This is a genomic window from Streptomyces dysideae (genome assembly GCF_001514305.1).
GTDB lineage: Bacteria > Actinomycetota > Actinomycetes > Streptomycetales > Streptomycetaceae > Streptomyces > Streptomyces dysideae.
Genome location: NZ_KQ949087.1, coordinates 62,625 through 176,022 on the forward strand (window position 1 = coordinate 62,625; position 113,398 = coordinate 176,022).

Annotated in this window: 97 protein-coding genes and 9 pseudogenes (1 of these 106 running past the window's edge); 52 read left to right on the forward strand and 54 right to left on the reverse strand. The window is 71.9% G+C overall.

Annotated features, from left to right (window positions below; translation table 11 throughout):
* The 14 genes and pseudogenes from AQJ91_RS52220 to AQJ91_RS21260 all read left to right on the forward strand — a co-directional run.
* A pseudogene (locus AQJ91_RS52220) lies at positions 1-126 on the forward strand (sulfate adenylyltransferase subunit CysD); the annotation flags it as partial.
* 2 nt (positions 127-128) lie between these two features.
* Positions 129-1,463, forward strand: coding sequence for a sulfate adenylyltransferase subunit 1 (locus tag AQJ91_RS21200; RefSeq protein WP_067023954.1), 1,335 nt, complete (start codon positions 129-131; stop codon positions 1,461-1,463).
* A gap of 221 nt (positions 1,464-1,684) precedes the next feature.
* Positions 1,685-2,788, forward strand: coding sequence for an aliphatic sulfonate ABC transporter substrate-binding protein (locus tag AQJ91_RS21205; protein ID WP_067023957.1), 1,104 nt, complete (start codon positions 1,685-1,687; stop codon positions 2,786-2,788).
* A 38-nt stretch (positions 2,789-2,826) separates the two neighbouring features.
* Positions 2,827-3,615, forward strand: a complete 789-nt coding sequence (locus tag AQJ91_RS21210) for an ABC transporter ATP-binding protein (protein WP_067023960.1) — start codon at positions 2,827-2,829, stop codon at positions 3,613-3,615.
* A complete protein-coding gene (locus AQJ91_RS21215) occupies positions 3,602-4,510 on the forward strand; it encodes an ABC transporter permease (protein ID WP_067023963.1) in 909 nt (302 codons plus the stop codon). The genes AQJ91_RS21210 and AQJ91_RS21215 overlap by 14 nt, the downstream gene beginning before the upstream one ends.
* 6 nt (positions 4,511-4,516) lie before the next feature.
* Positions 4,517-5,257 carry a sirohydrochlorin chelatase gene (locus AQJ91_RS21220; protein ID WP_067023966.1) on the forward strand — a complete coding sequence of 247 codons (741 nt, stop codon included), beginning with the start codon at positions 4,517-4,519 and terminating at the stop codon, positions 5,255-5,257.
* A 115-nt stretch (positions 5,258-5,372) separates the two neighbouring features.
* Complete coding sequence (locus AQJ91_RS21225; protein WP_067023969.1) at positions 5,373-7,577, forward strand: hypothetical protein; 2,205 nt, start codon at positions 5,373-5,375, stop codon at positions 7,575-7,577.
* 3 nt (positions 7,578-7,580) lie between these two features.
* A complete protein-coding gene (locus AQJ91_RS21230) occupies positions 7,581-8,831 on the forward strand; it encodes a TRAFAC clade GTPase domain-containing protein (RefSeq protein ID WP_067023974.1) in 1,251 nt (416 codons plus the stop codon).
* Positions 8,828-12,328 (forward strand): GTPase-associated protein 1-related protein, encoded by a 3,501-nt coding sequence (locus AQJ91_RS55825; protein WP_234382695.1) that lies wholly within the window; start codon positions 8,828-8,830, stop codon positions 12,326-12,328. The genes AQJ91_RS21230 and AQJ91_RS55825 overlap by 4 nt, the downstream gene beginning before the upstream one ends.
* 58 nt (positions 12,329-12,386) lie before the next feature.
* The gene (locus AQJ91_RS21245) at positions 12,387-13,994 is read left to right on the forward strand and encodes a TRAFAC clade GTPase domain-containing protein (protein WP_067023977.1); all 1,608 of its coding nucleotides are present in this window, start codon (positions 12,387-12,389) and stop codon (positions 13,992-13,994) included.
* Positions 13,991-14,113 carry a hypothetical protein gene (locus AQJ91_RS57400; protein ID WP_267891226.1) on the forward strand — a complete coding sequence of 41 codons (123 nt, stop codon included), beginning with the start codon at positions 13,991-13,993 and terminating at the stop codon, positions 14,111-14,113. Before AQJ91_RS21245 ends, AQJ91_RS57400 begins: the two co-directional genes overlap by 4 nt.
* A gap of 71 nt (positions 14,114-14,184) precedes the next feature.
* A complete protein-coding gene (locus AQJ91_RS21250) occupies positions 14,185-14,847 on the forward strand; it encodes a vWA domain-containing protein (protein ID WP_067023980.1) in 663 nt (220 codons plus the stop codon).
* Complete coding sequence (locus AQJ91_RS21255; RefSeq protein ID WP_067023983.1) at positions 14,841-15,752, forward strand: protein phosphatase 2C domain-containing protein; 912 nt, start codon at positions 14,841-14,843, stop codon at positions 15,750-15,752. Before AQJ91_RS21250 ends, AQJ91_RS21255 begins: the two co-directional genes overlap by 7 nt.
* 3 nt (positions 15,753-15,755) lie before the next feature.
* Positions 15,756-17,093 (forward strand): serine/threonine protein kinase, encoded by a 1,338-nt coding sequence (locus AQJ91_RS21260; RefSeq protein WP_067023986.1) that lies wholly within the window; start codon positions 15,756-15,758, stop codon positions 17,091-17,093.
* 37 nt (positions 17,094-17,130) lie between these two features.
* Here AQJ91_RS21260 and AQJ91_RS21265 read toward each other — a convergent pair whose 3' ends face one another.
* The 3 genes from AQJ91_RS21265 to AQJ91_RS21275 all read right to left on the reverse strand — a co-directional run bounded on the left by AQJ91_RS21265 (position 17,131) and on the right by AQJ91_RS21275 (position 20,206).
* The gene (locus AQJ91_RS21265) at positions 17,131-17,451 is read right to left on the reverse strand and encodes a hypothetical protein (protein WP_067023989.1); all 321 of its coding nucleotides are present in this window, start codon (positions 17,449-17,451) and stop codon (positions 17,131-17,133) included.
* A gap of 24 nt (positions 17,452-17,475) precedes the next feature.
* A complete protein-coding gene (locus AQJ91_RS21270; protein WP_234382704.1) occupies positions 17,476-18,912 on the reverse strand; it encodes a hypothetical protein in 1,437 nt (478 codons plus the stop codon).
* A gap of 220 nt (positions 18,913-19,132) precedes the next feature.
* Positions 19,133-20,206: a ketopantoate reductase family protein gene (locus tag AQJ91_RS21275; protein WP_067023996.1), complete on the reverse strand. Its 1,074-nt coding sequence runs from the start codon at positions 20,204-20,206 to the stop codon at positions 19,133-19,135.
* 38 nt (positions 20,207-20,244) lie between these two features.
* On the opposite strand from AQJ91_RS21275, the gene AQJ91_RS21280 reads away from it, so the two are divergent.
* The gene (locus tag AQJ91_RS21280; protein WP_067023999.1) at positions 20,245-21,087 is read left to right on the forward strand and encodes an aldo/keto reductase; all 843 of its coding nucleotides are present in this window, start codon (positions 20,245-20,247) and stop codon (positions 21,085-21,087) included.
* Here AQJ91_RS21280 and AQJ91_RS21285 read toward each other — a convergent pair.
* On the reverse strand, positions 21,059-21,607 hold the full coding sequence (locus AQJ91_RS21285; RefSeq protein ID WP_067024001.1) for a DUF1697 domain-containing protein: 549 nt from the start codon (positions 21,605-21,607) through the stop codon (positions 21,059-21,061). The genes AQJ91_RS21280 and AQJ91_RS21285 overlap by 29 nt on opposite strands.
* Positions 21,608-21,844: 237 nt before the next feature.
* Here AQJ91_RS21285 and AQJ91_RS21290 point away from each other — a divergent pair, with 237 nt between their 5' ends.
* Entirely contained in the window at positions 21,845-24,109 is a 2,265-nt protein-coding gene (locus tag AQJ91_RS21290; RefSeq protein ID WP_067024004.1) for an MMPL family transporter, read from the forward strand.
* 329 nt (positions 24,110-24,438) lie between these two features.
* Entirely contained in the window at positions 24,439-25,182 is a 744-nt protein-coding gene (locus AQJ91_RS21295) for a hypothetical protein (protein ID WP_234382706.1), read from the forward strand.
* Here AQJ91_RS21295 and mgt read toward each other — a convergent pair.
* The 5 genes and pseudogenes from mgt to AQJ91_RS21320 form a co-directional block, all read right to left on the reverse strand.
* Positions 25,173-26,424 (reverse strand): annotated as a pseudogene (mgt, locus tag AQJ91_RS21300) (macrolide-inactivating glycosyltransferase). The gene AQJ91_RS21295 and the pseudogene mgt sit on opposite strands and share 10 nt — an antisense overlap.
* A gap of 22 nt (positions 26,425-26,446) precedes the next feature.
* Complete coding sequence (gene erm(O) / locus AQJ91_RS21305) at positions 26,447-27,226, reverse strand: 23S rRNA (adenine(2058)-N(6))-methyltransferase Erm(O) (RefSeq protein ID WP_067024010.1); 780 nt, start codon at positions 27,224-27,226, stop codon at positions 26,447-26,449.
* A 304-nt stretch (positions 27,227-27,530) separates the two neighbouring features.
* The gene (locus tag AQJ91_RS21310; protein ID WP_067024013.1) at positions 27,531-28,811 is read right to left on the reverse strand and encodes an ABC transporter substrate-binding protein; all 1,281 of its coding nucleotides are present in this window, start codon (positions 28,809-28,811) and stop codon (positions 27,531-27,533) included.
* Positions 28,811-29,644: a carbohydrate ABC transporter permease gene (locus tag AQJ91_RS21315; protein ID WP_067024016.1), complete on the reverse strand. Its 834-nt coding sequence runs from the start codon at positions 29,642-29,644 to the stop codon at positions 28,811-28,813. The genes AQJ91_RS21310 and AQJ91_RS21315 overlap by 1 nt, the downstream gene beginning before the upstream one ends.
* Positions 29,641-30,576 carry a carbohydrate ABC transporter permease gene (locus AQJ91_RS21320; RefSeq protein ID WP_067024019.1) on the reverse strand — a complete coding sequence of 312 codons (936 nt, stop codon included), beginning with the start codon at positions 30,574-30,576 and terminating at the stop codon, positions 29,641-29,643. Before AQJ91_RS21320 ends, AQJ91_RS21315 begins: the two co-directional genes overlap by 4 nt.
* Before the next feature lie 192 nt (positions 30,577-30,768).
* Here AQJ91_RS21320 and AQJ91_RS21325 point away from each other — a divergent pair, with 192 nt between their 5' ends.
* Positions 30,769-31,632: a phosphotransferase enzyme family protein gene (locus AQJ91_RS21325; protein WP_067024022.1), complete on the forward strand. Its 864-nt coding sequence runs from the start codon at positions 30,769-30,771 to the stop codon at positions 31,630-31,632.
* A gap of 103 nt (positions 31,633-31,735) precedes the next feature.
* Here the strand turns inward: AQJ91_RS21325 and AQJ91_RS21330 are convergent, their stop codons facing one another.
* The gene (locus tag AQJ91_RS21330) at positions 31,736-32,632 is read right to left on the reverse strand and encodes a LysR family transcriptional regulator (protein WP_067024025.1); all 897 of its coding nucleotides are present in this window, start codon (positions 32,630-32,632) and stop codon (positions 31,736-31,738) included.
* 81 nt (positions 32,633-32,713) lie between these two features.
* Between AQJ91_RS21330 and AQJ91_RS21335 the strand changes: the two genes are divergently transcribed.
* Entirely contained in the window at positions 32,714-33,679 is a 966-nt protein-coding gene (locus tag AQJ91_RS21335) for a DMT family transporter (protein ID WP_067024028.1), read from the forward strand.
* Positions 33,649-34,145 (forward strand): annotated as a pseudogene (locus AQJ91_RS21340) (YbaK/EbsC family protein). The gene AQJ91_RS21335 and the pseudogene AQJ91_RS21340 overlap by 31 nt, the downstream one beginning before the upstream one ends.
* A gap of 154 nt (positions 34,146-34,299) precedes the next feature.
* Here the strand turns inward: AQJ91_RS21340 and AQJ91_RS21345 are convergent.
* From AQJ91_RS21345 to AQJ91_RS21360, 4 genes are all read right to left on the reverse strand, one after another.
* A complete protein-coding gene (locus tag AQJ91_RS21345) occupies positions 34,300-35,022 on the reverse strand; it encodes a 3'-5' exonuclease (RefSeq protein WP_067024031.1) in 723 nt (240 codons plus the stop codon).
* Between the two features lie 119 nt (positions 35,023-35,141).
* On the reverse strand, positions 35,142-36,380 hold the full coding sequence (locus tag AQJ91_RS21350; RefSeq protein WP_067024035.1) for an SAV2148 family HEPN domain-containing protein: 1,239 nt from the start codon (positions 36,378-36,380) through the stop codon (positions 35,142-35,144).
* Positions 36,381-36,482: 102 nt separating this feature from the next.
* Positions 36,483-37,796 carry a copper amine oxidase gene (locus tag AQJ91_RS21355; protein WP_067024038.1) on the reverse strand — a complete coding sequence of 438 codons (1,314 nt, stop codon included), beginning with the start codon at positions 37,794-37,796 and terminating at the stop codon, positions 36,483-36,485.
* 55 nt (positions 37,797-37,851) lie between these two features.
* On the reverse strand, positions 37,852-38,676 hold the full coding sequence (locus tag AQJ91_RS21360; protein ID WP_067024041.1) for a Tat pathway signal sequence domain protein: 825 nt from the start codon (positions 38,674-38,676) through the stop codon (positions 37,852-37,854).
* A gap of 183 nt (positions 38,677-38,859) precedes the next feature.
* On the opposite strand from AQJ91_RS21360, the gene glgX reads away from it, so the two are divergent.
* The 3 genes from glgX (at position 38,860) to AQJ91_RS21375 (ending at position 44,862) form a co-directional block, all read left to right on the forward strand.
* A complete protein-coding gene (gene glgX / locus AQJ91_RS21365; RefSeq protein ID WP_067024044.1) occupies positions 38,860-40,977 on the forward strand; it encodes a glycogen debranching protein GlgX in 2,118 nt (705 codons plus the stop codon).
* Between the two features lie 93 nt (positions 40,978-41,070).
* On the forward strand, positions 41,071-43,431 hold the full coding sequence (gene treY / locus AQJ91_RS21370; protein WP_067024047.1) for a malto-oligosyltrehalose synthase: 2,361 nt from the start codon (positions 41,071-41,073) through the stop codon (positions 43,429-43,431).
* A 180-nt stretch (positions 43,432-43,611) separates the two neighbouring features.
* Positions 43,612-44,862: a M14 family zinc carboxypeptidase gene (locus AQJ91_RS21375; protein WP_067024050.1), complete on the forward strand. Its 1,251-nt coding sequence runs from the start codon at positions 43,612-43,614 to the stop codon at positions 44,860-44,862.
* A 45-nt stretch (positions 44,863-44,907) separates the two neighbouring features.
* On the opposite strand, the gene AQJ91_RS21380 is transcribed toward AQJ91_RS21375, so the two are convergent.
* The 3 genes from AQJ91_RS21380 to AQJ91_RS21390 all read right to left on the reverse strand — a co-directional run bounded on the left by AQJ91_RS21380 (position 44,908) and on the right by AQJ91_RS21390 (position 47,374).
* Positions 44,908-45,327 (reverse strand): SSI family serine proteinase inhibitor, encoded by a 420-nt coding sequence (locus tag AQJ91_RS21380; protein ID WP_067024054.1) that lies wholly within the window; start codon positions 45,325-45,327, stop codon positions 44,908-44,910.
* Positions 45,324-46,685 carry a M14 family zinc carboxypeptidase gene (locus AQJ91_RS21385; protein ID WP_067024057.1) on the reverse strand — a complete coding sequence of 454 codons (1,362 nt, stop codon included), beginning with the start codon at positions 46,683-46,685 and terminating at the stop codon, positions 45,324-45,326. The genes AQJ91_RS21380 and AQJ91_RS21385 overlap by 4 nt, the downstream gene beginning before the upstream one ends.
* A gap of 137 nt (positions 46,686-46,822) precedes the next feature.
* Positions 46,823-47,374, reverse strand: coding sequence for a DUF1707 and FHA domain-containing protein (locus tag AQJ91_RS21390; protein WP_067024060.1), 552 nt, complete (start codon positions 47,372-47,374; stop codon positions 46,823-46,825).
* A 127-nt stretch (positions 47,375-47,501) separates the two neighbouring features.
* On the opposite strand from AQJ91_RS21390, the gene treZ reads away from it, so the two are divergent.
* A complete protein-coding gene (gene treZ, locus AQJ91_RS21395) occupies positions 47,502-49,247 on the forward strand; it encodes a malto-oligosyltrehalose trehalohydrolase (RefSeq protein WP_067024063.1) in 1,746 nt (581 codons plus the stop codon).
* Positions 49,248-49,609: 362 nt separating this feature from the next.
* Here the strand turns inward: treZ and AQJ91_RS21400 are convergent, their stop codons facing one another.
* The 8 genes and pseudogenes from AQJ91_RS21400 to AQJ91_RS21435 all read right to left on the reverse strand — a co-directional run bounded on the left by AQJ91_RS21400 (position 49,610) and on the right by AQJ91_RS21435 (position 58,162).
* Positions 49,610-50,551, reverse strand: a complete 942-nt coding sequence (locus tag AQJ91_RS21400) for an aminoglycoside phosphotransferase family protein (protein WP_067024066.1) — start codon at positions 50,549-50,551, stop codon at positions 49,610-49,612.
* Positions 50,552-50,600: 49 nt separating this feature from the next.
* On the reverse strand, positions 50,601-51,728 hold the full coding sequence (locus AQJ91_RS21405; protein WP_067024069.1) for an aminopeptidase P family protein: 1,128 nt from the start codon (positions 51,726-51,728) through the stop codon (positions 50,601-50,603).
* A 108-nt stretch (positions 51,729-51,836) separates the two neighbouring features.
* Positions 51,837-52,473: pseudogene (locus AQJ91_RS21410) on the reverse strand (LysE family translocator).
* A 50-nt stretch (positions 52,474-52,523) separates the two neighbouring features.
* The gene (locus AQJ91_RS21415; protein ID WP_067024072.1) at positions 52,524-53,102 is read right to left on the reverse strand and encodes a PDZ domain-containing protein; all 579 of its coding nucleotides are present in this window, start codon (positions 53,100-53,102) and stop codon (positions 52,524-52,526) included.
* Positions 53,103-53,427: 325 nt separating this feature from the next.
* The gene (gene cyc2, locus AQJ91_RS21420) at positions 53,428-55,617 is read right to left on the reverse strand and encodes a germacradienol/geosmin synthase Cyc2 (RefSeq protein ID WP_067024075.1); all 2,190 of its coding nucleotides are present in this window, start codon (positions 55,615-55,617) and stop codon (positions 53,428-53,430) included.
* A gap of 299 nt (positions 55,618-55,916) precedes the next feature.
* A complete protein-coding gene (locus AQJ91_RS21425) occupies positions 55,917-56,486 on the reverse strand; it encodes an ARMT1-like domain-containing protein (protein ID WP_067024340.1) in 570 nt (189 codons plus the stop codon).
* Positions 56,487-56,517: 31 nt separating this feature from the next.
* Positions 56,518-57,165 carry a ScbR family autoregulator-binding transcription factor gene (locus AQJ91_RS21430; protein ID WP_067024078.1) on the reverse strand — a complete coding sequence of 216 codons (648 nt, stop codon included), beginning with the start codon at positions 57,163-57,165 and terminating at the stop codon, positions 56,518-56,520.
* A gap of 70 nt (positions 57,166-57,235) precedes the next feature.
* Entirely contained in the window at positions 57,236-58,162 is a 927-nt protein-coding gene (locus AQJ91_RS21435; RefSeq protein WP_067024081.1) for a ScbA/BarX family gamma-butyrolactone biosynthesis protein, read from the reverse strand.
* Between the two features lie 137 nt (positions 58,163-58,299).
* Between AQJ91_RS21435 and AQJ91_RS21440 the strand changes: the two genes are divergently transcribed.
* Both AQJ91_RS21440 and AQJ91_RS21445 read left to right on the forward strand, forming a co-directional pair.
* Complete coding sequence (locus tag AQJ91_RS21440; RefSeq protein ID WP_067024083.1) at positions 58,300-58,953, forward strand: ScbR family autoregulator-binding transcription factor; 654 nt, start codon at positions 58,300-58,302, stop codon at positions 58,951-58,953.
* Positions 58,950-59,813 (forward strand): NAD(P)H-binding protein, encoded by an 864-nt coding sequence (locus AQJ91_RS21445; protein ID WP_067024086.1) that lies wholly within the window; start codon positions 58,950-58,952, stop codon positions 59,811-59,813. The genes AQJ91_RS21440 and AQJ91_RS21445 overlap by 4 nt, the downstream gene beginning before the upstream one ends.
* A gap of 265 nt (positions 59,814-60,078) precedes the next feature.
* Here AQJ91_RS21445 and AQJ91_RS21450 read toward each other — a convergent pair whose 3' ends face one another.
* Positions 60,079-61,872 (reverse strand): S8 family peptidase, encoded by a 1,794-nt coding sequence (locus tag AQJ91_RS21450; protein ID WP_407696889.1) that lies wholly within the window; start codon positions 61,870-61,872, stop codon positions 60,079-60,081.
* A 371-nt stretch (positions 61,873-62,243) separates the two neighbouring features.
* Here AQJ91_RS21450 and AQJ91_RS21455 point away from each other — a divergent pair, with 371 nt between their 5' ends.
* A complete protein-coding gene (locus tag AQJ91_RS21455; protein WP_067024092.1) occupies positions 62,244-63,167 on the forward strand; it encodes a lytic polysaccharide monooxygenase in 924 nt (307 codons plus the stop codon).
* 18 nt (positions 63,168-63,185) lie between these two features.
* Here AQJ91_RS21455 and AQJ91_RS21460 read toward each other — a convergent pair whose 3' ends face one another.
* A complete protein-coding gene (locus tag AQJ91_RS21460) occupies positions 63,186-63,836 on the reverse strand; it encodes a Tat pathway signal sequence domain protein (protein WP_067024095.1) in 651 nt (216 codons plus the stop codon).
* 574 nt (positions 63,837-64,410) lie between these two features.
* On the opposite strand from AQJ91_RS21460, the gene AQJ91_RS21465 reads away from it, so the two are divergent.
* The 9 genes from AQJ91_RS21465 to AQJ91_RS21505 all read left to right on the forward strand — a co-directional run bounded on the left by AQJ91_RS21465 (position 64,411) and on the right by AQJ91_RS21505 (position 72,974).
* Positions 64,411-65,028: a DUF6230 family protein gene (locus tag AQJ91_RS21465; RefSeq protein WP_067024098.1), complete on the forward strand. Its 618-nt coding sequence runs from the start codon at positions 64,411-64,413 to the stop codon at positions 65,026-65,028.
* Positions 65,028-65,447 carry a DUF6114 domain-containing protein gene (locus tag AQJ91_RS21470; protein ID WP_067024101.1) on the forward strand — a complete coding sequence of 140 codons (420 nt, stop codon included), beginning with the start codon at positions 65,028-65,030 and terminating at the stop codon, positions 65,445-65,447. The genes AQJ91_RS21465 and AQJ91_RS21470 overlap by 1 nt, the downstream gene beginning before the upstream one ends.
* Before the next feature lie 134 nt (positions 65,448-65,581).
* The gene (locus AQJ91_RS21475; RefSeq protein ID WP_067024104.1) at positions 65,582-66,400 is read left to right on the forward strand and encodes an SAM-dependent methyltransferase; all 819 of its coding nucleotides are present in this window, start codon (positions 65,582-65,584) and stop codon (positions 66,398-66,400) included.
* A 283-nt stretch (positions 66,401-66,683) separates the two neighbouring features.
* Entirely contained in the window at positions 66,684-67,664 is a 981-nt protein-coding gene (locus AQJ91_RS21480; RefSeq protein WP_067024107.1) for a substrate-binding domain-containing protein, read from the forward strand.
* An 86-nt stretch (positions 67,665-67,750) separates the two neighbouring features.
* A complete protein-coding gene (locus AQJ91_RS21485) occupies positions 67,751-70,096 on the forward strand; it encodes a sensor histidine kinase (protein ID WP_067024110.1) in 2,346 nt (781 codons plus the stop codon).
* An 11-nt stretch (positions 70,097-70,107) separates the two neighbouring features.
* Complete coding sequence (locus AQJ91_RS21490) at positions 70,108-70,527, forward strand: roadblock/LC7 domain-containing protein (RefSeq protein ID WP_067024113.1); 420 nt, start codon at positions 70,108-70,110, stop codon at positions 70,525-70,527.
* The gene (locus tag AQJ91_RS21495) at positions 70,508-70,888 is read left to right on the forward strand and encodes a DUF742 domain-containing protein (protein ID WP_407696891.1); all 381 of its coding nucleotides are present in this window, start codon (positions 70,508-70,510) and stop codon (positions 70,886-70,888) included. Before AQJ91_RS21490 ends, AQJ91_RS21495 begins: the two co-directional genes overlap by 20 nt.
* Positions 70,875-71,462, forward strand: a complete 588-nt coding sequence (locus AQJ91_RS21500) for a GTP-binding protein (RefSeq protein WP_067024115.1) — start codon at positions 70,875-70,877, stop codon at positions 71,460-71,462. Before AQJ91_RS21495 ends, AQJ91_RS21500 begins: the two co-directional genes overlap by 14 nt.
* Before the next feature lie 123 nt (positions 71,463-71,585).
* Entirely contained in the window at positions 71,586-72,974 is a 1,389-nt protein-coding gene (locus AQJ91_RS21505; RefSeq protein WP_067024118.1) for a glycoside hydrolase family 43 protein, read from the forward strand.
* Between the two features lie 91 nt (positions 72,975-73,065).
* On the opposite strand, the gene AQJ91_RS21510 is transcribed toward AQJ91_RS21505, so the two are convergent.
* Entirely contained in the window at positions 73,066-74,022 is a 957-nt protein-coding gene (locus AQJ91_RS21510; RefSeq protein WP_067024121.1) for an ABC transporter substrate-binding protein, read from the reverse strand.
* Between the two features lie 234 nt (positions 74,023-74,256).
* On the opposite strand from AQJ91_RS21510, the pseudogene AQJ91_RS21515 reads away from it, so the two are divergent.
* Positions 74,257-74,678, forward strand: a pseudogene (locus AQJ91_RS21515) (GTP-binding protein).
* A 28-nt stretch (positions 74,679-74,706) separates the two neighbouring features.
* On the opposite strand, the gene AQJ91_RS21520 reads toward AQJ91_RS21515, so the two are convergent.
* The 7 genes and pseudogenes from AQJ91_RS21520 to AQJ91_RS21545 all read right to left on the reverse strand — a co-directional run bounded on the left by AQJ91_RS21520 (position 74,707) and on the right by AQJ91_RS21545 (position 80,174).
* Positions 74,707-75,375 (reverse strand): ABC transporter permease, encoded by a 669-nt coding sequence (locus tag AQJ91_RS21520; RefSeq protein WP_067024124.1) that lies wholly within the window; start codon positions 75,373-75,375, stop codon positions 74,707-74,709.
* Positions 75,372-76,058, reverse strand: coding sequence for an ABC transporter permease (locus tag AQJ91_RS21525; RefSeq protein ID WP_067024127.1), 687 nt, complete (start codon positions 76,056-76,058; stop codon positions 75,372-75,374). Before AQJ91_RS21525 ends, AQJ91_RS21520 begins: the two co-directional genes overlap by 4 nt.
* Positions 76,055-77,203, reverse strand: coding sequence for an ABC transporter ATP-binding protein (locus AQJ91_RS21530; RefSeq protein WP_067024130.1), 1,149 nt, complete (start codon positions 77,201-77,203; stop codon positions 76,055-76,057). Before AQJ91_RS21530 ends, AQJ91_RS21525 begins: the two co-directional genes overlap by 4 nt.
* Positions 77,204-77,287: 84 nt before the next feature.
* A pseudogene (locus tag AQJ91_RS55830) lies at positions 77,288-77,573 on the reverse strand (response regulator); the annotation flags it as partial.
* Positions 77,574-77,673: 100 nt separating this feature from the next.
* On the reverse strand, positions 77,674-78,396 hold the full coding sequence (locus tag AQJ91_RS21535; protein ID WP_067024344.1) for an FAD:protein FMN transferase: 723 nt from the start codon (positions 78,394-78,396) through the stop codon (positions 77,674-77,676).
* A gap of 22 nt (positions 78,397-78,418) precedes the next feature.
* On the reverse strand, positions 78,419-78,820 hold the full coding sequence (locus AQJ91_RS21540) for an FMN-binding protein (RefSeq protein WP_067024133.1): 402 nt from the start codon (positions 78,818-78,820) through the stop codon (positions 78,419-78,421).
* Positions 78,821-78,830: 10 nt separating this feature from the next.
* On the reverse strand, positions 78,831-80,174 hold the full coding sequence (locus tag AQJ91_RS21545) for a ferredoxin reductase family protein (RefSeq protein ID WP_234382708.1): 1,344 nt from the start codon (positions 80,172-80,174) through the stop codon (positions 78,831-78,833).
* Between the two features lie 153 nt (positions 80,175-80,327).
* Between AQJ91_RS21545 and AQJ91_RS21550 the strand changes: the two genes are divergently transcribed.
* The 3 genes from AQJ91_RS21550 (at position 80,328) to AQJ91_RS21560 (ending at position 83,727) form a co-directional block, all read left to right on the forward strand.
* Positions 80,328-81,026: a response regulator transcription factor gene (locus AQJ91_RS21550; protein ID WP_067024139.1), complete on the forward strand. Its 699-nt coding sequence runs from the start codon at positions 80,328-80,330 to the stop codon at positions 81,024-81,026.
* Complete coding sequence (locus AQJ91_RS21555) at positions 81,023-82,462, forward strand: sensor histidine kinase (protein ID WP_067024143.1); 1,440 nt, start codon at positions 81,023-81,025, stop codon at positions 82,460-82,462. The genes AQJ91_RS21550 and AQJ91_RS21555 overlap by 4 nt, the downstream gene beginning before the upstream one ends.
* A 263-nt stretch (positions 82,463-82,725) precedes the next feature.
* The gene (locus tag AQJ91_RS21560; protein WP_067024145.1) at positions 82,726-83,727 is read left to right on the forward strand and encodes an NAD-dependent epimerase/dehydratase family protein; all 1,002 of its coding nucleotides are present in this window, start codon (positions 82,726-82,728) and stop codon (positions 83,725-83,727) included.
* Between the two features lie 29 nt (positions 83,728-83,756).
* On the opposite strand, the gene AQJ91_RS21565 is transcribed toward AQJ91_RS21560, so the two are convergent.
* Both AQJ91_RS21565 and AQJ91_RS21570 read right to left on the reverse strand, forming a co-directional pair.
* Positions 83,757-84,869, reverse strand: coding sequence for a sensor histidine kinase (locus AQJ91_RS21565; protein ID WP_067024148.1), 1,113 nt, complete (start codon positions 84,867-84,869; stop codon positions 83,757-83,759).
* 2 nt (positions 84,870-84,871) lie between these two features.
* Positions 84,872-85,597, reverse strand: a complete 726-nt coding sequence (locus tag AQJ91_RS21570; RefSeq protein WP_067024151.1) for a response regulator transcription factor — start codon at positions 85,595-85,597, stop codon at positions 84,872-84,874.
* 103 nt (positions 85,598-85,700) lie between these two features.
* On the opposite strand from AQJ91_RS21570, the gene AQJ91_RS21575 reads away from it, so the two are divergent.
* The 4 genes and pseudogenes from AQJ91_RS21575 to AQJ91_RS58320 form a co-directional block, all read left to right on the forward strand.
* The gene (locus tag AQJ91_RS21575; RefSeq protein ID WP_067024154.1) at positions 85,701-86,429 is read left to right on the forward strand and encodes a glycosyltransferase family 2 protein; all 729 of its coding nucleotides are present in this window, start codon (positions 85,701-85,703) and stop codon (positions 86,427-86,429) included.
* Positions 86,426-86,635: a hypothetical protein gene (locus AQJ91_RS21580; protein WP_067024157.1), complete on the forward strand. Its 210-nt coding sequence runs from the start codon at positions 86,426-86,428 to the stop codon at positions 86,633-86,635. The genes AQJ91_RS21575 and AQJ91_RS21580 overlap by 4 nt, the downstream gene beginning before the upstream one ends.
* The gene (locus AQJ91_RS21585; RefSeq protein WP_067024160.1) at positions 86,632-87,243 is read left to right on the forward strand and encodes a TIGR04282 family arsenosugar biosynthesis glycosyltransferase; all 612 of its coding nucleotides are present in this window, start codon (positions 86,632-86,634) and stop codon (positions 87,241-87,243) included. The genes AQJ91_RS21580 and AQJ91_RS21585 overlap by 4 nt, the downstream gene beginning before the upstream one ends.
* Positions 87,240-87,725, forward strand: a pseudogene (locus AQJ91_RS58320) (class I SAM-dependent methyltransferase); the annotation flags it as partial. The gene AQJ91_RS21585 and the pseudogene AQJ91_RS58320, both read left to right, overlap by 4 nt.
* A gap of 176 nt (positions 87,726-87,901) precedes the next feature.
* Here AQJ91_RS58320 and AQJ91_RS58325 read toward each other — a convergent pair.
* Positions 87,902-88,357 carry a hypothetical protein gene (locus AQJ91_RS58325; protein ID WP_407696892.1) on the reverse strand — a complete coding sequence of 152 codons (456 nt, stop codon included), beginning with the start codon at positions 88,355-88,357 and terminating at the stop codon, positions 87,902-87,904.
* Positions 88,357-89,613, reverse strand: coding sequence for a molybdopterin-dependent oxidoreductase (locus AQJ91_RS21595; protein ID WP_067024164.1), 1,257 nt, complete (start codon positions 89,611-89,613; stop codon positions 88,357-88,359). The genes AQJ91_RS58325 and AQJ91_RS21595 overlap by 1 nt, the downstream gene beginning before the upstream one ends.
* 113 nt (positions 89,614-89,726) lie before the next feature.
* Here AQJ91_RS21595 and AQJ91_RS21600 point away from each other — a divergent pair, with 113 nt between their 5' ends.
* On the forward strand, positions 89,727-91,088 hold the full coding sequence (locus AQJ91_RS21600; RefSeq protein ID WP_067024167.1) for a hypothetical protein: 1,362 nt from the start codon (positions 89,727-89,729) through the stop codon (positions 91,086-91,088).
* Positions 91,089-91,109: 21 nt separating this feature from the next.
* On the opposite strand, the gene AQJ91_RS21605 is transcribed toward AQJ91_RS21600, so the two are convergent.
* From AQJ91_RS21605 to AQJ91_RS21650, 10 genes are read right to left on the reverse strand one after another with little or no spacing between them, the layout of a single operon-like run.
* Complete coding sequence (locus AQJ91_RS21605) at positions 91,110-92,588, reverse strand: ABC transporter ATP-binding protein (RefSeq protein ID WP_067024170.1); 1,479 nt, start codon at positions 92,586-92,588, stop codon at positions 91,110-91,112.
* Positions 92,585-93,388 (reverse strand): ABC transporter permease, encoded by an 804-nt coding sequence (locus AQJ91_RS21610; protein WP_067024172.1) that lies wholly within the window; start codon positions 93,386-93,388, stop codon positions 92,585-92,587. The genes AQJ91_RS21605 and AQJ91_RS21610 overlap by 4 nt, the downstream gene beginning before the upstream one ends.
* A complete protein-coding gene (locus AQJ91_RS21615) occupies positions 93,385-94,338 on the reverse strand; it encodes an ABC transporter permease (protein WP_067024175.1) in 954 nt (317 codons plus the stop codon). Before AQJ91_RS21615 ends, AQJ91_RS21610 begins: the two co-directional genes overlap by 4 nt.
* Positions 94,339-94,340: 2 nt before the next feature.
* Positions 94,341-95,909 (reverse strand): ABC transporter substrate-binding protein, encoded by a 1,569-nt coding sequence (locus AQJ91_RS21620; RefSeq protein ID WP_067024178.1) that lies wholly within the window; start codon positions 95,907-95,909, stop codon positions 94,341-94,343.
* A gap of 35 nt (positions 95,910-95,944) precedes the next feature.
* Positions 95,945-96,772 (reverse strand): class I SAM-dependent methyltransferase, encoded by an 828-nt coding sequence (locus tag AQJ91_RS21625; RefSeq protein WP_199847989.1) that lies wholly within the window; start codon positions 96,770-96,772, stop codon positions 95,945-95,947.
* Positions 96,773-96,780: 8 nt separating this feature from the next.
* On the reverse strand, positions 96,781-98,043 hold the full coding sequence (locus AQJ91_RS21630; protein ID WP_067024181.1) for an MFS transporter: 1,263 nt from the start codon (positions 98,041-98,043) through the stop codon (positions 96,781-96,783).
* On the reverse strand, positions 98,027-99,082 hold the full coding sequence (locus AQJ91_RS21635; protein ID WP_067024184.1) for a dipeptide epimerase: 1,056 nt from the start codon (positions 99,080-99,082) through the stop codon (positions 98,027-98,029). The genes AQJ91_RS21630 and AQJ91_RS21635 overlap by 17 nt, the downstream gene beginning before the upstream one ends.
* Positions 99,079-100,194, reverse strand: coding sequence for a PLP-dependent cysteine synthase family protein (locus tag AQJ91_RS21640; protein WP_067024186.1), 1,116 nt, complete (start codon positions 100,192-100,194; stop codon positions 99,079-99,081). The genes AQJ91_RS21635 and AQJ91_RS21640 overlap by 4 nt, the downstream gene beginning before the upstream one ends.
* Positions 100,191-100,997 carry a Rossmann-like domain-containing protein gene (locus tag AQJ91_RS21645; protein WP_067024350.1) on the reverse strand — a complete coding sequence of 269 codons (807 nt, stop codon included), beginning with the start codon at positions 100,995-100,997 and terminating at the stop codon, positions 100,191-100,193. Before AQJ91_RS21645 ends, AQJ91_RS21640 begins: the two co-directional genes overlap by 4 nt.
* Positions 100,998-101,014: 17 nt before the next feature.
* On the reverse strand, positions 101,015-102,271 hold the full coding sequence (locus AQJ91_RS21650) for an ATP-grasp domain-containing protein (RefSeq protein WP_199847986.1): 1,257 nt from the start codon (positions 102,269-102,271) through the stop codon (positions 101,015-101,017).
* Positions 102,272-102,564: 293 nt separating this feature from the next.
* On the opposite strand from AQJ91_RS21650, the gene AQJ91_RS21655 reads away from it, so the two are divergent.
* Positions 102,565-103,083 (forward strand): GNAT family N-acetyltransferase, encoded by a 519-nt coding sequence (locus AQJ91_RS21655; RefSeq protein WP_199847990.1) that lies wholly within the window; start codon positions 102,565-102,567, stop codon positions 103,081-103,083.
* Here the strand turns inward: AQJ91_RS21655 and AQJ91_RS21660 are convergent.
* The gene (locus tag AQJ91_RS21660; RefSeq protein WP_234382720.1) at positions 103,055-105,895 is read right to left on the reverse strand and encodes a SpoIIE family protein phosphatase; all 2,841 of its coding nucleotides are present in this window, start codon (positions 105,893-105,895) and stop codon (positions 103,055-103,057) included. The genes AQJ91_RS21655 and AQJ91_RS21660 overlap by 29 nt on opposite strands.
* Before the next feature lie 612 nt (positions 105,896-106,507).
* On the opposite strand from AQJ91_RS21660, the gene AQJ91_RS21665 reads away from it, so the two are divergent.
* Together AQJ91_RS21665 and AQJ91_RS21670 are read left to right on the forward strand one after the other, a co-directional pair.
* On the forward strand, positions 106,508-107,536 hold the full coding sequence (locus AQJ91_RS21665) for an alpha/beta hydrolase family protein (RefSeq protein ID WP_067024194.1): 1,029 nt from the start codon (positions 106,508-106,510) through the stop codon (positions 107,534-107,536).
* Positions 107,537-107,901: 365 nt separating this feature from the next.
* Positions 107,902-108,288, forward strand: coding sequence for a hypothetical protein (locus tag AQJ91_RS21670; protein WP_234382723.1), 387 nt, complete (start codon positions 107,902-107,904; stop codon positions 108,286-108,288).
* 10 nt (positions 108,289-108,298) lie between these two features.
* On the opposite strand, the gene AQJ91_RS21675 is transcribed toward AQJ91_RS21670, so the two are convergent.
* Entirely contained in the window at positions 108,299-108,880 is a 582-nt protein-coding gene (locus tag AQJ91_RS21675) for an Rv1733c family protein (RefSeq protein WP_067024361.1), read from the reverse strand.
* 149 nt (positions 108,881-109,029) lie between these two features.
* Between AQJ91_RS21675 and AQJ91_RS21680 the strand changes: the two genes are divergently transcribed.
* On the forward strand, positions 109,030-109,506 hold the full coding sequence (locus tag AQJ91_RS21680) for a CBS domain-containing protein (RefSeq protein ID WP_067024198.1): 477 nt from the start codon (positions 109,030-109,032) through the stop codon (positions 109,504-109,506).
* Positions 109,507-109,633: 127 nt separating this feature from the next.
* Positions 109,634-110,167 carry a YncE family protein gene (locus tag AQJ91_RS21685; RefSeq protein ID WP_067024201.1) on the forward strand — a complete coding sequence of 178 codons (534 nt, stop codon included), beginning with the start codon at positions 109,634-109,636 and terminating at the stop codon, positions 110,165-110,167.
* A 4-nt stretch (positions 110,168-110,171) separates the two neighbouring features.
* Here the strand turns inward: AQJ91_RS21685 and AQJ91_RS21690 are convergent.
* Positions 110,172-110,417: pseudogene (locus AQJ91_RS21690) on the reverse strand (sugar isomerase); the annotation flags it as partial.
* A 194-nt stretch (positions 110,418-110,611) separates the two neighbouring features.
* Here AQJ91_RS21690 and AQJ91_RS21695 point away from each other — a divergent pair.
* Complete coding sequence (locus tag AQJ91_RS21695; protein ID WP_067024208.1) at positions 110,612-110,830, forward strand: hypothetical protein; 219 nt, start codon at positions 110,612-110,614, stop codon at positions 110,828-110,830.
* Between the two features lie 35 nt (positions 110,831-110,865).
* Here the strand turns inward: AQJ91_RS21695 and AQJ91_RS21700 are convergent.
* Positions 110,866-111,075: pseudogene (locus tag AQJ91_RS21700) on the reverse strand (peptide-methionine (R)-S-oxide reductase); the annotation flags it as partial.
* 36 nt (positions 111,076-111,111) lie between these two features.
* Here AQJ91_RS21700 and AQJ91_RS53685 point away from each other — a divergent pair.
* Positions 111,112-112,623 carry a recombinase family protein gene (locus AQJ91_RS53685; RefSeq protein WP_067024211.1) on the forward strand — a complete coding sequence of 504 codons (1,512 nt, stop codon included), beginning with the start codon at positions 111,112-111,114 and terminating at the stop codon, positions 112,621-112,623.
* 599 nt (positions 112,624-113,222) lie between these two features.
* Here the strand turns inward: AQJ91_RS53685 and AQJ91_RS21710 are convergent.
* Positions 113,223-113,398, reverse strand: the end of a protein-coding gene (locus AQJ91_RS21710; RefSeq protein ID WP_079085099.1) for a TRM11 family SAM-dependent methyltransferase. 802 nt of this gene lie beyond the right edge of the window; 176 of the gene's 978 nt are visible here — the last part of the coding sequence; its start codon lies beyond the right edge, outside the window; it ends in the stop codon at positions 113,223-113,225.

A 113,398-nucleotide genomic window follows, 5' to 3' on the forward strand; every position in this document is an offset into this window, starting at 1 on the left:
ACCACGCTGGACGCCGTGATCGCCGAGATCGCCGCCTCGCGGCTCACCGAGCGCGGCGCCACGCGCGCCGACGACAAGCTCTCCGAGGCCGCGATGGAAGACCGCAAGCGCGAGGGGTACTTCTAAGCATGAGCACGATCACGCCCGAGGAACTCTCGGCCACCACCCTGCTGCGGTTCGCCACCGCCGGCTCCGTCGACGACGGCAAGTCCACGCTCGTCGGACGGCTCCTGCACGACTCCAAGTCGATCCTCACGGACCAGCTGGAGGCCGTGGAGCGCGCCTCGGCGAGCCGCGGCCAGGAGGGTCCGGACCTCGCCCTGCTGACGGACGGCCTGCGCGCCGAGCGCGAGCAGGGCATCACGATCGACGTGGCGTACCGTTACTTCGCCACGCCCCGGCGCCGGTTCATCCTCGCCGACACGCCCGGCCATGTGCAGTACACCCGCAACATGGTGACGGGTGCCTCCACGGCCGAGCTGACGGTGATCCTGGTCGACGCGCGCAACGGCGTCGTCGAGCAGACCCGCCGGCACGCCGCCCTCGCCGCGCTGCTGCGGGTGCCGCACGTGGTGCTCGCCGTCAACAAGATGGACCTGGTCGAGTACAAGGAGTCCGTGTTCGCGGCGATCGCCGAGGAGTTCACCGCGTACGCGCTCGAGCTGGGCGTCCCGGAGGTCACCGCGATCCCGATCTCGGCGCTCGCCGGTGACAACGTGGTGGAGCCGTCCGCGAACATGGACTGGTACGGCGGGCCGACCGTCCTGGAGCACCTGGAGACGGTTCCGGTCGCCCACGACCTGAGCCACTGCCACGCCCGGCTGCCCGTGCAGTACGTGATCCGCCCGCAGACCGCCGAGCACCCCGACTACCGGGGCTACGCCGGCCAGATCGCCGCCGGTTCGTTCCGCGTCGGCGAGCAGGTCACGGTGCTGCCGTCCGGCCGCTCGACGAAGATCTCCGGCATCGACCTGCTGGGCAAGCCGGTCGACGTCGCCTGGACCACGCAGTCGGTGACCGTCCTGCTGGAGGACGACATCGACATCTCGCGCGGCGACCTGATCGTGCCCAGCAAGGACGCGCCGCCGACCACGCAGGACATCGAGGCGACCGTCTGCCATGTGGCCGACGCCCCGCTGACCGTCGGACACCGGGTGCTGCTGAAGCACGGCACCCGGACGGTGAAGGCGATCGTCAAGGACATCCCGTCCCGGCTCACGCTCGACGACCTGTCCCTGCACCCGCACCCGGGACAGCTCGTCGCCAACGACATCGGCCGGGTGAAGGTCCGTACCGCCGAGCCGCTGCCGGTCGACTCCTACGCCGACTCGCGGCGCACGGGCTCGTTCATCCTGATCGACCCGAACGACGGCACGACCCTCACCGCGGGCATGGTCGGCGAGTCCTTCGCCGCGCCGGAGCCGGTCAAGGACGGGACCGACGACGACGGCTGGGACTTCTGAGGATGAACTCCACCGACTACTACTCCACGTTCGCGAAGGAGGGCGGCCGCGTCGGCAGCGGTGCTCTCGGGAGCGGGCAGGGCGGGGTGGCGCGATGTGCGCGCTGACGTACGCGCACCGCATGCGCGCCCCCGCCTCCCGCAACCGAAGACCTGCCGACCCCCCGGCCACGGCCTGAGACACCAGCCGTGACCGCCGGGCCTCCGAGAGGAACACCTCCCGTGCCTGCCAAACCCGCCCTGCGCCGCGGCCTCGCGGTCCTGGCCGCCCTGCCACTGCTCGCCCTCGCGGGCTGCGGCTACGGCTCCCAGGCCAAGGACGACGACACCGTGAAGGTGGCCGCCGGGGCGAAGAAGACCGACGGTCTCGACTCCGTCAAGATCGGCTACTTCGGCAATCTGACCCACGCGACCGCGCTGGTGGGCATGCAGAAGGGCTTCTTCCAGAAGGAGCTCGGCGCCACCGAGGTCAAGCCCGCCGTCTTCAACGCCGGCCCGTCCGAGATCGAGGCGCTCAACTCCCGGTCGATCGACATCGGCTGGATCGGTCCCTCCCCGGCGATCAACGGCTACACCAAGGCGAGCGGCAAGAACCTGCGGATCATCGGCGGCTCGGCGTCCGGCGGCGTGAAGCTCGTCGTCAACCCGGACAAGATCAAGTCGCTGGGGGACGTCAAGGGCAAGCGGATCGCGACCCCGCAGCTCGGCAACACCCAGGACGTGGCGTTCCTCAACTGGGTCGCGGAGCAGGGCTGGAAGGTCGACGCGCAGAGCGGCAGGGGCGACGTCACGGTCGTCCGCAGCGACAACAAGGTCACCCCGGACGCCTTCAAGGCCGGTTCCGTCGACGGCGCCTGGGTGCCGGAGCCGACCGCATCGAAGCTGGTCGCCGAGGGCGGCAAGGTGCTGCTGGACGAGTCGGCGCTGTGGCCCGACAGGAAGTTCGTGATCACGAACATCATCGTGCGGCAGGACTTCCTGAAGGAGCACCCGAAGGCCGTCGAGGCGGTGCTGAGGGCCTCGGCCGAGACCAACAAGTGGATCAACGCCAATCCGGACGAGGCGAAGGCCGCGGCGAACGAGCAGCTGGCGACCGACTCAGGCAAGGCGCTGCCCTCCGACGTCCTCGACCCGGCCTGGGAGTCGATCCAGATCACCGACGACCCGCTGGCCGCCACCCTCGACACCCAGGCCGAGCACGCGGTGAAGGCGGGCCTGCTGGACAAGCCCGACCTGAAGGGCATCTACGACCTCACCCTGCTGAACAAGATCCGCAAGGCGGAGGGCGAGAGCACCTTCGACGACGCCGGTCTCGGCGCGAGCTGAACCCGATCCCGATGACTACATCCCAGGAGGTGACGACCATGGCCACCACCCTCGCCAAGGCCGCCGACGGCACCGAGGTCGCCGAGCACGCCGCCCGGATCGAGCACGTCTCGAAGTCGTTCGCGGGCCCCGCCGGGCAGCAGCTCGTGCTGGACGACATCAGCATCGATGTCGCGCCCGGCGAGTTCGTCACCCTCCTGGGCGCCTCGGGCTGCGGCAAGTCCACGCTGCTCAACCTGGTGGCGGGGCTCGACAAGCCCAGCGCCGGCACGATCACCACGGACGGCCGCCCGGCGCTGATGTTCCAGGAGCACGCCCTGTTCCCGTGGCTGACCGCGGGCAAGAACATCGAACTCGCCCTGCGTCTGAGGGGGGTTCCGAAGAACGACCGGCGCGAGAAGGCGGAGGCGCTGCTCGAACTCGTCCGGCTGAAGGGCGCGTACGGCAAGCGCGTCCACGAACTGTCCGGCGGTATGCGGCAGCGCGTCGCGATGGCCCGGGCGCTCGCCCAGGAGAGCAAGCTGCTCCTGATGGACGAGCCGTTCGCGGCGCTCGACGCCATCACCCGGGACGTGCTGCACGACGAGCTCACCCGGATCTGGGAGGAGACCGGGCTGTCCGTCCTCTTCGTCACGCACAACGTGCGCGAGGCGGTACGGCTCGCCCAGCGCGTCATCCTGCTTTCCTCCCGGCCCGGCCGGATCGCCCGCGAGTGGACCGTCGGCATCCCGCAGCCGCGCCGCATCGAGGACGCCCCCGTGGCGGAACTGTCCGTCGAGATCACCGAAGTACTGCGTGGGGAGATCCGCCGCCATGGCCAGCACTGACACCAAGTCGACCGACGCGCGAGGCGAGGACAGCAGCTCCTCCCTGGCCGGCCTGGAGGCGGGCCTGGACGCCCTGGAGTCGTCGGTCACCGGGCGGACGCCCTTCCGGCAGACCTTCACCCAGAAGATCCTGCCGCCGCTCCTCGCGATCGCGGTGGTCCTCGCCGTCTGGCAGGGGCTGGTCACCTTCAAGATCGTCGACGATCCGAGCCGGCTGCCCTCGCCGGGCGCCGTGTGGGACGTCGTCCACCAGTCGTGGCTGGAAGGCACGCTGCTCGGCTACATCTGGACCAGCGTCTCGCGCGGCCTGCTGGGCTTCCTGTTCGCCCTCGCCATCGGCACCCCGCTGGGTCTGCTGGTGGCCCGGGTGAAGTTCGTGCGCGCGGCGATCGGCCCGATCCTGTCCGGCCTGCAGTCGCTGCCGTCGGTGGCCTGGGTGCCGCCGGCCGTGATCTGGCTGGGCCTGAACAACCAGATGATGTACGCGGTGATCCTGCTCGGCGCCGTGCCGTCCATCGCCAACGGCCTGGTCTCCGGCGTCGACCAGGTGCCGCCGCTGTTCCTGCGGGCGGGCCGCACGATGGGCGCGACGGGGATGAAGGGCACCTGGTTCATCACGCTGCCGGCCGCGCTGCCCGGCTATGTGGCCGGTCTGAAGCAGGGCTGGGCGTTCTCCTGGCGCTCCCTGATGGCCGCCGAGATCATCGCGTCCTTCCCCGACCTGGGCGTGGGCCTTGGCCAGTTGCTGGAGAACGGCCGCAACGCCTCCGACATGGCCATGGTCTTCGAGGCCATCCTGCTCATCCTGGTCGTCGGCATCGCGATCGACCTGCTGATCTTCAGCCCGCTGGAGCGGTGGGTGCTGCGCAGCCGCGGTCTGCTGGTGAAGGGCTGAACTCATATGCGCCAGAAGCCGGTTCTTCTCGTCATCGCCCACGGCAGCCGTGACCCGCGGCACGCCGCGACGGTGCACGCCCTGGTACGCCGGGTGCGCTCGCTGCGCCCCGGCGTACGGGTGGAGACCGGCTTCCTGGACTTCAACATCCCCTCCGTACAGGGGGTCCTGGAGTCCCTGGCGGCGGAGGGCGTCCGTGACGTCGTGGCGCTCCCCCTCCTCCTGACGCGCGCCTTCCACGCGAAGGCGGACATCCCGGCGGTCCTGCGGGACGCGCCGCCACAGCTGCGGATCCGGCAGGCGGAGGTGCTCGGCCCGGCGCCGCTGCTGCTGTCCGCGCTGGAACGGCGGCTGTACGAGGCGGGGCTGACGTCCGCCGACAAGTCCTCGACCGGGGTCGTGCTGGCCTCGGCGGGGTCCACCGACCCGGAGGCGATCGCAGTGATCGCCGACATCGCGCGGGAGTGGTGGCACACCGGTTGGTGCGCCGTGCGGCCTGCGTTCGCCTCCGCCGCTCTGCCCCGCACCGAGGACGCGGTACGGGAGTTGCGTGCCCTCGGCTGTGAGCGGGTCGCCGTCGCGCCGTACGTCCTGGCACCCGGCTTCCTCCCGGACCGCATCGCGCGGGGCGCGGCCGGGGCCGACGTCCTCGCCGACGTGCTCGGTGCGGCGCCGGAAGTGGCGCGGGTGCTGCTGGAGCGGTACGACGCGGCCCGGGTGCCGGTGCTGACGGCCGTCGGGGCCTGAACGTCACTTCTCCCCAACGGGTCCGACCTGCTCGGATTCCGAAAAAACTCCTCCCCGCCGCCCGGGGATCTGCTGGGATGGTCCCTCGAAGTCCGAGCGGGGGAGCACAGTACACGTGGCGGGTCGGGAGTTCGGGCATCACCTGGGGCTGCCCCGGGCGCTCTCCGGGCTGCCGCTCAGCCCGCTCGTCCCCGGCTACGGCGCCCTCGCCGCCGCCCAGCACACGGCGGGCCTACGGCATGTCGGCGAGGCCCTCGCGCCCGCGGGCGTCGGGCTGGGCGTCCTCGACGGGCTGTACGTGCCGTCCGGTCCGCGTGGCCGACGGCGGGTGGACGGTGCGTTACTGGACGACCTCGCCCGTGCCGCGTCCCCGTCGGCCGCCGTCGCGGGGCTGCTGGCGGAGGCGTACCGGCGTGATCCGCAGGCGCCGCGCCGGATCGTGCTGTACCAGCTGATCGGGCTGCTGCAGGACCGTCCCCTGGCTGAACGCCCGTGTACCGCCGCCGAGTTGGGGGTGCACCCCGAGGAGACGGCCGGACTGGTGGCGGCGACCCGGCTGCGGCCCGTCCTGGACCGACGGCAGCGCGACGCCGCCGAGGGCCTCGCCGACGCCTGGGAACAGCACCGGCTGCATCGCGTGCGCGCCCTGCTGGAGCGGCTCCCGAAGGGCGGCGGCGATCCGGCGCTGGACGGGCTGCGGGCCGCCCTGACCGCCCGGCTGGACATCGTCGAAGCGGCCCTGCTCGCGGCGCGGGAGGCCATGGTGCGCGGGGAAGCGGAGGCCGCCACCGAGGCGTGTCTGCGCGCCCTGCACGAGGCCGCCGACGACCGGCGGGCGCTGCGCGCACTGGTACGGGCTCACACGCCCCGAGCCGGACACGCCGCTCCCCTGCACACCGAACTCGCCCCGGAACATGTCGCGTTGAGCTGGCGGGACACCGGCACCGAGGGCTACGGCGACTGGCGGCTGCTGTGCCTGTACCGCGATGCGCAGGGCGTGCCGAAGGTCCGTGAGGTGGCCGCGCGGGGCCTCGCCGCCCGGGACACGGCCGTCGCTCTCGGCAGCACCGTCCGCTACGCCGCACTCCCCCAGCGCGACGGGCGTGCCGCCGGTCCGCCGGTCGTCTCGCACCAAGTGCTGGTCGCCCCCGAGGTCACCGGGCTGACCCTGACCGACGGGCCCCGGCGCGTCGAGGGCTCCTGGCAACGGCCGCCGGGCGCCGCCGAGGTGACCGTCGAGCACACCGGACCGGACGGCACCACCGGACAACTCCCCTCCGGACCAACCGGATTCACCGCCTCCGGCCTGCCCACCGGCGCCCACGCCTTCCGCGTCGTCTGCCACTACCGGGCCCCCGGCGGCACCCTCGTCCCCTCCTCCGGCGTCCGCGCCACCCGCGGCGTCCACCCCTGGCCCGAACCGGTCCGCACCCTCACCGCCCGCCCCGACGGCGACGCCCTGCGGTTCGACTGGACTGGCGCGCAGGGCGCCGAGGTCCGGCTGCTGCGGTGGCCCGGCGAGATCCCCGCGCCCGGCACCGAACTGCGCACCGACGAACTGCCGGTACGGCTGGACCAGGGCGGGCCGCTGCTCCGGCTCCCCGCCGGGTACGCCCGGGTCGCCGCCGTCGCCGTGCTCGGCGAGCGCGCGCTGGCCGGTCCCGCGGTCGACGTCGAGGCGCTGCGCCCGGTGACCGGGCTCGCCGCCCACCGGCTCCCGGACGGTCAGGCCGAGATCACCCTCGACTGGCCCGACGGCGCCGGTCATCTCATCCTGACCTGGGAGTCCCTGACCTCCTCGAACGGAGAGGCGGCCGGCGGGGAACGGACCGTCACCGCGCACGCCTTCCGGCGCGGCGGACTGCGGCTGCCCGTCGGCCCGGGCGGCGTACGGATCCGGGCCGCTGTCGCTCCCCAGGCGCCCGGCGCGGTCGTCGTACCGGCGACGACCGCCGAGGCGCTGCTGCCGCCGGACGCGGCCATCGGCTACCAACTCGTCCGCCCGCCCAGGAAGTTCCTCGGCCGGGGTGGTGGCCGTACGCTGCTGCGGGTCACCCTCTCCGCTCCCGGGGGCCATCCGTCCGTCCCCGAGTTCGTGTGCGTCGCCCGCAGCGGTACGATGCGCCCCCGCAGCGCCACCGACGGCACCACCCTGCTGCGGATCCCCGGCACCCACCTGACCCGGCACGGCACCGTCGAGCAGGAACTGCCGACCGCGCCCTGCCCCGCCCCGTACACCCTGCGCGGCTTCCTGCTGGGAGAGCACGCCGCCGCCGTCCGCCTCGAAGAACCGTCCCCCGCGACCCTGGTGGTGCGCTGAGCCATGACGACCGTGATCTGCCCGTACTGCTTCGACCGCGCACCGGCGGCCAAGCTGCCCTACCGCTGTCTGATGACCCCGAGCGGCGTCCGCGGCGGTACGCCCTGCGGTCCCGAACGCGACGACGTCTGGGCCGGGTTCATGGGCCCGAGCGTGCCCCCGGCGGCCCGGATGCGCGGCCCCGTGTTCAGCCCGGCGCGCAACGTCGCCGCGCTCACGGCCGGGCTGCGCGGCGGCGGCAGCAGCGTGCCCTGTCCCGGCTGCGGGGTGTCCACGCCGGTGCGGGTGTGCCGGTCCTGCCACAGCGACCTGCCCAGCGACTACTGCGACCAGGACAGCCGCATCATCGCGCTGGTCGGTGCGAAGGCCTCCGGCAAGAGCACCTATGTGTCCGTCCTCGTCAACGAGTTGAACCAGCGGGTCGGGCAGGCCTACCACGCCGTGCTGGCGGCGATGGGGCAGTCCACCCAGCAGCGCGACAAGGAGATGGCCGAGGACCTGTACGACCGGCTGCGGCTGCCGGACGCCACCAGACCGGCCGCCCTCGGCTTCAACGACCCGCTGCTGTACCGGCTCAGCGTGCCGCGCCGCGGCCGGCTGGGCTCCGGCACCCGGCACACCACGCTGGTGTTCTTCGACGCGGCCGGCGAGGACCTCGCGGGCGCCGAGGCGATGGACCGCTACACCCGCTACCTGAGCGCCGCCGACGGCATAGTCCTGCTGGTCGACCCGCTCCAACTCGGCTCCGTACGGGACCGGTTGCCGATCCACGACGGTCCTCCGCTGCCCGTCGTGGAGACCCCGCCGCAGCAGATCGCCGCCGACCTCGCGGCGCAGCTGCGCGCCCACGGCAAGGGCGGCTCGCGCGGCCGGGTGACCACGCCCATCGCGGTGGCCGTCACCAAGACCGACATGCTCAAGCCGCTGCTCGACCCGCATTCGCCGCTGCTCGCCAACGCCTCGCACACCGACGGCGCGTTCGACCAGGACGACCGGCTCGCCGTGCACGAGGAGATCCGGTCCCTGATGGCGGACTGGGACTCGGGGGCGCTGGTCCGGCAACTGGAGTTGGACTTCGCCGAGTTGTCACTGTTCGGGCTGTCGGCGCTGGGGGCACCACCGCCCGCCGACGCGCCGGCCGACGTACCGAAATCGGGGCCGCGGCCGATCCGGGTGGAGGATCCGCTGCTGTGGCTGCTGGCCCGGCGCGGACTGCTGCCGGTCCGCACCGCGGGGAAGGGACGAGTCAAGTGACCCTGGCCCAGCTGCACTACACATCAGCGCCGCCCGGCCCCGACGGCTCCGGGTTCCGGTTCACCGCGGTCAGCGCGGGGGTGCCGCAGGGGCTGCTGCGGGAGGCCGAGCAGCTCATCGGCTACGAGCCGCCGCGGGACTACCCGGCACGGCCGGACGCGGAGCAGCTCAAGTCGTTCCCGAAGGCGTTCAGCTTCAGCGAACTGGCGGACGGCGGACGGCTGTTGAGCCGTTCCGTCTACACGGGGGCGGACTACAGCGGCCGTTGGGGCAACTTCCACGCACACGCCCTGCATCTGCCGCCCGGCGTACGGCTGCCGGACGGGGCGCTGCCCATCACGGCGTGGGAGTCGCCGCGCTGGTGCGACGCCACTCCCCCGGGCGGCCGGCCCGACCCCATCGAGCACTTCGAACCCTCCGGGCTGCTCCGCAAGGACAGCCTGGTCTCCTTCGCCGTGTCCCGCGCCGACCGGCTCGCCGCGTTCTTCGCCGACCTGCGGGCCCTCGCCGCGGACCCGGATGCCGGGCAGATCGTGCTCGTCGAGCAGGACAGCGCCGACGTGGCCCAGTGGATCGCCCTCGCCTGCACGGTGCTGCCGCGCGAACAGGCCCACCGGCTGACGTTCACGACGTACACACGCCGGCCGCAGCAGGCCCGCCAGCAGATCATCGGCGCCCTCCCGTCGTCGGAGTCGGTCGCCCACGACCACCGCTACCGGGTGCACGACTGCACCGGCCGCGCGTCTGCCGGGCCGGTCACGGACGCGTGGGCCGACGTGTGCGCACGCATCTGGCGCGCGGGCCGCCCCGACCTGTTCCGGGACGCGTCCGGGGACGCCGGGGAGCTGGCCGTGTCCGCGCTGGTCGCCGGGGTCGAGCTGGGTGCGGAGGGGCGTACGGCGGGGGCGCGGTGGGCGACGGAACGGGTGGGGGCGCTGCCGGACGCGACGGTGGCGGGGCTGGTGGAAGCGTTGTGTGCGGGTGGCGGTGTGGGCGTCGGTGGCGTACGGCCGGCAGTGGGGCGTTCGGAGGAGCGGGACGCCGATGCCGTGCGGCGACGTCCTGACACCCCGGGCGACTCCGAACAGGAGGCGCTGGCCGCGCTGTTCGAGCGGCTGGAAGGGCGGCTGCCGACCGCTGTGACCGCGCCCCTCGCCGCGCGCGTGCTGGCCTCGGCCGTGCTCGGCCGGGGGCCCGTGCCCGCGCTGCGCGCCGGGTCGCTGACGCCACGGGCACAGGCCGAGCTGGCCCGGGACCTGGCGCCCGCGCTGCGCTCGGGCATCGCCGACGAACGGGATCCGGCCGTCGGCCGCCCGCTCGCGCTGCTGCGGATCGCCGACCTCCTCGATATCGACTGCCAGGACCTCCTCCCGGAACTGGCGGGCCGCCTCGCCCGGTCCCTGGTCGCCGAGCCGACACCCGACGCGGCGGACCACAGGCCCGCGGGCGCCGTGGCCCATCCCGCGGGGTACGGGGCGGGTGGCTCTACGGGCAGGGACGCGACGGGCGGCGGGGGCCGGGCTTCGGGGGGCGCCGCGGGGGATGCGTGGGGCCGTGCCCCGGCCGACTCTCAGGGGTACACCGCGGCGGGGAGCGCGGGCCGCGCCCCGGCCGACCCCGCCGGCGGCGCGGGTTACGCCCCGGCCGCCGCCTCCGGCCGCACCCCCGGGGCCCCTCCGGGGTACGCCCCCGAGCACACTTGGGGCCGTACACCGGCCAACTCACCGGGATCCAGCCCGGCCGGCACCTCGGGCCACACCTCCGCCGACCCCGCCGGCCACACACCGGGGGAAGCATGGGGCCGCACCTCCGCCAACCCACCGGGTTCCAGCACGGCCGACACCTCGGGCCACACGCCGCCCGGCAGCGCGGGTCATCTCCCGGCCGACCCCTCGACCCCTCGGGGACACGCCCCCGGGGACACCTGGGGCCGAACCCCGGCCAGCCCACCCGGTCGCCCCACGGCCGACACCACAGGCCATCCCCCCGCCGACTACTCGTCGGGGGCTGCTTGGGGCCGTACCCCAGCAAACCCGCCGGGCTCCAACGCAGCCGGCACCTCGGGCCGCACCCCCACCGGCAACACACGGTCCGGCAGCGCGGGTCATCTCCCGGCCGACCCCTCGACCCCTCGGGGACACGCCCCCGGGGACACCTGGGGCCGAACCCCGGCCAACTCACCGGGTTCCAACACACCCACCACCCACTCCGGCTCCACACCGGGGGACGCCTGGGGCCGAACCTCAGCCAATCCATCGGGTTCCAACACACTAGGCGCGACAGGCCGCGTCCCCGCCACCCACTCCGGCAGCGCGGGCTACAACACCCAGGCCGACCCCTCGGGACGTACCTCGGCGAACGCCTGGGGGGCTCCCCCTGCCGGCGGCCGCGCCTCGGCCCAGGCAGGCCCCGCCCTCCTCGACGCCGTGCACGATCACCCCGCCCTGCGCATCGCACTCTTCGCCGCGCTCAACGCGCTCGCCGCCGCCGATCCGCCGGTCGTCGCGCGGATGCTGGCGGGGTCGGGGCTCCCTGTTGAGCTGCAGCCCGGGAATCCGCATCTGCGGATGTGTGTGCTGGCGGGTGCGGTCGGCGGGGGTGGTGTGCGGCTGGGGCGGTTTCATGACGTCCTGCGGACCGCTGGGAGTTCGCCGCACGCCGATCCGGACGTGCTGCGCACCGCGCTCCGGCTCGTGTGGGCCGGGGAGCTTCCGACCGGGGAGGAGGCGAGCCGACTGCTGAACGAGCTCGGCTCCGACATCCATCGCGCGGCCGGCACCCGGGACCTGCTCGTCGAGGCCGCTCTCGCCGCGCCCCCGGACGACCGGGACGTGCCCGCTCTCGCCGTCGAGCTGCTCACCGCGTTCCCGACGGAGCTGCGCCCGGGACAGCGCGCCGCGCTGCTCCTGCTGGAGTTCGCGGGGCTGCTGGGCACGGACGGTGAGGGCGAGGGCTGGGTCCCCAGGGTGCTGCAACTGCGGGACGGCGCCGCCGAGCCCGTACCGGAGACCGTGACCGAGCGGGTGTTCGGCGCGCTCGCGTGGCGGCTCGTGAAAGGGCCGACGCCCGAGAGTGAGCTGTATGCCATGGCCCGGTCGGCCGAGCCGGGGCTGCTCGCGGCGTATGAGCGGGCGGGGCGTTCGGACCGGGTGGGCGACCGGCTGCGGACGGTGCCGGCGTACGTCGCCTTCTGCTTCAGTGCCTGGAGCACCTACCCGGGGACCCACCCGGCCTGGGACGAGACCCGTAACGCCCTGCTCGGCAAGGTGCTGCGGCCGATCGTGAAGGCGTTGCCCGCCGAGGACGTCACCGCCGTGGAGGCGGCACTCGGGCGGGCGGGACGCGGCAAGCTCGACGCGTTCCGGGCCTGGAACCGGCCCGGCGCGCTCGGGCGGCTCGCGGGACGGTTCTCCGGGCGGGGACGGCGAGGTGAACCGCCCTCGCCGCCCTCCCTACGGCACGGCGACATCGAACCACCCGGGAGAGGCGGCCGATGAGTTCCCCGCTCCTGCTCCTCACCCTGTCCGGCACCGCACCGGCTGAAGGAGGCCTCGGATGAGCCTCTACTCTCCCGTCGGCTTCCTGCTCTCCTGGACCGCGTCCGTCGCCGTTCTGCTGTGCCTGGGCCGGGTGTTCTGGCAGTTCCTCGGCATCGGTGTGGGCGCCGTGTGGCGGGGGCTCGGGCCGTGGCAGACCGGGCGGCCGGACCGACGGGTGCCGGTCGTCGGGGCCGACGAGCCCGCTCGACTCGGCTACTGGTGGCGGCAGATGTGGGTGGACGCCGCGTCCGCCGCGGGCTACGGCATGCGCGTCATCTGGACGGCGCTGACCGACCCGTGGCTGGAGCGGTACGCGAAGAACCTGTTCCGCGGCCTGCCCGCGCAGGGCGGGCGCGAGTTCGTGGTGGGCAAGAGGATCCTGCGGGCCGTGTTCCTGGCGCCCGGCACCGCCCTGGGCGCCCTGCTCGGCGCCGCGCTCGCCACCGTCCTCCTCAGCACCGTACTGGCCGTGTTCGCGCTGCTGCTCGCCCTGGTGTGGCTGGGCTGTACGGCGGCCGTCCCCGTGCTGCGAGGCGTGGAGCGCGGGTGGATGCTGGCCCGGGGTGTGCGGGTCAAGTGCCCCTATCCCGGCTGCTATCGGCCCGTACCGCTGCCCATGTACCGCTGCCCGAACTGCAGGGCGGAGCACCGCTCGCTGCACCCCGGACGGTACGGCGTGCTGTGGCACGCGTGTGCGTGCGGGCACCGGCTGCCGACGACCCGGCTCGCGGGCCGCACGAAGCTGACGGCGCTGTGCCCGCACTGCGAGCAGTATCTGCCCCCGTCGGTCGGCTCCACCCGGGTCGTGCACGCGCCGCTGATCGGCGGCACCTCGTCCGGCAAGACGATGCTGATGGCGGCCATGGTGGAGGGGCTGCACGCGTGTGCGCGGCGCGGTGAGCTGGCGGTCGAGTACGCGTCGGCCGAGGACCGACGTACGGCCAACGACCTCAACCAGGACCTGAAGAGCACCGGTTGGGCGCGCGCGACGACGAGCACCCAGCCGCGCGCCATGATGCTGACGGTGACGTGCGGGCGGCGGCGCAGGCTGCTGTACTTGTACGACCCGATGGGCGAGACGGTGAGCGACGCCGAACGGGTGCGGGCCCAGCAGTACCTGGCGCACACGCACGGCGTGATCCTGGTCGCCGACGTGCTGGCGGACGCGAAGGTGCGTGGCCGGCTCGGCCCGGACGACGCCCGCCGGGCCCAGGACGCGCGTCCCTCGTCGCAGGGGCCGTGGGACACCTACCAGCGGCTGACCGGCGAGCTCGCGGCACTGACCGGACGGCGCTCCCGGCTGTCGGTGGCGACGGTCGTCACCAAGCGGGACGTCCTGGACCAGCTGGTGTCGCTGCCGGTGCCCGGCGCGCGGATCGACAGCTGGCTGGAGGAGATCGGTCTGGGCGGCCTGGTACGGGCGCTCGGGCACGACTTCCGGGCGGCCCGCTACTGGGCCGTCAGCGCCCACGCGGCCACCGGGACCGGCCCGTTGGAGAGCGAACAGCGGCGGGCCGCCGAGCCGGCGCTGTGGCTGCTCGCGGCCTCCGGGCTGAAGACCGGTGCGTCGGCCGGGCCGGGTGGCGGCACCGGCGAGCACGAGAGGAGGTACACCCCGGCATGACCCAGGTGACCCCACCGATCGCACGCGGACGGCGGATGGCGGCGGGCCTGTTCGTCACCGCGCTGGTGCTGACACCGGCCGCGCTGGCCCTGCTGGTGCGCTGGCTGCTGCTGCCCTGACCGACGACCACAGAAGACCTCGACCCGACTCCCGGAAAGGACACGGAGTGAGCGACATTCCCGGCGGGCCCATGGCGAACCGGCCGGTCCACTTCATCTGGCTGCTCGACTGCTCGTACTCGATGCAGGGCGAGAAGATCGCCAAGCTCAACTACGCGATCAGAGAGGCCGTTCCGGAGATGCGTGCGGTGGCGCACGACAATCCGGCGGCCCAGCTGCTGCTGCGGACCATCACCTTCTCCACCACGGCCCAGTGGCACCACCAGATCCCCGTCCCGGTCGACGACTTCACCTGGCAGGACGTCGAGGTGGACGGCATGACCAACCTGGGCGAGGCCCTCACTCTGGTCTCGCGTGAGCTGCAGAGCCCGCCGATGCCGGAGCGCGCGCTGAAGCCGGTGCTGGCGCTGGTGTCGGACGGCGGGCCCACGGACGACTGGAAAGCGGGCCTGAAGGCGATCGACGCGACGCCGTGGGGCCGCAAGGCGGTACGGGTCGCCATCGCGATCGGCCATGACGCGGACCGCGGGGTGCTCCAGGAGTTCCTCGGCAACCCCGAGATGCAGCCGCTGGACGCCAACAGCCCCAAGCAGCTGGCGGCGGCGATCCGCTGGGCGTCGACGGCGGCGGTGAAGGCGGCCTCGCAGCCGGTGGCGGGGGCGGCCGACACCCTGACGAAGCAGCCGTACGCGCCGCCCGTCCTCGACGACGACGATGACGACGACGTGTGGTGACGCTCGGGGTGCGGCGTTGGGACACGCTGGCCGACAGCGTCCAGGGCGTCGGCAAGCGGCGCAACCAGGACTGGTACGCCTGTGAGGGCGCCGGCTCCGGCGACGATCCGCTGGTGCTGGCGGTGGCGGACGGGCACGGCTCGGCCGCCCACGCGCGCAGCGAGCTGGGGGCGCGGTTCGCCGTGGACCGGTTCCTCGGGCGGGCGGCGGAGTTCGGCCGGGCGGCCCGCGACTGCCATGAACCGGGGCGGCTGGCCCGGCTGATGACGTATGCCCGGGACGACTTCCCGCGCGCGCTGGTGCACGACTGGCGGGAGGCGGCCCTGGGCCACTGGTCCCGGCACCGCCCGGTCGCCGACGACGGGGCGCCGGAGCCCGGAGCGGACCAGAAGCTGGTGCTGTACGGCACGACGCTGATCGGCGCCGTGCTGATGCCGTGGCTGTTCGTGGCCTGGCAGATCGGCGACGGCGACCTGGCGGTCGTCGAGCACGACGGCACCCTGCGCCGGCCGCTCGCGCCCGCCGAGGAGGACCTGGGCGACGAGACGGAGTCGCTGTGCGGGCCGCAGGCCTGGCGGGCGGTGCGGATGCACTGGGCGCCGGTGTTCGACCAGGCACGCACCCCGCGTCTCGTGGTGCTGTCGACGGACGGGCTGTCGAAGAGCTTCGCGTCGGCCGACGGCTACCGGGAGTTCGTCGACGGGCTCGACAACCGGCTGGCGACGGAGGGCAGTTCGGGAGTGCGGGCCGTGCTGCCCGAGTGGCTGCGGCAGGCCTCGCGGTACTCCGGGGACGACACGACGCTGGCGGCCGCGCTGCGGCACGCGCCCGCGGACGGCGCACGGGACGACCCGCCGGGCACGGCGGAGGAGCCCTTGGCAACGGAACAGAAGACGGAGACGTAGCGGATGAGCGGCATGCTCGACAGCGGGACGCGGCTGGCCGCGGAGCACGGCGACGAGGTCGAGATCCTCGGCATGCTGGGCGCCGGTGGCCAGGGCGAGGTGTACCGGGTCCGGACGCCGGGCGGGGAGATGGCCCTCAAGTGGTACTACCCGACGTGTGCGACGCCGGACCAGGAGGCGATCGTCCGGGAGCTGGTGTACCGGGACTTCGACGACGACCGGTTCCTGTGGCCGGAGGCGTATGTGCCGGCGCACCGCGGTTCGTTCGGGTATCTGATGGGGCTCAGGCCGGACCGGTTCAAGGGGCTGCCCGCGCTGTTCCGGCGCCAACTGCGCACCAGTACACGGGCGTTGCTGACGGCGTGCCTGTACACGGTGGAGGCGTACCAGGCGCTGCACTCGCGCGGTATCGCTTACCGGGACATCTCCTGGGGGAACATCTTCTTCGACCCGGACACCGGTGACGTGCTGGTCTGCGACAACGACAACGCGGTGGTGGAGGGGGACGCCAGCGGTATCTCGGGGACGATGGAGTTCATGGCCCCGGAGCTGGTGCGCGGCGATCCGGGCGCCCGCCCGGGCACCCAGTCCGATCTGCACTCGCTGGCCGTACTGCTGTTCATGCTGCTGATGAACCATCATCCGCTCAAGGGGAAGCGGGAGTTGGGCATCCACTGTCTGGACGAGGCGGCGGAACGCAAGCTGTACGGGAAGAGCCCGCTGTTCGTCTTCGATCCGCAGGACGACTCCAACGCGCCCGACCCGATGGAGCACGCCACCGTGCTGGCGACGTGGGACGCGGCGGCCGGAAAGCTGCAGGAGCTGTTCCGGCACAGTTTCACCGTCGGGCTGCACGAACCGGCGCGGCGGGTGCGCGAGTCGGAGTGGCGGGACGCGCTGCGGGCGGTGCTCGACTCGGTGGTGGAGTGCGCGTCCTGCGGGCGGCAGAACATGACCGAGCCGGGCGAGAACCCGCCGCCGCGCGCCTGCTGGGGGTGCGGGGCGGGGCTGGTGCTGCCGCCGCGGCTGACGGTGACGACGCCGCCGCCGCGCGCGGAGCACCATATCCGGCTGCGCCGGGCGGCCCGGGTGCAGGCGCACCATCTGCTGCCGGAGCCGACGCGGCACGACTGCTCGGACGTGAGCCTGGTCGCCGAGCTGGTCGAACACCCCGCCAAGCCGGGCCGGTTCGGCATCGCGAACCGCTCCAAGGACACCTGGACGGGCACCCGCTCCGACGGCACCCCGCAGCAGATCGGCCCCGGTCAGACGGTGCCGCTGCGGTCGGGCCTGGAGCTGGACCTCGGGGGCGGGGTGCGGGCGGTGGTACGGGCCAAGTGACCGCGGAGGGCGCCCCTGCGGGTGGGGGCGCCCTCCGTCACAGGCCGAGCATGCGGGTGATCTCCTGCGCCAGGGCGAGGCTGCCGCTGCCCGCCGCGACACCGATGCCGATGGTCTCCAGGGCGGAGCGGATACGGCCCCGGTTGGGGCTCTGCCCGTCCTGGCTGGCCTGGATCAGCTCGCCCCGGATGATCTCCGCCTGCGGGACGAGCGACGGGCGCTCCATGCTCGTCCGCTCGACGAGCTGGTCGGCGAGGCGCAGCAGGGTCCCCAGGTCAAAACCGTGGTTGACCTCGATGTGGCCGTTGTCGCCGATGTTGCTGGGACCGTTGACGTTGCCGATGTTGTACATGCTCATGTGCTGACTCCTGTTCCGGGCCGGTCAGGGCTTGGGCGGTGTTCCGCCGCCCGGCCCCGAAGGCCCGTTCCCCTGTGGTGCGTTCGGATGGTTGATCTGGTTGTTGTTGCCGATGTTGCTGGGACCGTTGACGTTGTTGATGTTGTAGGTCTGCGTGTTGATGATCTGCTGCGCCTTGTCGAACGAGCTGGTGTCGACGTGGTGGTCCTCCAGGAAGCGTTCGGTCGCGGTGAGTACGCCCTGTTGGAGCCGGTTCAGGAAGTCGGCCGCGTCGCTGCGCTCGTTGTGGCCCGCCTGTTCCCAGTCGGAGATCCGCTCGCGCAGGCTGTCGGGGGCGCCGTAGTCGTACACCAGATGCTGGTTGGTGATGTCCCGGCGCCACTTCTTCAGGTACTTCGTGCGCTTGCGCTGCCACCGGCCCCGCCCGCGGATGCGCCCGGGGGCGCCGCGCAGTTCGGGCCAGGTGTGCGAGGTGGCGTACCTGACGAGGCTCCACCAGTGGTCGAAGGGGGCCAGCGGCAGCTGGTTGACCCGGTAGAAGCGGGCGCCGAGCGGGGGTATCGCGTAGGTGGCGACCTCCCAGGTCAGGCTGGGCCGGTTGAGGATCGCGCGCAGGTACATGGAGACGATGATCCGTCCGCCCTCGCCGATCCGTTCCAGGCACAGATGGGTCCGCATGGCCGCGCCGGGGTTCTGCAGGCCCGCCTGGACGAGCTGCTTGGGGATCTGGGCGCGGGGCCGCCGGGTGCGGTCGGGCACCAGGTCGGGGAGCAGGTAGGCGTGGCTGCCGAGGACGTAGAGCCGGTTCCTGGCGCGCAGGCCGTCCAGGCCGGCGATGCTCTCCATCTGGCGGGCCACGTACGTGTGCAGGTCGACGGCGTCGAAGGGGCGCATCGTGAGCTTGCCGCCGCCCGGGGCCTCGGCGGGCTTGCTGACGTCGATGGGCTGCCAGACGGCGACCTTCCTGAGCACGGTGCCGCTGCCGACGAACGGCTTCTCGCGGGCCGCCTCGTCGGCGTACGGCAGGACGTTGGCGCGCTTGAGGTCGTGCAGCCAGGCCTCCGCCTCCGGTTCCACCGGCGGGGCGAGGTTCTCGGACTTCTCGGGGCTGGTGCGGAACACCTCGTGCGCGGCGGCGCGGGCCCGGGACTGTGCGTGGTGGACCAGCAGCCAGGCCGCGGCGAGGACGCCGAGCGGGCCGTAGATCCCGACCTGGGCGACCGAACCATGACCGCTGGCCAGGCCCCAGAGGCCGACCGCCAAGGAGACCGCCGACGCTGCGCAGAGTCCGGCCAGTTGGCGGTCCAGGGCGGCGCGGCGGCGGACGGCGACGCGGGCGTGCCGGGCGAGGGCCACGAAGTTGACGCCGAGGGTGAGGCCGATCGCGTCCAGCCGGTCGCCGGTGAGTTCGCCGTCCACCACCTGTGCGAACTCGTCGTCGAGGTGAACCGATGCGCACAACCGCCGCGTCACTCCGTCCTTGCGGTACTGCGGCAACGACGGTAACGCTCTGCCAGCCACGTGACCTGCCCCTTCTGCTGTTCTGCGGGCTTCACCCTAGGGACAACGGTCCCCGTTTGTCCCGAGGTTCGCCGAGTCGCCCCGAGGTGGGGTCAACCTGCTTGACAAGGGGCGTCCCCCGGTCGGGTGCGGGCGTGGGCGGTGGGTGAGCCGGCGCGGGTCAGTCGGTGTCCAGGGTGTGGCGGGTTCGGGGGCCGGGCGGGACAGGACGAGGGCGAGCGGGCGTTCCCGCGACCGCCTCGTCGGCCAGCCGCACCACTTCCGGCACCGGCATGTCCCCCGGCGCCCGCCGCTCGCGCGCGAAGGCGTTGGCGAGGTGCTGGAGCAGTTCGTTCAGCGGGGTGGGTACGCCGTGCAGGCGCCCGAGGAGCACGATCTCGCCGTTGAGGTAGTCGGCCTCGATGGTGCCGGTGCCACGGGTGAGCGACTGCCAGGAGGAGCCGCCGCCGCGCGGGGCGCCGTCGAGCGGTACGAGGGTGACCTTGTCGCCGCGTACCGCCTTCTGCTCCTCGGGGCTCACGTACGCGATCCCGGCCGCGTCGAGCACGGCCGCGCCCTCGGCCCGCACCAGGTCGAGCAGTGTCGCCGCCTCGTCGCTCGCCACCGGTCCGGTGACGGCCTCGAGCGCGTTGCCGAGGTTGCCGAGCAGCTTGGCGTACTGCCAGCGCGCGACGTCCTCGACGACCGGTGCCTCGAACGTCGACTTCTCCAGGTCGGCGGCGATCAGCCGGGCGGTCTCGTCCATGCCGTGCGGATACCGGCCGAGGTGCAGGATGCCGGTGAGCGGGGCGCCGGCGGCGGAGACGACGCCGGGTTCGACATACGTCGACGGCAGCCAGACGCAGACGCCGTACACCCGCCGGAACAGCCGCAGTGCGAGGCGCTGGCTCTCGACGCCGTTCTGGGCGCAGACCAGCGGCAGCCGCTCGGCGGCCGTCCCGCCGCCTGCGACCGGCACCGGACCCCAGGTCTGGAGGGCGGCCGCGCTGTCCTGGGTCTTGACGGCGAGGACGAGGACGTCGTCGGCGCGGAGCTCCCCGAGGGCGTCCGGCCCGTCGACGACCGGCGGGCGGCAGGTGCGCTCGCCCTCCGGCACCCTGATCCGCAGCCCGCGATCCCGTAGGGCCTCGAAGTGCCCACCGCGCGCGACGAGCACGACCTCGTGCCCCGAACCCGCGAGCCGTCCGCCGATGACGCCGCCGACCGCTCCTGCCCCGATGATGACGTAGCGCATGGGACGAGCCTCGCACAGCCGTGTGTAACCTTCATCAAATGATCCGGGAATCCTTCCTGCTCGGCGGCGAGCTGCCGGTCCGGCGCCTCGGCTACGGCACCGCCCAGCTCGCCGGCCCCGGCTACTGGGGCCCGCGCGGCGACGCCCGGGACGCGGTGGCGGTGCTGCGGCGGGCCGTGGAGCGCGGGGTCACGCTGATCGACACCGCGGACAACTACGGCCCGTCGATCGCCGAGGAGCTGGTGGCCGAGGCCCTGCACCCCTACCCGCGGGGGCTGTTGATCGCCACGAAGGGTGGTGTCGTCCGCACCAGTGACAGTGCCTGGTATGCGGACGGCCGGCCGGAGCGTCTGCGGGAGATGTGCGAGGCGAGCCTGCGGCGGTTGCGCCTGGGCACCATCGACCTGTACCAGCTGCACCGGCTCGACCCCGGTGTCCCGATGGCCGAACAGCTGGGCGCGCTGGACGAGTTGCGGGCCGAGGGCAAGATCCGGCACGTCGGTCTCGACACGGTCACCGCCGAACAGCTGCAAGCCGCCCTGGAGTTGACGTCCGTGGTGTCGGTCCAGAACCGGTACAACCTCCTGGACCGCTCCTCCGAGCCGCTGCTGGAGCTGTGCGAGGCGCGCGGCATCGCGTTCCTGCCGTGGTTCCCGCTGGGCAACGGGTCGTTGACGGCTGACCCGGTGTGCGCGGAGATCGCCGCCGCACACGGGGCGACGCCGGGGCAGATCGCCCTGGCGTGGCTGCTGCACCGCTCCCCCGTGCTGTGCCCGCCGCCCGGCACGGGCACGCTCGCCCACCTGGACGAGAACCTGGACGCCGCCGCCGTACGGCTCTCCGATGCGGAGGTCAGCCTTCTGTCATCTCCGCGAGTTTGAGCACGGTGTTCCAGTTTCGGCTGGTGGCGATCAAACCCTTGTTGATCCGGGGTCTCGACAGGATTTCGGCGAGCTTGGAGCGGCCGAGGCCGTTCGGGGCGTACAGGTACAGCGCGCGGTCGCCGAGCCGGAACTCCTCCGGCAGGTAGGCGGCCCGGTCGATCTCCGCGAAGCGCTCCTCCTCGACCGGTGCGGAGAAGTAGGTGACATGGAGCTGCTTGGGCTCCAGGTCGGCCGCCGGGAAGGGGCAGTTGTCGGCGATCGCCCTGAGGTAGGCGTGGTCGCGCACGATCACGTCGACGTCGAAGCCGAAGTGCTTCCGGATCGCCTGCGCGAGCTCGGCGGCCAGGGACTCCTCGTCGCCGTGGTCGGACGAGAACACGGCCTGGCCGCTCTGCAGGTAGGTGCGTACGCCGTCGTAGCCGAGGCCGGTCATCAGGGTGCGCAGGTCTGCCATCGGGACTTTTCTGCTGCCGCCCACGTTGATTCCGCGCAGCAGCGCCGCATACGTCGTCGTCATCCCGCCACCCTAAGGCGGCACCACCCCGTGCCCCCTGATCACCGTCCCTGAGAAGGTCCGGATAGATGTAAGGGACCACAGTCCTCCCCAGAGGGGAGAGCCCGGGGTCCGGTGGGATGAGTTCCGGCCGCGGTACTTCACCGGACAGCACGACGAGATGTCTTTATCCGGCTCATACCTTCGAAACGAAAGGTGGAGGCAGGGGGCCGCCACCGTTTACGAGGGGGCTTGCCCGTCATGGGGAACGGAGATTCGCGGGTACGGGGCATCGCCGCCCGGGCCGGCGGCTGGAGCGCCCGGCACCGCTGGGCGGCCGTCGGCATCTGGGTGCTGTTCGTCGTCCTGGCGATGGGACTCGGTTCGGCGGCGGGCCGGGTCGACGTCAACGACAGCGATCAGCTGAAGGGCGAGACGCGCACCGCCGCCCGGATCATCGAGGACGCCGGGATCGAGGAACCCGCCAGTGAGACCGTCCTGATCCAGGCGAAGGACGACGGGCTCAAGGCCACGGACGCCGCGTTCAAGGCCGCCGTCACCGCGGTCGTCGACGCGGTCGAGGGGACCGGCAAGGTCACGGACGTGACGTCGCCGTACGACACGCAGACCATCTCGAAGGACGGCCGCAGCGCACTGGTGCAGTTCGACATGCGCGGCGAGTCGGACACCGCGGGCGAGCGCGTGGAGCCCGTGCTGAAGGCCGTCGAGGGGGTACAGGACGACCACGAGTCGCTGCGGATCGAGGAGATCGGCGGCGCCAGCATGATGAAGACGTTCGACGACGCGTTCGGGGACGACTTCCAGAAGGCCGAGTACTCCGCGGTGCCGGTGGCCCTCGGCATTCTGCTCATCGCCTTCGGCGCGCTGGTGGCGGCGCTGCTCCCGGTGCTGCTGGCGGTCACCGCGATCATGGCGACGATGGGCCTGATGGGCGTCGTCAGCCATGTGATGCCGATGAGCGAGACCGCCAACTCCGTGATGCTGCTGGTCGGTCTGGCCGTGGGCGTCGACTACTGCCTGTTCTATCTGCGCCGTGAGCGTGAGGAGCGCGAGGCCGGACGGGACGCCCAGACGGCGCTGCGGGTCGCCGCCGCGACCAGTGGCCGGGCGATCATCGTCTCGGGTGTGACGGTGTGTGTGGCGATGGCGGGCATGCTGTTCACGGGGCTCGCCGAGTTCGAGGCGATGGGTCTGGCCTCGCTGATGGTGGTGGCGGTCGCCATGGTCGGGTCGGTGACGGTGCTGCCCGCGCTGCTGTCCCTGCTGGGTGAGCGGGTCGAGAAGGGCAAGATCCCCTTCCTGCACCCGGCCAGCCGCTTCCGCCGCAACCGTGGGCGCGCCAACCGGGAGAGCCGGTTCTGGACGGCGGTGCTGAAGGGTGTGCTCGCGCGGCCCGTGATCTCGGTGGTCGTGGCGGCCGGTGCGCTGCTCGCCATCACGGCTCCGGCGGTCGGCATGAAGACCCAGCAGCTCACCCTGGACCAGGAGTTCGGCGACTCGCTGCCCATCGTGCAGACGTACAACCGGCTCAACGATGCCTTCCCGGGCGGCTCCGACCCTGCTGAGGTGGTCGTCAAGGCGAAGGACATCAACGCTCCCGAGGTGAAGTCCGCGCTCGCCGACTTCCGTGAGCGGGCAGTCAGTTCGGGCGCCTCGCGCGGTCCGGTGGAGATCAAGCTGCACGACGCGCAGAACCTCGCCTTCGTGTACGTCCCGCTGGTCGGCGGTTCCGATCTCGACAAGGCGGGCGCGAGCCTGGACAAGCTGCGCGACGACGTGCGGCCGGCCACGCTCGGCAAGGTCGACGGGCTCGAGGCGCCGATCACCGGACAGGTGGCCGGTTCGAAGGACTTCAACGACCAGCTGGGCGGAGCCGTCATCCCGGTCTTCGTGTTCGTCGTGGTCTTCGCCTTCCTGCTGATGCTGCTGTCGTTCCGCTCGCTGACGATCGCGGTCACCTCGATCGTGCTGAACCTGCTGTCGGTGGGCGCGGCGTACGGCATCCTCGTCGGTGTCTTCCAGCACGGCTGGGGCGCGTCCCTGGTGGGCGCGGAGGGTGTCGGCGCCATCATCGCCTGGCTGCCGCTGTTCCTCTTCGTGATCCTGTTCGGCCTGTCGATGGACTACCACGTGTTCGTGGTCTCGCGGATCCGTGAGGCGCGGCTGCGGGGCCGTACGACGAAGGACGCGATCCAGCACGGCGTGGTCACCACGGCCGGGGTCGTCACCAGTGCCGCGGTCATCATGGTCGCCGTGTTCGCGATCTTCGGCACGCTGTCCATGCAGTCGATGAAGCAGATGGGCGTGGGCCTCGCGGCAGCGGTGCTCATCGACGCGACGATCATCCGGGGCGTGCTGCTCCCGGCGGTGATGGCGCTGCTGGGCGAGCGGAACTGGTATCTGCCGAAGTGGCTGAACCGGCTGCCCGACCTCACGCACGACGAGACGCCGGAGGCGGTGACGCACGAGGCGCGGGACGACGAGGGCGAGCGGGTGACCGTCTGATTCCGTCCCTCCGTTGAGGGGCCCGTCGGTCACAGGGGAACCGACGGGCCCTTCGTTTTCATCTAGTTGACCGACCCGGGCACGTTGTCGATCGCGGGGGAAGGACAACACATGGACAGGCGCGGTCTGTTGAAGGGCGTTCTCGCGGGGGCGGTGGCCGGGCCGGCCGTCGGACTGGTGGGCGCGGGCCCGGCGAGCGCGGCGCCGGCGCAGTTCACGTCCTTGTCGGGGACGTCAATTCGGGCCGGATCTTCCTCTTCGACCGCAACAAGCCGTTCACCGACGCCAACTTCAAGTGGTCGCTGAATCCGGCCGGCTCGGGCCACCCCATGGAGCACCGCTTCCGTGACACGAACGGCGACGGACAGATCCTGCTCGCCGTGACGGGCACGCCGACCAGCGGCACGGCGAGCATCTACCGGCGCCGCGACAAGAAGAAGCTGTGGCAGGCGAACGTCCCGAACTACCCGCACGCCGTCGAACGGGCCCGCGGCACCGGGATCCTGGTGGTCGCCGGGCGCAGCCACGGCAGCGGCGGCGGCTCGGCCACCGGCGGCAGCCTGCACGTGTTCCGGCCGACCACCAGCCACAGCGGCTCGCTGGTGAAGGCGGGCAGCCCGGTCCCCTTCCACCAGGCGCACGGCCTGCTGTGGGACCCGCAGCTGGAGCGGATGTGGGTGACGGGTGGGAAGCGACTCACGGCGTACCGCATCGTGACGACGGCCGGCTCGGCCAAGCTGGTCGAGGACACCGACCGCCGCGTGGACGCCTTCACCCGGGCCCACGACCTGCAGCCCGACTTCCAACGCCCGGGGCGCCTGCTCGTCACCGACACCTACGGTGTCTACGCCGTCGACAAGGCGACGATGCGCAAGAGCGCCCCGCTGCACACCCGCCGGCTGGTGAAGTCGTACGTGCACCACTCGTCCGGCGAGCAGATGTGGACGGGTGCCGTGCAGGGCGGCAACGCCTTCGGCACCAAGTACGTCCACTTCAATGTGAGCGGGGTCGCGCGTGCGCGGGCGGGGGCGATCACCTACAAGGCCCGTCTGGAGACCCCGAACTACCTCTGACGGGAGTCCAGTTCGGTCTCGATCAGGTCGGCCGCCCGCTTGGTCCCGCCCTCCGTCGCCATCCCGGCCTGGATCTCCTCGAGCCGCCGGGCGACCTCGGGGTCGTCGACGAGTGCGAGGGCGGCTTCCCGCAGGGTCTCGGCGGTGGCCTCCTCCGTCGGGACGTGCCGGGCGACGCCCAGGCCCTGGAGCATGTCCGCGTTGCCGAACTGGTCCACGGCCTGCGGTACGGCGATCATCGGGGTGGCGGTGGCCAGGCCCTCCTGGCTGCCGCCCGCGCCGGCGTGGGTGACGAACAGGTCGGCCTGTTTGAGCACCGCCAACTGCGGGACCCAGGACCGTACTTCGACGTTCGCGGGTACGTCCCCCAGCTCGGCCGGGTCCACGCGCTTGCCGATCTGGAGCACCAGGTGCCAGCCCGGCAGGTCACCGAAGGCCTTGACGCACTCCCGGTAGAAGTCGGGCAGGTTGGTGAAGGCCGACCCCAGCGAGACGAGCACCACCTTCTCGACGCCGACGGGCCGCTGCCAGTCGCCCTCCGCCGTGCGGTCGCCCTGGCAGGCGCCGACGAAGGTGTACACGCTCTCGTCGACCCGGTCGGCGTTCGGCTGGAGCGCCCGCGGGATCAGGACGAGGGAGCGGTGGGGCCGGCCGACGAACGGGTCGGGGTGCCGGGTGATCCCGTTCTCCTCCAGCCAGGCCTGGAAGCGGGCGTAGTAGGCCTGCCCGCGCTCGGTCCTCTTCGGCTCCGCCCACATGGGCTCGGCGACCTCCTCCTCGTAGCCCTCCCAGGCGACGAGGTTCGGCGAGAGCGATATCGCGGGCACGCCCCAGCGGTGGGCGAGGACGCGCGCGGGGTACGCCGTGATGTCGTGCAGGACGAGGTCCGGCTCGTCCCCTTCGTACGCCTCGGCCAGCTGCGGCAGCGCCTGGATGGCGTCGCCGAGGAACAGTTCGACGTGGTCCAGCAGCTCGGTGCCCCACGCCGCCGGGTCGTCGTCGGGCCGGGGCAGGGTCGAGTTCCACAGCTTCGGTTCGGCGCCGGTCTCGGCGATCTTCTCGGCGAACAGCGACGGGATGGCGTACGTGACCCGGTGGCCGCGGGCGACCAGCTCGCGGATCACCTCGATGCTGGGGTTCACGTGGCCGTGGGCGGCGATGGAGAACATGGCGATGTGAGCGGGACTGGTCATGCCGTCGACAGTAGGCGAGACGAGACGTCTCGTGCAACCCATTTCGGATCCGCCGGCGCCTTGCCTGCCCGTCACGGCGCCAGCACCTCGTACAGCCGCAGCCATCGCTCCGGCGGCACCTGCCCGACGAGCACCCCCGGATCGAGGCGCGCCGCCCGGAACGCCGCGTCCACCCGGCGCCCGGGGTGGGCCCGGCGCAGCGAGGCGTGCAGCGACCCGCCGACCCCGGAGAAGCCCAGCTCGACGAGGTGCCGCCAGCCCGCGAGGCCGGCGGGGTCGAGGAGCGGGGTGGGGCGGCGTTCGATGCGCATGACGCCGGCGTCGACGCGCGGTACGGGACGGAAGCGCGTCCGGCCCACCCGGCCGACCAGCCGCCAGTCGTGACGCGGCCAGCTGCGCACGGTCAGCAGGGTCCAACTGCCGTAGTCCCCGGTGCGTTTGCGGGCGTACTCGAGCTGGGTGAGCAGGGTGGCGTCGGTGAGGGCGGGGGCGCGCAGACACCAGTCGACGATGGCGGCGGTACGCGAGAAGGGCACGTTCCCGGCGACGGAGAACGGCGTGCGCGGTGGCCGGGCGGCGAGGAAATCGCCGGCGACGACACTGACATGGGGCGCGTCGGAGAAACGTCCGCGCAGTCCGGGCACGAGCCGGCTGTCGATCTCGTAGGCGCGCAGCTCGGCACAGCGCGGGGCGAGCCACTCGGTCAACGCCCCTTTTCCGGCGCCCACTTCGAGCAGCAGAGGGGCCGGCCGTCCGTGCGGGACGGCGAGGTGGGCGAGTCGTTCGGCGGTGGCGCGGTCGGCGAGGAAGTTCTGCGAGAGCGCGCGGGAGGTACGGGTGGGGCGGGCCATGGCCTGCGGTCCTTGTCGTCCGTGACGGGCATACGGGCAGCCGAAGGCCCCGACCGGAGACTGAAGAAGGACGCGCCTGGCCGGCGCGCACGCGTCGGATGCGTGCGCGCCTCATGGCGTACGTCGAGAAGGGGGCTCCGCCGTCAGCGGAGGTGACACCCCGGGCCGGTCAGGGCACCAGGGCCGCGACGCATCCGGATGGAGTACGTGCAGCCCCGGCCGAGACCGGAGATGTTGATCGCGTTGAAGGCTCCCACGTACGGCACGCTAGGCGGGGCCGGGTGACGCGGACAACCGAATTACGTCAGCGCTGGTAGCGGGCGAGCACCAGATTGCCGTCCTCCTCCAGGCGTTCACGCAGTTCACCGAGGCCGATGGCGCCGCTGTAGTACTCCTGGAAGGCGGGCGTGGCGACCTTGTCCTTCCACTCCGGGTAGCCGCGGACGGACTGCGCGGGCGCCGACCTCAGGTGCTCGGCCAGCGCCGTGCCCGTCGCCCAGTCGTTCTTCGTGGTGTGCAGCGCGGGGTCCTTCAGCGCCTCGATGCCCGTCGGCAGCATCCAGTCCCCCAGCGCCAGCCGCACCATGTTCTCGGGCCGCAGCAGGAAGTCGATGAACTCGGCCGCCTCCTGCTGGTGCGGGCTGTCCTCGGCGACGGACAGCGTCTGCGGGCTGACGCCCTGGGTGAGCCCGTCGACGCCGGCCGGGGCGGGCAGCACCTGCCAGTCGAAGCCCTCCGGGGCCTGCTGGACGATCTGCTGGCGGTACGAGAAGCCGAGCGGGACCATCGCGTACCTGCCCCCGAAGAAGCCGGGCAGGGTGTCGGAGCCGCCGCTGCCGAGGGTGGTCGGCGAGGCACTGCGGTCGGTGTTCGCCTGGTCGTGGATCGTGCCCGGGACCGTCCCGTCGGCCGCCTCGAAGCGGACGGCCACCTTGCCGTCGGTGCCCCGGTGGAAGAGCTGTCCGCCTGCCGACAGGGAGAGGTTGAGGGTGGCGGAGACGGGTTCCTTCAGCGGCCAGGCGACGCCGTACTTGCCGTCGCCGCTCAGTTGCCGGGTGACGCTCCTGAACTCCGCCCAGCTCCAGGGCCGTTCGGGGGTCGGGATCCGTACGCCGGACTCCTTCAGCCACTCGGCGTTGGCGACGAACACCCGAGGCTCCTGGAGGAACGGCACGCCGTAGATCCCGTCGCCGAAGGTCGCCGTCTCCCAACTGCGCTGCGGGATGTCCGACCTGAGCCGCTCGGACAGCAGGTCGGTCAGATCGGCGAGGTAGCCGCCGTAGGCGAAGTCCGCGAGGTCGTCGGAGGCGTCGTGGATGATGTCGGGGGCCTCGCCGCCCTCGAAGGAGGTGAGGAGCTGGTCGTGGACGCTGTCCCAACTGCCCTGGACGTACTCGACCTTGACATCGGGGTGAGTGGCGTTCCACTCCTTCACCAGCTCCTTGTTGGCCTCGACGGACTCCTCCTGCCAGGCCAGGGACTGGAAGCGGAGGGTGATCCGGCCGTCCGACGAGGAGGTGCCGCCGCCGGTGCAGCCCGCCAGCAGGACCATGAGAACGAGGGGGACGATCCATCGTGTGCGCATCAGCTCTTCACCGCCCCGGCGAGCATGCCGCCCGTGATCCGCCGCTGGATGACCGCGAAGACGACGAGGGAGGGCAGGGTCGCGAGGAACGCCGCCGCTGCCAGCGGGCCCAGGTCGGCGACGCCCTCCGCGCCGATGAAGTGGGTGAGGACGACCGGCAGGGTCTGCTTCTCCGGGGTCTTCAGCAGCACCAGCGCGAAGAAGAACTCGTTCCACGCGGTGACGAACGCGAACAGCCCCGTCGCCACGATCCCCGGCGCGAGCAGCGGCGCGGTGACCGACACCAGCGTCCGCCCCTTGCCGGCCCCGTCGACGGCGGCCGCCTCCTCCAACTCGGCCGGAACCGCCCGGACATAGCCGACGAGCATCCACAGCGCGAACGGCAGCGCCCACACGACGTACACCATCACCAGCCCCGGCACGGAGTTGATCAGCCGCAGGTTCTTCAGCACCAGGAACAGCGGGATGATCACCAGGACCAGCGGGAACGCCTGGCTGACCACCACCCAGCCGGTCGCGCCCTTCGCGAGGCGGCTGCGGTGGCGGGCCATGACGTAGGCCATCGGGGTCGCGACGAGTACGGCGATCAGGGCGGCGCCGAGCGCGGCGATCAGGGAGTTCGACGCGGCGCGCAGCAGGGGCTGTTCGTCGAAGGCCTGGCGGAAGTTGGCGAGGGTGGGGTCCTCCGGGATCCAGGTGGGGTGCAGGCTGCCCAGTTCGCGCGGCGGCTTGAAGGCGGTGGAGATCAGCCAGAGGAACGGGAAGGCGAGGAACACGAGATACGCCAGCAGGGCGGCGTACTGGCCGGTGCGGCCCGCAGTGCTGGTCCTCATGCCCGGTCACCGCCCCGCAGCCGCCCCACGAGGATGAGGGCGAGGAGCACCGAGATCAGCGCGACCATCACACATCCCATCGCCGCCGCGTAGCCGAACTGCCCGTAGCGGAAGGCCTCTTCGTAGGCGAAGAGCATGGGCAGGCGGGTACGGCCACCGGGTCCGCCGCTGGTCAGGACGTAGACCAGGGCGAACGAGTTGAAGTTCCAGATGAGGTTGAGCGCCGTGATCGACAGGGCGACCGGCTTCAGGGCGGGCCAGGTGACCGTGCGGAAGCGGCGCCAGGCGCCCGCGCCGTCCATCGCGGCCGCCTCGTGCAGTTCGCGCGGGGTGTTCTGCAGCCCGGCGAGCAGGGCGACCGTCGTGGTGGGCATGCCCGCCCAGATCCCCACGACGATGACGGCGGGCAGGGCGGTGGCCAGGCCACTGAGCCAGTCGCGGCCGTCACCGAGGCCCAGGTCGCGCAGGGTCTCGTTGAGGATGCCCGCGTCCGGGTTGTAGACGAGCCGCCACATCACGCCGACCACGACCTCGGGCATGGCCCACGGGACGATCGCGAGGGCCCGGGCCAGCCATCTGAGGCGCAGGTCCTGGTTGAGGAGGAGGGCAAGGCCGAGGGCGAGCAGGAACTGCGGGACAGTCACACCGACGGCCCAGACCAGGCCGATCCGGAACGACTCCCAGAACAGCGTGTCGTGCAGCAGGTCCAGGAAGTTGAGGCCGCCGATCCACCGCGTGGACTGGGTACGGCCGGACTGTGCGTCGGTGAAGGCGAGCAGGATGCCGTAGAGCAGCGGCCCGACGCTCAGGACGAGGATCGGGATCAGCGCGGGCAGCACCAGGAACCAGGCCCCGCGGTCGACGACCCGCCGCTGCCGGCCCGCGCGCGGCACACGCGGGGCGGGTCTCCTCACCTCGGTCGCCGATGTCACGGAATCAGCCCCTTTGCGCGGCTCGGGTGGGCCCCGTCATGGTCGTGACCGCGCCCCGCGCCGTCAAGGCACCGCGCACACGGTCCGACCTGTGCGAATGCGACACTGACCGGCGGATGGCGAGAACTCGACGCCGGTCCCGAAGGCACGCGAGGACTGCGAGGACTTCCACGACGGCAGGGAGGCCGGAGGATGGACGAGGCACAGGCGCGGGACGTACTGGCCGCGGCGGGAGTGCTGACCGGCCCGGCGCGGGACGCGCGGCTCCTCGCCCTGGGCGAGAACGCGGTGTTCGCCGCCGGTGACCTGGTCGTCAAGGTGGGCCGCGACCCGGAGCTGCTCGACCGGGCGCGGCGTGAGCTGGACGTCGCGGTGTGGCTGGCCGAGGTGGGGGTTCCCGCGGTGCGGGCCGCCGATCCCAGGGCGCTGCTGGTCGAGGGGCATCCGGTGACGGTGTGGCATCGGCTGGGCGATCCCGTACGGCCCGCCGGGCCGCGGGATTTGGCCGAACTGCTACGGGTCGTGCACGCGTTGCCCGCGGCGCCTTTTGAGTTGCCTCGCCGTGAACTGCTGGGTGGGGTGGAGCGGTGGCTGCGGCTTGCGGGGGATGCGATCTCGGCGGAGGACGCGGCGTATGTGCGGGAGCGGCGGGATGGGTTCGCGGTGGCCGCGGGGGCGTTGACGCCGTATCTGACGCCGGGGCCTGTTCATGGGGATGCGCTTCCCCGGAACGTGCATGTGGGCGCCGAGGGGCCTGTGCTGGTTGACCTGGAGACGTTCTCTGCGGATCTGCGTGAGCATGATCTGGTGGTGATGGCCCTGTCTCGCGATCGGTATGGGATGCCCGCGGAGGCGTACGAGTCGTTCGTCGAGGCGTACGGGTGGGATGTGCGGGAGTGGGAGGGCTGCGGTGTGCTGCGCGGGGCCCGGGAGACGGCCAGTTGTGCGTGGGTGGCTCAGCATGCGCCTGGTAATCCGAAGGCGCTGGTGGAGTTTGAGCGGCGGGTGGCGTCGTTGCGGGAGGAGGATTCTGCGGTGCGGTGGTATGCGTTTTGAGCGCCTGGTGGGTGGGGGCTTGATGTTGTTCGGCGGCTGAAGGCTGGATGTGGCTGGTCGCGCCCACGCGGCGGAGCCGCACACCGATACAGCCCCGCGCCCGTCAGGCCCGGATTGTGCTCGCGGCGTTGTGCAGTTCTGTCAGGACTGTGCGGACCGCCTTGCGTGCCGTGCGTTCGGGGCGGTGGATTACGTCGATGTGGCGTCTCGCCTGTACTCCGCTCAGGGGTCTGAGGACGAGTGCCGGATGTGGGCGCATCGTCCAGCGGGGCATGAGGGCCAGGCCGCCGCCCGCTGCCACCACCTCGGCAACTACCGCGAACTCATTGATGCGGTGGGCCAGTTGGAGGTGGCGGCCTGCTGCGGCCGCGATCGCCTCGATAGTGGCCAGGACCGGGAAGCCTTCGTGCACGGTGATCCAGGGCTCGTCGGCCACGTCCCGTGGGGTGACCCGGCGTTTGGCGGCGAGTGGGTGGTCCACGGGCATGGCCACGTCCAGCGGCTCGCGCAGGAGCGTCGTCGCTGTCACCGTGTCCGGCCAGGGCGGGGCGTGGTCCAGGCGGTGGGCCAGGACCAGGTCGTACTCGCGGGTGAGGCGGGGGAAGTCCTCCTGCGGGACGTCCTCGTCGACGAGTTTCGGGACCGGGCCGCCCTGTCCGGCCAGCCCTCGTAGCAGGAGCGGGAAGAAGGCCGTGGCGGCGCTGTGGAACGCGGCCACCGACACCTCTCCGTCCGGGCGGCCGAGGAAGTCCTCGACGCTGTGCCGGGCCCGCGCCAGCGCCGTCTCCACGTCCGCCGCCGCGCCCGCCAGCGCCTGCCCGGCGTCGGTCAGGGCGAGCCGGCGGCCCTGGCGTTCGGTGAGCGGTACGGGGATCGTGCGCTGGAGCAGTCGTAGCTGTTGGGAGATCGCCGACGGGGTGACCAGCAGTGCTTCGGCGACCGCGGTGACGCTGCCCAGTTCGCCGAGTTCCCGCAGGATGCGCAGCTGCCGTTCGTCCATGGTGACAGTGTAGGTCTGCTAAATGATCGTTTAAGAAGGTGGTACTGGGCTTCATGGTGTTCGCCGGTGCACCGTAGGCGGGTGTCCGACGTCCGCCGTACCGATGCGGTACTCCTCCTTGTCGCGCTCGTCTGGGGCTCCAGCTATCTGTCCGCCCAGACGGCCACCGCCGCGCTGCCCGTCGTGCTGGTGCTGTTCGCGCGCTACGCCCTGTCCGCGCTCGCCTGTGTCGGTCTGGTCTCCGTCCGTCGGGGGGCGCGCCGGTTCAGCCGTGACGAACTGCGGGCCGGTCTGCCCCTGGGGCTGACGCAGGCCGCGGTCCTGGTCGTCGAGACGTACGGCGTCGCCCACACCAGCGCCGCCAACGCGGCTCTCATCATCAGCCTGACCATCGTCCTCACCCCGCTCCTCGACCGCGGCGGCCGCGGTCCGCTGCCCGTCTCCTTCTTCGCCGCCGCCGGTGTGTGCGTCCTGGCCGTCTGCCTGCTGATGGCCGGCAACGGCTTCCAGGCTCCGCGCCTCGGCGACCTGCTGATGCTCGGCGCCGCGCTGGTGCGGGCCGTGCATGTCGTGCTCGTCGGCCGCCTCACCGCGGGCCGGGCGATCCGTCCGCTCCAGCTGACGACCGTGCAGACCCTCGTCGGCACGGCCCTGTTCCTGCCGGTCACGGCCCACGACCTGCCGACGCTGGCCCGCGCCGACCCGGCGACCTGGACGCAGCTGCTCTATCTCGCCCTGTTCTGCAGCGTGTTCGCCTTCCTGGCCCAGACCTGGGCCGTGCAGCGCAGCTCCGCCAGCCGGGCCAGTCTGCTGCTGGGCTCGGAACCGGTCTGGGCCGTCGCGGTGGGCATCGCCCTCGGCGGCGAACACCTCACGCCGCTGACCGGTCTGGGCGCGGCCCTGATGGTCGCCGGCACGTACTGGGGCCAGGCGGTGGAACGCGCCCACCGCACCCCGCCGCCGGCTCAGCTCTCCACGCCCACCCCAGCCAGCCCCGTCACCGAAGAGGACCCCGCATGCCGTCCCACGACACTTACGAGCACCTGATCTCCCTGCTCGACGCCTCCTCCGTCGACTACCGCTCATCGACCACGAGCCCGAGGGCACCACCGACAAGGTCTGCGCACTGCGCGGGCACCCGATGTCGGAGGCCGCGAAGTGCATCGTGCTGCGGGTGAAGGTGGACCGGCGTACCACCCGCCACGTCCTGGCGGTCGTGCCCGGCGACCGGCGCGTGGACCTGGACGCCGTCCGGGAGCTGTTCGCCGCGCGCTACGTCGGCTTCAGCGACGCGGAGACCGCCGAACGCCTGGCCCGCGCCGTCCCGGGCACGGTGCTGCCCTTCGCCTTCGACCCCGACCTCGAACTTGTCGCCGACCCGGACGTCGTCGCCCAGCCGAAGCTGTACTTCAACGCGGCCCGCCTCGACCGGTCCCTGCTCCTCTCGGGTGCCGACTACGAGCGCGCGGCCAAGCCGAGGGTGGAACGCATCGCGGGGCCCGTGTCGGTGTGACAGGGAGGGCGCCGGCGCGCAGGAGTCGGACGGCGTCGGCCTCCGCGCGGCGGACGGCGCCGCCAGGACTCGGCCCGCCCAGCCGGCCGGCCGCTCATCGCTCGGTCCGCGCGCCCCGCCCCGCCGCCCGGCCCCAGCCGGCGCCCCGGCGAGCTCACACCGGCTCGTCCGCCGGCTCCCGCAGTGGCCAGATGCCGTCGATCACCGCGTCCGTCTCGCCCTTGCGGCGCAGGAAGCTCTGGAAGTCCGCCGCCCACTCGGCATACCACTCGATCTGGCGGCGGTGCAGTTCCGCCGGGCCGAGGGCCGCGACCTTGGCGTGGCGAACGGCTATCGCGCAGGCCAGCCGGGCAGCGGCGAGGGCGTCGGCGGAGGCGTCGTGGGCGGCGTCGAGTGTGATGCCGTACTCCTGGCAGACCGCTTCGAGGTTGCGCTTGCCGCGTCGGTAGCGGTCGACGGCGCGGTCGATCGTGTACGGGTCGATGACCGGGGCGGGGTCGATGCCGCCGAGGCGGTCGCGCAGGGACGGCAGGCCGTGTCGCCGTAGCTCGGCGGAGAGCAGGCTCAGGTCGAAGGCGGCGTTGTAGGCGACGACCGGCACGCCCGTCTTCCAGTACGTGACGAGGACGTCCGCGATGGCGTCCGCCACCTCGTCGGCCGGGCAGCCCTCCGCGGCCGCGCGTTCATTGCTGATCCCGTGCACCGCGACCGCGTCCGCCGGGATCTCCACGCCCGGGTCAGCCAGCCATTGACGGTGCCCCATGGGCTGCCCGTCCCTGACCTCGATCACGGCTCCCGTGACAATGCGCGCCTCGCTCGGATCCGTCCCGGTCGTCTCCAGGTCGAAGCCGATCAGCAGCTCCCGGTGCCAGCCCATGGGCCGTCCCCCTTCTCGGTGGTGCTTCCCCCAGTGGTCTCCACCTTCCCATGCGCCACTGACAATCAGAGGACCGCGTTCCGCTTACGGCGGCGGCATCCACCAGAACATGGGGCAGGTCAGGACACCGGCCGCGAATCAGCCCACATCAGCTCGAACTCCTCGCGGTACGTGGGGAAGAGCCCGCCTTCCTCCATCACGTCCGACTTGACCAGCTTGTTTCCGTTCCGCAGGACCAGCACCGGCGCCTCCAGGCCCCTCGTCCGCCGCAGATACGACTGCACCACCGCGACACCGTCCGAGCCGTCCCCGTCGACGAGGTACGCCGTGAAGCGGGGCGTCTCGTCGAAGACCTGGATCTCGAAGGCGCCGGGATCGCGCAGGCGCGACCGCACCCGACGCATGTGCAGGATGTTCATCTCGACGGCACGACTCAACTCCCCGCGCCTGATGCCGAGTTCACGCTCACGCCGCTTGACCGAGCTGGAGGCCGGGTTGAGGAACAGCAGCCGCACCCGGCAGCCGGACTCGGCGAGCCGCACCAGCCGGCGGCCGGAGAAGTTCTGCACGAGCAGGTTGAGGCCGATGCCGATGGCGTCGACGCGGCGGGCGCCGCCGAAGATGTCCTCGGCGGGGAACTGGCGCAGCAGCCGCACCCGGTCGGAATGGACGGCGACCACGTCGGCGTACCGGTCGCCGACCAGGTCCTCGACCGCGTCGACGGGCAGCCGGCGTGCGGAGGGCACGTCACCGCCCGCGCCGAGTATCTCCAGCAGCCGCGCCGAGGCCCGTTCGGCCTGGCCGAGGACGGCCTCGGACAGCGCCCGGTTGCGAGAGACGATGTTCCGGGTCACCTCCAGCTCGTCCAGGGCGAGTTCGACGTCCCGGCGGTCGTCGAAGTACGGCTCGAAGCACGGCCAGTGCTGCACCATCAGCTCGCGCAGCTGCGGCAGCGTGAGAAAGCTGAGGACGTTGTCGTCGGCCGGGTCGAGCAAGTAGCCCTTGCGGCGGCTGACTTCGCGGACGGCGACCGCCCGCTGCACCCACTCCTGGCCGGCGGGTCCGGCCGCGGCCACCACCCAGTCGTCGCCGTGGACGGGTTCGTAGATGGGGCGCAGGACGGCGGCCACGACGGCGCGCAGCCGCTGTTCGACGAGGTTCAGCCAGATGTAGGCCCGGCCGGCTCGCTGGGCGCGCGTACGCACCTCGCGCCAGGCGTCGGCGTCCCAGTCCAGTTCCGGCCCGATGGAACCGGCGTCCATCGGCCGGGCCAGGGACACCGTGCCGGGCGGGACGTCTGCGGAGTTCCCCTCGTGACCCTCGTCACCAGGGGGCAACTCCAGCCCTCCCGAGCCCACCCGCGCACCGCCTTCCGCTCCCCCGAGCTCTCCCCGTCTCAACGATCAAGGAAGGGTACTCCGGGAGCGGTCGGCGGTGCAGCCGGATGGACAGGTCGTTTCTCAACTACGCGGTCGCCAGTGGCCGTTCTGCCAGCCGACCTCCGCGGGAGTGAGCGGATTCATAGCCGTGACGTCCCGCGGGGCGATGGAGAATCCCTGCCAGTGGATCGGCATGGGCTGCTGGTCCTCGTCCCGGGCTATGTGGTGGAAGCCGACGTTCATCCAGACCACCGGGTGCGTGAGGGCCTGGCCGTTGACCCACTTGTCGACGTTCTGGGGGTGGTTCGTCGCGCAGCCCGGGTTGTTGCTGGCGAACAGTTCGCACTTGTTGTACTGGGTGACATAGAGGTCGCGCTTGGTGAAGCCGCGGCCCGGGTACTTGGTGGTGACGCCGGGGACGATCTCGTACGAGCGCGGGTGCCTGTCCTTGTTCTTGCCGGTCGCGCTGACCACCCGCCACCAGCGGTAGGCCTTGGAGTCGCCCGCGAGCTCCTTGGTGACCTTGGTGCGGGTCGTCTTGATCGTCGAGGCCTGCTGGCCCTGGGCGGGCGCGGTGACGGCCGAGTCGTACTGCTCGACGCGGTTCTTGGTGGAGCCGTCGAGGGCGAAGTCGAGCCGCCAGAAGACGTTGTGGCTGTGGCTGGTGGCCTTGGCCTTGTCGCCCTTGCCGATGGGCCAGCCACGGCCGTCGCCGGCGTCGTAGTCGTCGTAGGAGAGGCTGCCGGTGGCGCCGACGTTCATGGTGATGGTGCCGTCGTCCTGGAAGCGCCACTCGGTCATGTACTCGTACCAGCCGACCTGGTTGACGGTGTACACGAGGAGGTCCTTGCCCTGGGCCTGGTAGACCTTGTTCGCGCTGTCGCCCTGCATGCGGTAGGCGTGGCCACGGGAGCGGGTGGTGGTGCACAGGCCCTTGACGTTCGGGTCCTCCGTGAAGGCGTCGGGGACCTTGACGGTCTTGATGGTGCCGCCGGGGCACTCGCCCGGTGCCAGGTTCATCAGGCCCTGGGCGAAGTTGAAGCCCGTCAGGTCGTCGTACTCGACGCTTCCGTCGTCGTACGGGACGTGGATCTGACCGAGCCGGGCGCTGTTGAGGACCTTGATCCGCTTGATCTCGCCCTTGGGCCGGTAGGAGATGTCGTTCAGGACGAGTCCGGCGAGGCTGTCGTAACGCCAGCACATCCGCCAGGTCGTGCCGCTGGAGAGCTTCTGCTCGATGCGGTACGCGGCACTGCAGTCGGCGGCGGCCGCGGGGGCGGCCTTCGGCTGGGCGGTGGCCGGTCCCGCGCCGGTCGTCACACCGGCGGCCAGCGCGGCCACGGACAGGCCGACGGCCGTCCGCGCGCGGGCACGGCTGATTCTGTTGACGTGCATGAAGAAGTGGCTCCCTTGCAGGAGAAGTAAGGTGGAAAAGTGAACGGACGTCGGCTCAGTCGCGGTCGAGCGCGGCGACCTTGCGGGCGCTCAGGTCGATCACCAGGTACCGGGCGTCGATCCAGGACCCGTTCTTGATCTTCGGGAACAGCCGCACGCACCGGTGCTCGCCGCACTGGTCGAGCACGGCCGGCTGGGCGCCCGGGACCGCCCGGTAGACCGCGCCGCTGAGCTGCAGCTGGTCCGGGGAGGTGAGCTCCTTGTCGGTGGCGTCCTTGTAGTCCGCCTTGAGGCCCGCGCCGAGCGGGTCGGCGATCAGGAGCCTGGCCGCCTCGGCGTACTCGGCACGGCTCAGCGGCGGCTGGACGCCGCGCCGGGTGTCGGTCCGCTCGACCTCGCCGGTCTCGAGGTTCACGGTCCTGGTGACGAGGGTGTCGTCCTTGTAGTCGTAGAACGTCACCTGGGCCCGGCGCGGTGCGTTCGGGTCGTCCACCTCCGCGGCCTCGGGTTCGGCGAGGTCGACGGTGAGGCTCTGCGGGCCGCGCTCGCCCGCCACGTTCTCGCCGGCGTCGCGCAGCTGCCGGTTCACGGCGAGCTGTTCGACCCGCTTCATCTCGTCGTCGGTCAGCGGGTCCTGGCCCTTGCCCCGGTCACCCTCGGCCGGGGCCCCCTCGACGACGCCGGGCTGGACGGCCGCCGTGCCCTGCCCCTGGCCCTCGGCCGCCTGCTGCGCGGACTGACCGCCCGCCTTGTTCCCTTCCGTGTCGTCGGCCCCCGCTGTCCCCGGCAGGGTGATCCCGATCATCACGGCGGTCCCCGCCACGGCTATGGCGGCGCCGGCCATCACCTTTCCCAGATGGCGATGCACTGTCTTGCGCACATCTTCCCCTTTTACTCCCCGCGTGTTCCCGGGAGTACGTGTCTGCCCCACAGGTTCGGCATACGTCGTATGCACTGGTCGACCGGTAAGAGGGACGTAAGTCATAGGAGGTTCCATCACTTTCGGGGAGACTCGGGGCCAAGGCGCCCCCGACGGCGCGCGCCACCTGAAAGAGTCGTATCCATGCAGGTCTGGCCTGGAGAGGCGTATCCACTCGGTGCCACATACGACGGCGCCGGCACGAACTTCGCGGTCTTCACGGAGGCCGCGGACCGAGTAGAGCTGTGTCTGCTGCACGACGACGGCTCGGAGACGGCGGTGGAACTGCGGGAGAGCGACGCGTTCGTGCGGCACGCGTACGTGCCGGGCGTCATGCCGGGGCAGCGGTACGGGTTCCGGGTGCACGGCCCGTACGCCCCCGAGCGCGGTCCGCGCTGCAACTCAGCGAAGCTACTGCTCGACCCGTACGCCAAGGCGATCAGCGGCTCGATCCACTGGGGCGAGGAGGTGTACGGCTACCACTTCGACGCGCCCGACCGGCGCAACGACCTGGACTCGGCGCCGCACACCATGTCGTCGGTCGTGGTCAACCCGTACTTCGACTGGGGCGACGACCGGCTGCCGCGCACCGAGTACCACCACACGGTGCTCTACGAGGCCCATGTGAAGGGGCTGACGATGCGCCACCCGGGGCTGCCCGAGGAACTGCGCGGCACCTACGCCGCCCTGGCGCATCCGGCGGTCATCGAGCACCTCACCGAGTTGGGCGTGACGGCGCTGGAGCTGATGCCCGTACACCAGTTCGTGAACGACCACCGTCTGGTCGACATGGGCCTGAACAACTACTGGGGCTACAACACGATCGGCTTCTTCGCCCCGCACAACGCGTACGCCTCCTGGGGCGACCGCGGCCAGCAGGTCCTGGAGTTCAAGTCGGCGGTGCGGGCGCTGCACGAGGCCGGTATCGAGGTCATCCTGGACGTCGTCTACAACCACACCGCCGAGGGCAACCACCTGGGCCCCACGCTCTCCTTCCGGGGCCTGGACAACGCGCGCTACTACCGCCTCACGGACGACCAGCGCTACTACATGGACACCACGGGGACGGGCAACAGCCTGTTGATGCGGTCCCCGCACGTACTGCAGATGATCATGGACTCGCTGCGGTACTGGGTCACCGAGATGCACGTCGACGGGTTCCGCTTCGACCTCGCGGCCACCCTGGCCCGGCAGTTCCACGAGGTGGACCGGCTGTCGTCGTTCTTCGACCTGGTGCAGCAGGACCCGGTGGTCTCCCAGGTGAAGCTGATCGCCGAGCCGTGGGACGTGGGCGAGGGCGGCTACCAGGTGGGCAACTTCCCGCCGCTGTGGACCGAGTGGAACGGCAAGTACCGCGACACCGTGCGGGACCTGTGGCGGGGTGAGCCGCGCACACTGGCGGAGTTCGCGTCCCGGCTGACCGGCTCCTCGGACCTCTACCAGGACGACGGCCGCCGTCCGCTCGCCTCGATCAACTTCGTGACCTGCCACGACGGGTTCACGCTGCACGACCTCGTCTCGTACAACCACAAGCACAACCAGGCCAACGGCGAGGACAACCGGGACGGCGAGAGCCACAACCGGTCCTGGAACTGCGGGGCGGAGGGCGAGACCGACGACCCGGACGTCCTGGAGCTGCGCGCACGCCAGATGCGGAACTTCGTCGCCACGCTGATGCTGTCCCAGGGCGTGCCGATGATCAGCCACGGCGACGAGTTCGCGCGCACCCAGCGCGGCAACAACAACGCCTACTGCCAGGACAGCGACCTGGCCTGGGTGCAGTGGCCGGACACCGAGGGAGCCGGCACCGAGCTGCTGGACTTCACGCGCGCGATGGTGTGGCTGCGCCGGGACCATCCGGTCTTCCGGCGGCGGCGCTTCTTCCACGGGCGGCCCGTGGAGGGCACGCACGACGAGCTGTCGGACATCGCCTGGTTCACGCCGGCAGGCAAGGAGATGACCCAGCGGGACTGGGGCCGGTCGCAGGCGTCGGCGCTGACGGTGTTCCTCAACGGCAACGCCATCTCCGAGCCCGGCCCGCGCGGCGAGCGCATCGCCGACGACTCGTTCCTGCTGATGTTCAACGCCTCGCCCAGGACGCTGGACTTCGTCGTCCCCGTCAACCACGGCCGTCAGTGGCAGGTGGTCGTCGACACCGCCCGCACGGACGGGGTACCGGAGAACACGAGTGTGAAGGTGCAGGCCGGGGACCGGCTGCGGCTGGTGGACCGGAGCATGACGGTGCTGCAGCGGCCCGTCTAGGAGGGCGGGTCCGCACTCGGATCGGGCACGCGCACGGGCGCACGTGGAGGGGACGATGACACGAAGGGCGGCAGGGCGGGTACGTAGGATTCCATGACACCTGAGCGACCTGACCCCGCGGTGCCCACGGCCACCTACCGGCTGCAGCTGCAGCCCGAGTTCCCGTTCGGGGCCGCGGCGGCGGCCGTGCCGTACCTGGCCTCGCTCGGCGTCTCGCATCTGCACCTGTCCCCGGTCCTGGAGTCCGTGCCCGGTTCGACGCACGGCTACGACGTCGTGGACCACGCGCGCGTGCGCGGGGAACTGGGCGGCGAGGAGGGGCTCCGCGCGCTGGCGCGCACGGCGCGGGAGCACGGCCTCGGCCTGGTCGTGGACATCGTGCCGAACCACATGGCCATGGCCCCGCGCCACAACCGCGCCCTGTGGGAGGTACTGCGGGAGGGCCCCAAGTCTCCGTACGCGCGCTGGTTCGACATCGACTGGGAGGCGCAGGGCGGCCAGCTGCTGCTGCCGGTGCTCGGGCAGCCGCTCGGCGCCGAGCTCGGCCGGCTGGCGGTCGACGGCGGCGTGCTGCGCTACTACGACCACGTGTTCCCGCTGCGCGAGGGCACCGAGGAGCTGCCGCTGCCGCAGCTCCTGGACGCGCAGTGGTACCGCCCGGTGTGGTGGCGACTGGCCCGTACGGAACTCAACTACCGGCGTTTCTTCAGCATCTCGGAGCTGATCGGGGTGCGGGTCGAGGACCCGGAGGTGTTCGAGGCCACCCACGCCAAGATCCTGGCCCTGGTCCACGAGGGCGTGATCGACGGCCTGCGTGTCGACCATCCCGACGGCCTCGCCGACCCCGACGGATACCTTCAGCGGCTGCATGAGGCGACCGGCGGCCGCTGGACGGTCGTGGAGAAGATCCTGTCGGACGGGGAGCGGCTGCCCGCCTCCTGGCCCGTCGCCGGCACCACCGGCTACGACGCCCTGCGGCACATCGACGGCCTCTTCACGGATCCGGCGGGCTGCGGGGAACTGCTCGGCCAGTACCGGCGGTTCGCGGCCCCGCAGACGGACCGGGGCGGGGACTGGGCGGCGACGGCGCGGCGGGCGGCGTACAAGGTGCTCACGCACGAGCTGGCGACCGAGATGGACCGGCTGACGCGGGTGGCGGACCGGGTGTGCGGCACGTCGCCGGAGCCCGCGCAGCGCGACCGCGCGCCCTGGGCGCTGCGGACGGCGCTGCAGGAGTTCCTCGTCCGGCTGGAGGTCTACCGGCCGTACGCGTCCGGGGACGCGGCTCTCGTCGTCACCGAGGAGGCCGCGGCGCGGGCCCGGCACGCGTTCGTCGACCCGGAGGAGGCCGGTGCGGTCGACGTGGTGCGCGACCTGGTGCTGGGGCGGGCCGGTGCCGGACCCGGCGCCGACGCCGCCGAGTTCCGGGCGCGGTTCGCGCAGACCGCTTCGGCGCTGCGTGCCAAGTCCGTGGAGGACACGGCGTTCTACCGGTATGTGCCGCTGCTGTCGGCGACCGAGGTGGGCGGCAGCCCGGGGAGTCCCGCCGTCGCCCCGGAGGCCTTCCACGCCTACTGCGCGCGCGTGCAGCGCGACTGGCCGGTGACGGGGACGGTCGTGTCGACGCACGACACCAAGCGCAGTGCCGATGTGCGGGCGGCCCTGGCCGTGCTGACGGAGTGCCCGGAGCGCTGGGCGGACGTCCTGGCCGAGGTGACCCGCGCGGGCGAGGGCGTGCCGGACGCGCAGCTGGCGTGGGCGGCCTGGCAGACGGTGTTCGGGCTGGGCGAGACGGACGCCGGACGCGTCCAGGGGTCCCTGCTGAAGCATGTGCGCGAGGCCGGGCTGTACACGAGCTGGACCGAGCAGGAGCCCGCGTACGAGGAGGCGGTGGCGGCGTTCGTCGCGGCGGGCCCGTGCGGGGCGCCCGGCGAGCACGTGACCGCCTTCCGGAGCAGTCTGGCGTCCCCCGTCCGGGCGAATGTGCTGGGCGTGGCCCTGGTCCAGCTGACGATGCCCGGTGTGCCGGACCTCTACCAGGGCACGGAGGGCGAGTACCGGGCGCTGGTGGACCCGGACAACCGGCGTGCCGTGCGCTTCCCGCCGGCCGATCCCGGCGACAAGGGCGCGGTGACGTCGGCGGCGCTGCGGCTGCGCAGGCGGCGGCCCGAGGTCTTCGGCGACTCGGCGACGTACACGCCGCTGGCGGCGGAGGGTACGGCGGCCGCCCACTGTGTGGCGTTCGTGCGCTCCGGCGAGGTGCTCACCGCGGTGACGCGGCTGTCGCTGCGGCTGGCGGAGGCGGGCGGCTGGCGGGACACGGTGCTGCCGCTGCCGCCGGGGCGGTGGGCCGATGTGCTGGATCCGGGACGGGAGTTCACGGGGCACGCGCGCGTGGCGGAGCTGTTCGAGGGGCTGCCGGTGGCGCTGCTGGAGCGGGTCGGCGCTCCCTGAGCGCGCCGGGGCCCGCTCCCCCGGGCCCGGCGGGCCTCGCACTCCGGGCGGTGCCGACGGCCGTACCTGCTGGCGGTATATGCCTCTGGGCGCCCCCGGGAGCCTCCCCCGTGATGTCCTTGACACGTCACGGAGACCGTGGGGTACTGCGGATTGCGAAGCCGGGCGGATGTGACGGGGGTGAGTCTCCTGCCGGAGCTGCGCTACCCCACCGTCCCCGAACTCGTCTTGTCCGCCCGGGTCCTGGCCGCTCACCGACCCGGCTTGTGCGTACTGAAGCAGGTGGGCGTCTCCCGCGCGGGCCGGCCTCTCCATCTGCTGTCCGTGGGGCATGCCCGACGTGCCGTGCTGGTGGTCGCGGGCGCCCATGCCAACGAGCCGACGGGCGGCGCGACGCTCCTCGCGGTCGCCGAACACGTGGTGCAGGAGCGGGAGTTGCGGCACGGAATCTCCTGGCACTTCCTGCTGTGCGCGGACCCCGACGGGGCGAGCCTGCATGTCACGCCCGCCCCGCGCGGCCTGTTCGACTACCATCTCGGCTTCTTCCGGCCGGCGGGCCCGGAGCAGCCGGAGTGGGCACCGGCGGCGCTGCCGCCCGACCGGCTGCCGCCCGAGACGCGCGCGCTGACCGGTGTCATCGACGCACTGCGCCCCTACCTCCAGGTGACCCTGCACGGCACCGATCTGGGCGGCAGCTGGGTGCAGTTGACGAAGGACGTGCCGGGACTCGCCGAGCCGTTCGCCAAGTCGGCGGCGGAGCTGCACATCCCGGTGGAGACGGGCGCCTCGGACGCGGTGGGCTGGCCGGCGGCCGGGCCCGGGGTGTATGTGATGCCGGCGCCGGACGCGGGCGCGGCGTACCCGAGCATGCCGGACGACGCGCGCAGCAGCACCTGGTACCACGTGCACCGGTACGGCGGGCTGACCGCGGTCGTCGAGGTGCCTATGTGGGCGAGCGACCTGGTGGACGATCCGGCGCCGCATCCGGCACCGGCCCTGGCGATGCGGCGGCTGGCGGGCCGGCTGCTGCGGGACACGCGGGAGGTGGAGCGGGTGCTCGCCGACGCGCGGCCCCGCCTGGAGGGCGTGGACGGGCCCCTGTTGCGGGCCGCGCAGTGGGGTCTTGAGCTGGTGCCGGGGCTGGCCGCCGACTGGATGCACACGCCGCCCGCCGACCACACCCGGGCGTACGTCGGCAGTGTGGACGCGTTCGGGCGCCGGCTGCCGCTGCGGGCGGCGTCCATGCTGCGCCGAGTGCTCGAAGAGACCGGCGACCGGGCGGCGCCGCGGCTGGAGCGGCTCGTGGCGGCCTGGAGCGACTCCTTCGCCGAGCGGTTCCGGGCCCGCTGGGTGCCGTTGGAGCACCAGGTCGAGCACCAGTCCCGGACGGTCGTCGCGGCGGCGCTGCGCGCGCGCGACCGGGCGGGGTAGGACCCGCCGCTCCACGCGCGCGTGCGGCCCGCGACGGCAGACGTGTCAGGCGTCCAGCGCGAACACCGATCCCGTGCGCGCGCCCAGCACGCACGCGTTGGAGAAGGTCTCCTGGTATTCGACGGGCTGTCCCTGCCACTGCCCGCGCGCGTGGGCGGTGACCGGCGCGTAGATCATCGGGCAGTGGACGTCCTGCGGCCGGAGGCCGACGATGTCACCGCCGACCGGTTCGAGCTCGGCGCAGGCCTCGGCGGCCTTGCCGTGGCCCTGGGGCGGGTTGCACATCAGCAGGGTGCCGCGCGTGTCGCTGTGCCGGGCGTCGCCCTTGGTGACGGTGAGGAAGAGCCAGTTGCCCGGGAGGGAGTCCTGGGTGGTCGCCTGCGCCGGGGCGGCGCCGAGGGCGAGCAGGGAGGCCGCCGCGAGCAGGCCGGCCGGTACCGCTTTCGCTGTGATGGAGTACGTCATTCCCGATGCATCGGCACGGCTGCCCCGGCATTCCACCCCGACTCACCCGAACGGGAGCCGGCGGGCGCGTATCGCCCGGCGAGTTCGAATGTGGCGAGCACCACGCGTGCCTGGTACTCCACCTGGCGCGCGACCGGTATCCAGCGCGCCCCGCAGCCGTCGCGGTAGTCGGCGCACCATGCGTCGACGAGCCGGTCCAGCTCCGGCAGCACCCCGGCCGGATCGCTCCCGGCGCCCGTCACGAGCTGGTGCAGCAGCCCGGCGGTGCGCAGGGCGAGGCGCCGTCCGGCGATGCGCAGGGCGGCCAGGTGGCCGGTGCTGAGCGGCGGCAGCGGGCGCCCGTCGGTGATGTCGGGGTCCCAGGCGTCGGCAAGTCCGGGGCAGACCAGTAAATAGTCGTCGACCGGGGCGAGCAGACGGGCCGTGTCCGGTTCGGCGGGCAGGTGCGGCCGCAGTCGCTCCAGCAGGCGTTCCAGCTGCCGGGCGTCGTGCCGCAGGGTGTGGCTGACGGTGCGCAGGACGGCGGCCGCGTCGGCGGGCGGTTCGCCGTCCGCCACGGCCGGTACGCCCCACATGGGGGCCTCGACGACGGCCGTGACCGTGCCGTGCCGGTACGGGTGGAACCACGTCGACTCGACGGCTGCCTCGGTGATGGCGGCGGCCAGGTCGCCGCGGCGGGGCCGGGGGATGCGGTAGACGGCGGGGCCGAGGCCGGGCCAGTACAGGGTGTCGTAGGCGCCGATCTCGCGCGGGATGCCGAGGCGGGCCGCGGTGTGCGCGACGCGGCGGGCGAGTCCGTCCAGCTCGTGGGTGAGCTCGACGAAGCCGCCGCCGACGTCGACGCCGTGCAGGGAGCACTGCAGGAAGGGCCGCAGTTCGTCCTGGACGTCGAGCAGGGCGCGGGTCTCCGGCAGTACGGCTCCGTCGGCGCCGTCTGGGAGCCATTCCGGCTGCTCCAGGAAGCCGGGCCGGAAGAAGTTCCGGAAGTACCGGCCGAGGGTGTACGGGCCGTGCAGCCAGCCCTCGTTGCGGCGCAGGCCGTCGGGGTCGAGGCAGAGCAGCATGTTCCAGGTGGCGTCGGCGCCCTCGCGCAGCCTCGGGTCGGCGAGGACCCGGTCGGCCAGTCTGAGGACGGTGGCGCCGCCCACGGGTTCGTTGGCGTGCGGTCCGGCGACGACGAGGGCCTGGCGGCTGCCGTGGCCGACGGACAGCAGCCACAGGGGTGTGCCCGCGCGGGAGGTTCCCACTCGGCGCAGCCGGGCGTCACGGGGACGGCGGGCGACGAGCGCGGCCGCCCGGGCGCCCAGCTCGTCGACGGTCGGGTAGCGGAGGAGTGGCGGCAGGGCACACCTCCACAATGTGGTGCCGTCGGTTCACCTGGTGTGCATGGTGTACGCACAGTCAGTCACGAGTTGACGGGTACGTCAACACCACGGAAAGCAAAGGGATTTCATCGGCGCACCCCGTAAACCCAAGGCCAGAGCTAAGGTTGGGCTCAGTTCGAGGCGAGGCGGAACGAGATCCTGCCGAAGCCGATCTGGTCGCCCTCGCGGACCACGACCGCGCCGATGACGCGCCGTCCGTTCACCGTCGTGCCGTTGGTCGAGCCGAGGTCGCGCAGCACCCACATGCCGCCCTGGCGGCTCAGTTCGGCGTGCACCCGGGACACCGTCTCGTGGGTCAGCCGCAGCCCGTTGGCGGGGTCGCGGCCGATGCGCAGGGCGTGGCCGTTGCCCGGGTGGGGCAGCAGCAGCTTGGGCAGCCGCTCGGCCTGCCAGGCCCTGCGCAGCCGTACGGTGAAGCCGGAGACCGCCTCGACGGAGCCGAACACCAGCCGCGAGAAGCGGCTCTCGGTGGGCAGGTCGGCGGTGAGCGCGGCGAGTTCGTCGGACCGGCGCGCGGCGAGGGCCAGTTCCATGCGCCGCACGAACGTGTCGTGCGACAGCCGGCCCATGGCGACGCCGTCACGGAGCACCTTCAGCGCCCTGTCGCGCTCCACGTCGGACAACCGCGCAGGGTACGTGTTGAACTCGAAAGACGACGTCACGGAGCTGATTGTCGGTCAGCGGACCCCGGGTGTCCAGAAAACGCGGGAGGATGCGAAAGCGGATTGATCGTGTTTGACGCACCATGGACGGGCTACATCACGGTGAGCAGACGAAGGGGAACCGTCCGTGCGTTTCGAGGTGTGGGCACCGCAGGCCGATCGTGTGACGCTCCATTGCGAAGGCGCCACGCGCGCGTTGGAGCGCGATCCGGAACGAGCGGGATGGTGGTGGGGTGAGGCGGAGGCGCAGGACGGCTCGCGGTACGGCTTCGCGCTGGGCGACGGTCCCGTGCTGCCCGATCCCCGTTCGAGACGCCAGCCGGACGGGCCGGACGGGCTGAGCGCGGTCGTCGACCAGGTGCGGTACGCGTGGCGCGCCGAGTGGGCGGGGCGGCCGCTGCCAGGTGCGGTGCTGTACGAGCTGCACGTGGGCACGTACACCCGCGAGGGCACCCTGGACGCGGCGGCCGAGCGGCTCGGCCATCTCGTCGAACTGGGCGTCACGCATGTCGAGTTGATGCCGCTGTGTCCTTTCCCCGGGCGGCACGGGTGGGGGTACGAGGGTGTCTCGCTGTGGGCGGTGCACGAGCCGTACGGCGGGCCCGAGGCGCTCAAGCGCTTCGTCGACCGAGCGCATGAACTCGGCCTGGGCGTGGTCCTGGACGTGGTGCACAACCATCTGGGCCCGTCCGGCAACTACCTGCCCCAGTTCGGCCCGTACTTCACGGACACGCATCACACGCCCTGGGGTGTCGCCGTCAACCTGGACGCGCCCGGCTCGGACGAGGTGCGCGCGTACCTTGTCGAGAGCGCGCTGGCGTGGCTGCGGGACTACCGGATCGACGGGCTGCGCCTGGACGCGGTGCACGCGCTGAAGGACACGCGCGCGTACCCGTTCCTGGAGGAGCTGTCGGCGGCCGTCGACGCCCTCTCGGCCGACCTGGGCCGGCCGCTGTTCCTCATCGCCGAGTCGGACCTGAACGACCCCCGGCTCATCACGGCGCGCGCGGAGGGCGGCCTCGGGCTGCACGCGCAGTGGAACGACGACTTCCACCACGCGCTGCACGCCGCGCTGACGGGCGAGTCGCAGGGCTACTACGCCGACTTCGCGCGCGCTCCCGTCGCCGCGCTCGCCAAGACGCTGACGGGCGGCTACTTCCACGACGGCTCGTACTCGAACTTCCGGGGCCGGCGGCACGGGCGCCCCCTGGACCGTACGCGCGTGGCGGCGCACCGGCTCCTCGGCTACAGCCAGACCCACGACCAGGTCGGCAACCGCGCCCAGGGGGACCGGCTCGCGGCCTCCCTCTCCCCCGGCCTGCTGGCCTGCGCGGCGACGCTGACGCTGACCTCACCGTTCACACCGATGCTGTTCATGGGCGAGGAGTGGGCGGCGGGCACGCCCTGGCAGTTCTTCACCGACCACACCGATCCCGGGCTCGCCGATGCCGTACGGCGGGGCAGGCGACGGGAGTTCGCGGCGCACGGCTGGGCCGAGGAGGACGTTCCCGACCCGCAGGACCCGGCGACCCGGGACCGCTCCTGCCTCGACTGGTCCGAGCCCCATGGCGCGCCCCACGCGCGCGTACTCGCCTGGTACCGCCGCCTCATCGCCCTGCGCCACGAACAGCCGGACCTCACCGATCCCGACCTCGCGGACATCAAGGTGGCGTACGACGAGCGGGAACGCTGGCTCGCCTTCCGACGCGGCGACGTCCGGGTAGCCGTCAACCTCGCAAAGGAACCGGCGGCGATCCCGCTGGGCCCCCGTCAGGCACGGGTGCTGGCGGCGTGGGAGCCGGTGGAGTCCCCGGGCGCGGACGGGGCGCTGCAGGTGCCTGGGGAGTCGGCGGTGGTGCTGCTGCAGGCCTGAGGTGTGGGCGCGACGCAGACGCTGACGCCCTTGCCAAGCGGCCTGCGGCCCACCGAGGTCGGCGGCAGGCGACCAGCGGCACGGGCGGGCTCGCAGCGCACGGCCGAGCGCCCGCCCCCTACAACCCCTCGGCCCCGCCATCCTCCAGCAGCTCCGTCACCCGCTCCAGCGGCACGCAGCCACAGCCGCACAGGCAAACCTGCGGCGCAAGGCCAACCGCCCGCCCCCTACAACCCTCACCCCGTCATCCTCCAGCACCTCAGTCACCCCGCTCCAGATGCCGCAGGGGCCGGCACCAGCCGCACGCAGTCGGCGGGGCGCAGCCAGCCGCACAGTGGCCCGCGGCCCACGCCACCCACCCTCTACAGCTCCTCGCCCCCGTCGTCCTCCCGCAGCTCCGTCACCCGTTCCAGCAGGATCGCCTCCCAGGCGCGTCGGAGCTGTTCCCTCAGCAGGGGCAGGGGTGCTGCTCCCTTGCCGTCGAGGCGTTCCGCGAGGTGGAGGATCGCGTCGCAGCGGGCCAGCCAGAGGCCGCGCAGGCAGGGGCGGGCGCCGTAGCCGGCGAGGGTGGCGGCGCGGACCGCGGCCGGGGAGCCCACGGCGAGGGCGAGGCCGGCGATGTCCTCGGCGGGGTCGCCGACGACGGCGTCGGTCCAGCCGAGGACGCCGCGCACCCTGCCGTCTGCGCCGACGACGAGGTGGTCGGCGGCGAGGGCGTGGTGGACGAGGACGGCGGTGCCGGGCTGGGCTGCGAGCTGGACCGCGGCCGGCTGGGTGAGCTGGTGGAGGCGGACGGGGTCGAACTCGTCGGCGTCGGCGAGGCGCCCCGCCGCGCGTTGGGCGGCGCGGCGCAGGGCCTCCAGGGAGCGCGGGGCGGTGCGCGGGACGCCGAGTGTCTCGGCCTGCCGTACCGGCACCTCACGCAGTCCGGTGAGCAGTCCGGCCAGGTCGGCCTCGCCGACGGCGGACACGTCGTGCTCCTCGCCGGAGCCGCCGGGCAGCCGGGTGTCCAGCGTGTAGGCCAGTCCGGGCGCCCACTCGCCGTGGGCGACGCTGGTCGGCACGGCGACGGGGACGTGCGGGCGGACGAGCTCGCGCAGGCGCAGTTCGCGGCGCCGGCGGACCGCGGTCTCGCGGTCGGGGGCGAGGCGCAGCACATGGCGGCTGCCGACCCACCAGGTGGCGGGTTCGGCGCCCTCGGTCGCGGGCCGGACCTCCGGTCCGGCGTCGTCGGCGCCGTCCTTGAGCAGGGAACGGACCAGTCGGCGGACGGTGTCCGCGGTGGGTGTCGGTGCCTGGGTCATGGTCGCGCCGTTGTCACTAGAGGTCGTGGTGAGGGCTCCTCGTGGTGGGTCAGTCCACTATGACCATCGCGCGGGTGGTGTCGTTGAGGCGGCGACCGCCGTCCTCGGTGACGGTGACGATGTCCTCGATGCGTACGCCGAAGCGGCCGGGCAGATAGACGCCGGGCTCCACGGAGAAGCACATGCCGGGCACCAGGGGCTGCTCTTCGCCCTCGATCATGTACGGCGGCTCGTGTGTGGTGACGCCGATGCCGTGGCCGGTGCGGTGGATGAAGTACTCGCCGTACCCCGCGTCGGCGATGACCGCTCGGGCGGCACGGTCGACCTCCTGGCAGGCCACGCCGGGCCGTACGGCGCGGAAGCCGGCCTCCTGGGCCTCGCGGACGAGGTCGTGGACCCGGCGTTCCTCGTCGGTGGGTTCGCCGACATGGACCGTGCGCGAGGTGTCGGAGCCGTAGCCGTCCTTGAGGCCACCGAAGTCGAGGACGACCATGTCGCCGCGTTCGATGACGCGGTCGCCGACCTCGTGGTGCGGGTTGGCACCGTTCGGCCCGGAGGCGACGATGGTGAAGTCGACCTGGGAGTGGCCGAACCGCTCTAGCAGGTCGGCGAGGTCGGCGGCGACGTCGGACTCGCGGCGGCCGCCGAAGGGAACCTTCCGGATCTCCTCGAACGTTGCGTCTGCGGCCGCTCCAGCCGCCGCCAACAGTTCCAGTTCCGCGGCGTCCTTGACGGCGCGCAGCATCGGCAGGGCGTCGGTGAGGGCGGCGTAGGAGGTGCCGGGCAGCGTCTTCTGCAGGGCGAGCAGATGCATCGCCCAGGCGTTGTCGCTGATCCCGAACCGGCCGCTCGGGTCGAGGAGGGCGGCGGTGGCGGCGTAGGGATCCTTGCCGTCGGTCCAGTCGCGCAGGGTCAGGGCGGGTGCGCCGACGGCGTGCGTGGCGTCCGGGGCCTCCAGGGTGGGGACGACGAGGAAGGGATCCCGGCCGGGGGCGAGGACCAGCAGGGTGAGCCGTTCGGTGATCGCGGTGGGCGTGTAGCCGGTGAGCCACACCAGGTCCGGTCCGGGTGCCACCAGGAGCCCGGCCAGCCCGGCGTCGGCGGCCGCCCGCGCGGCGCGCTCCATACGGGTCCGGTAGTCGTCGGCGGTGAAGGGCACGGGCGTACTGCCGGTCATCCGGGCCTCCCGGGGCGCGTGAAAGGACTACGGGCAGCATCCTGCCCGTACGGAGGGGGCGGCGCGAGCCGGTCGGCGGGTCTTTCGGACGGTCCGCCGGGCACGGATTCAGCTCTCCAGGGCCACACGCACACCAAGAAGAAGCAGCAGCACGCCCCCGGAGACCTGCTTCAGGCGCCGACGCGCTCCGGCAGGGACAGCACGGCCTTCAGACGTCCGACGAAACACACGTACACGCTGTAGTAGCCGGTTTCGTAGACCGCCCACAGCGCGGCGAGGCCGACCTCCCCCACCGCCTTAAGGGCGTGGGAGGTGCCCCCATCGGCAGGTGCGGGGCTCCCTCCGGCACGACCTGGGGCAGGAAGGACAGGGCGAAGACGGCCGCCTTGGGGCCGGCGACGTTGAGCAGCAGCCCGCCGCGGTAGACGGCCCAGCCGGTGCGCCCGCCGCTCTCCCACTCTCCGCTCTCCTCGGTCCCTGTGGCGCGGCGCGCCTGCCGCAACGTCTGGACGCCGAATCCGACGAGGACGACCGCGCCGACGATCCGCATCACGTCGTACGCCACCTCGGACGCCGTCAGCAGCGCGGACAGGCCGAACGCGGCGACGACGCCCCAGACGAAGACGCCGGTCTCGTTGCCGAGCACGGTCAGGAAGCCGGAGCGCCGGCTGCGCAGCGACTGCTTGATGATCAGCACCGTGCTCGGGCCGGGCGAGGCGCGGCCGCACGGCCACCACGACCCCATGCTGACCACCCTCGTCGCCTTTCTCGGTGCCTGCACCCTCATAGCCGTGGTCATGTGACGACGCCGGGCAGGATCGTCAACTGCTGGTAGCCGCCGCTTTGGTGACGCACCGTCAGCGTGACCTCGTCGCCGGGCCGGGCCCGGGCGACGGCCCGTGCGAGGTCGGCGGCCGAGTCGATACGGGTCCGGTCGAACGCGAGGAGTACGTCGCCCCGCACCAGCCCGGCCGCGTACCCCGGACCGGGGACGTGCACGCCGACGACCAGGGCACCGGACTTCTCCGCGTCCACGGCCTGCACGCCGATGGTCGCGCCCGCGAGGGCCGGCGTCGGGGAGGGCGAGGGGCTGGAGTGCAACGCCGAGACGGTCGCACTCCCCGTGGCATCCGGCGCCGGCTGCAGGCGCTGGAGTTCGGCGAGTCTGCTCATGCCGATCACCGTGGCGCCCACCGTGCCCAGTCCGACTCCGCACAGGACCAGGACCATGCCCGCGAACAGGGCCAACAACAGGGTCGTGAGCCGTCGGCCGCGCCGGCGCGCGGCGTGCGGGCGCCGGGCGGGGCGGGACTTGGTGCCGCCGCCGGGCTCCTGGCCGGGCATCGGCTTGGGACGCAACGCAGTCTGTTCCATCGGGATCGCCTCCGGCTGGTGACTACCCGGCGCACCGGCGCACGACGTGCCACGAACGAGTGAGACTGACCGCCGGTCAAAGACGGGAATCATTCCGTTTCTCGGCACGTGCGCGGGCGCGGGTTGCGGCGGGGTGGGGCGTCAGCCACGCGAACCTCTCGGCGGAGGGCCGCGCGCTTCTCGACGCCGCCGACGCGATACTCGGCGAGCTCTCGGGGAACGCCGCGAACGATGTACGAGAGCTCGCCGAGAGGACCGCGACGCGGGTACGGGAGGCCGGCTGACGGGCCCCGGGCGCCTGTCGGTCGACGCTCGGCACGGTGGGTCAGACGACCGGCACCGTCGGCGCTCGGTCCGGCAGGAAGCCGTGGGAGCGGCGGGACAGGTAGTCGGACTTGTAGCGGTCGACCTCGCGGTGCCAGTTCAGGATGCCGGCCATCCAGTTCTGGAGGTCGGTCACATAGCCGCGCATGATCTCGCGGGCCTCCGCCGAGAGGTCGAAGTCCTCGTAGACGAACGGGAGTTCATGCTCGGCGACGTGCTCGAACTGCTGCATGCGCTGGGTCATCAGGTCGTGGACGACGCGGAGCGCGGTCGGGTAGTCGATGCCGAAGAAGTTCTGCACGACGAGGATGGCGTTGTGGATCTCGCCCTCGTACTCGATCTCCTTCTGGTACGAGAAGACGTCGTTGAGAAGGCACGCGTAGTCGACGGCGGCGTTCTCCAGGGAGCGCACGGGCCCGCTGTGGTACACCTCCGGCGGGACGGCGGGGCCGTGGCCCATGCGGCACAGGCCCATGGTGAGGTCGGCGCCGAAGGTGGAGCGGCGCATCTCCAGGTAGTCGACCGGGTCGGGGATGCGGTTCTGGAACTGGTTGGCCAGCTCCCAGACCCAGCTCTCGGTCATGACGTTCACCGCGTCCTTGAGGGTGCGACGCTGGTCCGGGGTCATCTCCGCCGTCGTACGGCCCCACAGGTCGGCGAGTCCGCGCTCCATGGCGTTGAGCGGGACGGTGGCCGCCTCGCCGTCCAGGGGCATGCAGGCCGCGAGGCGCTGGGTGGTGAGGCGGGCGGCGGCCAGGTCGCGGCGGTGGCCGAAGACGAGCGGGTAGTAGTCGTCGCCGTAGGTGCCCCAGGTGAGCCACTGCGAGCTGAGGTCGAGGGCCTCGGGGGTCGCGTCGGGGTCCAGCCCGGCCGAGCAGAGCGGAAGGTCGTAGGCGGCGAGTTTGTCCTCGTCCCAGACGCCCTCCTGGAGGATGCCCATGCGGTGTGCCCAGCCGGTGAGGCGGTCGCGGGCGCCGTCCAGGTGCGGGCTGAGTTCCAGCGGGAAGGGCATGTGGAACTCGGGGAGGATGGACGGCCCGACCTTCTGGAACGGCACGTGTGTGTAGGCGCGCAGCCTCCCCCACTGCCTGAAGGGCGTGGGAGGTGCCCCCATGGCGCCGGCGGACGCGAGCAGGGCGCCGACGTCCGCGGCGGAGGTGCCGGGACCCGTCAGGCCCTGCCACGGCGAGGTGGACCGGGCGCCCTTGTTCATGTAGCGGCTGGAGCGCATGTGCCATTCGTGGCCGCCGGACTGCCAGTCCTGCAGGCCCTGCGTGTACGCGGCGACCGCCTTGACCTCATCCGGGGTGAGGCCCTTCTCCAGGGCCAGGGCGGGCACTTCGGTGAGGGCGGTGTGTTCGAACTGGTGGAGCCGGGAGGTGAGGACGTCGTTGACGGTGTCGGCGGCCTCCTGGGTGGTGCAGTCGAAGAAGGTCTCCAGGACGAGCACGCCGTTGCTGTTCTCGCCCTCGTCCTGGACTTCCCGCTGGTAGGAGAACAGGTCGTTGCGCAGGTGCACGGCGTCGGAGAACGTCTCCATCAGCACCCTGAGCGGCCTCGACCCGGCGGCCGCGGCGGGGACTTCGGCCGTCGCGTACTCCACGAGGCCCGCCGACCAGGGGGCGCCGCCGACCTTGCGGCGCATCTCGATGTACTCGACGGGGTTGGCGATCCGCCCCTCGTTGATGTTGGACAGCTCCCACAGGGACTCGTTCAGGAGGTGCTCGGTGGCGACGGCGAAGCGGCGGCGCCAGTCGGCGGACATCGCCGGGACCGTGCGCGTCCACAGGTCGGCGAGGCCCGCCTCGACCGGGTTCCGCGGCTCGGGCATCGGCGTCGACAGGTCCATGGGCATGAAGAGCGGGAGCCGGTCCAGGTAGGCCTTGCCGCCGGCGCGGTCCTGCGTGCGTTTGAAGATCTCCAGGAAGTGGTCGTCGAAGAAGAAGACCCACACGTACCAGTCGGTGATCAGCGAGAGGGCGGGGCCGTCGCAGTCGGGATGGGTGTAGGCGCAGAGCAGGCCGTAGTCGTGCGCGTCGAGGTCGGACTGCTCCCAGATCCCGGATCCCTCCAGCATGCCCATCTCGCGGGCCCACTCGGTCGAGTGGGCGCGTGCCTCGTCGACATGGGGGTTCAGCCGCGCGGGATACGGCATGTAGAAGTGCGGGAGTTCGAAGGGCTGCTGCGTCATGGGCGGGGCCCTACCCGGGTGTTCGCGGGTGCATCCACGGGCCGGGACATGATCACACCATCGCGTGAATCGAGGGTGAATCCGGGAGTTCTCGCCGGGCCTTCTGGCGGGGCAGCGTATCCGCGCCGGCGACAAGGTGGTCGTCTTCCACGCCAGCTGCCGGTGCTGTACCGGGAGGCGCTGCGGGCCCTGCCGGTGCTGCGGACCGCGGGGCCTGCCGAGCGGCTGGTGTCGATCCTCATCAACGGCATCAAGTCGCTTCCCGTGCACATCACTTGATCACCCGCTTGATCAGTTCATCACTCGCGCACCTGGATCAGCGCATGCGTCCCGCCGGTCCGCCACCTCTGGCCCTCCGTCTCGACCAGTGCCGCCTCCGTGCGAGCGTCCAGGCCGGTGATCACGTCGGACTTCAGGGTGCGCAGGGCGGCGACCGGGCCGGGGAAGTAGGCGGTGACGTCGGCGAAAGGTGTGGCCGGCGGCCACATGCGATCACCCATCAGGCGGCGGTAGTTGAGGTCACCCTTCACGATCGTCAAGGTCGCGGCGGCGAGTTCGGTGCGAAGGTCGGCGGGCGGCGCGGCGGCGGCACAGAGCCACGGCACGTCGAACCAGGAGCGGCCCGCGTAGTCGTCCAGGCCCCCGGCGGCCCAGCGGTCGCCGTCGGGCGCGTCGGCGGGGAGCGGTTCGATGACGCCCTTGGTGCAGCTCGCGAGGAGGGCGTCGAGTGCGCGCCGGCGGTCGGGGCCGTACGGGACGGCCTCCCGTACCTGCCGGATGATCGCGGGGTGCCGCTCGGCGAGCACGCCGTGCGGGAACGAGCCGGGTTCGTTGCCGAGGATCACGGGGGCGGGCGGAGTGTCGGGCATGCGGCTCACGGTGTCGCGCACGCCGCGCGCCTCACGCGCTCCTGATCTCCCGTTCCAACTGCGTGGCGAGGGTCAGATACCGGGCCCTGCGCGGCACCGGCACCACGCCGCGGATCAGGATGTGCCACATCTCGGCCACCCGCCGGGGCTGCCGGGTGACGGGCTCCTGGGAGCGGCCGACGACCCGGGTGCCGACGAAGGAGCAGACGAGGGAGTGGGCGACGGCGTCGACATCGATGTCCGGGTGGATGTCGGACTCCTTGACCGCGCCCGTCAGCCGACGCGAGGTCATGTCCAGCCACTCGGTGAACGGGTGGGTGAGCGGCGGGCGTACGGCGACGCCGCCGGTGGTGAGGCGAAGGCCGGCCCGGAGTATCGGGCTCTCGACGGACAGCCGGGTGATGCCGAACGTGATCCGCATCAGCGCTTCGAGTGAGGAGTGGCCCCGGGCGTCCATCTCGGTCGCCATCTGCCGCGAGGCCCTGGACTGGAGCTCCATGATGGCGTGGGCGAGGTCTTCCTTGGCCGCGAAGTGGAAGTACAGGGCGCCCTTGGTGACTTGGGCGTGCTCGACGATGTCGCTGAGGCTGGTCGATTCGTAGCCGTGCCGGTCGAACAGGTCGGCGGCCGCCGTGATGATCGTCATGCGGGTCTGTTCGGCGCGTAACTGCCTCGCCATCGACTGGACACTCCTGGGACGGAAAAGAACGGGACACGCCGTTTGTTTCTAACTCCTTGCACACGATATCTCACGGTTCGGTGGTGCCCACCACGCACTCGAAGACCGTCGACTCGCCCTGCCCTCCCAGGACTTGTACGCCGGTACCGTCGGCGTCCGCGGCCTGGATCCAGGTGGGCCGGTCCAGTTCGGCGTACCGGTGGAAGACGGTGTGGAAGGAGACCGGCAGGCGGCCGCGCGCCCGTACGGCCTGACGTGCTGCTTCCAGGAGCAGCATGCCGGGCACGTGGTCGAGCGGGTGGTCGAAGAAGACGGGGTGTGCGGTGTCGACGCGCAGCCTCCAGCGGCCGGGGCGGTTGTCCGGGGCCAGGACGACGTCCGCGGGCAGGGTGCGGTGCACGGCGGTGGGGGGCAGGCCGGGTGGGACGGGTATCGGGGCGACGGAGTCGGGGGTGCGGCCGGCGCGGAGTCTGCGGTAGACGGAGTCGCTGGTCCAGCTCACGGCGATGTGGCCGGTCCCGACACGCTCGCCGCCCAGTCGCAGATCGGCGTCGTAGCGGATCGCGGTGGGGTGGCCGCCGCGGTGGCGGACGTCGGTGACGGTGACGCCGAGGACCGGCTCGGCGGGGGCGGCACCGACGGCCAGGTGCTCGGGGCGGGTGGTGATGCGCAGTTCCTGGAGCACGAACCGGTGGCCGAGCGGGGCGCCGTACTCGGTGTGGGCGAGGAGGGCCCCGCACTGGCGGACGGTCTCGGCGAGGAGCAGCGGCTCGTAGGCGGACCGGTCCGGCGACACGTGTAATTGGTGAGCGCGCGGCCACTGCGCGGACACGGTGAACCGGTCGGCGGCCGTCCTGGTCGAGCCGGTGAGGAGGGTCTCCGCGACGGCCGCGCGGTGGACGAGTTCACGGGGCACGGTGGCGGTGAGCGGTCCGGCGGTGGCCGTGCGCTCCGTCTCCTCCGGGGGTTCGGCGAGCTGCTGCCGCGATTGAGGCATGTCCCTCCTTGGGGTCCCCCCGTGAGCGCGCTGTCTGACGGCGAAATGCCCGTGCCGCGAGCGCTAGAGTACGGGGCGTATGGTCTGTTTTCAATGAGACCCGGGTGTCATGAACTCGGCGCAGTGGAGGGGCGGTTATGGCACGGCAGGAGCGCGCCATCAGGACACGGCGGACCATCCTGGAAGCCGCGGGCGCGATCTTCGACGAGCAGGGCTACACCGCGACCACCATCGCGATGGTGCTGGAGCGGGCCGACGTCACGAAGGGCGCCCTGTACTTCCACTTCCCGTCCAAGGAGTCCCTGGCGCAGGCCGTGCTGGACGAGCAGGTGCCGTTCGGTACGGTGCCGCCGCAGCCGTGCAAGCTGCAGGAGATCATCGACATCACGTTCGTCTTCGGGCAGCGGCTGTTGAGCAACGCACTGGTCAGGGGCAGTGTGCGGCTGACCGTGGACCAGAGCTCGCCGCCCGGCGTCGATCACACCAGGCCGTTCCTGCAGTGGACGGACCATCTGGTGGAGATGCTGCAACATGCCCGCGAACAGGGTGAGTTGCTGCCCAGCGTGGAGCCCAGGGACACCGCGGAGCTGGTGGTGGGGGGCTTCGCCGGGATCCAGCTGATGTCGCGGGCACTGACCGGCCGGGACGATCTCGCGCACCGGATCTCCGTGTTGTGGTCCCACATTCTGCCCAGCGTCGCGGTGCCGGGTCTGCTCCTCGCCGTCGACAGCAAGCCCGACCGCGGCGCCCGCATCCTGGCCTCCCTCGACCTGGCCGGCGACCAGCCGTGATCCTGCTGACCGGCGCGACCGGTACCGTCGGACGGCTGGTGGCGCGGCGCCTGCGCGAAGCCGCGGTACCCGTACCCGTACGTCTGCTGACGCGGGACCCGCGCCGGGCGGCTGACCTGACGGGACCTCAGCTTGAGGTGGTGGGCGGTGACTTCGGGGATCCGGCGAGTCTGCGGCGGGCGCTGGCCGGCGTACGGTCGGCCCTGCTCGTCACCTCGGATCCGCTGACGCCTGCCCATGACGAGCACTTCGTGGCGGCGGCGCGGGCGGCGGGCGTACGGCATGTGGTCAAGCTGTCGGCGCTGGCGGTGACCGATCCGGACGCCACCGACCTGCTCACGGCCTGGCAGCGGAGGAACGAGCAACTGCTGTGCGCGTCGGGCCTGTTGTGGACGTTGCTCCGCCCCCGCGCCTTCATGTCCAACACCCTCGGCTGGGCCCGGTCGGTGCGGGAGGAGGGGGTCGTACGCGCCCGGGACGGGACCTCGGTCAGCGCGACGGTCGATCCGCGGGACGTCGCCGACGTGGCGGTGCGGGCGCTGCTGGACGCGGACGGGCACGCCGGGCGGGCGTATCCGCTCACCGGGCCCGAAGCTGTCAGTGCCGTACGGCAGACGGAGGTTCTCGGAGAGCTGCTGCAACGGCCGCTGGGGTTCGAGGAGTTGAGCGAGACTGAGGCGCGGCTGCGGCTGCTCGCCCGGTATCCCGCGGCGCTGGCCGACGCGCTCGTCGAGAGCGCGGCGCGGGGCCGGGCAGGGGCGAAGGGGCGGGTGGATCCGACGGCGGCGGAGCTGCTCGGGCGGCCGGCGGGCGGGTACCGGGAGTGGGCGCGGGATCATCTGGCGGCGTTCCGCGCGTGAGCACACGCGTGGCACGCGGATCGCGATGAGACAGCGGCCGACGGGGCACGCCCCGAGACCCGCACACCACATCGTGGGCCCGCGCCCGACACGGAGCGGCGGCCGACGGGGCGCGTTCCGGGACCCGCGCGCGGCATTGGGGGCTCGCGCCCGACATGTGGGGCGACCCGCACATGACGGCGGGCCGGCCGATGCCCCATCCGCACCGGCCGACCCGCCCGCTCGTGGCCCGCGCCCTAGGGGGCGCGGTCTGTCACGTCGACGTTCAGAACGTCAGGTTCCAGCTGTTGATCCGGCCCGTGTCCAGCGCGGCCGTGTCCTGCACCCGCAGCTTCCAGGTGCCGTTGGCGGTCTCGCTGGACGCGTTCACCGTGTAGGTGGTCTTCACGTTGTCCGCGGAGTCCGAGGAGCTGGCGGACTTCAGACGGTACGTCGAGCCGTCCGGGGCGACCAGGTCGATCACCAGGTCACCACGGTAGGTGTGGGTGATGTCCACACCTACCTGGAGGGCCGAGGGGGCGTTGCCGCTGCGGCCGCTGACGGTGATGGAGGACTCGACGGCCGAGCTGTTGTCCGGGATGGAGACGGCCGTGCTGCTGGTGAAGGTGGTGCCCCCGGTGGAGCCGCCGGAGCCGCTCACCGCCTGCACCGTCTTGGCCGCGTCCGCCAGGCCGGCGCCGCAGCCGCCCGAGCAGGTGCCGGGCAGGGCACGGGAGTTGGTCTTGATCGCCGACTCGATCTGCGCCGGGGTCAGCGACGAGTTGGCCGACTTCATCAGCGCGGCGAGGCCCGCGATGTGCGGGGCGGCCATGCTGGTGCCCTGGTAGTAGCTGTACGACTCGGAGGACGGCGCCTGCGAACCGGAGTTCAGCGTGGACAGGATGCCGTTCGCGGTGGTCGTACGGGTCTCGCCGCCGGGGGCCGCGATGTCGACGACCGAGCCGAAGTTGGAGTAGTACGAGCGGGAGCCGGCGCGGTTGGTCGCGGCCACGGAGATGACGTTGTTGCAGCTGGCCGGCGAGTAGTTGGCCGCGTTGGCGTTGCTGTTGCCCGCCGCGACGACGACCGTCGTACCGCGGTTCACAGCCCCGTTGATGGCGTTCTGCGTGGCGGTGGAGCAGGCACCGCCGCCGCCCAGGCTCATGTTGATGACCTTGGCGACGTTGCTGTTGGCCGGGACACCGGAGACGCTGCCGCCGGACGCCCAGGTGATGGCGTCGACGATGTCGGAGTCGTAGCCACCGCACTTGCCGAGGACGCGCAGCGGGGAGACCTTCGCGTTGTACGCGATGCCCGCGACGCCCTTGCTGTTGTTGGTGACCGCGGCGATGGTGCCGGCGACGTGGGTGCCGTGCCAGGAGGAGGACTGGGCCGTCCAGTCGGAGGAGCACTCACGGTTCGCGGTCCAGTCGCCCGGGTCCGCCGGGTTGCTGTCACGGCCGCCGCCGTCGTTGGCGACGGCGGTGTCGGAGATGAAGTCGTAGCCCGCGACGATGTTGGCGCCGAGGTCGGAGTGCGTGACGTAGCCGGTGTCGATGACGGCGACGGTCACGCCGGTGCCGGTGGCGACGTCCCAGGCGGCCGGCAGGTTCATGCCCGCGGTGGCCTCGAACAGGTCCCACTGCTTGGTGTACTCGGTGTCGTTGGGCGTGGCCAGCGGCTTGTTCAGCCGGTCGGGCACGACGTAGGCGACCTGCGGGTCGGCCTGGTACTCGGCGACGACGTCGGCGACGTCCGCCTTGGTGAGCTGCTCGCCCAGGTCGATCAGGGCGGCACCGGTGCCGAGGCGGCGCTGGAAGTCGACGTCCTCGCCGGTCTCCTTGCCCTTGGCGACGGCGTCGGCCTCGGCGGCCTTGTTCGACTTGGCCTCGGTGGCGCCGGGCTTGTAACCGACGATGAGGCGCTCGGCCGTGGTGCCGGGGGCGGCCTCGGTGAGGGCCGCCGGGACGGGGGCGGCGGCTTCCGGGGCGGTGGATTCCTGGGCAACGGCGACCGACGCGGAGGTCGCCGAGAGCAGCGCGGCGGAGACAGCGGCGACGGATATCAGCTTCCGTCTCATGGAGGCAGAGGTACGCAAGGGCTTTGCCTTTCAGTGGCCGGACTCCGGGCAGCGCGGAGCGGCGGTCAGATTCGCTTCGCCGTCGAAGCGGAGGGGGGGTGAACCGAAAAGCGGGCGCGGCGGCCGGCCTGCGCGAGCCGATATCCGTTCGGGGTTACCTGTGGTTCGGCTGTGCTCGAACGATAGGCAAACAGCTGGTCATCCGGATACAGGGGAAACCCTCGATCAGTCCGGAAACTCACCCTCGCTGTCGCGCAGTTGACCGTCTATGGCCGCTTTGCGTGGACCGTGGCGCGGTGAACGCGCCGGAACGGATTCCCGTACTGCTCGGGAGCACACCGTTTTCACGCCACCCCTGGGAGAGGTTCCGGATGGCCCGTACGACCGCACGCCTGGCGGCCGCCGCCGTGACCCCGCTGCTGCTCACGGCCTGGGCGGCGGGACCGGCCCATGCGCACGGCGCGCCGACGGATCCGGTCAGCCGGGTGTACGCCTGCTCCCCCGACGGCGGTGCCGCGGCCGGGTCGGCGGCGTGCCGTGCGGCCGTCGCCGCGAACGGCGGCCCCTTCACGGCCTGGGACAACCTGCGGGTGGCGAACGTCAACGGCCGGGACCGGCAGACCGTCCCCGACGGACAGCTGTGCAGCGGCGGCCTGTCCGCCTACCGGGGCCTCGACCTCGCCCGCGCCGACTGGCCGGGCACCCGGACGACCCCGGGCACCACGCTGACCATGCGGTACGTCTCGACGATCCCGCACACCGGCACGTTCCGCCTCTACCTCACCAAGTCCGGCTACGACCCGACGAAACCGCTGACCTGGTCCGACCTTCCGGAGCGGCCGTTCGCACAAGTGACGGACCCGGCGCTGACCGACGGGGCGTACCGGATCACGGCGAAGCTGCCGTCCGACCGGACCGGGCGTCATGTGCTGTACACGGTCTGGCAGAACAGCAGCACGCCGGACACCTACTACTCGTGCTCGGACGTGGTGTTCCCGGCGGCCGGGAAGGCGGAGGCGGGTGGCGGGGTCCCGGCGTCCCCGTCGGCCGCCGCCGGAAAGGACCGTACGAGCAGCAGCCCGTCGCCGACGGCCAAGTCCCGTACGACGCCTTCGCGTACCCCCCCTTCCCGTACGCCCGAGGCGACTCCCCGGACTCAGGACGACAGCACCCCGGTGGCGTCCACCGCCGGCGGCCCCACGGGCCCCTCGGCCCCGATGCTGGCGGGCGGCGCCGCCGCGGTGCTGGTGCTCACCGGGGGCGCCGCCCTGGCGCTGCGTCTGCGCCGGAGGTGAACTCCGGGCCCACGAGGGCTAGTTGACGAAGACCAGCTCGCCGTTGTCGGTCACCGGGGCGTACTTGGCGGTGAAGAAGCCGTTGGCGAAGCAGAGCGAGGAGCCGGAGCTCTTCGTGAACTGCTGGTCGTCGAAGTTGATGCTGTTGTCGTCGTTGTCGGCCGTGCCGATCAGGCTGGGGGCCTGGTAGACGCAGGTGATGGTGCCGAGCAGGGTCCTCAGCCGGACTGTGGTCTGGATGGTGGAGCCCTCGGCCGGGGTCACGGTGACGGTGCCGTCGGAGGCCACGGTGGTGGTGTATGGCAGGTTGTCGACCGTGATGCTGGTGACGCCGAGCACGCCGACGACGTTGCTGGTGCAGCTGCTGCTGTCGAAGGTGTGCCCGGAGAGCGACTCGGTGGCCGTGCCCGGTGCCTCGGGGTTGTCGGTGACGGTGGCGGTGAACTGCGAGTTGGTGCAGGAGATGCCGCTGGTGCCGGTCGCGCTGGAGTAGAGGGTGGCGGCGGTGCCACTGGCCAGCGGTGCGGTGAGGACGTCGCCGACCGCGACGGCCGTACCCCCGGTGGAGCCGGTGGTGAGGACCGTGCCGTCGGCGGCGGACGCGGGGGCGGCGGACAGGGTGAGGGCGGCGACGGTGCCGGCGAGGGTGAGCAGAGTGCGAGTGCGCATGCGGGTGCCTCTTCTCCGAGGTGGGGGTGAAAGGGGGGTGGGGCAAAGGGGGGATGGGGCAAGGGCGGACGCGAGTGGGCGTCCGCCGCTGCCGGCCCGTGACGCCTTCTCCGTACGTGACGGACCGGCAACGGCAGCCGGCCGGGACCGGCCGGAGACCCCGGGTTTCGGAGCCTCCGGCCGGGCCGGGCGGGAGGGGCGACCGGCACGGACCGAGGGGGGAAGCGACCGTGCGGGTGCCGTGAAGGAATCGCCGCGCCGCGGCGGATCCGGCGCCACGGATCCAGGGGGACAGCAGGGAGAGTTGTAGACCTGATGGTCAGTCAACGTCAAGGTGTTGCAAGGGAGTTGATGCGATCCGTGAGCCCCTTGCCACCCCTGGGAATCCCTTGAGTCACAGGTGGCGCACAATCGACATCCTTTTTTCACAACTCCCTTGACCCTTGAATGTAACCACCGGTAACTTCCTCGGCGGCTACTGCGGAGTACGAAACGTGCGCCGTATCCGCTGTCCGCGCCAGGACAACGCGCCACTGATGCCAGACCAGCACTTTCTACGCACCTGGGAGCAGACATGGCCAACGAGGAAAGCGGTTCCGTGAGACGCGGGCGGGTCCGGGCCCGCCGGGCCGCGGTGATGGCGGTACCGGCCACCCTGGCCGCCGCCACACTCGCGGTTCTCACCGCCGAGGGCGCGCTGGGTGTCCAGTTCGCCATCTCCGGCATGCCGTTCACGGTCACCGCGACCGAGCTGAACGGCACCGGGTTCGAGCAGTTCGGCGCCCTCGACCACATGGCGCCGGGCAGCCCCAACGAGGGGGACACCGGCGGGCAGGTCCTGGTGGTCACCTCCGCGATCAAGAACGCGACGCTGACGAAGCTGTGCCAGAGCGTCGACCTCGGCGGCACCAACCTGCTGATCACGGCGGGCGGCGGGGCGGAGAAGGTGAGCGCGACCGATCTGACCACCGACTCGACCGAGCTGTCCGGTAACGCGGCCTTCGACAACATCGAGATCGGCAACGACGCCAGTACGCTCACCAAGGCGGGGGTCCAGGGGCCGAAGGGTGTGTTCAGCCAGCAGGCCGACACCGTACGGATCGCGGACCTCCGGCAGACCAACTACGCGACGACCGCTGCCGTGTTCAAGCTGCCCGGGCTGAAACTCCGCTTCAGCGACAAGGGTTGCTGATGTCGGAGCGTTCGCCTGACGGACTGCGGCCCGCCTTCCGTCGGTGGCGGGCCGGCCGGCCGTTCTGGGGCGGGCTGTTGCTCGCCCTGGGCGGGGCGGAGATCCTGGTCACGGAGAAAGCCTCGATGAAGGTCGTGCTGCACATCGGGATGCAGGGGCTGGCCGGGTATCTGCTGCCTGCGCTGATGGTGGTGTGCGGGTTGTTGACGTTGTTCAGCCCTGGGCAGCGGTTGTTCTACTCGGTCACCGGCGTTCTGCTGTCGTTGGGGAGCTGGGTGACGTCGAATCTCGGTGGGTTCTTTGTGGGGATGACGCTGGGGGTGGTGGGTAGCTGTCTCATCTTTGGGTGGCTGCCTGATCAGGAGCCTCGGCGTAGTCGGCGGCAGCGGCGGAAGGAAGCGGCGGTCGGGGCGCCGTAGGCGGGTGCGGGGCGGTGGGGGCTTGTCGCGCCCACGCGGCGGAGCCGCGAAATTGTCATAGCCCCGCGCCCCTGACTCGGGAAGGCTGAGACTGGTGCCCAGTCGCCGCCGACTCACCTATCCCAGGAGGCCTCTTGTCCGCCCACGAACTTCCCGCCGACCGTATCGACACCTCCACCGCTCACTCCGCTCGGATCTACGACTACATCATCGGCGGGGAGGACCACTATCCCGCCGACCGGGAAGCGGGCGACGCCATGGTTCTGGAGTGGCCCGCTCTGCCCGTTCACATGCGGGCCAACCGGGACTTCATGCAGCGTGCCGTGCGGTATCTCGCCGAGGAGGAGGGGATACGGCAGTTCCTCGATATCGGGACCGGCATCCCCACCTCCCCGAACATCCATGAGATCGCCCAGTCCGTGGCCCCTGCGGCGCGGGTCGTGTACGTCGACAACGACCCGCTCGTGCTCGCGCTCTCCCAGGGGCTGGTGTCGAGTACGCCCGAGGGGAAGACGTCGTACATCGAGGCGGACATGCTCGATCCGGCGGCCGTTCTGGATGCCCCGGCGTTCCGGGAGACCCTCGATCCGGGTGAGCCGGTGGCGTTGACCGTGATCGCGATCGTGCATTTTCTGCTCGACGAGCACGATGCCGTCGGGATCGTGCGTCGGCTGCTCGATCCGCTGCCCGTGGGGAGCTTTCTCGCGATGTCCATCGGTACGGCCGAGTTCGCGCCGGAGGAGGTCGGGCGGGTGGCCCGGGAGTACGCGGCGCGGGGCATGCCGATGCGGCTGCGTACCTTCGCGGAGGCCGAGGAGTTCTTCGACGGGCTCGAGCTCGTCGAGCCGGGCATCGTGCAGGTGCACAAGTGGCGGCCGGACGGCACGGGTACCGAGGTGATCCGGGACGCGGACATCGCCATGTACGGGGCGGTCGCGCGCAAGACGGGGTGACCGGGGGCTGGGGGGCTGGGCCTTCGCGCTCGTTCGCCGTCGCAATCGACCTGGTGAGCGCGGCCGGTGGCGCTTCCCGGCCGTGCTCCCGGCCAGCGGATCATCACGATGTGGCAGCGACAACTCACTCCACGTACTCGCACACTTGACTACCGGTGGTCACACGCGATGTGATCCGGCCCAGCGAGAGTCGGCCGGCCGGCGTACGTCCCCCGTACGGCCCGGCCTGTCCGTGCTCTCCCCGTTCTTCCGGCTCGGCCGCACAGCGAGGTGCCGCACCCTCATGAAGACTCCGCCACCCACCGGTTCCACCCGTACCGCGGCCCTCGTGGCCGCCGCCTGTCTGCTGCTCGCCGCCTGCTCCGAGTCCGGCGGGACCGGCACGGACGCGGCCGGCGGCGCGCGGCTGGAGGTCGCGCTGGTCACGCACGGCGGGGAGGGGGACGCCTTCTGGGAGCTGGTGCAGAGGGGCGCCCAGGCGGCGGCCGCCAAGGACAACATCGAACTGACCTATGCGAGCGACTCCGACCCGGCCGGGCAGGCGCAGCTGATGCGGGACGCGATCCGCCGGCGCGTCGACGGGATCGCGGTGACGCTGGCCAAGCCGGCCGCGATGAAGGGCCCGGTCGCCGAGGCCAGGGCGGCGGGGATACCCGTGGTCGGCCTCAACTCCGGTATCGACGCCTGGCAGGCCGCGGGGCTCCTGGAGTACTTCGGCCAGGACGAGAGCGTCGCGGGCCGGGCCGTCGGCGACAAGCTGGACGGCCTCAAGGCCAAGCACGCCCTGTGCGTCATCCACGAGCGCGGCAACGTCGCCCTGGAGGCGCGCTGTGCCGGCGTGAAGAAGGCGTTCGGCGGCGATACGGAGAACCTCTACGTGGAGGGCACCGACACGGACGCGGTGACCGGCTCCATCACCGCCAAGTTGCGGCAGGACCCCAGCATCGACGAGGTGGTCACGATGGGCGCGCAGTTCGCGCTCGCCGCGGTGGGGTCGGTGAAGGAGTCGGGCAGTGACGCCGGGGTCGCGACCTTCGACCTCAACAACGAGCTGGTGAAGGCCGTCAAGAGCGGCTCCGTGCAGTTCGCGGTGGACCAGCAGCCGTATCTGCAGGGCTATCTCGCCGTGGACTCGCTCTGGCTGTACAAGAACAACGGCAACATCAGCGGCGGCGGGGTGGCCCCGGTACTCACCGGCCCCGCGTTCGTGACGAAGGCGAACGTCGCCTCGGTGGCGGGCTTCGCCGCCGGCGGAACCCGCTGACCGGACAGTTCGTACGACGTACGGATAGCATCCTCAACACCGCCGCTGCCCACTCCCCACTCCCACTGAACGCCCATAGGACGACGATGTCTCCTCGGACCCGTACCCGGCGCCGCCGCCTCGGCTCCATACGTCTCTCCCTGATCCTCCTGGCCCTGATTCCCAGCGTCACCCTCGCCGCCATGTGGGGTGTGACGACCACGCAGATGTTCTCTGAGGGGCTGCGGCTGCGGGAACAGACCGAGCTGAGCAGGTCGACCGGCGCCATGGGCACCGACGCGACGCTCGCCCTGCAGCGGGAGCGCGGTCTCTCGGCCGCACTCCTGGCCGGCCAGAGCGGCGCCCGGCCCCTCCTCGACGAACAACGGCAGGAGACGGACGCGGCGATCGCGAAGCTGGTCGGCCGGTCGGACGCGATCGCCGACGCCCCGTACCGCATCGGCGACCGGATGTACTCCGTCGTCGCGGGGGTCGGCAGCCTCGAGTACTACCGGGACCAGGTCGACGATCTCACCGACATCTCCCCGCAGCAGGCACTCGACCAGTACACCTCGATCATCGACGACCAGATCAACGCCTTCCGCGAACTCTCCCAGGTCGACGACGGAAACCTCACCTCGCAGGCCGGTCCGCTCGTCATGCTGGAGCAGGCGGCGGAGCTGGTGTCCCAGGAGGACGCGATGCTCACCCTGGCGTGGCCGTCCGGGAATCTCGAGGGTGAGACCCGGGCCCGGTTCACGGAGCTGGTCAACGCACGCCGGTGGCTCCTCGAGGACCAGATCGTGCCCGCGCTGAGCGGCAGCGTGAAGACCCAGACCGAGCGGATTCTCCAGGGGTCGGCGTGGCAGACCGTGGAGGTCATCGAGAACCAGGTGCTCGCGGCGCGTACGACGGGCAGCGGCGAGGCCCTCAGGACCGCCCTGCCCGACGCGCAGAAGCAGTGGACCGGCGCGATCGACGCGCTCTCCGACCAGTACACCGTGCTGATCCAGCAGCAGACCCGGGCCCTGCTCGACCGGACCGGCGACAAGGCGCAGTCGCTGCTCATCCAGGCCGGCTCCCTGAGCGTCGGCGGTCTCGTCGCCGTACTGGTGTGCGCCGTGATGTCCTGGCGGATCACCCGCTCCCTGTCCCGCCGGCTGCACGGCCTGCGCGAGGCCACGCTCAGCCTGGCCCAGGAGCGGCTGCCCGACGTGGTGGCCCGGCTGGAGCGGGGCGAGACGGTCGACGTGGAGCTGGCGACCCCGCCGCTGGACTACGGCCGCGACGAACTCGGCCAGGTCGCCAAGGCGTTCAACACCGCGCAGCGCACCGCCGTGCACACCGCGGTCGAACTCGCCGACACCCGGCGCGGTTTCCAGAAGGTCATCCTGGGCATCGCCCGGCAGAGCCAGAACCTGGTCAACCTCCAGCTCACCAAGCTGGACGCGCTGGAGCGCCGGCACACCGACCCCGACGTCCTGCAGGGCCTGTACGAACTGGACTCCACGGCCAGCCAGTTGCGCCGCTACGAGGAGAACCTCGTCATCATCAGCGGTGAGCGGCCCGGCCGCAGCTGGACCGAGCCGGTCGCGCTGATCGACATCCTGCGCAGCGCCGTCGGCGAGGTCGCCGAGTACCAGCGGGTGGAGGTGCACACCGAGGAGGAGGTCTCGCTCGCCCCGCCCGCGGTCGCCGACGTCATCCATCTGCTGGCCGAGCTGATCGACAACGCGACCGCGTACTCCCCCGCGCCCAGCCCGGTCGGGGTGCGGGCCGCGGTGGTCGCCAAGGGTCTGGCCGTGGAGATCGAGGACCGCGGTCTCGGCATGTCGGAGGAGGACTACGCCTCGTTCAACGAGCAGTTGGCGGAGCCCCCGCAGTTCGACGTGGTGGCGCTCGCCGACGACCTGCGGCTCGGCATGTTCGTCGTCGCCCGGCTCGCCAACCGGCACGGCATCACGGTCACGCTGCGCTCCTCGCCGTACGGCGGGACCACGGCGATCGTGCTGATCCCGCACGACGTCGTGGTGCCCGAGGCGTCCGCCGCCGCGTCCCCGCAGATCCCCGCCGACCCCGAAGAAGTCGAGCACGCGGAGGCCGCCGTGGCGGACGAGCCCGTACGGGAGTCCCGTCCCGACATCCCCGCCCGGACCGCACCCGTACCCGCCGCCGCCCCGGCGCCTGTCCCCGCGCCCCGGCGGGAGGGGCTCACCCCGCTCCCCCGCCGGGTGCCGCAGACGAGCCTGGCCGTCGAACTGCGCGAGGAGTCCGTGCCCGTCGAGGAGGACGGCGACACCGACGACTTCACCGCGGAGCGTGCCGCCTCCTCGCTGGCCGGCTTCCAGCGCGGCACACTCCAGGCGCGTGACGAGGACGATACCCACGAGGAGACGACGCCGACCACCGCCGACCCGACCGTCTCCGCGACGCCGCCCGCCGACCGCTCATGAAGGACATCGCCATGACACGCCCCACCCCCGCCACGCACACCGCGCTCGACCAGTTGCTCACCGGACTCGTGGAGCGGGTCGCCGAGGTCAACCACGCCGTCGTGCTCTCCGAGGACGGGCTGGTCGTCAGCAAGTCCACCGGGTTCCTGCGCGACGACGCCGAACGGCTGGCGGCGACCGCGTCCGGCCTGATGAGCCTCAGCAAGGGCGTCAGCATGGACTTCCGGGGCGGCCCGGTGCGCCAGGCGCTCATCGAGATGGCGCACAGCTATCTGATCCTCACCTCCGCGGGCCCCGGCGCCCACCTGGTCGTCCTGACCAGTCAGGGCGCGGACGTCGGGGTGGTGGCGTACCAGATGAACATGCTGGTGAAGAAGATCGGTGAGCACCTCAGCGCGGCGCCGCGTGCCAATGTCGGTCCCGGCGCGTGAGGTGGGCGGAGACGACTCTGCGGGGCGGCTCGTCCGACCCTTCACCCTGACCGGCGGCCGGACCCGCCCGAGCCGCGCCGACTTCACGCTGATCACGACCCTGATGGCGGTGGATCCACCGCCGGTCCGGGCCCCCCGGCCGCAGCCCGAGCAACTGCGGATCCTGCGGCGCTGCGCACGGCCGATCGCCGTCGCGGAGCTCGCGGCCCATCTCGACCTGCCGGTGAGCGTGGTCGTGATCATGCTCTGCGATCTGCTGGAGGCGGGGCTGATCACCGCCCACCCGCCGCACCCCGTCTCCGCCCGTACCCCGGACCTGGACCTGCTGCAGAAAGTGAGGGACGGCCTTGGCCGGCTCTGACGTCACCGCTCAGGCTGCTACGGCGCCCGACACCGTCAAGATCCTCGTCGCCGGGGGTTTCGGCGTCGGCAAGACCACCATGGTCGGCTCGGTCAGCGAGATCGTCCCGCTGCGTACCGAGGAACCGCTGACCGTCGCCGGCCTGGGCGTCGACGACCTCGACGGCATCGAGGAGAAGAAGGCCACCACCGTGGCCCTCGACTTCGGCCGGATCACCATCAGCCGGGAACTGGTGCTGTATCTGTTCGGCACGCCCGGACAGCAGCGGTTCTGGTTCATGTGGAACGACCTGGCGATCGGCGCCCTGGGCGCGGTGGTCCTGGTCGACGTCCGCCGCCCGGAGTCCAGCTTCGCCGCGATCGACTTCTTCGAACGCCGGCGCATCCCCTTCGTCGTCGGCGTCAACGGCTTCCACGGCGAGCATCCGTATCCGGCCGAGGACATCCGGGAGGCCCTGGCACTGCCGGAGCATGTGCGGGTGCTGCTGTGCGACGCGCGGGATCGGGAGTCGTGCCGGGACGTACTGATCGCGCTGATCGACCAGTTGATCGCGGCGGCCGTACGGGCCGACTGACGCCGGTCGGGTGGCGGGAATCCGCCAAGGCCGACCGTGTTATTGACGGGTACGCGGCACGCTTCTACCTTCTGGCCGACCCCCCGAACTTCGTTCGAGATATCGACCCCCACTGGAGAGTGCATGACCCCCGAGCCGCACCCCTCCCGCCGTACGTTCCTCGGCATGGCCGCCACCATGCCGCTCGTCGCCACCGGCGCGCTGGCCATCGGCGCCGGGACCGCCCACGCCGCCGACTCCGCCTATGTCATGGTCTACTTCACCGAGTCCACGACCATGCTCGAGGCCGATTACGGTCTCCACCTGGCCGTCAGCACCGACGGTCTGCAATGGATGCCGCTGAACCAGAACAACCCCGTGGTCACGCCGACCGCGGGGGCCGCGGGGCTCCGCGACCCGTTCGTGATGCGCAAGCAGGACGGCACCTTCGTCGTGCTGGCGACGGACCTCAAGGGCACCGACTGGAACCGGGACAGCGTGAACATCCACGTCTGGGACTCGGCCGACCTGCGTTCCTTCACCGGCTACCGGCTGCTGAAGCTGCACGACATGACCGACACCCACAGCTGGGCGCCGGAGGCCTACTGGGACGCGGGGCGCGGCAGGTACGGCATCCTCTACTCGTCGGTGAACAGCAGCGGCCACAACGTGATCATGGTCAGCTACACGACCGACTTCCGCACGACCGAGAGCCCGCAGGTCTTCTTCGACCCCGGCTACGACGTCATCGACGGCAACATGACCGTGGGCGTGAACGGCGTCAACTACCTCTACCACAAGCGGAACCAGACGCTGGTGGGCGCGAGATCCACGTCCCTGAACCCCGGCAGCTTCACGGCCTTCAGCACACCGGTCGCGCACGGCGGGACGGAGGCGCCGACGGTGGTGAAGTCCCTGACGTCCAACGCCTGGTACCTCTGGGGCGACACCTACACGCCCAACGGTGTCTTCTACGCCTGGCAGTCCACCGACCTGGCGGCCGGCACCTGGACGGCGCTCGACCAGCGGCTCTACACCCAGCCGCTGAACTCCAAGCACTGCGCCATCCACCCGATCACCTCGGCCGAGTACACCAACCTGGTCGCGAAGTGGGGCGCGCCGGCCTGGAACCGGCTGAAGTCGTACAACTTCCCGGCCCGTTACGTCCGGCACAGCGGCTTCGCCGGGCGGATCGAGGAGTACCCCTTCGACCCGTACCCCGACTCCCAGTGGAAGCTGGTGCCGGGCCTCGCCGACTCCGCCGGGGTGTCCTTCCAGTCGGTCAACTACCCGGCCCGCTATCTGCGGCACTACAGCTACAACCTGCGCCTCGACGCGAACGACGGCACGTCGACGTTCGCGGCGGACGCCACGTTCTACCGGACGGCCGGGCTCGCCGACTCCTCGTGGTCGTCGTTCCGCTCGTACAACTTCCCGACCCGCTACATCCGGCACGCGGACTACGCCCTGCGCATCGACCCGGTCGCCACGGCCACCGAGCGGCAGGACGCCACGTTCCAGGTCGGCTACTGAGCCGTAAGCCGTTCAGGACGACGCGGGCACCTCCCGTAAGGAGAGGTGCCCGCGTCGGTCCGTCCGCCGTGGTGTCCGAAGGTGCTCGGTGTCAGACCAGTCCGGCCGACTTCAGCCAGGCCTGGGCGACGTCCAGCGGGTCCTTGTTCTCCAGCTGCACCTGGGAGTCCAGGTCGAGCAGCGTCTTGGTGTCCAGCTTGGCGGAGACCGCGTTGAGGGCTGCCACACCCTCCTGGTCGAGGCCGCTCTTGTAGACCAGCGGGGTCACGTTGGCGTAGCCGAAGAGGTTCTTCGGGTCCTGGAGGACGACGAACCTCTCCTTGATGATGCTCGGGTCCGTGGTGAAGATGTCCGCGGCCTGCACGGTGTTCTTCTTCAGCGCCGCCAGGGTCAGCGGGCCGCCCGCGTCGAGCGCCTTGAAGGACTTGAACTCCAGGCCGTACTCGGACTTCAGGCCCACCAGGCCCTGGTGCCGGGTCTGGAACTCGGGCGAGCCGCCGATGACCAGCTCCGGGGCGATGTCCTTGAGGTCCTCGAGGGTGGACTCGGCGGTGAGGTTGTACTTCTTCGCCGTCTCCGCGTTGAGGCTGACGGAGTCCTTGTCCTCGGCGGGCGACGACTCCAGCAGCGTCAGCTCCGAGTCCAGCTTGGACTTCACCGCGGCGTTCACCGCGTCGGCCGACGTCTGCTCCGCCTTGGAGTCCAGGTAGGACAGCAGCGAGCCGTTGTACTCCGGCAGGACGGTGATGGAGCCGTTCTCCAGCAGGCCGTACGTCGTCTCGCGGCTGCCGATGTTGGGCTTGTAGCTGACCTTGACGCCCTTGGCCTTGAGCGCCTCGCCGTAGATGTCGGCGAGCAGGATGCTCTCGGGGAAGTTGTTGGAGCCGACGACGACCGTGCCGCCGCTGGCCTTGTCCTCCGCCAGCGGGTCGTCCGCCGGGTCGGACGAGGAACAGCCCGCCAGCAGGGCCGTAGTAGCGGCGAGCGCGACGGCGGCCGCTCCGGGGTGACGCCTGATGGACCTGCTGCGTGGGGCGGTGGAAGTCACGATTCCCGTTCCGGGTCAGGGGGTTGAGGGTCTCTCATCTGATCCAATCCAGCCACTTCTTGATCAGTCAAGCGAAATCGGATTACCGATTGGCCTCAAAGGACGAGCAGTTGCGGTCCGGGGTGGATGCGGGACGGTTGGGGCGCGCGGTGTCGTAACGGATGAGCCCAACACCGTTCGGGGCGTCCGGCTGAGCATGAGTTCTGGCAACAGGACTCCCCGCTGCCGTTCAAGATGGTGATCGCGGGCGGCTTCGGCGTGGGCAAGACCACCACGACGGTGGCGATGGACTTCGGGTGCATCACCATCGACCCGACCCTGAAGCCGTACCTGTTCGGCACGCCCGGCCAGGAGCGGTTCGGGTTCATGTGGGACGACATCGTCGAGGGCGCGGTCGGCGGGCTGTCATCGTCGACACCCGCCGCCTCGACGACTGCTACGCCGCCGTCGGCTACTTCGAGCACCGGCGGATCCCGTTCGCCGTCGCCGTGAAGCCCTTCGACGGCAAGGTCGAGCACACCCTGGAGGAGGTCCGCTGGGCGCTCGGCGTCACCGACAGCGCCCCCGTGCTGGTGTTCGACGCCCGGGAGCGCGGCTCGGTGCGCGACGCGCTGCTCGTCGTATTGGAGCAGGCGCTGGCGCTCACCGGCGGGTGAGCCGCGGGATAGGCCGGGATACACCGCGTCAGGCGCCGCGGCGCACCCCGCGCGACACCGTGAGGCGCCCGACGGCCCAGAACACCGCGAGCGTGGCCAGGGCCATCGCGGCGACCAGGGTGGCGCCGCCCACGACCTTCTCGTAGTTCCGCTGGTAGAGGCCGTCGATGATGTAGCGGCCGAGGCCGCCGAAGCTGACGTACGCGGCGATGGTGGCCGTCGAGACGATCTGGATGGCCGCCGTGCGCAGTCCGCTGAGGATCAGCGGCAGCGCCACCGGCAGTTCGACCCGGAACAGGACTCCGGCCTCGGCCATGCCCATGCCGCGGGCGGCGTCCACCGGGGCGGGGTCGACGGCGCGCATCGCCTCGTAGGTGGTGACCAGGATGGGCGGGATGGCGAGCACGACCAGGGGGATCATCACCGGGGCCATGCCCAGGCCGAGCAGCACGAACATCAGCACCATCAGGCCGAAGCTGGGCAGCGCGCGGGCGGCGGTGGCGATGAGGGCGAGCGTGTTGCCGCCGCGCCCGGTGTGGCCGGTGACCAGGCCGGTCGGCAGCCCGACGACGGCGGCGATGCCGAGTGCCATCAGCGTGTACTGGATGTGTTCGACGACGCGGGTCGGGATGCCGTCGTACCCCTGCCAGTGGGCGCTGTCGCTGAAGAAGGCGTCGATGTAGGTCAGTACGTTCACCGGGCGGCGTCCTTCAGGGCGGTCGGGCGCGTGGTCCTACGGCTGCCGCGGGGCATCCAGGGCGTCACCAGCTCACGGAGGACGATCAGGGCGATGTCCACGAGGATGGCGAGGACGGCCGTGCCGATCACGGAGAGCCACACCAGACGCGGCTGGTTGTAGATCATGCCGCTGTTGAGCAGGTTTCCGAGGGCGCCCGCGTTGCCGATCAGCATGCCGACGCTGACGAGGGAGACGCTGGACACGGACGCCACCCGCAGCCCGGCGATGATGGCCGGCGCGGCGATCGGCAACTGGACCTGGACATAGCGTCGTACGGGCCCGAAGCCCATGGCGGTGGCGGCGGCCAGCGTCTCCTGCGGCACCGACCGCACACCGTCGACGATCGCCGGGACGAGCACCACCAGGCTGTAGACGGCCAGCGGGATCATCACCGTGAGCTCGCTCAGGCCGGTGTAGTCGATGAGGATGACGAAGAAGGCGAGCGACGGGATCGCGTACAGCACGGTCGTCACCCACAGCACGGGCGGGTACAGCCAGCGCAGCCGCACGCACAGCTGGGCGACGGGCAGCGCGACGAGCAGCCCGGCCAGCACCGGGAGCAGTGCCTCCCGCAGGTGCAGTGCGACCAGCCCGAGGTAGCTGTGCTGGAGGTCGCTCGGCAGGTCGAAGAACTCGTTCATCGCGTGACCGTCGCGGCCTGCTCGGCCGTGCCGTCCGCCCGGCCCTCCGCGTGGGCGCCGCGGATGGCCTCGCCGATGCTCTGCTGGGAGACGACGCCGGCGACCCGGCCGTCCGTGTCCACGCCGACGGCCCAGCCGGTCGGTGAGAGGACGGCGCAGTCGAGCGCGGCCCGCAGCGAGTCGGTTGCGGCGACGAACGGCCGTCCGTACGGCAGGAGTTGATCGGGTTCGATCTCCCCGGCGGTCAGGTCCTGCGGTTCGCTCCAGCCGAGGGGCTTGCCGTCCAGGTCCGTTACGAGGAGGTAGGGGGCGTCCGTGGTGTCGCGGGCGGCGATCTGCTCGGCGGTGGCGTCGACGGCCACGACCGGGGAGGTGAGCAACTCCAGTCCGGCGGACGGGAAGAAGGACAGCCGCCGGATGCCGCGGTCGGCGCCGAGGAAGTCCTCGACGAACGCGTCGGCGGGGCTGGAGAGCAGTTCGGCGGGCGGGGCGAACTGGGCGAGCTTGCCGCCGGTGCGCATCACGGCGACCATCGTGCCCAGCTTCACGGCCTCGTCGATGTCATGGGTGACGAAGACGATGGTCTTTCCCAACTCGTCCTGGATACGCAGGAGTTCGTCCTGGAGCCCCTTGCGCACCACGGGGTCGACGGCGGAGAACGGCTCGTCCATCAGCAGCACCGGCGGATCCGCGGCGAGCGCCCGGGCCACGCCGACGCGCTGCTGCTGGCCGCCGGACAGCTGGTAGGGGTAGCGCTTGGCGAGCGAGCCGTCGAGACCGACCCGTTCCATCAGCTCCCGCGCCCTCGCCCGCGACTTCTCCTTGCCCCAGCCGAGCAGGCGGGGCACGGTGGCGATGTTGTCGAGGATCGTGCGGTGCTGGAAGAGGCCGGCGTTCTGGATGACGTAACCCATGGACCGGCGCAGGGTGTTGACCGGCTGCCGCAGGATGTCCACGCCGTCGAGGAGGATGGTGCCCTCGCTGGGCTCGATCATCCGGTTGATCATGCGCAGGGTCGTCGTCTTGCCGCAGCCCGAGGGGCCGACGAGGACGGTGATCGAGCGGTCCGGTATCTCCAACGACAGCCGGTCGACCGCCACCGTGCCGTCCGGGTACCGCTTGGTGACTGACTCTATCCGTATCAAGACGCCGAATACCCCTCGGGTTTGGCAGAATCTGCCCGTTTTCGGTCATGGTCGTACAGGCCGTTGGGGGAAGAGTCTAGACCTCCTGGGCGTGACCACCGGGTCCAGCCAGGCGTCCCCGCGCGCCAACGCGTGGACGGCGCGGACGAGTTCGGCGGGCGCGGCGTCCTTGAGCATAAAACCCGAGGCTCCGGCGCGCAGGGCCGCGTAGACCGCTTCGTCGAGGTTGTACGTGGTTCAGGATGAGCACCTTGACGGGGCAGTCGGGATCCGTGGAGAAGCGGTCGGCGGTGATGGCACGGGTGGCCTCCACGCCGTCGGTTCCCGGCATGCGTACGTCCATGACCACGACGTCGGGCTGAAGCCGTCGTCCATGGGTTTCAGGGGAGTATCCGGCGGGCGGAAAGGGTTGTCGAGGCCGGAACCGCACCCGCCGGATCCCCGCCCCGCGCGTCACACCCCGGCAGCCGTCACGCGGCCGCGCCAGGAGCGGCCCCGGCCACCGGGAACCCTTCCGTGCGCAGCACCCGCCGCTCCGCGTCCACGGCGAACACCTCGCAGCCCGGCCGAGCGGAGGCCCACGCGATGCCGTCGGCGCCCATCGCGAACGCGGCCGTCGCCGTCGTGTCGGCGATCGTCAGGGACGAGGCCACGACGGTGAGGGAGAGCAGTCCGGTCGCCGGGCGTCCGGTGCGGGCGTCGAGGATGTGGTCGCCGCGCTCGTAGCGGGCGGACGTGGCGACCGCCGCGTCGGTGAGCTCCAGCACCGTGCACACCTTGTCGGCGTGTTCGGGGTGCCGTACGCCCACGCGCCAGGGCCCGCCGGAGGCGACCACGTCACCGCCGGCGTTGAGGACGAAGCGCCTCGCTCCCGCCGCCTTCAGCAGCTCGGCGGCCCGCTGCACGGACCAGCCCTTCACCACCGCGCACGGGTCGAGCCCGCGCCCGGGCAGCCGTACGTCGAAGGCGCCGCCGGTGGCTGCCCGGTACTCCTCGCACAGCCCCAGCACCTCGTCGAGGTCCGCACTGACGTCTCCCCGTGCGATCTCACCCCGGTCCAGCCGGCACACCTCGCTGTCGGCCTTGAAGGGGCTGAACCGCGCGTCGACCTCCCGCAGCCAGGCGAACACCTCGTCCGCGGCCGACTCGGGAACGTCCTCGTCGTCGACCCGCAGCGAGACGGGGAAGCCCATCACCTGCTCGACGCGCCGCACGTCAGGCGCCCTTCGCGTCGAGGGCCGCCTGCAGGGACTCCTTGTAGCCCTCGCTGGTGATCGTCGCGCCGGAGACGGAGTCGATGTCCGCGCTCTGCGCCTCCAGGGTCTCCTCGATCAGCTTCGGCACCGCCGCCGTGGTCTGCGGATGGTTCGGCTGCTGGAGCATCTTCACGGCGGTGATCTTCTGGCCCGTGAAGGTCACCTCGACCTGCACGGCACCCTTCTCCGTGTCGACCGTCGTACCCGCGACGACGGTCGAGGAGGATCCCGACGACGAGGATGTGGAGGGCGTCGAGGCCGGGGCGGTGATCTGGGTGCTGGTGGCGGCCGACGGCTCGTAGAGCCAGACGGGGACCAGGCCGGCGATGCTCAGGACGGCGACGGGTACGGCTCGCTTCATGGTGTCTTCCTCATCCCGCCAGGCTGAATCGCTCGAAGTGGATCTGCGGCTTGGGCACGTTCAGCTCGCGCAGGCTGCCCAGCACCGCGTTCATCATGGGCGGCGGTCCGCACAGGAAGACGTCCCGGTCGGCGATGTCCGGCACGAGTCGCGCCAGTTCGCCCGACGCCAGCTTGTCGGGAACCGCCGGGCCGGTCACCAGGTGCAGTTCGGCGCCCTTGGCGAGGGCGAGGTCGCGCAGCTCGTCGTAGAGGACCGCGTCCCGGTCGCTGGCGACGCGGTAGATGACCACGGCGTGGCCGTGCAGGTCCTCCAGCAGGGCGCGGATGGGAGTGACGCCGACACCGCCGGCGATGAGCAGGGCCTCCGGGCGGATGCGGTGCATGGTCGTCAACGCGCCGTAGGGGCCCTCGGCGAAGACGCGGGTGCCGACCTTGATGTGCCGCAGGCCCGCGCTGCCGGCGCCGGCCGCCTTCGCGGTGAGCCGCAGCTGGGTGCCGTCGGGCGCGGCCGACAGGGAGAACGGGTTGGCCTGCCACCAGCGGTCCTTGGTCAGGAACCGCCAGAGGAAGAACTGGCCGGCCTGCGCGGGCAGCCGGTCGAGGTCGCGGCCGGTGACGTAGACCGAGACGACGTTGTCCGACTCGGGGACCACGGCGGAGACGCGCAGCTGGTGACGCCAGTTCCGCCACAGCGGCAGGACCAGCCGACCGACGAACACCGAGCCGAGGGCGACGCCCCAGACGGCGTACCAGTACCCCGTGGCGGCCGGGGACGACGCGAAGGTCGTACCGGCCGCGACCTGGTGGGTGAACGCCAGGACCACGGCGACGTAGGTGTACAGGTGGATGAAGTGCCAGGTCTCGTACGCCAGCCTGCGGCGGGCGTAGCGGGCCGAGACGACGCCGATCACGATGAGGATGCAGAACGCGACGACGGCGCGCAGCACGCCCTCGACGGTCTCGGCGAGGTCGATGATCTGGTTCACCGGGTCCATGCCGGTGCCCTCGGCGTAGCCGAAGGTGATGAACACGGCGTGCGCGAGCAGCGTCCACAGCACGCTGAAGCCGGTCCAGCGGTGCCAGGAGGTCAGCCGGTCCATGCCGATGCGGCGGTCGAGCCACGGCAGCCGGGCCACCAGCACCAGCTGGAACGCCATGAGCAGCGCGCCGGCCAGGCCGGTCGCCCGGCCGAGCACGATGAGGGTGTTCGAGGCGAAGCCGGCCTGGGCGAAGAAGTAGGTCACCACGGCCGCGTTCGCGAGCAGGACGGCGTACAGGCCCGTGCGGGCCACCACCCTGGGGCGTTTCATCGCCGTGGGGGGCGCGACAGGGGGTGATTGGACGGTCGTCACGGGTGGCAGCTCCTAGATCGGGTCCGGGATAACCCGAGCTTGGCCGGTGGGAGCTGTCGAACAGCTGTCGTCCATCTTTCAAGTGGTTATCGATGTGGCTGTGGCGGATACCCCCATCCTGGAACCGGGGGTCCGGTGCCGCACTATGGGCGGGTGGAAAAAGTGCGCCTTCTGGTCGTGGACGACGACCCGCCCATCGCCGACCTCGTCGCGACGGTCGCCCGGTACGAGGGCTGGGAGGCGGTCACCGCGAACTCCGGCGAGGAGGCGCTGCGGCTGGCCGCCGAGTTCCATCCGGACATCGTGGTGCTCGACCTGATGCTGCCCGACCTGGACGGCTTCGGTGTCCTGGACCGGCTGCGCCGCTCCGGGGCGATGGTGCCCGTGGTGTTCCTCACGGCGCGCGACGGGGTCGCGGACCGGGTGGCGGGGCTGACCCGGGGCGGCGACGACTACCTGGTCAAGCCGTTCGCGGTGGAGGAGCTGATGGCCCGGCTGCGGACCGTGCTGCGGCGCAGCGCCGGGCCCGGTTTCCAGCGGTCGGTGCTGCGGGTGGGGGACCTGACGATGGACGAGGACACCCGTGAGGTGCGGCGCGGCGAGCGACTGCTCACGCTCACGCCGACCGAGTACGAGGTGCTGCGCTATCTGATGCGCAAGTCCCCGACCGTGCTGACCAAGGCGCAGATCCTCGACCATGTGTGGGAGTACGGCTTCGGCGGCCGTTCCAACGTCGTCGAGCTGGTCGTCAGCCGGCTGCGCCGCAAGCTCGACGAGTCCGACGACGCCGGGGCGCCGCTGATCCACACCGTGCGCGGCTTCGGGTACGTGATCCGGCAGGCCGCCGAGTGATCCGGCGGCTGCGCCGGACGTACCGCAGCACCCGGCTCGGCACCCGGCTGGCGCTGGGCCTGGGCGCGCTGGCCCTGCTGGTGTTCGCGGTCGTGGGCACCTCGCTGACGACGTACATGCGCGACTATCTGGAGCATCAGCTGGGCTACCAGATGAAGGTCGTCCAGACCGTGCAGTCCAAGGACGCCGAGGCCAACGGCACGGTGACGCAGAAGCCGTACTGGGGCTGGTTCAGCGCGGTGTACGACGTGTCGGACGACTCGGCGGTCCTGCGCCAGCCCGCCGACATACCCCACGACATCCGCCCGCTGACCACGCTCGCCAAGGACATGGCGCATTCGGACACCGAGCTCCTGCGCACCGTGCAGATCGACGGGGAAGGCATTTACCGGCTGCGGGCCTGCGAGGTCCAGCCCGGTGTGGTGCTGGTCAGCGCGGCGCCCATGGAGGGCATCCAGGACACCATCGACCAGCTGGTCACCGTGCAGGTGATCGCGTTCGGGGTGGCGCTGGCGGCGCTGGTGGTGTTCGGCCGGAAGATGCTGCGGCGCGGTCTGAAGCCGCTGAGTGACATGGCGTCCACCGCTCACGGCATCGCCTCGCACGATCTGACCGAGTCGGCGGCGCGGCTGCCGCTGCGGGCCGACGGGCGTGACGGCGGGCCGGAGGTCGCGGAGCTGCGGACCGCGTTCAACACGATGCTGGAGCACATCGACGACTCCCTCGCGGTCCGCGCGGAGGCCGAGCAGCGGCTGCGCCGGTTCGTCGCGGACGCCTCCCACGAGTTGCGGACGCCGCTGATGTCCGTACGGGGCTATGCGGACCTGTTCCAGTACGCGGCCGCCAACGCCCCCGGGGAGCGCGACCGGCATCTGGCCCGGCTGCGGGCCGAGGCCGCCCGGATGGGCTTCCTGCTGGACGACCTGCTGCTGCTCGCCCGGCTGGACGCGGCGGAGGTGGAGGCACCGCTGCGGTGCGAGGAGGCGGACCTGGTGGAGCTGGTCCACGACGCGGCGGACGCCTTCCGGGCCGGCCACCCGGACCGTCCGCTGACAGTGGCCCCCTCCCCGCAGGCCGTGCGGATGCGCCTGGACCCGCAGCGCATCCGCCAGGTCCTGGACAACCTGCTCACCAACGCCGCCGTGCACACCCCCGCCGGCACGGACGTGTCCGCGGCGGTGTCGGTCGCGCACGGCACGGCCCTGGTCAAGGTCACCGACGCGGGCCCCGGCATCCCGCCGGCCGACCGGGAGCGGGTCTTCGACCGCTTCTACCGCGTCGACAAGGCCCGCAGCCGCGACCGCGGCGGCAGCGGTCTGGGCCTCGCGGTCGCGCAGTCCCTGGTGAAGGCGCACGGCGGCTCGATCGAGGTGAGCAGCGAGCCGGGTTCGACGGTGTTCACGGTGACGATTCCGCTGGATCTCGCGGAACGGTGACGGGGCGTCCGGCGGTTGGGCCGGAGATGCGCCTGGTGCCGGTGGATGGGTCGGGGTCGTGGCGGCTGCGGCGAGCCCGCAGCGGGTCGGGGCCGGTGTCGGGGACCGGCTGAGCGGCGGGCCGCGCCATACCGCCACGCACCGCTCCCGTGCATGGGCGGCTGCGGGCCCGTGGGGGTGCGGTGTCGGCCAGGTCTTACGGACCCGTGACATCACGGACGCGGAGCGTTCGTCGGGGCTGGTCATCGGCCTAGCGTGGGCTCATGCGTGTACTGGTCACCGGCGGTGCCGGGTTCATCGGGTCCCAGATCGTCCGGGCACTGTCGGCCCACGGCCACGAGCCCGTCGTCTACGACGTCCTCGCCGACCCCGCGTCGGACGTGCGCGATCCCGACGCCGTCCGCCGCGCCCTGACCGGCGTGGACGCGGTGTGCCACCAGGCGGCGATGGTCGGCCTGGGCGTCGGCTTCTCGGACGCGGCGGAGTACGTCTCCCGCAACGACCTCGGTACGGCCGTGCTGCTCACCGGCATGGCCGACGCGGGCGTACGGCGGCTGGTGCTGGCCGGGTCGATGGTGGTGTACGGCGAGGGCCGATATGTCTGCGAGCGGCACGGCGTCGTCCGGCCGGGGCCGCGGGCGGTCGCCGACCTGGACGCGGGCCGGTTCGAGCCGCCCTGCCCGGTGTGCGGGGCCGACCTGTCGCCGGGGCTGGTCGCGGAGGACGCTCCCGTCGATCCGCGGAACGTGTACGCCACGACCAAGCTCGCCCAGGAGCACCTGGCGGCGGCGTGGGCACGCGCGACCGGCGGCTCTGCGGTGTCGCTGCGCTACCACAACGTCTACGGCCCTGGCATGCCCCGCGACACCCCGTACGCCGGGGTCGCCTCCTTCTTCCGCTCCGCGCTGGCCCGCGGCGAGGCGCCGCGGGTCTTCGAGGACGGCCGCCAGCGACGGGACTTCGTGCACGTACGGGACGTGGCCGCAGCCAACGTGGCGGCGCTGGAGGCGAGTTCGGCCGAGGGCGCGCTGGTGGCGTACAACACCGGGAGCGGCGACCCGCACACGGTCGGCGAGATGGCCCGCGCGCTGGCGGCGGCGTACGGCGGCCCCGAACCCGTCGTCACCGGGGAGTACCGGCTGGGCGACGTACGGCACATCACGGCGGACTCGGCGCGGCTGCGCGGGGAGTTGGGGTGGAAGGCCGAGGTGGGGTTCGAGGAGGGGATGACGGAGTTCGCCGGGGCGGGGTTGCGGGGCGAGTGAGAGGCCCCCGGGGGTGGGGGCCCCGCCGTCTACACCTCCGCCGTCGGCAACATCACCTCGAACCGGCAGCCCCCCGGGATGTTCCGTACGGTCGCGTGGCCCTGGTGAGCCTCCACGATGCCTCGGACGATGGCGAGGCCAAGTCCCGCGCCGGCCGGGGGTGTTCGGGCGTGGGTGCCGCGCCAGCCGGTGTCGAAGACTCGGGGGAGGTCCTCCTCGGGGATGCCGCCGCAGCCGTCCGTGACGGAGAGGACGACGCCGTCGGGGCGGCGTTCCGCGGTCACCGCGACCGTGCCGTCGGTGGGGGTCCGGCGGATGGCGTTCACCAGCAGGTTGCCCAGTACCCGGCTCATCTCCTTGCCGTCCACCTCGACCGGCACGGGCTCGACCCGGCCGCCGACCAGCCGTACACCGTACTCGCGTGCCAGCGGATCGGCGCCCGCGAGCGCGTCGCCGACGAGGTCGTACAGGGAGATCCGGCTCGGGCTGAGCGCCAGTGCCCCCGCGTGGATGCGGGAGAGTTCGAAGAGGTCGCCGACCATGTCGTTGAGGCGTTCGACCTCGGTGCGGATCTGGCGGAGGTAGCGGTGCGGGTCGGCGGCGACGCCGTCCTCCAGGGCCTCCGCCATCGCGCGCAGGCCGGCCAGCGGGGTGCGCAGGTCGTGCGAGATCCAGGCGACGAGTTCGCGGCGGGAGGACTCCAGGGCGCGCTCGCGTTCCCGGGATTCGGCGAGCTTGGCGCTGGTTGCCTCCAGTTCGCGGCTCAGCGCGGAGAGTTCGGCGGTGGCCGGGCCGGTGGGGGCGGCGAAGTCGCCGCCGTCGCCGAACGAGCGGGCGGCCATCGTCAGGGCCCGGCTGCGCGCGACGACCCAGCGGCCCAGGAGCAGTGCGGTGGCCAGCGAGACCACGGCGGCCATCGCGACTATGGTCGTCACGACGGTCAGGTCGTGGGAGGACAGGAACATCGCTTCCGCGACCATGAGGGTGCCCGAGAGCATCGCGGTCACGGCCACGGCGACGACGACGGTGAGCGACACGATCAGTGACCGGCTCCGTATGAGCCGCAGCACGAATGCGCCGATCAGGCCGGCCGCGGCGGCGCCCAGGAAGGCGCACAGGGCGATGATGAGGATGTCGCTCATGGTTACTCCTGGCCGGTGGCGGTGGCGGTGGCGTCGAAGCGGTAGCCGACGCCCCACACCGTCTGGATGAGGCGGGGACGTGCCGGGTCGTCCTCGACCTTGCCGCGCAGCCGGCGGACGTGGACGGTGACGGTCGACAGGTCGCCGAAGTCCCAGCCCCACACCTCCCGCATCAGGTCCTCGCGGCTGAAGACCCGGCCGGGATGCCGGAGGAAGAACGCGAGGAGGTCGAACTCCCTGATGGTGAGAGCGAGTTCGGCGCCGCCCTTGACCGCGCGGCGGGCCGCCGGGTCGACCGAGAGGCCGACCGCGCCGAGCAGCCCGGACGGCTGGGCGGGGCGGGTGCGGCGCAGGACGGACTCGACGCGCAGGACCAGTTCGCGGGGGCTGAACGGCTTGGTGACGTAGTCGTCGGCGCCGACCTCCAGGCCGAGGATCCGGTCGTCCTCGTCACCGCGCGCGGTGAGCATGATGACCGGCACGGGCCCGCGCCCGCGCATCCGGCGGCACACCTCCAGGCCGTCCATGCCGGGCAGCATCAGGTCGAGGACCACGAGGTCGGGCCAGTGCGCGGCCGCCCGGGCGAGGGCGTCGGGCCCGTCGCCCGCACGGTCCACGACGTATCCGGCACGGTCCAGGTACCCGGTGACGATCTCCGCGACGGTGGGATCGTCGTCGACGACGAGGACCCGGGCCCCGGCCTGCGCATACGGCTCTTGCTGCTCCATGCCGCCAGCCTCGCACCACGCGCCCGGATGTGTCGCCGCCTGCCCCCGACGTCCTTGTTTCGTAAGGAGCCAAGGTCTGAAATGTACCTTTCATCCTCGTAGTGTGAAAGCTGTGACGACCTCTTCCGCACCAGCAAGTGAACCGGACGCGGCGTCCGTGGACGTCGTACTGCCCTGTCTCGACGAGGCCGAGGCACTGCCCTGGGTCCTGGAGCGCATCCCGCCCGGCTGGCGCGCCCTCGTCGTGGACAACGGCTCCACGGACGGCTCGGCCGACATCGCCCGCGCCCTCGGCGCGACCGTCGTACGCGAGGAGCGGCGCGGTTTCGGCGCCGCCTGCCACGCCGGTCTGTCCGCGGCCACGGCCGACGTCGTGTGCTTCTGCGACTGCGACGCCTCGCTCGATCCGGGCGACCTGGTGCCCTTCGTCCGCCGGGTCCTGGCGGGCGAGGCCGACCTGGTCCTCGGCCGGCGCCGCCCGCAGACCCGGGGCGCCTGGCCGCCGCACGCCCGGGCGGGCAACCTCGCGCTGTCGCGGCTGCTGCGCCGCCGCACCGGACTGCGCCTGCACGACCTGGGGCCGCTGCGCGCCGCCCGCCGCGAGGACCTGCTGGGCCTCGGGCTCACCGACCGGCGCAGTGGCTATCCGCTGCAGATGGTGGTGCGCGCCGCCGACGAGGGCTGGCGGATCGCCGAGTACGACGTCCCGTACCGGCCGCGCACCGGCGACTCCAAGGTGACCGGCACCTGGCGCGGCACCTGGCAGGCGGTGCGGGACATGAGCCGGGTGTTGTCAGAGACGGCGGTCGCCGAGAAGGGAGTACACGCGTGACGTCCTCGACCACGCTCCTGGTCATCGCCAAGGAGCCCCGGCCAGGAGGGGTGAAGACCCGGCTGACGCCGCCCAGCACGCCGGAGGCGACAGCCGCGCCGGCCAAGGCCGCGCTCACGGACACCCTCGACACCCTGGCACGGACGCTCACACACCGCCGGGTCCGGTCGGAGACGCCCGCCGTCGGAAAGGGGGCCCACGCATGACCACGCTGCTCGTCATCGCCAAGGAGCCCCGGCCGGGCCGCGTGAAGACCCGGCTGACCCCGCCGTTCACCCCCGAGGAGGCCGCCGCGCTCGCGGAGGCCTCCCTCGCGGACACCCTGGACGCCGTGGCGCGGACGCCCGCGCGCCGCCGGGTGCTGGTTCTGGACGGGACGCCGGGCTCCTGGCTGCCGGCCGGGTTCGAGGTCGTACCTCAGTGTGCGGGCGGCCTCGATGAGCGGCTTGCCGACGCCTTCGCCGGGTGTGACGGGCCGGCCCTGCTCATCGGTATGGACACCCCGCAGGTGACGCCGGAGCTGCTGTCCGTGGACTGGGACGGCTGCGACGCGTTCTTCGGTGCCGCCGAGGACGGTGGCTTCTGGGCGCTGGGGCTGGCCGAACCCGATCCGGCGCCGCTGCTGGGCGTGCCCATGTCCGTGCCGCACACGGGTGCCGTACAGCGGGCCCGGCTCGCGGACCTGCGGGTGCGGGAGCTGCCCGTGCTGCGGGACGTGGACACGGCGTACGACGCCGACCTGGTCGCCAAGGCGGCGCCCGACGGGCGGTTCGCGGCACTGCTGGACCGGCTCACCGAAACCGAGGGCCGATGAGCACGACGGGGGCGGCCACCCGGGTCTCACGGCAGCCGGGCGGCCCCCGCACCGGCACCCTCGTCGGCGACCGCCCCTGGTCCGACGATCCCTACTCCGACGCCCTGCGCACCGGACAGGGCCCGCTCTTCCTGCGCCGGGCCGACGGCTGGCTGCTGCCGCTGGAGGTCGAGCGCTGGTGCGCGGACGCCGACGCGGCGGACCTGGAGGTGCTGCGGCGCTGCGAGGGCGCGGTGCTCGACGTGGGCTGCGGGCCCGGGCGGCTGGTGGCGGCGCTGGGTGAGCGCGGGCGGCGGGTGCTGGGCATCGACGTCAGTGAAGCCGCCGTGGCCCGGACGGTGCGGCTGGGCGGGCAGGCGGTGCGGCGTTCCGTCTTCGATCCGTTGCCCGGTGAGGCGCGTTGGGGGACGGCGTTACTGATCGACGGCAACCTCGGCATCGGCGGCGACCCGCTCGCCCTCCTCGACCGAATGGCCCAACTCCTCTCCCCCGGTGGCCTGTTGATCGCCGAGACGGTGCCGGACCTGGACCTCGACGAGCGGGTCCAGGTCCGGGTGGCCGACGCGCGGGGCGCCGCCGGTACGCCGTTCCCGTGGGCCCGGCTCGGCACGCCGGCCCTGCTGCGGTATGCGGACCGCGCGGGCTGGCGTGCCGTCGATCAGTGGACGGCGGACGGGCGTTCCTTCGCGGCCCTGCGCAGCCGCAGCACGTACAGCAGCGCCGAGCCGCCGAACAGCACGGCCGCCACCAGCAGCCAGCGGGCGAGGAACCCGTCCGGGGACAGACCGGTGGCCGGCCGGTAGCGGTCCGTCACCCGCCCGGCGATGAGCGGGAACCACACGAGCAGGAGCAGCAACGACAGGGCAGCCGGCACGCGCACGTACCCGATCCAGTCCCTACGGCGGACCGTGACCCGTACCAGGGCGCGGTCCGCCGCCGCGTACAGCGGCAGCAGCACCAGGTCGTGCAGGACGGCCGCCCCCACGAACCACAGCGCGACCCCGAACCAGTCCCCGTCCAGCAACCGCACCCCCGCGTACCCGGCGAGCGCGAACGAGGCGGCCAGCAGCAGGAGTTGCAGCGGACTGCCGATGACCGGCCGTGGAATGCGCATCACAGGTCTCCGAAGGTCATCCGGGCCACCCACTTGGTGTTGAGCACACCGGGTGCCGCGGGCACGATGATCCGCGCCGGGTGGCCGTGGTCGGGGGTCAGGTCCTCGCCGTTGACGAACAGGGCGAGCAGGGAACGGGAGTCGGCGACCTGGTTGGCGCGCAGGGCGGCCCGCCGGAAGGAGCCGCGCTGTTGCAGCGACTCCACGAAGACGTCGGGCGGGTCGGTGTCGTAGCCGACGAGTGCGGCGAGGTCGCGTAGTCGTACCCCGCGCCACCATTGGTCAGAAGTCGACCAGCCCTCGACGCAGGCGATGGGCAACGCCGCGCTGTGCAGCGGGAGTTGGAGGAGGTCGGCGCGGCTGAGGCGGACGGTGCGGCCGTCGCGGCCCTCGACCACCAGCCGCCAGGCCTCGTCGCTGGTGTCGACGGCACGGATCCCGGCGTACGCGGCGGTCTTGTTGATCTGGAAGCCTGCGGGTCCCGAGACCGGTTCGGCGCCGCCGTGCGGGGCGAGGAGGGCGGTGCGGCGCAGCGGCCCGTCGAAGTTCTGCCCGGCGGTCGTGGCGAACAACAGCAGCGAGCCGCCTCCGACGAACCCGAGGGCACCGCGCCGCGAGACGGTCGGCGGGGAGGGGTTCGGAGACACCAACTCGGTCTTTTCTTCCTCCCGCGAGTCGCGCATGTGCCGCAGATTGCGCAGCGCCATCGGCATCTTCAGGGCGGCGTGCGCGACGAACGCGGCGAAGAACACCCATGCCCCGTAGAAGTGCAGGGGGTAGAAGGAGCCGGGGAAGACGTAGTCCAGCTGGACGTTGAGCACGCCGGTCACGAACTCGAACAGCGCGCCTCCGACCAGGAGCAGCAGCGAGATCCGTTCCAGGGCGTGGGTGAGCGACCGTGCGGGCGGCAGGGCGAACAGCTTCGGCACGACCGACCACAGCTTGGCCAGCAGGACGGGGATGAGCGTGATGCCGAGGGTGACGTGGACGCCCTGGTTGAGCCGGTACAGCCAGTGCGGGTTGGTCGGCCAGGAGAAGAGGTAGAAGCCGAGGATCCCCTTGTCCGGCGTCTTGTCGTTCACCGGCGACAGGTCCGGGTTGTAGGCGGCGTACGACACCAGCCCCGTCACGAACAGCACCGTGATCCCGCCGAGCAGCACCACGCCGAGCACCGAGGTGAACCAGGGGCCGCGCAGGGGGCTGCGCCAGAAGCCGGGTGAGAAGGGGCCGGGCCCGTGGGAGGGAGCGCGTCTCATGCCTCGACCGTAGGTCGGGAGCATCCCCGCAAAGGGCGCGCGAACCATGACGAATCTCTGACGTCCATGCCTGTCAGCCGTCCGGAGCAGGGCGGACGTCCTAGCGTTCAGGCGTGAACCGCGATCTCCGCCATGACCTGTACACGGCCGCGGCCGCCGCACTGCTCGTCGCGGTCGCCGCGGTCGTCGGCACCGTCATCCAGGACCGGCACGGCACCCTCCGGGTGAACTGGCCGCCGCTGCTGGCGAACTGGGATCCGCACGTCGGCCCCGGCACCCCGGCCGCGCTCGCCGTCGCGGTGGCGGTGATCGCGTACGGCCCGTCCCTGGCGGCCCGGCTGCCGTGGCGTGCCCTGCTGCTCGGCGTGTGGGTCACCGGCATGGCGTGGACCTGGTCACTGGCCCTGATCGACGGCTGGCACCGGGGAATCGCGGTCCAGCTGACGACCCCGCACGAGTACCTCCGGGTCATCGACCGCTTCCAGGACATCCCCGCCACCCTGCGCGACTTCACCGCGCACATCCTGCTCGAGACGCCGGACAACTGGCCCGCCCATATCGCCGGGCACCCGCCGGGGGCGACGCTCACCTTCGTGTTCCTCGACCGGATCGGGCTGGGCGGCGGGGGCTGGGCGGGGGCCTTCGTCATCACGACCGGTACGACGGCGGCGGTCGCGGTCCTGATCGCCGTACGCCTGCTGACGGACGAGAAGCTCGCGCGCAGGGCCGCGCCCTTCCTCGTCCTGGCCCCGGCGGCGGTGTGGGTGGGCACCTCCGCCGACGGGTACTTCGCGGCGGTGGTGGCGTGGGCGGTCGCGTTCCTGGCGCTGGCGGTGACGGGGCACCGGCCGGCGTGGACGGGGCTGGCCTCGGGCCTGCTGTTCGGGTGGACGATGTATCTCTCGTACGGCCTGTCCCTCTTCGTCGTGATCGCGGCGGCCGTCCTGCTCCTCGGCACCCACCGGGTCCGGCCGCTCCCCTGTCTGCTGGCCGGGTTCCTGGTCGCGCCCGTGGTGTTCACCGCCATCGGCTTCGACTGGTGGGAGGCGTACCGGCTGCTGGTGACCCGCTACTACCAGGGCGCGGGCGGTGTGCGGCCGTACGGCTACTGGGTCTGGGCGAACCTCGCGTGCACGGTGGTCGTCGTGGGGCTCGCGACGGTGGCGGGGCTGCGGCGGGCGGGCGGGGCGCTGGTCCGCCGGGACGACGGCACGTCCGGGTCCCGGTGGTCCCGCCTCGTCCGCGGCGACGGCCCGCCCGCGCCCCGGCTGTCCGTCCTCGTCTGCGCCGCCCTGCTCGCGCTGCTCGTCGCCGACCTGTCCGGGATGAGCAAGGCGGAGACGGAGCGGATCTGGCTGCCGTTCGCGATGTGGCTGCTGCCGGCCTGTGCGTTCCTCAGTGGGGTACGGGGGTGGCTGGCGGCGCAGGCCGTGGCGGCGCTGCTCGTCAACCACCTGCTGCTGACGGGCTGGTGACCCGGCGGGAAGCGTGCCGGTTCAGGGCGTCAGGACCTGTCGTGCCCGCCCCTCCCCGGCGAGTTCGCCCACGTCCACGACGGCGACGCGGTGGGCGATGCGTGCGGTCTCCCGGTCGTGGGTGATGAGGACGAGGGACAGGTCGTCCCGGTCGCGCAGGAGGCCCGCGAGGAGGTCGAGGATGCCGCGCCGGGTCACCGTGTCGAGGCCGGAGGTGATCTCGTCGCAGATCAGGACCCGGGGGTGGGCGAGCAGGGCGCGGGCGAGGGCGGCGCGCTGGAGTTCGCCGCCGGAGAGTTCGCCGGGGAGGCGGTGGGCCGGTTCCTCGGCGAGGCCGAGGCTGTCGAGGGTGGTCAGGGCCTCCTCCCGGGCCGCCCGTTCGTCGGCGCCGCGCAGCCGTACCGCCGTGCGGGCCACCTGGTCCAGGACCGGCCGGTGCTCGTCGAAGGCGGCGCGGGTGTCCTGGAAGACGTACTGCACGGCGGCGAGTTGGGCCCGGCTGCGGTGGCGGAGGCTGCGCGGGAGTGTGGTGCCGTCGAGCAGGAGTTCACCGTCGTGGTCGCGGTGCAGGCCCGCGAGGCAGCGGGCGAGGGTGGTCTTGCCGCTGCCCGAACGGCCCATGACCGCCAGGCATTCGCCGGGGTGCAGGGTCAGGTGCGGGGCGCGCAGGACCGTGGTCCTCCCGTGCACGGCGGTCAAGTGACGTACCTCCAGGACGGGTTGACCGGCGCCGGTGCGTGTCTCGTCCGGCGGGGCGGCGCGTTGGGCGTCGAGGAGCCGGCGGGTCCACTCGTGTCGCGGGTACCGCCACAGCCGCGCCACCGGCCCCGACTCCACGACCCGGCCCGCCCGCATGACGAGGACCTCGTCGGCGAGGGCGCGGACGACGTCCAGGTCGTGGCTGAGCAGCACGACCGCGATGCCTCGTGCCGTGACCGCCGCCAGCTGGTCGACGATGCGGTCCTTCGTCAACGCGTCCTGCCCGGTGGTGGGTTCGTCCGCGACGACGACACGGGCACCGAGGAGGAGGGCCTGGGCGAGGACTACGCGCTGCTGCTGGCCGCCGGAGAGCTGATGCGGGTAGCGGCGCAACAAAGCTTTGGCGTCCGGGAGTTGGGCGTCGGACAGGGCACGCAGGACCAGTTCGCGGGCGGCGGCGCGGCGTTCGGCCGGGGGCAGGGCGCGTACCTGGGGGCGGGCGATGTCGTCGAGGAGCGCGCTGACGCGGCGGGCCGGGTTGAGGACGGCGGCGGGGTGCTGGGGCACATAGCCCACCAGGCCGCCCTCGGCCAGGCGTACCTCGCCCGTGACGCGGGCGCCGGCCGGGTACTCGCCCAGCAGCGCGAGGCCGGTCGTGGTCTTGCCGCTGCCGGAGGCACCGACGAGCGCGGTCACCATGCCGGGCCTGACCCGCAGGTGCACGCCGTCGACGATCGCGCGGCCGTCGATCTCGACGCGCAGGTCGCGGATCTCGGCGACGGTCTCCGTCCGGTCACTCACGGGCGCCGCCCCTTCCTCTTCGAAGACTTCTCCAGTGCGGCGTCGAAGAGCAGATTGGTGCCCATGGTCAGCGCCACGATCAGCAGCGCGGGCACCACCACGGCCCACGGCTGCACGAACAGGCCGGTGCGGTTGCGGTCGACCATGACCGCCCAGTCGGCGGCGTCCGGCGCGACACCCACACCGAGGAACGCGGCCGTCGACACCAGGTACAGCACGCCGGTCAGCCGGATCCCGGCGTCCGCGGCGAGGGTGCGCAGGCTCGACCGGCCGACATAGCCGACGGCGATCCGCCACCACGACTCGCCCTGCATCCGCAGCGCCTCGACGGCCGGACGGGCGGCGACCTCACCCGCCGCCGCCCGGACGATCCGCGCCGCGTCGGGCACGTTCACCAGTGCGACGAGCAGCGCGAGCCCGACGGCTCCCGGCGCGAACACGGACGCCACCAGCAGGATCAGCAGCAGCGACGGTACGGCGAGCAGCACGTCCAGCGGCCGCATCAGCAGCTCCTCGAGACGCCGTACGTGGGTGAGGGCGCTGACGAGTCCGACGGGGACGGCGACCAGGTAGGCGAGGGCGGTCGCGGCGAGGGCGGTGAGGACGACCGTGCGGCCGCCGTGCAGGACCTGCCGCCCTACGTCCCGGCCCACGAAGTCGGTGCCGAGCCAGTGTCCGCCGCCGAGCGTGAACGACGGGGCGCGCGGGCCGGGTTCACCGGCGAACAGGGGGCCCAGGAGGGCGAGCAGGAGGGGGACGGCGACGATGGTGAGGCCGAGGGCGAAGCGGTGCCGTGTCATGCCGCCACCCCCGCCCGGGGTGTCAGCCGGTGGGCCACCAGGTCGGCCCCGAGGTTGAGGACGACGGTCAGCACGCCGAACACCACCGCCAGCCCCTGCACGACCGGTACGTCACGTTCGGCGACGGCGTTGAGGAGGACGGTGCCGAGGCCGGGGATCACGAAGAGGGCCTCCACGACGATGACGCCGCACAGCAGCCAGTCGACGGTACGGGCGAGTTGCTGGGCGGCCGGGGCGAGCGCGTTGGGCAGGGCGTGGGCATAACGGATCCGGGCGCCGGGGACGCCGTAGCGGCGGGTGTGGGCGGCGTACGGGGAGGCGAGGGCGTCGACCATGCCGGCCCGGACCAGCCGGGACAGTGAGCAGACCGGCCGGGACAGCAGGACCAGCACCGGCAGGACCAGTGCGGCCGGATGCCCGAGCAGGTCGGTGCCGTAGCCCACGGCGGTCGGCGGCAGCCAGGCCAGCTTCAGCGCGAAGACGGTCACCAGCAGGACACCCAGGGCGAATTCGGGCACGGCGTACACCGCGAGCGTCGCGGAGCTGACCAGCCGGTCCACGAGCCGCCCTTCGTGGCGGGCGGCGAGGACGCCGAGCCCGAACCCGGCCGGGATGAGCAGGGCGAGGGTGAGCGCGGCCAACAGCAGGGTCGGCCCGAAACCGTCGGCGATGTACTGGGTCACCGGGCGTCCGGAGGCCAGGGAGGTGCCGAAGTCACCGCGCGCCAGGCCCGCCGCCCAGTCGGCCAGCCGCTCGTACGCCGGCCGGTCCAGGTGCATGGCCTCACGGATGGCGGCGATGCGCGCGGGGTCGGGCTGGTCGCCGGCGAGGGCGACCGCGGCGTCACCCGGCAGCGCCTCGGTGAGCGCGAAGACCAGCAGCACGACGGCCACGGTCTGCGCGACGCCGAGGAGCAGCCGCCGGGCGACGAAAGAGCGAAGGCCGCTCACCCTCACGCGAGCCACACCTTGTCGAAGCGAGCCCAGTCGAGCGTGTTGGCGGGCGCCTTGGTCTCAACTCCCCTCACACTTCTGGCCGTTCCGAGGATCCAGTCGGCGAACCCCCAGATCAGGAAGCCGCCCTCGGCGTACAGCCGACGCTGCATCCGCTCGTAGACGGCCGTGCGCTCCGCCCTGTCGCGGGTGGACTGGGCCTGCTGGTACAGGGCGTCGAAGTCCTTGTGGTGCCACTTGGTGGCGTTGGTGGTGGAGTCGGTGAGCAGCCGCTGGGAGATGTGGGCCTCGATGGGCATGGCGCCGGAGCGGTAGCAGGACAGGGTGCCGGAGTCGAGGATGTCGCTCCAGTAGGAGTCCTTGCTGCCCGTCTTCACGTCGATCGTGACGCCCGCCTTGGCTGCCTGGTCGCGGAAGATGCTGGCGGCCTCGGTGAACCCGGCGGCGACGGCCGAGGTGTCCAGGGTGACCTTCAGCTTCTCGGCGCCGGCCTGCTTGAGGAGGGAGCGGGCGCGGTCGAGGTCCTGGGTGCGCTGGGGCAGATCGGCGGCGTAGTACTGGTAGCCCTTGCCGAACAGGTCGTTGCCGACCTCGCCCGCGCCGGAGAGGGCACCGTCGACGAGTTCCTGCCGGTCGGCGATGAGGAAGAACGCCTCGCGCACCCGCTTGTCGTCGAAGGGCGCCCGGTCGGTCTTCATGCAGAACGCCTGCATGGCGCTGTTGCGCAGCCGCACGATCTCGATCTGGCCCTTGCCCTCGTGGGCGCGGGCGGTGGTGGGGTTGAGCTCGTGGGCGTACTCGACCTGGCCGCCGAGGAGGGCGTTGACGCGGGCGGACTCCTCGTTGGCGACGACGAACTCGAGCTCGTCGAGGTGCGGGGCGCCGTCCCAGTAGGCGTCGTAACGGCGGAAGACGGCGGAGCGGCCGGGCGCGAAGGAGACGAACCGGAAGGGGCCGGAGCCGATGGGCCTGTCGTCGAAGTCGGCTGCCTTCCCTGCGTTCTCGGGGACGATGTACGCGCCGAACGCGGCCAGGATGTTGGGGAATTCGGCGGTCGGCCGCTTCAGTACGAACTCGATGGCGCGCTCGCCGGTGGCGCGGCTGGCGTCGAGGTCGATGGGTTCCAGGGACGCCTTGGCGCGGAACGCCTGCTCGGGGTCGGCGATACGGCGGTAGCTGTGGAGGACGTCCCGGGCGGTGACCGGTTTGCCGTCGTGGAAGGTGGCCTCGCGGAGGGTGACCTGCCAGCGGTCCAGGCTCTTGTTGGACTCCCACCTGGTGGCGAGGCGGGGCTGCGCGGAGAGGTCGGGACCGTAGTCGGCGAGCTTGTCGAAGAGGGCCTTGGCTCTGGCGACGTCGGCGAAGAGGTTCGCGAGGTGCGGGTCGAGGATCTCGCTGGCGCCACCACCGGCGAACGCGGCGCGCAGGCGTCCGCCGCGCTTGGGGGTGCCGCCGGTCGGCTCCGTCTTCTCGGTGTCGCCGCAGCCGGTGAGGGCGAGTGCGGCGGCGGCGCCTCCGGTGGCGGCGAGGAAGCCGCGACGGTGCAGGCCGGGGAAGCGTTCGTTCATGACTGTCCCTTGTGAAACGTGATGTGGATGAAAGGTCAGTGGGAGGTGGAAAGACGTGCGACGACGTGCAGCCGGTCGGCGTCTGCGGTACGACCGGGCAACTCGCCTTCCGCCCACGGAGGTTCGGTGCGGGGCCCGGGCCCGTCGTGGAGTTCGAGTACCTCGAAGCCGTGCGCGGCGAGGACGTACCGCAGCTCCTGCGGGAACAACAGCCGCCAGGCGGAGCGCTGTTCGACCGGGGGCAGGCCGTCGTCCGAGGTCCAGACGCGGGTACGGCGCAGGAGTTGGGCGGTGCGGTCCACGGTCAGCGTGGTGGTGGACCGGTAGGCGGTGCCCTGCCAGGTGAAGCCGTTGACGGTGGGGGTGTCGAGGAGATCGGTCCGGCCCAGGAAGTAGGCACCGTTGCGCATCTCCGCGACCAGCAGACCGCCGGGCGCGAGGCCCTGCCGGCAAGAGGCGAGGAACCCGTCCAGCTGGTCGTTGGTATGGCAGTACAGCAGGGAGCTGTCCAGGCAGACGACGGCGTCGAAGGCGTCCTGCCCCAGATCGAAGCCGTGCAGATCGGCCCGGACGTACTCCGGCCCGGGGTACCGGGTGCGGGCGTACGCGAGCATCGCCTCGGAGAGATCGGCACCGGTCACGGCACGGCCGACGCCGTGCAGGTGGGCGGCGTCGCGCCCGGTGCCGCAGCCCATGTCCAGGACACGCTGACCGGCGTCGTGGCGACGCAGGCAGTCCTCGGCCCAGCGTCCGGCTAGACGGCGGGGGTCGGGGAAGCGGGCCTCGTAGAGGTCGGGGTTGTCAGTGAGGAGGTTGGCGTTGCTCACTTCGCGATCGGTGCTCGTCTCCCGGCCGCCGTTCATCTCCACGCTCACGCGTTGCTCCTCTCCCCCGCCGGTTCCGGTACGGCGGGAGCCGGATCGCCCGGCAGGGCCCCGCGCCGGTGCAGCCAGGTCACCCCGCCCGCCGACGCCAGTCCGAACACGGCGCAGCACGCCCACGGCAGCCATCCGCGGGCGTCGTCCTCCCCGGCGTCCATGGCCCAGCCGATGACGGTGTTGCCGATGGCGGCGGCGATGCCGGAGACGGCGTAGAAGATCCCGAAGTACGTGCCGGTCAGTTCGGGTCGGCCGAAGCGGGGGATCAGGTCCATCACGAACGGTGAGGCGATCATGATGCCGAGGTAGAGCAGCAGCGCGCCCAGCAGGACGGGTACGGCGTCGGTCCAGCCGGCTGGTCCCGGGTCCGACACCAGGGCCGGCGGGAGGAAGGCCAGGCCCATCACGGCGAGCCCGGCCGCGATCCAACGTGGCCTGTCCCCACGGGACTTGAGCCTGCGCGTGATGCGCAGCTGGAGGGCCAGGTTGGCCAGCGTGCCGACGACGAAGACCATGCCCGCCGCGCCGTCCCAGCCGGTGGCCTGTCTGGCGCCGTCGGGCAGCAGGAGGTACAGCTGGCTCTCCAGGGTGAACAGGCCGACCATGGCGAGCGCGAACGCCAGGAAGGGGCGGTTGCCGAGCACCTCCCGCCAGTCGCCGAGGACCCCGCTCCCGCTCGGTTCCGCCTTGCGCGCCGGCAGGACCAGGGCCTGCGCCACCGTGAGCACGGCGAAGATCCCGGCGGCGGTCAGCGCTGACGTACGGAAGTCGACGAGCAGCAGCACACTGCCGAGCAGCGGCCCGATGAGCGCGCCCGTGGTCGCGAAGACGTTGAAGAGGGCGAATGCCTCCGCCTTCCGCTGCCCAGCCTCCTGCGCGAGATACGTCCGCACGGCAGGGTTGAACAGGGCCCCCGCCAGCCCGCTCAGTACCGACGCGGCGAGCAGCACCGCCAGCCCGTCCCCCAGCGCGAACAGCGCGAACCCGACGGTCCGCACCGCGCACCCGGCGATGATGACGCCACGCGCCCCCAGCCGGTCGGATGCCGAGCCGCCGATGATGAACAGGCCCTGCTGGCTGAGGTTGCGCACCCCGAGGACGATGCCGACGACGGCCGCCGACATGCCCAGGTTCTCGCCGAGATGGGTGGCGAGGTAGGGGATGAGGAGGTAGAAGCCGGTGTTGACGCCGAGCTGGTTGACGAGGAGGAGCTGGATGGCGAGAGGGAAGCCGCGCATCTCACGCCACGTCCTCACGCGCCGTCACCTCCTCGACTCCAAGACCGGGAAGGCAACTTGCCCGGACGAAGCCGTCGGTGCCGCCGATGCCGGTCCACGGGTCGTGGGCGAGCAGCAGATGTCCGTCGAGGTCGGCCCAGCGGGCCCGGTCGGCGAGGTGGACGGCGGGCGCGAGGCCGAGGGTGCTGGCGGTGAGGCAGCCGAGCATCAGCTCGGTGCCGGTCCCCTCGATCAACTCGGCGATCCGCAGGGCGGCTTGGACCCCGCCGCACTTGGCGAGCTTGACGTTGACACCCTGGACACGACCGGCCAGGCGGCGTACGTCCTCCAGGCTCACGGCGTCCTCGTCGGCGATGACCGGGACGGGTGACCTTTCGGCGAGCGCTCCCAGCGCGTCCGGGTCGCCCGGCGTGAGCGGCTGCTCGACGGCCTCGACACCGAGGTCGGCGAACCGGGGCAGCAGGGCCTGGGACTGCGCCACGCTCCACGCGCCGTTGGGGTCGAGGAGCAGCCGGGCGTGGGGGGCGGCGTCGCGGATGACGCGGACGCGCTCCACGTCGTCCTCGGGGTCGGGGGTGCCCGCCTTGACCTTGATGACCTGGAAGCCCGAGTTCGCCAGCCGTCGGGCCTCGACGGCGGCCCTCATGGGCGAGGTGATGCCGATGGTGCGCGCGGTGGCGGCCGCGGGCGGCGCGGACGCCCCGAGGAGCCGGTGGACGGGCACGCCCGCGCGCTTGCCGACAAGGTCCAGGAGCGCGGCCTCGACGGCGGCGGTCACGGCGGGCGGCACAGCTGCGGATGACGCCAACTCTCCCGCGCGCAGCGCCTCCAGAGCACTCTCGGGGTCGGCGAAGCGGCTGAGCTCGACGGCACCGAGGAGCCGTACGAGCGTGTCGGTGTCGAGCCCGTAGTACACGCTGGTGACGGCCTCACCGTGGCCGGTCGCCCCGTCGTGCTCGATGCCCAGCCACACCGCCTCACGCGCCGACATGACGGAACGGGAGATGCGCAACGGCTCGGTGAGTTCGAGGCGCACGGTGCGCAGACCGGCCTTCACAGGTTCCCTTCCAGGGGAGCCGGGGAATTCAGCGGGCTCGGGTCGGCGAGGAGTGGATCGGTGACCCGCGTGCAGCGCACCCAGCCGGTCGCCTCGGCGGCGTACGGGTGCGGTATCTCGACGGGCCGGGTGGCCGCGGCGGCGGGGTCGAGGCCGTGCGCGGTGGTGAAGTCGTCGTCGTAGACGGTGCCGAGGTAGCGGTGCGGGCCGTCGGGGAAGACGGTCCCGACGACGGCCCCGGGGTGCACGCGGGCCGCCCAGGCGGCGACGCGGGCCACGGCCCCCGTGCTCCAGCCGCCGCTGACGAAGGAGCCCCGGGCGAGCCGGCGGCAGCTGTCCACGGCCTCGGCCGGGCCGACCCAGTGGACCTCGTCGAAGGCGTCGTAGGCGACGTTGCGCGGGTGGATGCTGCTGCCCAGGCCGCGCATCAGGCGGGGCCTGGCGGGCTGGCCGAAGATGGTGGAGCCGGTGGCGTCGACGCCGATGAGCCGCAGTGCGGGCCAGTGGCGGCGCAGCGGGGCGATGACGCCGGCGCTGTGGCCACCGGTGCCGACGCTGCACACCAGGATGTCGAGGTGGTCGAGCTGGGCGGTGAGTTCGGCGGCGAGGGAGGCGTAACCGGCGGTGTTGTCGGGGTTGTTGTACTGGTCGGGCCAGTAGGCGCCGGGGAGTTCGGCGAGCAGCTGCCGGAGCCGGGCGAGGCGTGCCGCCTGCCAGCCGCCCTGCGCCGCCGGCCGGTCGACGAGCTCCAGCCGGACTCCGTGGGCGCGCAGTAACTGCCGTATGGACGGCTCCAGTTCGCTGTCGCCTACCACCACGATGGGATGCCCGAGCGCCTGTCCGGCGAAGGCGAGCCCGATGCCGAGGGTGCCGGAGCTGGACTCCACCACCGGTGCGCCGGGCCGCAGTTCGCCCCGCTGCCGGGCTCCGAGCAGCATCGACATGGCGGCCCGCGCCTTCATGCCGCCCGCCGCGAGCCCTTCGAGCTTCGCCCAGAACCCCGGGTGCGCGTGCGGCAGTTCGGCGGTGATGCGGACGACGGGCGTGCGTCCCAGCAGGTCGAGCAGTTCCGGTCGGGCGGTGGACGACGACCGTACGGCGGTGGCGGTCATCGTCCACCTCCGCCGGCGCCGTACCGGTGGATGATCCCGGGTCCGCCGTCCAGCCAGAAGAAGGGGTACGGCTCCGCGCACACCGCGCTCACGCCGTGCCCGAGGAAGTGCGGCAGTACGGCGCTGCCGGTCTGCGCGAACATCACGAGCTGCTTGCCGTGTCGCAGGGCGTGCTCCCGTAGTGGTTCGAAGGTGCCGTTGCCCAGGGTCATCCCGGACACGAGCAGCGCGTCGCACCGGCCGGCGGCGGCGAGCGCGTCACCGAGGACCGGCTCGCCCCACTCGGTCCCGCCGCCCTTGAGGTCGCAGGGGACATAGCCCAGCCCTCGTGAACGCAGCGCTTCGAGAAGGGAGTTGACGACTCCGACGACCAGTACGGTCGCGCCGGCCGGCAGGTCCAGCAGCTCGACCACGGACCTGGCCCGGGCCCGGGACTTCTCCAGCGACGACCCGGCGGGCAGGGCGATGGGCCGCGCCCCGTTCTCCGGGGTGTGCGGGCCGACGTGCATCAGGTAGGCGTCGAGGGCGGCCACCCGCACCGGCAGCAGCGGATGTTCCAGCAGCCGTGCCACATCGGCGCCGACACAGTCGTCGAGGGCGCTGTCGGGCAGTTCGCCGGGTTCGACGGCGCAGGAGCCGACGGCTTCCGCGAGCCGCAGGCTGAGGACCTCGTTGCGGTAGCTCGTGCCGCGCCCGGCGTGGCGTACGGCCTGCCGGGTGGTGAAGGCGACGGCGATGTGCTGGGTGCCCGGGTCGGGTCCGAGGGCGCCCGCGCGGACGCGGGCGACCAGGTCGTCGAACATCTGACGGGTCGCGGTGGTCACCGGATCACCAGCCCTGCCCGCAGCCCGGCCAGCAGACCCTCGGCCCGGTCGCGGGCGCCGAGCCCGTCGGCGTCGCCCGTCATGACATGGCCGAGGTACTCGTTGTTGCTGCCGGCCGCCTTGACGGCCTTGCCGGGCTCGGCGAGCTGCATCTCCAACACGCCGTCCGCGTGCCGGAGTCCGGCACCGTCGAGCGCTTCGAGGGTGCCCGTGCGGTCCGGTACGAGGAAGCCGACGGCGGCGCTCTTCAGCCCGGTGCCGGTGCGGCGCAGGTCGGGTGCGCGACCCAGGGCGACATCCACGAAGGCGGCGGCGAGGTCGATGCCGGTGACATGGCGGACGAGTTCGGTGATGCGGTTGCCGGCGGGGCGGGGGTTGACCTCGACGACGCGCGGGCCGGCGGAGGTCAGCTTGATCTCGGTGTGCGCGACGACGCCGTCCGTCAGACCGAGCGCCTTCAGCGCGGTCAGCGCGGTCTGTTCGGCGGCCTCGGTGTCGGCGGCCGTCAGGGCGGCGGGGAACATGTGGCCGGTCTCGATGAAGGCGGGCGCCCCGCCGACGCTCTTGTCGGTCACGCCGACCACATGGACCGTGCCCGCGTGGGACACGGTCTCGACGCTCACCTCGGGGCCGTCCAGCAGCTCCTCGAGCAGCACGGCGGGCGTGCGCACCTGGCCGCGTGCGTTGACCGGGAAGTCGGCCAACGCCCGCACGACCTCACCCAGTTGGGCCTCGTCATCGACGCGACGGACATACATGCCGGCGCACAGGTCGACGGGCTTGGCGACCAGTGGATAGCCGATCTCCCGGGCGGCCCGCGTGAGGTCGGCCCACTCCTCGTGCACGGCGAAACGCGGGCCGGGCAGTCCGGCGCCGGCGAGGATCCGGCGGGTGTCGTCCTTGCGGCAGGCGTTCTCCACCGCCTCGGGGCCCGGGCCCGGCAGGCCGAGGCGCCCGGCGATACGGGCGACCGTCGGCAGGTAGTAGTCGCAGGACGTGATCACCCCGTCGAAGCCCAGCGCCCCGTGCAGCCGCTCGACCTCGGGCAGCAGGGCCTCGACGTCATTGGTGTCGGCGGTGATCACATTGCGGGCGCCGAGCAGGGGGTGCGCCGTCCCCTCGGGCGCCGAGCGCAGGTAGTGGTGCAGGTCGCGGGTGAGGAAGGTGAACTCGTGCCCGCCCTCCCGGATCGCCCGTGGCAGCAACCTGCTCATCGACCCGACCCAGCTCTCGACCACCAGCAGATGCGGCACAACTCCCCTTTTCCTGCCTTGAGTTCAGACGTCAGGGCAGCCCGGCTGCACCTCTGTGGAGAGGGGGCCGGACTCGACCGGGCCCACGTTATCGATAATCATTTTCATTGTCATCCGGTTGGCGAAGCCCTGCCGTGCACCCTTGCGCAGGATGCCGCGACACGCCCCGAAGATTCCCTTATTGAAAACGATTCCCACCTGACTGCTACGGTGATCCCGTGAGCAACTCCCCACACCCCGAGTACCTCGTCCGCCCCGCGACGCCCGCCGATGTGAACGGCGCCCGGCGCATCATGCTGGACACCTTCTACAACGAGTTCGGCTACGGCTACGTCCCCCAGTGGCACCGCGACGTGATGGACATCGAGGGCACCTACCTCGACGATCCCCGGCATCTGCTCCTGGTCGCCGTGCACGGCGGCGAGGTGGTCGCCACCACCGGCGTACGGTCCGGCGGGCCCGTCCATCCGCCGCATCCGCGGCACCTCGCCGAGCGCTATCCGGCGTACAGCACCGCCCAGTTGGTCCGGGTGTACGTCCGTCCCGACCACCGGCGCCGGGGGCTCGCCCGGGTACTGGTCGGCGCCGCCTGCGACTTCGTGGCGGACACGCCCGGCTATGAGCGCGTCTACCTCCACACCAACACCAACGTCGAGGGCGCGGAGGCCTTCTGGCGGAGCGTGTCCGAGGAGGTCTTCGACGCGCGCGGGACGGGAGAGCACGGGCCGGGTGTGTCCACCGTGCACTTCGAGATCCCGTTGCCGGTCAGCGGTCGGACCGCCGTCACGGCAGGGGCTGTTCCGTCCAGATGATCTTGCCGTAGGGCGTGTAGCGGGTCCCCCAGCGCTCGGTGAGCTGGGCGACCAGGAACAGGCCGCGGCCGCCCTCGTCCTCGGTGCGGGCGCGGCGGAGTCGGGGTGAGGTGCTGCTGCCGTCGGAGACCTCGCAGATCAGGGCGCGGTCGCGGAGCAGGCGGAGCTGGACCGGGCCGGTGGCGTGGCGGATGGCGTTGGTGACCAGTTCGCTGGCGACGAGCTCGGTGCTGAAGGCCAGGTCGTCCAGGCCCCAGGCGGCGAGCTGACCGGTGACCGCGGCGCGGGAGAGGGAGACGACCGCCGGGTCGCTGGGCAGGTCCCACTGGGCGACCTGCTCGGCGCCCAGCGCGTGGGTGCGGGCGACGAGCAGGGCGACATCGTCGCTCGGGTGGGCCGGCAGGAGGGCGCCGAGGACCGCCTCGCAGGTCTCCTCCGGTGCCCGGTCGGCACAGGCAAGGACAGTGCGGAGCAGGTCCAGGCCGGTGTCGATGTCGCGGTGCCGGTCCTCGATCAACCCGTCGGTGTAGAGGACGAGTTGGCTGCCTTCGGCCAGTTCCAGCTCGATGGTCTCGAAGGGCATGCCGCCCAGTCCGAGCGGCGGTCCGGACGGCAGGTCGACGAATTCGACGGTGCCGTCGGGTGCCACGACCGCGGGCGCGGGGTGCCCGGCGCGGGTGAGGGTGCAGCGCCGGGACACCGGATCGTAGACGGCGTACAGACAGGTGGCGCCGACGATGCCGGAGTCGGGGGTGCCGTCCACCGCCCAGCCCTCGCCCCGGTCGAGCCGGCCGACCAGGTCGTCGAGGTGGGTGAGGAGGTCGTCGGGCGGCAGGTCCAGGGAGCAGAAGTTGTGGACGGCGGTGCGCAGCCGGCCCATGGTGGCGGCGGCGTGCAGACCGTGGCCGACGACGTCGCCGACGACCAGCGCCACGCGGGCGCCGGACAGCGGGATGACGTCGAACCAGTCGCCGCCGACGCCGGCCTGGGCGGGGAGGTAGCGGTAGGCGACCTCGACGGCGCTCTGCTCGGGGCGGCCGCGGGGCAGCAGGCTGCGCTGGAGGGCGAGGGCGGTGTTGTGCTCGCGGGTGTAGCGGCGGGCGTTGTCGATGCAGATCGCGGCGCGGGCGGCCAGCTCCTGGGCCAGGGACAGATCGTCGTCCTCGAAGGGGGCGGGCTTCTCGGAGCGGTAGCAGCTGACCACGCCGAGGGTCGTGCCGCGGGCCCGGAGCGGCACGGTGATCAGGGAGTGGATGCCCGCCGAGAGCACCCGTTCCAGCCGCGCCGGATCCTGGGCGATCCAGCCGCCGGCCTCGGACAGCACGGGTTCCAGCACGGACTGCCGGGTCTCCAGGGAGCGGGCCTGCGGGGTGGAGGCGAGGTACTCGACGGGGTCGCCGACGCCGTAGAGGTGGATCTCCTCATGGACGGTGCGCAGCGCGACGCGGCGCAGCGGGGTGTCCGCGCCGACCGGGCCGGGTTCCTCGCCGCGCAGGACCGAGTCGGGCAGGTCGACGGCGGCGAAGTCGGCGAAGCGCGGCACGGTCACTTCGGCGAGTTCCTCCGCGGTGCGGGTGACGTCGAGGGTGGTGCCGATCCGGACGCTCGCATCGTGCAGCAGCTCAAGGCGCCTGCGGGCGAGGACGGCCAGCCGGCCGACCCCGGGCTCGCCGACCAGCAGCAGCCAGCCTTCGGCTCCGGCGCCGTCCCCGTCGACGGACTCCGTCTTCGGGGGTGCCGGTACGACGGTGCACATGACGACGGGTGGGGGCGACACCGTCGCAATGCCGGTCCCGGGAGGCGGCGGTGCGGCTGCGGTCCCGGTCATGGTCCCAGCCGTGTCCGACTCCGGTGCGGACTCCGGTGCGGTGACGGGGGCGGGGCGCAGGCGCGGGCCGCCCAGGACGCGTGCCTCGACGACCACGCCGGTCTCACCGGCCGCGCCCTCGACCGGGCGGCGGAGCAGGGTGGCGGTACGGCCGCCGGACAGAGTGACCTCGTCGAGGGTGCGGCTCGGGGAGGCGATGAGCTCCTCTGCCTTCTCCCGCAGCACGGCCAGGTCGACACGGCCGAGGTCGCGGACGCCGCCGTCGCCGGCGACCGGATGTCCGGGCTGCCTGAGCCAACCGGGCGCGCCTTGACCGGCGGCCCGCCGGTACGCGGTCAGCAGCGCGCGTTCACGTTCGCTGGACTGCTCCAGCAGCCGCGCCTCGATGGTGTGCGCGGCTTCGCGGACCATGCGCACCATGACCGGATCGCCGTTGTCGCGCAGACAGGTGAGGTCGAGGATGGCCTCGATGCGGCCGCTGAGCGGGTTACGGACGGGCGCGCCCGCGCAGGCGAACGGCTGCAGACAGTCGGCGAAGTGCTCGCGGCCGACGACGTAGACGGGGTTGCGCTCGGCCAGCGCGGTACCGACGCCGTTGGTGCCCACGACGGGCTCGGAGGCGTCGAAGCCTGGCGCGAAGTTCACCTCGTCGAGGCGCTCGCGCAGCCGCCGTTCGCCGCCCAGCCGCTGGATCATGCGGCCCTGTCCGTCGCAGAGCGCGATCGCCATGTCCACGTTGGCGAGGGACGCGCTCAGCTGGATGAGCACCGGGTCGGCCGCGCGCAGGAAGCGCTCGTCCAGGACGAGGTCCGGGGCGTACGTGACGACCAGCTGGTGCGGTGTCACACCGACGGACCTGCACCGCTTCCAGGAGTCGAGCACCGAGTCCCGGACATCCGACTCGACCAGCGCACCGGCGAGGAAACGCTCATGGGCATCGACAAGTCCGCCGATGTCGTCCCAGGCGACGGGCAAGAGGATCACTTCCCTCACCTGGAGACGTCCGGCCCGGTCACGCGCCGCCACTCGGCTCGCCCCCGGCGGAGTCCTCCAAGCGTTTTAACCCTAGACCTAGCGTGACGCCCATCACAACAGCCCCCGGCGCTGCTGCTGGGCACCCTGCTGGACCGGTTCCCGGTGAAAACCCTGTCCGGGCGGCTGGGACTGTCCAACGCGTATCGGCTGGTGGCGCGGTGCGACTGTGCCTCCCGAATGACGACGGGCCAGGTGGGTGGCCTCACCGGTGGTGCCGACCACTCCGGAGGGCCGAGGCCTGTCCCGTCAGTGCGCCGAGCGCGCGGAGTGGCCGCCGCCGCGTCGCCGGCCGAGGTCGCCCCGGACCTGGACGACGACCGGTTCGATGCCGTGCGGTCGGCCGTGCCGCGCGGCGGCCTCCGCCGGACCGCCCGGCCCGGAGGGAGGGGATGTTGCAGGCAGTCGCGCAATGCGAAGACACGCGCCGCCGCAGGCGGCCGAGCGATGCGCGCCGCGCGGACCTGTGGGCGGCCGCGCGGTTCAGAGACTCGCGGCTCTGCGCCGACCGCCCCGGGCAAACCCCCGTGGCCCGACCCTGCCGGTTCCGGGATACTTGGCCGCATGCGGTTACGGGACATCGCCTGTGTTGCCGCCGGGCTGATGCTGCTGACCGCCGTCGGCTGTACCGGGGGCGACGGCGGTGGCGCGGCACGTACCGAGTCGCGGGTGTCGTCCGGGCCGGTGAGCAGGACTCCGAGTGCGGAACCGTCCCCGACGCCGGCCGATGCCGTCTCCATCCCCGGCCTCATCCAGCGCGAGCACCGCGGTTCCGACCTGCGGCTCGGTGCGGTACGCGCCCGGACCGACGCCTACACCCAGTACGCGGTGACGTACGAGTCCAACGGGCTGACCATCTCCGGGATCATGAACGTCCCCGACGGGGATGGGCCTTTCCCGGCGCTCGTCCTCGCGCACGGGTACATCGACCCCGCCGTCTACACCACCGGCCGCGGACTCGCCCGCGAACAGGATCTCCTCGCCCGGAACGGCTACGTCGTCCTCCACACCGACTACCGCAACCACGCCGGCTCCGACGACGACCCCGACAACGACGTCAACCTGCGGCTCGGCTACACCGAGGACGTCATCGCCGCCGTACTGGCCCTGCGGTCCGCCGCCCGCCCGAACATCGACGACGAACGGATCGGGCTGCTGGGGCGGTCGATGGGCGGCGGGGTCGTCTACAACACGCTCGTCGTGGCGCCCGGCCTGATCGCCACGGCGGTCGTGTTCGCGCCGGTCAGCGCGCGGCCGGAGGAGAACATCGACCAGTTCCAGCGGCCCGACCGCGACCCGATCGTCGGCGAGATCGAGGCCGCGCACGGCACCCCCGAGGAGAACCCGGCCTTCTGGCGGCAGGTCTCCCCCCTCACCTACGTCGACCGTGTCACCGAACCGCTGCTGATCCACCACGGCACCGCCGACGACACCTGCCCCATCGCCTGGTCGGAGCGGACGACCGCCGCGTTCGAGGCGGCGGGCAAGGACGTCACGCTACGGAAGTACCGCGGCGAAGGGCACACGTTCGCACCGCAGTGGCCGGCCTCGATGGACGCCACGCTCTCCTTCTTCGACCGTCACCTTCGCTGAACGGCGGGCCGCCGGCGCCCCGGAACCAGTCCGGGGCGCCGGTCCGCGGCAGCCGCAACGCTCCTCGGGGCCCGCCGCCACCGCGGACGGGTGGCGGGCTCAACCAGCGTGACCCATGAGGCCGTTGGACCCCAAGGGTCTCAGCGGTGCGTCAGGGTCTCGTAAGAAGTCCACGGCCCGGCTTCTGCCACTGTCCGCTGCCCCTGGGACTCCTGCCCGTAACCGGCACGGCGGCCGGTGAACCATGGCACGATGCAAAGATGTTCCGCCAGACCGGCGTCCCGTCACGGGCCCGGACCGGAACTGGGGCGCCGGGAAGCCTGGTCGGCACGGAGGAACCACCCGCCACAAGGAGGGGCACTGCCGTGTCCGTCATCCAGATCGCCCCGCAGCGTGCGATGAGCCTCGAGGGCGTCCGCGGCGCCGCGCTCGTCGACCACGTCAGCCGCATGCCGCTCGGCACCATCGGCGCCCCCAAGGGCCTCGACCTGAAGCAGGTGTCGTACGGCGACACCGACGTCGTACGCGCCAAGCCGGCCACCCTGGACCTGATCGGTTACGCGCCGCAGCGGGTGGAGGACATCCTGGTCACCCTGGACACGGAGTACCACCTCATCCGCCCGCTGACCCGCCGGGCCCACGACGGGCTGTTCTTCTACCTGGTCCTGGACCGCGCCGGGGGCCGACCTGGACGGCGTCCGCAGGGAACTGCGCCGGCTGGAGGAGCTGCTGTGAAGGCGGAACTGCTGTGAGGGGCGGCGGTCAGCCTGTCTTCCAGCCCCACGGCGTGTCGATCTGCTCCCACTCCTCGGCCCACTGCGCCATCCGCCGCCGTTCGATGCCCTGCCGCACCACCCAGGCCACGCCCAGCACCGCCCCGCCCGCACACATCGCGGCCAGTACACCTCCGGCCACCGAGTGCAGCCGGGTCTCGCCGGCGGACAGGGGCTCGGTGGTGATGACACCGCTGTCGTCCGTCCACACGGTGACCTCGCTCCCGGCCGGCGTCTTGGGCGGCACCCTCGCCTCGCCCGTCCGTGTCGTGCCGTCCGGCGCCGTCCAGCGCACGGTGGACCACACACGGTGATCGGTGGTCACCCGCGACGCTGACGGATCCTTCGCGTCCTCGACGAGCACGGCCGACACCCGCACACTGCGCGCCCGCTGGTCCGCGGCGGACTCCGCCACGGCAGCCGCCGCCGCCTGTCCCGCGAGCAGGGCTCCCACCAGCGCGAACACCCACGCCAACAGGATGACCCAGGCCTCGGCGAGGTCGCTGCGCCGTCTCATCGGACTCCGCCGCCAGCGCCACAGCCGCACCCGCGCGCACCGCTTCGCAGCCATGGCCGACACCCCCTTGAGCACCGACAGTCCACTTCCAGTGTGCTCCCGTCGGCACGATCCGCGTATGTTTCGTGTCAACGTCCTGGCCCTTGCCCGTGCGGTGTACGACGCTGGGGTCAGGAACAACTCGAACAGATGAGGAGCCCGCCGTGCGCGCCCGTGACCTGGCGGTCGAATACGAAACGGTGAGCGTCGACAGCGACGCCATGGCGGCGGCCCGCTTGATGGCCGACCACAAGCTCCCGGGCCTGCTGGTCCTCGACGAGAACGGTGAGCCGAGGGCGATCCTGCCCGCCTCCCAGATGGTCAAGGTGCTGGTCCCGGAGTACGTGATCGAGGACCCGGCCCTCGCCGCGGTCGTCGACGAGAAGCACGCCGACCGGTTGTGTCAGGCGCTGAAGGGGCGCCGCGTCGGCGACTGCCTGTCCAGCAAGGCCGGCCCGCCCCCGATCGCCAACCCCGACGACACCGCACTGGAGGTGGCCGCGCTGATGGCACAGGTGCGCAGCCCGCTGGTGGCGGTGGCCGAGAAGGACAAGGCGGGGACGCACCTACTGGGCGTGATCACCGCCTCACACCTCCTTCACGAACTCCTCAGCGCGTCTGGAGAACTGAGCTCCACATGACATGACCTGACGTGACGCGACTGCCATCGACGCGTCAGGACGCACGGCCTCCATGGGGCCCGTGGGACCCACTGGTCCCACGGGCCCCATTGAATGATGCATTCTGGTCGACTCCGGGCCCGAGAACATGGCTGTCACACCCGACGGGCGGACGCTGTACGTGGCCAACATCCACGACAACACGGTCACCCCGGTCGACCTCGCCGACCGGACCGCACGCACCGCCGTCGCCGTGGGACCGCGGCCCTTCAACGTCGTCGCCGCGCCCGACGGGAAGACGGTGTACGTGTCCAACTCCGGTGGCTCCACGGTCACTCCGATCGACACCGCGACCGACGAGCCCGAGCCGACGCTGCTGGTCTCCGGGCAGGCCTACGGGCTCGGTCTGTCGCCGGACGGGCGGACGCTGTGGGTCAGCCCCAGCAACGGGGACTCGGTCACGCCGGTCGACACCGTGACAGGTGCTCCGGGGGCCAAGGTGACGGTCGGCAGGTCGGCCTTCGACGTCTCCCTGGACTGGAACGGCGCCACGGCCTACGTCACCACCGCCGACGGCAATCGGCTGGTGCCCGTGGACACCGCGTCGGGCACCGCCCGGGCGCCCTTCACGACCGGCGCCTATCTACTGGCCGTCGCGCTGACGCCCGTACCGGTGCCGTAGGAATTCAGCCGGCGGTGCGCCGGATCCGTCCGGCGTACCGCTTCTCCAGTTCCAGGTTGCCCTCGAAGCCGCCGGGGACGTCGGCCGAGACGTACACCGGCGGGCGCTCTCCGGCGGCGAGGAGGACGGCGGACGCCTCCGCGACCGCCATCTGGACCAGCATCACGCCGGTGAGCGTGGACAGGGCGCACACCGCACCGCCGCCGGGAAGTTCGAGGAGGGCATCGCCGCGCGGGGCCGCGCTGTCGAGCGGGGTGTGGTCCCGTCGGCCGAGGCGAGGAAGAGTGCCGCGAAGAGGATGCGGCCGATGAGTACCAGGACGTCCATGACGACCTCCGGGCGTGGCGAGCTGTTGAAGCAGAAACCACCTGCTTTCAGCGTACGCCCGGGCCACGCGGCCGTCCGGAAGCTGCGGGCCGGACGGTTCCGGTGCATGCTGATGCCATGGACGTGCGTCCCCCTGTCGTCGTGCTGCCGCCGGAGCCGGACGGTGGTCGGCGGGTCACGATCCACGGCGAGCTCAGTGGAACCGCGTACAGCCTGTTCGACGTACTGGACATCCTGCACGATGCGGACCTGCCCACCGAGGACCGGGCCGTCGACGACCCCGAGCTGATCGAGTGGCGCGGCGGCGGCCCGTACGTCTGGGACAACACGGTGTGACGGGCGGTGCCCACACCTCGCCGCCGGCCCCGGCTTCAGTCCTCGTCGGCCGTCAGCCGCAGCGCGATGCTGTTGATGCAGTACCGCTGGTCCGTCGGGGTCTGATACCCCTCCCCCTCGAACACGTGCCCAAGATGCGACCCGCACCGGGCACACCGCACCTCGGTCCGCACCATGCCGTGCGTCCGGTCCTCGATCAGCTCGACCGCGTCGGAATCCTTCGGGTCGTAGAAGGACGGCCATCCTTAGTTCATGGATGCACACTATTTCCGGGGAGCCTCATGAGCGAGCGGGTCATCGGCGTCATCCGCCTCTCGGACAAGACGGACGTCACAACCTCTCCGGAACGCCAACGAGCCAGCATTGAAAACGCCGCTGCGGCACGGGGAGCGAAGATCGTCGGCTGGGCCGAGGACATCGACGTATCCGCATCCCAGAGGTCACCTTGGGAGCGCCCGGAACTCTCCAAGTGGCTGGATCATCCCGAGCAGTGGGACGCGCTCATGTTCTGGCGGCTGGACAGGTTCGTCCGCAAGGTGGCGGACTTCGCGGAAATGATCCGATGGTGCCAGTCACGCGGCAAGAACCTGATCTCCGCCACTGAGACGATCGACATCCGCTCCCCGATCGGGCGGGTGATCGCGTACATTGTCTCGGCCTTCGCCGAGATGGAGGCAGAGGCGATTCGCGAACGCGTCACTGGGTCGCATGACTACTTGCGAAGAAACGGACGGTGGGGTGGGGGTCTCGCTCCATACGGCTACCAGGCGGAGCCCCTCCCTGGTGGCAAGGGGGTACGCTTCGTAGAGGATCTAGCCGCAGCGGAGATCGTGAGGGAGATCGCGCGACGAGTGATCGCTCGCGAGTCCTATCTCTCCATCGCCGCCAACCTGAACGAACGCGGCGTTCCCTCTCCCACGAATCAGCGCAACATCAACGCCGGTCGTCCTGTCGATCCACGGGGCTCATGGACGAGCAAGAGCGTTACCGCGATCATCACCTCCGAGAGGATTCGCGGCCGGGTGGAGTACAAGGGCGAAGTCGTACGCGACGACGAGGCCAATGCCGTCCTTCGCGGACCAGAACTCATCGACGCGGAGATCTGGCACGCCCTCCAGCGCGAGTTCGCGCGGCGCAGCAGACCCGACCGCCGTCGTACATCCTCGGCGCACCCCTTGCTGGGCGTGGTCTTCTGCGGCTCATGTCAGGAGCGCATGTACCAGGGCTGGGCGACCGAAAAGGGACGCCCGATGAGGCGCACATACGTCTGTCGATCACGAATGCGTGGGCGAGACTGTGCTTCCCCCGCCTCCGTATCGGCCGAAGCTGTGGACAAGTACGCTGAAGAGCAATTCCTGCTGAAGGTCGGCGCCTGGCCCATCAAGGTTGAAGTAGTCGAAGCGGGTGAAGACCATCGTCAAGAGGTCGAAGAAATCGAACAGGCTCTGGACAGACTGGAGACCGACCGATACGAGCGTGGCCTGTTCGCAGGCCAGGAAGGCTCACTTCGCTACGAGCGCCGCCACAGGGCACTCTCGGACAAACTCGGCAGGCTCAAGGAACTCCCATACCGCCCGCCCACAAGCACCTGGGTGGACACTGGTCGCACTTACGGCGAGGACTGGGCAGCGGGTGACGTCATCGAACGCCGACGCATGCTGGTGGACGCTGGCTGCCACATCGAAGTGAAGCCAGCAGGGCGGGGTAAACGTGACATCCGGGCGCGTCTGTCATTCGCTTTGGGGCGTCACACAGACTCCGCTTCGGTGCCGCCGCTAGAGGAGGGCCCGTGACGGCCATCAACGCTGACTGTGGGAATCCAGTGACCTCCGGCATGCCAGGTCCCATTAGTTCCCGCATCCTTCATACGCAGGCACAGCGCGGCCTGCACCTCACCGTCACCCCGGCGCAGGATCTCTGTCAGTTTTTGCAGCGACTCCGCGAACGCCCACGATGATGACACGTAGCGGAACAAGCCGAGTTGGGGAGCTGCAAGCAGCCGGAAATCCAGCGACGCGCGGGGGTACGGACTCGTCCCCCCTCCGCCATACGAGCGGAGGGCTGCGATCGGAAGGGCCGCAATGTCCTGCTCTTGTCGCACGGGAACCCTGATACCTCTGAGGCGGATCTCCGCCGAGACGGCCTCTACGCCCGGGACCACAATGATCGCAACACTGGACTCCGTGAGCACCTGAATTGGGCTTTCCGGAGAGAGACTCCGCTCCGGAAAGCCCCCAAGGAGTGCCGAGACTCCACGGGCCACGGCAGTGCTTGCGGTGGTGACGCGCCAATGTCCGAGGGATACCGGCGTGCCGTCACGCAAGGCGGTGGCATGGAACCGGCCCGCGGGTGTCGTTCCCGTCATAGGCAAGCCCTCCAGCGGTTCAACAGATCAGTGGCAGCCACGGCGGCGTCCTGCGGTGCACGTGACCGAGCGGAGAGTGCAATCCGTGTGCGGTCTGAACGCGGTTTCAGTCACGCACCGCGCAGAGCCTGTTCTGCCGCCTGCGCCGCCGAAGCATGGACGGGCGCCCGGCCGCGTGAAGACCAGTACGTCTTCGTGCTGGA

What these genes read in the sequence shown, in the direction of transcription:
- AQJ91_RS21200 (WP_067023954.1), top strand. Translation starts at nt 129, where the DNA reads ATGAGCACGATCACGCCCGAGGAACTCTCGGCCACCACCCTGCTGCGG.
- AQJ91_RS21210 (WP_067023960.1), top strand. Translation starts at nt 2,827, where the DNA reads ATGGCCACCACCCTCGCCAAGGCCGCCGACGGCACCGAGGTCGCCGAG.
- AQJ91_RS21215 (WP_067023963.1), top strand. Translation starts at nt 3,602, where the DNA reads ATGGCCAGCACTGACACCAAGTCGACCGACGCGCGAGGCGAGGACAGC.
- AQJ91_RS21220 (WP_067023966.1), top strand. Translation starts at nt 4,517, where the DNA reads ATGCGCCAGAAGCCGGTTCTTCTCGTCATCGCCCACGGCAGCCGTGAC.
- AQJ91_RS21230 (WP_067023974.1), top strand. Translation starts at nt 7,581, where the DNA reads ATGACGACCGTGATCTGCCCGTACTGCTTCGACCGCGCACCGGCGGCC.
- AQJ91_RS21245 (WP_067023977.1), top strand. Translation starts at nt 12,387, where the DNA reads ATGAGCCTCTACTCTCCCGTCGGCTTCCTGCTCTCCTGGACCGCGTCC.
- AQJ91_RS57400 (WP_267891226.1), top strand. Translation starts at nt 13,991, where the DNA reads ATGACCCAGGTGACCCCACCGATCGCACGCGGACGGCGGATGGCGGCG.
- AQJ91_RS21250 (WP_067023980.1), top strand. Translation starts at nt 14,185, where the DNA reads ATGGCGAACCGGCCGGTCCACTTCATCTGGCTGCTCGACTGCTCGTAC.
- AQJ91_RS21260 (WP_067023986.1), top strand. Translation starts at nt 15,756, where the DNA reads ATGAGCGGCATGCTCGACAGCGGGACGCGGCTGGCCGCGGAGCACGGC.
- AQJ91_RS21265 (WP_067023989.1), bottom strand. Translation starts at nt 17,451, where the DNA reads ATGAGCATGTACAACATCGGCAACGTCAACGGTCCCAGCAACATCGGC.
- AQJ91_RS21275 (WP_067023996.1), bottom strand. Translation starts at nt 20,206, where the DNA reads ATGCGCTACGTCATCATCGGGGCAGGAGCGGTCGGCGGCGTCATCGGC.
- AQJ91_RS21280 (WP_067023999.1), top strand. Translation starts at nt 20,245, where the DNA reads ATGATCCGGGAATCCTTCCTGCTCGGCGGCGAGCTGCCGGTCCGGCGC.
- AQJ91_RS21285 (WP_067024001.1), bottom strand. Translation starts at nt 21,607, where the DNA reads ATGACGACGACGTATGCGGCGCTGCTGCGCGGAATCAACGTGGGCGGC.
- AQJ91_RS21290 (WP_067024004.1), top strand. Translation starts at nt 21,845, where the DNA reads ATGGGGAACGGAGATTCGCGGGTACGGGGCATCGCCGCCCGGGCCGGC.
- AQJ91_RS21295 (WP_234382706.1), top strand. Translation starts at nt 24,439, where the DNA reads ATGGAGCACCGCTTCCGTGACACGAACGGCGACGGACAGATCCTGCTC.
- AQJ91_RS21310 (WP_067024013.1), bottom strand. Translation starts at nt 28,811, where the DNA reads ATGCGCACACGATGGATCGTCCCCCTCGTTCTCATGGTCCTGCTGGCG.
- AQJ91_RS21315 (WP_067024016.1), bottom strand. Translation starts at nt 29,644, where the DNA reads ATGAGGACCAGCACTGCGGGCCGCACCGGCCAGTACGCCGCCCTGCTG.
- AQJ91_RS21325 (WP_067024022.1), top strand. Translation starts at nt 30,769, where the DNA reads ATGGACGAGGCACAGGCGCGGGACGTACTGGCCGCGGCGGGAGTGCTG.
- AQJ91_RS21330 (WP_067024025.1), bottom strand. Translation starts at nt 32,632, where the DNA reads ATGGACGAACGGCAGCTGCGCATCCTGCGGGAACTCGGCGAACTGGGC.
- AQJ91_RS21345 (WP_067024031.1), bottom strand. Translation starts at nt 35,022, where the DNA reads ATGGGCTGGCACCGGGAGCTGCTGATCGGCTTCGACCTGGAGACGACC.
- AQJ91_RS21355 (WP_067024038.1), bottom strand. Translation starts at nt 37,796, where the DNA reads ATGCACGTCAACAGAATCAGCCGTGCCCGCGCGCGGACGGCCGTCGGC.
- glgX (WP_067024044.1), top strand. Translation starts at nt 38,860, where the DNA reads ATGCAGGTCTGGCCTGGAGAGGCGTATCCACTCGGTGCCACATACGAC.
- treY (WP_067024047.1), top strand. Translation starts at nt 41,071, where the DNA reads ATGACACCTGAGCGACCTGACCCCGCGGTGCCCACGGCCACCTACCGG.
- AQJ91_RS21380 (WP_067024054.1), bottom strand. Translation starts at nt 45,327, where the DNA reads ATGACGTACTCCATCACAGCGAAAGCGGTACCGGCCGGCCTGCTCGCG.
- AQJ91_RS21400 (WP_067024066.1), bottom strand. Translation starts at nt 50,551, where the DNA reads ATGACCCAGGCACCGACACCCACCGCGGACACCGTCCGCCGACTGGTC.
- AQJ91_RS21405 (WP_067024069.1), bottom strand. Translation starts at nt 51,728, where the DNA reads ATGACCGGCAGTACGCCCGTGCCCTTCACCGCCGACGACTACCGGACC.
- AQJ91_RS21415 (WP_067024072.1), bottom strand. Translation starts at nt 53,102, where the DNA reads ATGGAACAGACTGCGTTGCGTCCCAAGCCGATGCCCGGCCAGGAGCCC.
- cyc2 (WP_067024075.1), bottom strand. Translation starts at nt 55,617, where the DNA reads ATGACGCAGCAGCCCTTCGAACTCCCGCACTTCTACATGCCGTATCCC.
- AQJ91_RS21425 (WP_067024340.1), bottom strand. Translation starts at nt 56,486, where the DNA reads ATGCCCGACACTCCGCCCGCCCCCGTGATCCTCGGCAACGAACCCGGC.
- AQJ91_RS21430 (WP_067024078.1), bottom strand. Translation starts at nt 57,165, where the DNA reads ATGGCGAGGCAGTTACGCGCCGAACAGACCCGCATGACGATCATCACG.
- AQJ91_RS21435 (WP_067024081.1), bottom strand. Translation starts at nt 58,162, where the DNA reads ATGCCTCAATCGCGGCAGCAGCTCGCCGAACCCCCGGAGGAGACGGAG.
- AQJ91_RS21440 (WP_067024083.1), top strand. Translation starts at nt 58,300, where the DNA reads ATGGCACGGCAGGAGCGCGCCATCAGGACACGGCGGACCATCCTGGAA.
- AQJ91_RS21450 (WP_407696889.1), bottom strand. Translation starts at nt 61,872, where the DNA reads ATGAGACGGAAGCTGATATCCGTCGCCGCTGTCTCCGCCGCGCTGCTC.
- AQJ91_RS21455 (WP_067024092.1), top strand. Translation starts at nt 62,244, where the DNA reads ATGGCCCGTACGACCGCACGCCTGGCGGCCGCCGCCGTGACCCCGCTG.
- AQJ91_RS21460 (WP_067024095.1), bottom strand. Translation starts at nt 63,836, where the DNA reads ATGCGCACTCGCACTCTGCTCACCCTCGCCGGCACCGTCGCCGCCCTC.
- AQJ91_RS21465 (WP_067024098.1), top strand. Translation starts at nt 64,411, where the DNA reads ATGGCCAACGAGGAAAGCGGTTCCGTGAGACGCGGGCGGGTCCGGGCC.
- AQJ91_RS21470 (WP_067024101.1), top strand. Translation starts at nt 65,028, where the DNA reads ATGTCGGAGCGTTCGCCTGACGGACTGCGGCCCGCCTTCCGTCGGTGG.
- AQJ91_RS21480 (WP_067024107.1), top strand. Translation starts at nt 66,684, where the DNA reads ATGAAGACTCCGCCACCCACCGGTTCCACCCGTACCGCGGCCCTCGTG.
- AQJ91_RS21485 (WP_067024110.1), top strand. Translation starts at nt 67,751, where the DNA reads ATGTCTCCTCGGACCCGTACCCGGCGCCGCCGCCTCGGCTCCATACGT.
- AQJ91_RS21490 (WP_067024113.1), top strand. Translation starts at nt 70,108, where the DNA reads ATGACACGCCCCACCCCCGCCACGCACACCGCGCTCGACCAGTTGCTC.
- AQJ91_RS21495 (WP_407696891.1), top strand. Translation starts at nt 70,508, where the DNA reads ATGTCGGTCCCGGCGCGTGAGGTGGGCGGAGACGACTCTGCGGGGCGG.
- AQJ91_RS21505 (WP_067024118.1), top strand. Translation starts at nt 71,586, where the DNA reads ATGACCCCCGAGCCGCACCCCTCCCGCCGTACGTTCCTCGGCATGGCC.
- AQJ91_RS21525 (WP_067024127.1), bottom strand. Translation starts at nt 76,058, where the DNA reads ATGAACGAGTTCTTCGACCTGCCGAGCGACCTCCAGCACAGCTACCTC.
- AQJ91_RS21535 (WP_067024344.1), bottom strand. Translation starts at nt 78,396, where the DNA reads ATGGGCTTCCCCGTCTCGCTGCGGGTCGACGACGAGGACGTTCCCGAG.
- AQJ91_RS21540 (WP_067024133.1), bottom strand. Translation starts at nt 78,820, where the DNA reads ATGAAGCGAGCCGTACCCGTCGCCGTCCTGAGCATCGCCGGCCTGGTC.
- AQJ91_RS21560 (WP_067024145.1), top strand. Translation starts at nt 82,726, where the DNA reads ATGCGTGTACTGGTCACCGGCGGTGCCGGGTTCATCGGGTCCCAGATC.
- AQJ91_RS21565 (WP_067024148.1), bottom strand. Translation starts at nt 84,869, where the DNA reads ATGAGCGACATCCTCATCATCGCCCTGTGCGCCTTCCTGGGCGCCGCC.
- AQJ91_RS21570 (WP_067024151.1), bottom strand. Translation starts at nt 85,597, where the DNA reads ATGGAGCAGCAAGAGCCGTATGCGCAGGCCGGGGCCCGGGTCCTCGTC.
- AQJ91_RS21585 (WP_067024160.1), top strand. Translation starts at nt 86,632, where the DNA reads ATGACCACGCTGCTCGTCATCGCCAAGGAGCCCCGGCCGGGCCGCGTG.
- AQJ91_RS58325 (WP_407696892.1), bottom strand. Translation starts at nt 88,357, where the DNA reads ATGCGCATTCCACGGCCGGTCATCGGCAGTCCGCTGCAACTCCTGCTG.
- AQJ91_RS21595 (WP_067024164.1), bottom strand. Translation starts at nt 89,613, where the DNA reads ATGAGACGCGCTCCCTCCCACGGGCCCGGCCCCTTCTCACCCGGCTTC.
- AQJ91_RS21610 (WP_067024172.1), bottom strand. Translation starts at nt 93,388, where the DNA reads ATGACACGGCACCGCTTCGCCCTCGGCCTCACCATCGTCGCCGTCCCC.
- AQJ91_RS21620 (WP_067024178.1), bottom strand. Translation starts at nt 95,909, where the DNA reads ATGAACGAACGCTTCCCCGGCCTGCACCGTCGCGGCTTCCTCGCCGCC.
- AQJ91_RS21625 (WP_199847989.1), bottom strand. Translation starts at nt 96,772, where the DNA reads ATGAACGGCGGCCGGGAGACGAGCACCGATCGCGAAGTGAGCAACGCC.
- AQJ91_RS21640 (WP_067024186.1), bottom strand. Translation starts at nt 100,194, where the DNA reads ATGACCGCCACCGCCGTACGGTCGTCGTCCACCGCCCGACCGGAACTG.
- AQJ91_RS21645 (WP_067024350.1), bottom strand. Translation starts at nt 100,997, where the DNA reads ATGTTCGACGACCTGGTCGCCCGCGTCCGCGCGGGCGCCCTCGGACCC.
- AQJ91_RS21655 (WP_199847990.1), top strand. Translation starts at nt 102,565, where the DNA reads ATGCTGGACACCTTCTACAACGAGTTCGGCTACGGCTACGTCCCCCAG.
- AQJ91_RS21665 (WP_067024194.1), top strand. Translation starts at nt 106,508, where the DNA reads ATGCGGTTACGGGACATCGCCTGTGTTGCCGCCGGGCTGATGCTGCTG.
- AQJ91_RS21675 (WP_067024361.1), bottom strand. Translation starts at nt 108,880, where the DNA reads ATGGCTGCGAAGCGGTGCGCGCGGGTGCGGCTGTGGCGCTGGCGGCGG.
- AQJ91_RS21685 (WP_067024201.1), top strand. Translation starts at nt 109,634, where the DNA reads ATGGCTGTCACACCCGACGGGCGGACGCTGTACGTGGCCAACATCCAC.
- AQJ91_RS21695 (WP_067024208.1), top strand. Translation starts at nt 110,612, where the DNA reads ATGGACGTGCGTCCCCCTGTCGTCGTGCTGCCGCCGGAGCCGGACGGT.
- AQJ91_RS53685 (WP_067024211.1), top strand. Translation starts at nt 111,112, where the DNA reads ATGAGCGAGCGGGTCATCGGCGTCATCCGCCTCTCGGACAAGACGGAC.